Here is a 115,343-nt window from a genome sequence, read left to right as displayed (position 1 = left end):
GGCCATGGCGCCAAGGCTCGCCGACCAGGCGAGAGTGCGCGGCGACAGGCTCGCAAAGAAGGTGGCGATGCGCGCCGACAGCGGCAGCGAACCGGCCGCCCGCGCGGGCTCGGCGTCGATCGCCGCGAACAGCTTCTGCATCGCGCGCGCCGACGGAGCACCCAGGCTCTCGTTCAGATGAATGGTCTCTTCATACTCGCCGCGGATCGCGGCATATTGCTTCGCGAGCTCGGGATCGCGCGCTAGCGCCTCGTCGACGCGGCGCGCATCGCGCGGGTTCAGCGTGCCGGCGGCGTGCCACGGCAGCAGCAGTTCAATTTCACCGGGCTCTTGCTCCAGCATCTTCTTGCTCAAAGCCATCATGGCCAGCCTCGCTCAATGCCGGCTGCCTTCAGCAGTTCGGCCAATTTCTTGCGCGCATAGAACAAGCGCGTCTTCACAGTGTTCTCCGGGATGCCAACGATTTCGGCCACCTCTTCCACGGATTTCTCGTGGTAGTAGACGAGATCGACGATTTCCCGATGATCCGGCGAGAGGCCCGTCAGACACTCCCGCAACGCTTCACTGGTATCCTTCTTCTGCACCGCCGTTTCCGGATTGTCGGACGTGTCCTCGATCGCGTTCGCGGCGTCGTCGTCCAACTCAAAATCCTTCCTGCGCCGAAGCGCAGACAGGGCCTTGAATCGGGTAATGGCCAGCAGCCAGGTGGAAACGGCGGATCGGCCCTCGAACTTGCCGGCTTGACGCCAGACGTCGAGAAATACCTCACTGATGAGGTCTTCCGCCGCCTGCTCGTCCCGCACGAGCCGAAGGCCGAACCGATACACCCTTACATGGTGCCGCCCGTACAGCACCTGCATGGCGAGCCGGTCGCCTTGAGCGATCCTGGCGATCAGGATCTCGTCCGAAGCCGCTTGTGTCACGCTCAAAGGCCGTCTCGCAAGATTGGTCGGGTCGATGCGGCAGACGGTTCGACGGGAGGGGTAAAATTGTTCAGCCTACCGCAGTCATACGGGAGGCTGTGTGATCTACCCCACATACGCGAAATTTCCTTTTGCCACCCGCGGCTGGGCGCCGCGCTCAAGAACGGTAACATAGTAATGAAGCACTTTCCTGAGCAATGCCGTCCAGCATAGAGAAGCCGACGTGCATGGAACCTTAGCAGCCTAGCACGACATATGTCTTCCGAAGCCCTGCTTTGGCTCGACCGCGTCGCACACGATGCCTCACGGCCGGCAAATTCCTCGGCCGCTCGACGTCCCCGCTCCTGCGCTGCACAGCGTGGATTCGGTTTCGAAGGATACCAAACCTAAAGGCTTGCCACGTAGATTTTTGGGCTGACATCCACCATTGGGCGGGACCATGAGCACGGCTGCGACGTCCTTTCCCGAGAGGAATGCCGCTGAGGCCGCGGATCTCGCCCTGACGACCGCGGCTGCGGCACCCGAGGTCCTGGCGCGCCGGATCCGGCAGCGGCGCCAGATGTATGTCGGCCAGGTGGCGAGCTACTCGCTCGGCGCCTCCGTCCTGCTGCTCTACGCCTATGACGGCGTCATCTCCATGGGCGTTCCGTCACTGTTCTGGCTCGGCGGCCTTCTGACCATCGGAACCTTCACCGTGCTGTCGGAAGCGGGCTTCGGCGACCGGTTCGAGGATCATTACCTCACCGTCTTCCAGATCTCGGCGCATATGTCGCTGCAGCTGCTGTTCCTGCTCGCGGTGCCGACAGTCGGAGTTGCGTTCCTTGCCGTGCTGTTTCTGATCTTCGCCTTCGGCACGCTTCGTATGACATCGAGCCAGGCGATGCTCACCTGGGGCCTCGCCACTTGCGGGCTCGCCTTGGTCTTCCTCGCCTCGGACTTGCCAATCGGACTGCCGGTTACGACCCAGCTGCAACGGGCCGCCTCGATGCTGTGCTTCGTGCTGGTGATTGGCCAGTGCGCCTTCCTCGGCCTGTTCGGCGCCACGCTGCGCAAGATCCTGTACCGGCGCAGCATCGAGCTGAAGGCCGCCTATCAGCGCATCGAGGAGCTGGCGGAGCTCGACGAACTCACCGGCTCCTACAACCGCCGCTGCATCATGCGGCTTCTCGACGCCGAGATCGAAAAATCGCGGCAGACATCGACCCCTTGCGCGATCGCACTCATCGATCTCGACTGGTTCAAGCGCATCAACGACGCCCATGGCCATCCCGTCGGCGACGAGGTGCTGCGCACCTTCGCAATCACCATTTTCGCCAACATCCGCCCGGCCGACTGCTTCGGCCGCTACGGCGGCGAGGAATTCTTGCTGCTGCTGCCGGGGACGGACGGCGATGCGGCATCGCGCACGCTCGATCGGCTGCGCGGCATCGTCGCCGATCTGGACTGGAGCGCATTCTCCCCGGGCATGCGCGTGACCATTTCCGCGGGCGTCGTGACGCTGCGCGACAACGATACCGCCGACACGTTTCTCGTGCGCGCCGATAGCGCGCTCTATTCCGCCAAGGCACAGGGGCGCAACCGCATTGCAACCAGCTGATCAATCCATTTTCTCCCGGCGCGACCGAAGCCGCTGCCGGGCCGAACGCGCCAGGACAGGGCAATGAGATCTAAATCCGCCAAATCATCCGAGAATCTGCTCGAGGAATTGCAAACCGCGCTCTCGCACGGCACCGTCGCGCACCGGGTCGAGACGCTGCGCCGCGTCACAGATCTCTTCGTGGGCAACGCCTCGCACTATTCCGACGACCACGTTCGTGTGTTCGATGACGTGTTCCAATGCCTGATCGAGCAGATCGAGACGTCCGCCAAGGCGCTGCTCGCCGACCGCCTCGCACCGATCGCGGCTGCGCCGCCGAAGATCATCCGCACGCTCGCGCTCGACGAGGTGATTGAGGTTTCCGGCCCGGTGCTGTCGAAATCCGAACGGCTGGACGAGGAGATCCTGATCGAGATCGCGCGCACCAGGGGTCAAGCCCATCTCAAGGCGATCTCGCTACGGCGGGTGCTGTCGGAAGCGCTGACCGACGTGCTGGTGACCCGCGGCGACGAGGACGTGGTGCAATCGACCGTCAGCAATCCGGGTGCGCAACTGTCGGAGGGAAGTCTCGCCGACCTCGTGACCCGCGCCGAGCGTGACGACGACCTCGCCAGTTGCATCGGCCTGCGGCCCGACTTGCCCCGCCATCATTATTTGAAGCTGGTCGCAAAGGCCTCCTTGGCCGTGCGCAGGAAGCTGGAGGCCGCGCACCCCGAGTTCGCGGACGACGTGTCCAGCGTGGTCCAGGAAGCGGCCCAGCGAATCCGCGCCGCCAGCATGACCAGGCAGACCGAGAGGGCGCGCGCGCTGGTGAAGTCGCTGCATGAGGACGGCCGCCTCACCGAGCTCCAGGTCGCCACCTTCGCGGAGCAGGGCAAGTTCGACGAGACCAATGCGGGGCTCGCGGCGCTTGCGGGCGTCGCAGTCGAGACCGCCGAGACCATGATGATCGAAAGCCGGATCGAGGGCGTGATGATCCTCGCCAAGGTCGCGGCCATGCAATGGTCGAGCGTCCGCGCCATCATTGCCCTGCGCGAGAAGCTCTCAGGCGGCTCGCAGACCGACATGCTGACGCTACGCGACGCTTACGAGGCGCTGCGCAGCTCGACCGCGCAGCAGGTGCTGCGCTTCCACCGCATGCAGCAGGGCGCGACGCCGGCGGCGTGAAGCCGGCGAGCTAGTAGCGTAGGACCCTCGCCCCCACGAGCGCGCCAATTGCCGCCACCAACGCGGTGGCGAGCGTGTACCAGGTCGCGACGAACAGCGGCGAGTCGTCGGTGCAGTGTGAAGCGTACAGCGTCGCGGCGAGCCCGGCCGACACCAGGCCGGCGAGAGCCCCGGCGAGCGCCGGATGGGACGGCGCGCCGTGACGCAGGCCGAACAGGGCCCCAGCAAGCAGCGGCAGCGACATCGCAGGGATTGCGAACAGGCATACCCTGGAATTCTTGCCCACCAGTCGCATCGTCATCGGCATGGCCGGCGCCATCATCGCCTCGCTGCCGATCGCCACCGCGAGCAGCCCGACCGGCAGCAGCAGTAGCCAGCCCCAGCCACGCAGCAAGGCCTCGGGACGCGACAGATGCAGGCTGACGATGATCGCCGGGATCGCGAGCGACAGCGTGACCGCGAACTTCATGTCGAAGAACGGGTTGTGCATCGCGCTCATCACGTCGTGACGCACACCGAGAAAGGTGGCGAAGATCAGGATCGACAGCGGCGCAGCGACCAGCAGCGCCATGGTCAGCACCGCGCCGACGCGCGGCGGACGATGGGCGTTGTCGGCCGCGAGCGAGCGAATGAGTTGATCGGTGTCCATGACTACTGGTCCCGCAGTTTGGCAGTCAGCGCGGCAAGTCCGCGATGTAGCGCGACCCGCACCGCGCCCTCGCTCATCGAATATTTCACCGCCGTGTCCTTGATCGACGTGCTGTCGACCGCGATCGACTGCAACACGTCGCGCTGGCGCTGCGGCAGCGTATTGAGCTGGCTGGCGACTTCGCCGGCCGAGACCGTCTCCTGCGGCGCCTCGCCCGGCAGGGTCTCGGCGAAATCGTCGATGTTGACGAAGATCCGCCTGCCCCGTCGCCGCAGCATGTCGATCAGCTTGTTGCGGCCGATCGCAAACAGCCACGGGGCGAAGGGGGCTTCGCTGTCCCAAGTGTGCCGCTTCAGATGCACCGCCAACAAAATCTCCTGCACGATATCCTCGGCCTGGTCGGGAGGCTGCCCGGCCCGAGCCAGGCCGCGCCTCGCGGCAGCGCGCAGCACAGGCGTGACCGCCTTCAACAGGCGATGATACGCCGCGTCATCGCCTGCCATGGCCGACCGCATCAGGCCGGTCCACTCGTCCTCACGTCCGCGCACGCGCGCCCCTCACCATGCAATTCGGCCGCTCTTTCAGTTTGTTACGCTGGCATCAGCCAGATCACGAATTCGTGATCTGACTTGGCCACGCGACCGATGCGGCCGTCAGGATCTGCGACGGCTCATAACACCGATCGGTCCAGTCCGCACCCCGCGGCCGGCTGCGAAGGCAGCGGTTTTGCCGCGCTTTTGCCGGGTGTGGCCCGAAGATTCCCATTTTCCGCCCCGCTGTGGTCACGCCCCAGGGTCTCTGTTCAGTCCCGGGACGGGCGGAATTTGGGGAGATCGTCAACATGATGAAAGCCAGCGGGCGCGCGGCCCTGATTGTCCTGGCCGGGCTTTTCTTGCTGTTCGGGGGCGTTGCACAGGCGGCGCCGAATTCAGCCGCAAGCAGCAAGTCGGACAGCGCGGGCAAACAGGCCGACACGGTCAAGCCGACCAAGCAGCGGCATCACACGTCGCGTCACCGCGACAACACCAAGACGGCAGAAAAATCCGACGACAAGGCCGACAAGAAGGACGCCGCGGCAACGGCCGATGAGACGAAGGCCGACAATCGTGACGCGCCGACCTCGAGCCAGATGCCGCCGGAAGTCGCCAACGCCAATGCGCAACTCGCCGCCGCCGATACGCCGACCGCGGCTGCCGCTTCCGCAATGACGGGCCGGGCCAACGACAACGTCCAGGCCGCGGCCGATAATACCGCCGCCCCGAACGCCGAGGGCCAGGTCGTCGCACCCGATCAGCTCAACGACATCGACCGCGCCTTGCAACAGGACAACACGCCGGCGCAGAGGGCGGTGATCGCCGCAACCGACGCGCAGCCGCGTCCGGCGCCGGTGATGGCAAGCAGCCAGCAGAGCTCGGCTTGGGACCAGAGCTCCCTGATCGGAAAAATCTTCATCGGCGTCGGCACGCTGCTGACGCTGGCCTCAGCCGCGCGCATGTTCATGGCGTGACTTTGGCTTGATTTTGGCCTGATCGCCGGCCCGCGGGACCTGGTCCGGAACGCGCATCTGGCCGCGTGTTCCGGCCGTCCTTGCGCCGATGGCTTTGCGGCCTCTTGAAGCCCACCGCGCCAGCGGGCACATTGCCCGGTCAACCAAAAGCGTGGGTGGAGCATGAGCACGTTCGAACACATCATCGTCGAAAGCAAAGGCGCGGTCGGCATCATCAAGCTGAACCGGCCGAAGCTGCTCAACGCACTCTCCTTCGGCGTCTTCCGCGAGATCGCCGCGGCCGTCGACGATCTCGAAGCCGATAACGCCATCGGCTGCATCGTCGTGACCGGCAGCGAGAAGGCGTTTGCTGCCGGCGCCGACATCAAGGAGATGCAGCCGAAAGGCTTCATCGACATGTTCTCGGAGGATTTTGCCGCGATCGGCGGCGATCGGGTCGCGCGCTGCCGCAAGCCGACGATCGCCGCGGTCGCAGGCTATGCGCTCGGCGGCGGCTGCGAGCTCGCGATGATGTGCGACTTCATCATCGCCGCCGACACCGCCAAATTTGGTCAACCCGAAATCACGCTCGGCACCATCCCCGGCATCGGCGGCACCCAGCGCCTGACCCGTGCGATCGGCAAGTCCAAGGCGATGGACCTTTGCCTCACCGGCCGCATGATGGATGCGGCCGAAGCCGAGCGCAGCGGCCTGGTCAGCCGCATCGTTCCCGCCGACAAGCTGATGGACGAGGTGATGGCCGCGGCCGAGAAGATCGCCGCGATGTCGCGGCCCGCGGTCGCGATGGCCAAGGAAGCGGTCAACCGCGCCTTCGAGACCACGCTCGCCGAGGGCATGAGCGTCGAGCGCAACCTGTTCCACTCGACCTTCGCACTGGAGGACCGCTCCGAGGGCATGGCGGCGTTCATCGAGAAGCGGAAGCCGGTGAACAAGAACAGGTAAAGGCAGGCGAGCGGTCAGGCTGGTGTAAGGCTCTGCCGCTTTCCCGCAGAATCCGTGTGACGTGCCTGCAACAAGCACGGAATACATGGGGGTTTCCCCCGCGGCAGTTTGCCTGCGGGACCTCGGCTGGTTAAACAGCTAAGAGAGCCGCCGTCGGCGGGGGCGGACAGCCGGGATTTGCGGGATTACATGATTGGGCGTGCCGCCAGAGCTGGTCGCGTGATGACGCGGCATCGATCGGGCGTGGCTCCTGTGCTCGCGACATGGACCACGCTGGCGCTGTGTTGCGCCCTGCCTTCCGCCGCACGGGCGGAAGCGCTGGCGGAGGCGCTCGCCAAGGCCTACCAGACCAATCCGCAACTCAATGCCGAGCGTGCGCGGCAGCGCGCCACCGACGAGAACGTGCCGCAGGCGCTCGCCGGTTACCGGCCACAGATCGTGGCAAGCCTCAGCGCCGGGTTGCAATCGGTGCGCAACCTGCTGCCCGACAACACCATCCAGACCGCCAATCTGAAGCCATGGATCATCGGTGTCACCGTGTCGCAGACCCTGTTCAACGGTTTCCGCACCGCCAACAACGTGCGCGCCGCCGAACTCCAGGTACAGTCGGGCCGCGAGGCGCTGCGCAACGTCGGCCAGGGCGTGCTGCTCGACGCGGTCACCGCCTACACCAACGTGCTCGCCAACCAGTCGTTGGTCGAGGCGCAGCGCTCCAACGTCGCCTTCCTGCGCGAAACGCTCTCGGTCACCCAGCGGCGCCTCAACGCTGGCGACGTCACGCCGACCGACAGCGCCCAGGCCGAGGCGCGGCTCAACCGCGGGCTTTCCGATCTCAACGCCGCGGAAGTCGCGCTGGCGGTGAGCCAGGCGATCTACGCGCAGGTGATCGGCAATGCGCCGTCGCAGCTTCGGACCGCCGAATTCGTCGACCGCTATCTGCCGAAGAGCCGTGAAGACGCGCTGACGATGGCGATCCGCCAGCACCCAGCGGTGATGGCGGCGGGCTTCGACGTCGATGTCGCCTCCACCAACATCCGCGTCGCCGAAGGCGCGCTGCTGCCGAGCGCCAGCGTCCAGGGCAGCGCCAGCAAGAGCCGCAACAACGACCCGACGCTCGGCACCTTCGCCGAAGATCAGGCCTCGATCGTCGCCAATGTCACCGTGCCGATCTACGACGGCGGCCAGGCCGCCGCACAGACCCGGCAGGCCAAGGAAATCACGGCGCAGAGCCGGCTCGTGCTCGATCAGGTGCGCAACCAGGCGCGCACGGCGGCGGTCAGCGCCTGGGTTGCCAATGAAGGCGCCAAGATCGCGGTCTCGGCCTCGGAGTCCGAAGTGAAGGCGGCGACCGTCGCGCTCCAGGGCGTGCAGCGCGAGGCCGCCGGTGGACAGCGCACGACGGTGGATGTGCTGAACTCGCAGGCCGATTTGATCCAGGCCAAGGCCCGCCTGATCGGCGCCAACCGCGACCGCGTGATCGCTTCCTACACGCTGCTCAGCGCCGTCGGCCATCTCGACGTCAAGACCCTGAGCCTGAACACACCGGACTATCTGCCCGAGGTCCACTACCAGCAGGTCCGCGACGCCTGGCACGGCCTGCGCACGCCGTCGGGGCAGTAATTTCAATCGTCTGGCTTGGTGCCGATGAAAAGCCGCCGCATCCATCTGATGGGAGCCTCCGGCTCCGGCGTGACGACGATCGGCCGCGCGCTCGCGAGCCGGCTTGCGCTGCCGCATCACGACAGCGATGATTATTTCTGGCTGCCGACGGCGCCGCCCTACCAGACCACGCGCCCCGCCGCCGAGCGTCTGCGCCTGATGCGCGAGATGTTTCTGCCGCGGCTCGATTGGGTGCTGAGCGGAACGGTCACCGGCTGGGGCGACGAGTTCATCCCATTCTTCGATTTCGTCGTCTTTGTGACGACGCCGCGCGAGCTTCGCTTGCAGCGCCTGCGTGACCGCGAGGCTACGCATTTCGGAGCGGATGCCGTCGCACAGGGCGGCTGGCGTCATGAGGAGGCGGAGTCGTTCGTCGACTGGGCCTCGCACTACGAAGCCGGCGATCGCGAGGGTCGCAGTCTCGCAAGAGATGAGGCGTGGCTCGCGAAGCTGCCCTGCCCGGTCGTGCGCGTCGACGGCTCACGCCCGCTTGCGGACCTCGTCGAGCAGCTATGCAGCGAAGCGCAGCGGCTGCCGGGCTGATGTGATACTGTCACGATGCCACTGCCAAATAATAATACAGGGAGAGAAACCATGCTCAGCCGACGCAGCGTCCTGCTTGCCTCCCTTGCCGCCGGAGTTGCCATGTCGAACAAAGCCCACGCACGTGCCGCGCAGCCCGCCACTCCGGTCAATTTCGACCTCCCGGCCCATGCCTGCGACTGTCACACCCACATCCATGGCGATGTCGAAAAATTTCCGTTCTTCGCGGGCCGCGTCTACACGCCGGAACCGGCTTCGCCGGAGGAGATGGCCGCGCTGCACAAGGCGCTGCATATCGAGCGCGTGGTGATCGTGACGCCGAGCGTCTACGGCACCGACAACTCGTCGACGCTGTTCGGCATGAAAGCGCGTGGCGCGGCCGCGCGCGGGGTGGCCGTGATCGACGACAAAACGACCGAGGCCCAGCTTGACACGATGCAGGCAGACGGCTTTCGCGGTGTCCGCCTCAATCTCGCGACCGGCGGCGTCAACGACCCCAATGTCGGCCGGCCGCGCTTCACCGCCGCAGTCGAGCGCATGAAGGCGCGCGGTTGGCACGTGCAGCTCTACACGACGCTTCCCATGATCTCGGCGATCAAGGACCTCGTCGAGACGGCGCCAGTACCCGTTGTATTCGACCATTTCGGCGGCCTTGAGGCCTCGCTTGGGCTGGAGCAGCCGGGATTTTCCGACCTGGTCGCGCTGGTGAAATCCGGCAAGGCCTATGTCAAGATTTCCGGCGCCTATCGCTCCTCGAAGCTCGCGCCCGATTATCAGGACATGGTGCCCTATGCCGGCGCACTGATCGCGGCGAATGCGGACCGCATCGTCTGGGGCACGGACTGGCCGCATCCGGATTCGAGCCGTGTCGAGGGACGCAAAGCCACCGACATCGCGCCGCTCTACCAGATCGACGACGGCCGCCTGCTCAACCAGCTTCCGGTGTGGGCGCCGGATGCGGATGTGCGCAAGAAGATCCTGGTCGACAACCCGGCGCAACTCTACGGGTTCTGAGTCGCGCCAAGCGCAATTCGGTTCAACGACCGCGACACGGTTCCACAATGAGGCGTGGAACTGTTGTCGCGAAGGCACAAACTCGTTGGACTCACACGAACGTGTTTGTGCTCTCGTCCGTTTCTCACCCTTCTGGTTGAGGCGGCGCTCAGCGCCATCGCGCTTGGGTTCACCAATCCGCTGACCGTCATCCTGTTTCTGGCTGCGCTGCACGCCTTTTCAATGCAGACCGCGGCAGCCCCGCTGATCGCCGGTGTCTTCGTCGGTTCCGCGATCTGGTGGACCGTGCTCAGCACGATCGTGGCAATGGCGCGGTCACGGCTGACGCCGTGCATGCTGTCGATGAGCAGTCGGTTGGCCAGCTTGATGCTGCTGGGCCTCGGCACCATGATGCTGGTGCGGATCGCGCAGCGGATGCTGTGATTGGCGGCGTCAGCGTGCGCGGCGGGAGAAGAAGGAGATCAACACCGGCAGCGTCACCAGGATCACGATAGGGGCGAGCATCATGCCTGTCACCACGACCACCGCAAGCGGCTTCTGCACCTGCGAGCCGATGCCTTCCGACAGCGCGGCCGGCAACAGGCCGATGCCGGCGACGACGCAGGTCATCAGCACCGGCCGAAGCTGCAATTCGCCGGTGCGTATCACCGCGCTCATGCGGTCCATGCCCTCTTCGATGAGTTGGTTGAACTGCGACAGGATGATGATGCCGTCCATCACGGCGATGCCGAACAGCGCGATGAAGCCGATCGCCGCCGAGACACTGAAGGCGGTACCTGTGATCAAGAGACCGAGCACGCCGCCGAAGATGGCCATCGGGATCACGCTCATGGCAAGCAGCGTGTCGGTCATCGAGCCGAAATTGAACCAGAGCAGGACGCCGATCAGCGCCAGCGAGATCGGCACTACGATCGACAATCGCCGGATCGCGTCCTGGAGATTGCCGAATTCGCCGACCCAGTCCATGTGCGCGCCGGGCGGCAGTTGCACCTGAGCGGCGATCTTCTGCTGCGCCTCGCGGATGGCGCTGCCGAGGTCGCGTTCACGTACCGAGAACTTGATCGGCAGATAGCGCTCCTGCTGCTCGCGATAAATGTAGGCCGCACCCGAGACGAGGCTGATGGTGGCGACCTCGCTCAGGGGGATCTGCGTGACGGTGCCGTTCGGTCCGGGCGCACCGATCCGCAAATTCTGGATCGCCTCGGCGCTCCTGCGGAATTCCGGCGCAAGACGAACGATGATCGGGAAGTGGCGGTCGCTTCCTGCCTCGTAGATGTCACCGGCGGTGTCGCCGCCGATCGCGACCTTGATGGTGGCGTTGATGTCGCCCGGCGCGAGGCCATAGCGCGCGGCCTTGGCACGGTTGATATCGATCTGGATCGTCGGCTGCCCCAGTGAGGTGAACACGGCAAGGTCGGTGACGCCCTGCACGGTTGATAGCACCGACTTGATCTTGTTGGCGGTGTCGGTCAGCGCCTGGAGATCGCTGCCGAACAGCTTGATCGAGTTCTCGCCCTTCACGCCGGAAACGGCTTCGGAGACATTGTCCTGGAGATATTGCGAGAAGTTGAACTCGACGCCGGGGAAGCGATCGTCAAGCTGCTTGAGCAGTTGCGCGGTCAACTCTTCCTTGTCGCGGGTGCCGGGCCATTGGCTGGCGGGCTTGAGCGGCGCGAAGAACTCGGCGTTGAAGAAGCCGGCGGCGTCGGTGCCGTCATCGGGGCGGCCGTGCTGCGACACCACGGATTCCACTTCAGGCCGCGCGCGGATCACCTTGCGCATTTCGTTGACGTAGGAGTTGCCTTCCTGAAGCGAGATGGTCGGCGGCAGCGTGGCGCGGATCCAGAGATTGCCCTCCTCCAGCTTCGGCAGGAATTCGAGGCCAAGCAAGCGGCTGAGCGCAACCGTCATCAGTACGAGGCCGAATGCGCCACCGAGCATGATGCCGCGGTTGGCGACCGCCCAATGCAGCACCGGCATGTAGATCCGATGCAGGATCAGCATCACCCTGGTCTCGGTCTCATGAACATGCGCCGGCAGAATGATCGCCGACAGCGCAGGAGTGACGGTGAACGTCGCAAGCAGACCGCCGGCCAGCGCGTAGGCATAGGTCCGGGCCATCGGTCCGAAGATGTTGCCCTCGACGCCGGAGAGCGTGAACAGCGGCAGGAAGGCCGCGATGATGATGGCCGCGGCGAAGAAGATCGAACGAGAGACATCGGCCGCCGCGCTGAGGATGGCGTGGCTTTTCATGCCGAACAGCGTCTCGGACGACATCTGCTCGGATTCCGACATCGGCGTCGTCTGCGTCAGGCGCCGGAAGATCGCCTCCACCATGATGACGGTGGCATCGACGATCAGGCCGAAATCGATCGCGCCGACCGACAACAGGTTCGCCGATTCCCCCCGTAGCACCAGGATGATCACCGCGAAGAACAGCGCGAACGGAATGGTGGCGCCGACGATCAGCGCACTGCGGAGATCGCCGAGGAATATCCACTGCAGCAACACGATCAGCAGAATGCCGATCACCATGTTGTGGAGCACGGTGTGGGTCGTGAGGTCGATCAGGTCGCCGCGGTCATAGATGCGCTCGATGCGCACGCCGGGCGGCAGGATGCTGGAGTCGTTGATGGTTTGAACGAGTTGGTGGACGCGCTTGATGGTTGGCGAGCTCTGCTCGCCGCGGCGCATCAGGACGATGCCTTGCACGATGTCGTCGGACTCATCGAGGCCGGCGATGCCGAGACGGGGCTTCTGGCCGACGGTGACGGTGGCGACGTCCTTGACCAGCACCGGATTGCCGTTGGTCTGCGAGACCATGGTGTTGGCGAGGTCGTCGATCGAGCGGATCAGGCCGACGCCGCGCACCACGGCCGATTGCTGACCGATATTGACGGTGTTGCCGCCGACATTGACGTTGGAATTGCCGACCGCCTGGAGCAATTGCGGCAGCGTCAGGCCGTTGGCGACCAGCTTGTTGAAGTCGACCTGGAGCTCGTAGGTCTTGCTCTTGCCGCCCCATCCGGTGACGTCGATCACGCCGGGCACGGCACGGAAGCGCCGCTGGAGAATCCAGTCCTGGATGGTCTTGAGGTCGAGCACGCTGTAGTTCGGCGGGCCGACGAGACGGTAGCGGAAGATTTCGCCAATTGGACTGAGCGGCGAGATCTGCGGCTGCACATTGCCGGGCAGCGGCGCGAGCTGCGCCAGGCGGTTCAAGACCTGCTGCAACGCCTCGTCATAGGTGTAGGCGAAAGAGAACTGCAGTTTGACGTCGGAAAGGCCGTAGAGCGAGATGGTGCGAATGGTCGTCACGTTCTTCAGACCCGCGACCTGGGTCTCGATCGGAATGGTGATGTAGCGCTCGATCTCCTCCGCCGACAGGCCCGGGCTCTGCGTCACGATGTCGACCATCGGCGGAGTCGGATCGGGGTAAGCCTCGATGTTGAGCTGGTTGAACGCGATCAGGCCGCCGATGAGGACGGCGACGAACATCCCGACCATCAGGAAGCGCCGGTTGACGGCAAGGGCGACGAGGCGATCCATTCAGGTCTTCAGCTTGTCTTTTCCCGGCCCGTCGATCAGCTGCCGGACGCGGCGCGGTCGATGAACAGGCTGCCTTTGGTGACCACCTGCTCGCCGGGCTTGAGATTGCTGGTGACCTCGACGAGATTGCCATTGATGAGACCGATCTTGATCTCGCGCAGCTCGACCGACTTGTCCTCGCGTGCCACCCAGAGGCGGACCTTGTCGGCTTCGTAGATCAAGGCCTGCTTCGGTACCGCCGGCGCGGCGCGGTCGCCGGACGAATAGATCGTTACGTTGGCGAACATCTCCGGCTTCAGCAGACCGTCCTTGTTGTCGATGGTGGCGCGGACCAGCAGGCGACGGGTGTTCGGATCGATCGCGGCGGCGACGTAGTTGACCTTGGCGGTCAAGGGGCGGCCTGGCAGCGCCATCACGTTGACGCTGATGTCCTGCCCGACGCACACGGCAGCCGCATCGCTCTCGCGCACGAAGGCGGTGAGCCAGACGGTGGAGAGATCGCCGACCACGAAGACCGGATCGCTGGCGCCCGAATTGACGTACTGGCCGGGGCCAATTTTACGCTGCACGACCGTGCCTGCGATTGGCGAATAGATCGTGACTTCCGGATTGATGACGCCTTTGTCCTGGAACGCCTTGATGGTCTCGTCGGTGAAGCCGAGGATCCGCAGCTTGTTGCGCGCGGCTTCCAGCGCTGTCGCCGAGGAGCGCATGTCGTTCTGCGCTTGAACCTGGGTCGCTTCCGCCTGCTGATAGTCCTTCAGTGGGATGGCATGGCCCTCGTAGAGGTCCTTGGCGCGCTTGAACTGGATATCGGCAAGATCGATCGCCGACTTGGCCTTGTTCTGCGAGCTCATCGCTGCAATGAAATCGTTCTGGGCCTGCACGGTGTCGGCGGCCTCGATCGTGAACAGCGGTTGGCCTTGCTTCAGCACCTCGCCTGGCTTGGCGAGCAGCTTGGTCACCCGGCCTGCATAGGGTGAAAACACCGGCGTCGAACGGTCCTCGTCGACTGCGACCTTGCCCTCGGTGACATACTCGGCGCGGAAGGTCTTGGCCTTGACCGGCTCGATCGTCAGCGTCGCCCATTCCGACGGCGTCGGCGTGAAGTTCTGCGCATTTCTGCGCGATTGGCTGGAGATCTCGGAGTGGCTCTTCTCCTTGGCTCCCGCATAGAGGAAGCCGTAGGCCCCGGCACCGGCAAGAGCTAGTAAAACTACGGATGTAATGACCCGTTGTTTTGTAAGCACCTGCAATCGCTTGGTATTTTCAACTACCATGGGGCCCGGTCATGTCTGCGATGATACCGGCGGATGCCTGCGTCATCGGTCGCGCTAATAGTGCCGAATTGTAATTTCAAACAACCTAAAAAACGCCGGGCGCCTTTCGGTTTGCGTTAAAAATTTGCGACACGTCAGCTTCACGTCAGCTTATCGCAGGCCACTCTGCCGGATGACTGCCGAGCGGCATCGCCGGACGGCTCCATTGCGCCGGCGTCTTCGACAGCAGTGCCGAATGGCGCACCGCCTTCAACGTGCCGAAGCCAGATGGCATGCCCCCGATGAATGCAGCATGTACGGCCTCACCCGTAATATCCGGGGTATTCAGGCCCTTTTCGAGCCGTCCGAGATTCCACAGCCAGCGCCCGGTCTGCGCCAGCGATACGCGCACGTGCCAGCTGCCACCTTCGCGAGCCTGGCGCGCCTTGGCCATCATCGCGCCGAACGCCATCAGATAGCCAGTGGCGTGGTCGAGCATCTGCGCCGGCAATTCCTTCGGTCCATCGATGCCGGCAGCCTGTCCTTCGGCATGGTTGAACCCGGTCGTGGTCTGCACCAGCGAATCGAAGCCGCGCCGTTCAGCCCAGGGACCGGCATGGCCATAGGCTGACAGCGTCACGTAGACGATGCCGGGGTTGATTGTCGCTGCGTCCTCCGGCGTGAAGCCGAGAGCGGCAAGCGCGCGCGGGCGATAGCCTTGCGAGAAGATATCGGCGTCTCTCAAGAGCTCGCGCAACTGCGCACGCCCGGCCTCGCTTTTCAGCTCGATGAAGGTGGTGAGCTTGCCGCGCCCGGTGTCGATGGTCAGCCACGGAATGGCCGGCAGTTCGGGGCCTGACACGAGCAGCACATCCGCGCCGTGCGCGGCGAGCGTGCGGCCGGCGACGGGCCCCGCGATGACGCGAGAGAGATCGAGCACGCGCAGGCCTGCGAGCGGGCGATCGCCTTTTGGCAATCGTTGCGGCCATGGCTTCGGCGGGGCCTCGCCGATCTTCTCGATCGAGACCAGCGGCAATTCGGCGAGCGCGCGGGCCTGCGGCAGCGCCGACCATTCGTCGTACGAACGCATCAGGGCAACGACGCCGCCCGCGGCGTAGGTCGCAGTCTCGAAATCCTCGCTCTTCCATTGCATCAATGCGGCCTGCACCTTCTCGCGCTCGGGTTCGCAGCCGAGCACCTTGCAGACGGCGTCGCGATGATGCGGGAAATTGGTGTGGCAGCGGACGAAGCGGTTGTCGCCGGTTCTGTAGACGCCGGCGATGGCGTCCCAAGCGGGCGGCGGCGGCTTGTCGTCGACGCGCAAGTAGCGCTCGGAGCGGCATTCGGCGACGGCATGGCGCAGGTCGACGCTGACGTCCTGCGCTTCGCCGCTGCGCAATCTCCAGATTTCGGCGGCGGCAAGGCCGGCGGCGGCGATCGTTGTCTGGCCGGCAATTGCGACGCGAAACGAGGACGGGATCTGCGGCTCCTCGCCCGTCAGCCGCACGCGCGCGAGCGCGGCGGCGTCACCGCCGGCGGAGGTCCAGATGTTGCTGAGAATCTCGGTGGGGCTTTGCATGACCCTTCTCTCCCTTTAGTTTGCGACCATCGCATTAGCACACAAGGACATGCAATGGCCGCCATCGATCCCCTCACCGCAGGCGCCGTGTTCATCGCAACGGCGGCCACCGACGCGGTCTATGTCATGTTCACCTCGGCCGTGATCGCGCGCAAGCGCGTGCCCGCGGCGAACTGGAGCGCGGTCTGGTACATGCTCTCCTCCTATGCGGTGATCAGCTACACCGAAAACGCTTTCTATGTGGCTTTCGCGGCGATCGGCTCCTGGGCCGGCGCCTACGTCTCACTGACATTCCTGCACCGCCCGCCCGGCGGCCCGCCGGTGGGAGCGGCACCGGAGTGAGGGCCGCTGTTTCCACAACGTCATTGCGAGCGAAGCGAAGCAATCCAGAATCTTTCCGCGGTGGCAGTCTGGATTGCTTCGTCGCAAGAGCTCCTCGCAATGACGATCTGGAGGCTTTTGGGCATCTCTCGAAACAGCTACACTCGCTGCAACCAACAAAAAGGAAAACCAAACAATGGATCTCGGTCTCAAGGGCAAGAACGCCATCGTGCTCGGCGGCACGCGCGGCATCGGGCGAGCGATTGCGGCGACGTTGGCCGGCGAAGGCAGCAATGTCGCGGTGTGCGCGCGCAACGGTGATCAGGTTGCCGCTACCGTTTCGGAGTTGAAGGCAAGCGGGATCCGCGCGACCGGCGGCCCGGTCGACGTCACCGACGGCGCGGCACTGAAATCCTGGATCGAGAATGCTGCAAAGGAGCTTGGCGGCATCGACATGCTGTTCTCCAACGCGGGCGCGATGGCGCAAGGCCATGATGCCGCATCGTGGGAACAGAATTTTCGGCTCGACCTGCTCGGCGCCGTGCATGCGTTCGACGCCGCGCGGCCGTTCCTCGAGGCCAGCGGTGCGAGCAGCGGCGACGCCGCCTTCGTGATCATCTCATCGATCTCCGCGGCGCAAGCGGACACAGCGAGCTCCTACGGTCCGATCAAGGCGGCGTTGATCCACATGGCCAAGGGACTGGCGCGGCAATATGCGAAGAAGAAGATCCGCGTCAACGTGGTCTCGCCCGGCACGGTCTATTTCAAGGGCGGCGTCTGGGAGACGATCGAGCATAACATGCCCGAGCGCTACAATGATGCGATGAAGCGTAACCCCACCGGCCGCATGGCGACGCCGCAGGAAATCGCGAGCGCAGCGGTGTTTCTGGCAAGCCCGGTGTCGGGGTTCACTACGGGCTCAAACCTGGTGGTGGACGGCGCGATCTCGAACCGGGTGAATTTCTAGAACAAACTCGTCATTGCGAGTGTAGCGAAACAATCCAGTATCTCTCCGCGGTGACAGTCTGGATTGCTTCGCTGCGCTCGCAATGACGGTGCGAGAGCGGCGCGTCCCACAACCTCAATGAAAGTCCCGCGACGGCGGCAGGATACGGACATTGCGGGGATGACGGATTTTTTGCGCGGGCGCATCCGTGTGGGCGCGGGGGTCGTCGTTGAGCGGTTCGACCACGGTGGCGCCTGCCGGCACCGGATGCTTGCGGCCGAGGGCGTCGTTGGCAAGGCCGACCAGATCGTGCGAACGGTCGATCATCCGCTGGGCGATTAGATGCGTCACCTTTTCCGGACTGCTCTGGATGTAGCCCTCGACCAGGATGAGGCGCGCGCCCATCACCTCTTTCCGGTACTGCTCCATGATCTTGGGCCACACCACGACATTGGCGATGCCGGTTTCGTCCTCCAGTGTCATGAACACGACGCCGCTGGCGCTGCCCGGCCGCTGCCGTACCAGCACGACGCCGGCACAGCGGACGCGCCGCCGTTCGTTGTCGTGATTGATGTCCTTGCAGGCGACGATGCGCTCGCGCGTAAACATCTCGCGCAAGAATTCCACCGGATGGCCTTTGAGTGAAAGGCGAATGGTCTGATAGTCCGCGACCACCTGTTCGGCCCGCGGCATCACCGGCAACGGCTTGGCGTGCTCGTCCGGCTGCTCGCGTGCGGTGGCCACCTCGAACAGCGGCAGCGGCACATCGTCGGGCAGGCGCCGCACCTGCCACAGCGCCTCGCGGCCATCGAGCCCGAGCGAGCGAAACGCGGCGGCATCGGCAAGCAGGATCAGCGCGCGCTTGGGCAGTCCGGTGTCGCGGGCGAAATCTTCCAGCGAGGTGAAGGGCCGGCGGTTGCGCGCGGAGACGATGCGGTCGGCCCAGTCGGGCGCTCTCTCCACACGGTCATTCCGGGACGCGCCTCTTTTCAGCCTTTCCTCATCCTCATCGAGCCAATGAAAACCGTCGATCTGGCGGAAGCCCAGGCGCACGGCGCAATATTTGCCACTTCCTTCCTCCAGCGTGTTCTGCGCAAAGCTGTAGGACACATCGATCTCGCGCACCTCGACGCCGTTCTTGCGAGCGTCGCTGACGATCTGCGCCGGGGCGTAAAAGCCCATCGGCTGCGAGTTCAGGAGGCCGCAGCAGAATGCATCAGGGTGATAATGCTTCAGCCATGAGGAGATATAGACAAGCTGCGCGAAGCTTGCAGCATGGCTCTCCGGAAAACCGTAGCTGCCAAAACCCTTGATCTGTTCGAAACAGTTTCTGGCAAAATCCGGCGCATAACCGCGTGCGATCATGTTGCCGATCATCTTGTCTTCGAACTTGCCGATGGTGCCGACATTGCGGAACGTTGCCATCGCACGGCGCAGGCCGTTGGCCTCCTCGGCCGTGAACTTCGCGGCTTCGATCGCGATCCGCATCGCCTGCTCCTGGAACAAGGGCACGCCGAGCGTCTTGTGCAGCACCCTGTAAAGCTCGTCCTTGTCGCCATGATCCGGCGACGGAGACGGATAGCTCACCTTTTCCAGGCCGTTCCGCCGCCGCAGATAAGGATGCACCATGTCGCCCTGGATCGGACCAGGCCGCACGATCGCGACCTCGATCACGAGATCGTAGAAGGTCCGCGGCCTCAGCCGCGGCAACATGTTCATCTGCGCGCGGCTCTCGACTTGGAACACGCCGAGCGATTCCCCGTCGCACAGCATGTCGTAAACCCTGGAATCATCCTGCGGGACGCTCGCCAGCATCCAGCGTTCGCCCTTGTGCTGCTCGATCAAATCAAAGCATTTGCGGATGCAGGTCAGCATGCCCAGCGCGAGCACGTCGACCTTCATCATGTTGAGCGCGTCGACGTCGTCCTTGTCCCATTCGATGAAGGTGCGATCGTCCATCGCGGCATTGCCGATCGGCACATAGGTGTCGAGCCGGTCCTGCGTGAGCACATAGCCGCCGACATGCTGGGACAGATGACGGGGGAATTCGATCAGCTCGGTCGCGAGCTCGACTGCGAGGTTGATCATTGAATTCTGCGGATCGAGGCCGGCCTGCCTGACCTGCATGTCGTTGAGGCCCTTGCCCCAGCTTCCCCAGACGGTGTCGGCGAGTGCGGCAGTGACGTCCTCGGTCAGGCCCAGCGCCTTGCCGACGTCGCGGATGGCGCTGCGCGGGCGATAATGAATGACGGTGGCGATGATCGCGGCGCGATGGCGGCCGTAACGCCGATAGACATATTGCATCACCTCCTCGCGCCGCGAATGCTCGAAATCGACGTCGATGTCGGGCGGCTCCAGCCGCTCCTTGGAGATGAAGCGCTCGAACAGCAGATCGACCTTGGTCGGGTCGACCGAGGTGATGCCGAGCACGTAGCAGACCGCCGAATTCGCCGCCGATCCCCGCCCCTGGCACAAAATGTTCTGGCTGCGGGCGTAATGCACGATGTCGTGCACGGTGAGGAAGTAATGCGCGTATTTCAGATCGGCGATCAGTGCGAGTTCTTTCTTCAGGGTGGCGCGCAGCTTGTCGTCGATCTTGCCGCCAAAATATTTGTCGACACCCGCCCAGGTCAGATCCTCCAGATGCCCCTGCGCGGTCTTTCCCGGCGGCACCGGCTCATCCGGATACTGGTATTTGAGCTGACCGAGCGAGAAGGTGATCTTGTCCGCAAAGCGCATGGTCTCCGCGACAGCGTCAGGGAAATCGCGGAACAGCCGCGCCATCTCCCTGGGCGTCTTCAGAAACCGCTCGGCATTGGCTTCCAGCTTCCGGCCGATCGCCTCGATCGTGGTCTTTTCCCGGATGCAGGTCAGCACGTCCTGGAGGGGACGGCGCGCGGGGTGGTGATAGAGCACCTCGTTGGTCGCAAGCAGCGGCACTTTTGCTTTTGCGGCGAGATCATCGAGCTGCGCGAGGCGACGGCGATCGTCGCCGCGATAGACCAGACTCGCCGCCAGCCACACGCCCTCGGCGCGACTTGCCTTCAGCTTGGCGAGGATGTCCTGCGCTTGCGCCGCATCGAAGCGATGCGGCAGCGTCAGGATCAGGAGCTGGCCTTCGGAAAACGCAAGGAGATCGGCGAAGGTGAGATGGCATTCGCCCTTCGCGATCCGCGTGATGTCGTCGCCGCGCTTGCCCCGGGTGAGAAGCTGGCACAGCCGGCCATAGGCGGCGCGGTCACACGGATAAACCAGGATATCCGGCGTGCCGTCGATGAAGACGATGCGGGTGCCGATCAGAAGCTTCGGCTTGTGCAGCACCTTGTCATTGTCGAGCTCCTTGTAGGCACGCACCACACCGGCGAGCGTGTTGTGATCGGCAATGCCGATCGCGGGAATGCCCAGGATGCTGGCCTGGTGTACATAGTCGCGCGGATCCGAGCCGCCGCGCAGGAAGGAGAAATTCGTGGTGATGCCGATCTCGGCATAAGCGGGCGTGTTCATGCGAAGAGACCGTGCACATACCAACCGGGAGGAGCGGGCTTGCCGTCGTCGTCGAAGCACTCCCCCTCGTAAAGACCGTCGCGAAAGATCCAGAAGCGTAGGCCTTCGGCATCCTCGATACGAAAATAATCCCGTGTCAGTTGCTTGCCGTCCTGCCGCCACCATTCCATGGCGATGCGCTCGGGGCCCTCCACCCGCACCACCGCATGCTGCGCGCGGCGCCAGGTGAATTGATGCGGCGGCCCGTCGGGCACGGTCGCGAACGGCACATTGATCGGCTCAGGCTTGTCGAACAACCGCAACGGACGCAGCGGCGGCTCACCCTCGGTGCGCGCGGGCCATTCGGCCTGCATGGCCACGGCGAGATGATGCTGGGCAGGCGCCGCCAGCACCGCACATTCAGGGATATGGGTATCCTCAGGCAGGTGCACGACGACGCGCTTTCCGCCGATGCGCGCGGCGATGCGGTCGATCAGCGCGGCAAGCTCGTCATTGTCGTGGACATGGGCGTCGAGATCGCGCTGCTCCTGCACCACGATCTCGGTGCGGCTTGCCGACAGCCGCACCATGTCGAAGCCGAAGCCGGGATCGAGGGGATCGGCGAGTGCATCGAGACGCTCGCGGAACAGCCGGTCGACGACCGCGCTCCGCGTCACGGGACGTCCGGTTTCGACCATGATGGCGCGCACCGCGCCGTCGGTACGGAAGAAGGCAGCTTCCAGGCGGCGCGCGCCCTTGCCCTGCTTCTCCATCGACGCGATCAACGTATCCGCCAGGCGCGACAGCGTCATCGCGATCATGGTGTCGGTCGCGATCGGCTCGGCAAAGCGTTTCTCCACGATGTAATCAGGCGGCGGCTTTCGTGGATTGATCGGCGCATCGCCCTGCCCCAGCGCATGCGCGAGCAGCGTGGAGAACCGCGCACCGAACCGCGCCGTGATTTCGCTCGGCGTGCGCGAGGCGACATCGCCGATGGTCTTCAGGCCGGCGCGTCGCAGACCGGTGGTAATGGCCTCACCCGCGCCAAGTGCGGACACCGGAAACCGACTGATTGCCGCCGCCTCCTCGCCATCGGCAACGATGGTCCCTGAAGATTGCCGCGTCAGCGTGCGCGCGCAGACCGAGGTGCCGGCGATCGCCGCGCTGACGGCAAAGCCCTGGCGGTCGAGGGCGCGGACAAGGGTTTGCAACAGCGCAGCCTCGCCGCCGAACAGATGCGCGCAGCCGGTGATGTCGAGGAACAGCCCGTGCGGCGGATCGAGTGCCACCAGCGGCGTGAAACGATCGCACCAGTCGGCGATGTCGCCGATCGTCTTGGCATCGGCCACGGCATCGGCGTCGAACACCTTTAAATCAGGACACATCGCCCGGGCATTGGCCAAAGGCTGGCCGATATGCAGACCGAGGCGCTCGGCCGCCTCGTCCAGCGCATGGATCACCAGCGCGTTGCTGTCCTTGGCAACGACGATGCTGGGCGCATTATTTTCATGCAGTCCGACGTTGCCGAAGAACCGCTGGATCCGATCGATGGGCAGGCGCGGCAGCCACAGGCTGAGGATACGCCGACGATTCAGAGAACTGGCACTCATCACATTTCCATTCCATGATCCACCGGCCGCACGGGCCATGACGATTGCGCAGGAGCTCGGCATCGAAGCGCGGCGCCCCCCAGGCACTCCACATCGCGCCCGGCGGCGAATGCGCCGCGCGCAGCATCCATCTGGTCTCGGCGGTTGAGGGTAAAGGTTGCGCGGCCATCCGCAGCAGCAAGCCGGTGACACCAGAAGACTGCGCAGCCAGCGTCAGCTTGCGGCTCGCAACCAGATCGAACTGCCTCGTCTCGCCCCAGAGCTCGAGCACGATCGCACCCAGCGCGTCGCAGGCGAGCGCATCGGCCGCCGTGCGCAACGCACTCTCCACGTCGGCGGCGCGCACCATCACCATGCGGCGCGGATCGAGACCGATCTCGGTGAGCCCGCTCATCGACAGCGCACCGGTTTCAATTTCTGAAAAATCCTGCCGCACCCACAGCAGCGGTTTGCGTGCCGTCACGCGCCCCGCAAGTCCGGTGACAAAGCCCGTCGCGGCCGCGCCCTGACGTCCTTCGCAAAATACCTCGTGGATTGCCGCGCGTGCGAGCCCGCCCTTCAGCGCGCTGTCGGCCTCGCGATGGCCGAGCGCGACACGGTCGCGATGATGCACGACCTCCGCCGTCTCGATGCGCTCGATCTGGCCGCGCAAGGCTGCAAGCGCGCTTGTTCGTGCGCCGCTCATATACGCCGCTCCTCAAGGGTGATTGCCGATGGCTCTCAAAAAGAGAACCAGCGGCTAGCTCATTTGTTCATGATATGTTCTAATATAAAGCTAACGACGCCCCGGGAGTCAATCGAATTGGCGGGCCTTGGGATTCATGAGCTGAATCAAAGGGATTCCAATATGGACGTGCAACGCAAGCTGGAAATCCTGGCGGACGCCGCCAAGTACGACGCGTCCTGCGCCTCCAGCGGCACCGAGAGGCGGGATTCCAGCGACGGCAAGGGCATGGGATCGACCGCGCCCGGCATGGGCATTTGCCATTCCTACGCGCCGGACGGTCGCTGTATCTCGCTGCTCAAGGTGCTGCTGACCAACGCCTGCAATTACGACTGCCTCTATTGCGTCAACCGGGCCTCTTCCAACGTGCCACGCGCCCGCTTCACCATCGACGAAGTCGTCAAGCTGACGCTCGACTTCTACCGGCGCAATTACATCGAAGGACTGTTTCTCTCCTCCGGCATCATCCGCAACCCCGACTACACCATGGAGCAGGTGGTAAGCGTCGCGCGCAAACTGCGCGAGGAGCATCACTTCCGTGGCTACATCCATCTCAAAACAATCCCCGAGGCCGACGATGCATTGATCTCCGAGGCCGGCAAATATGCCGACCGTCTCTCCATCAACATCGAGATGCCGCAGGAGACGAGCCTGCAGCAATTCGCGCCCGAGAAGGACGTGCGCGCGATCCGCCGCACAATGGGCCGACTGCGGCTGAAGCTGGACGAGGCCGAGGAAAGCCGTAGCGCGAAGACGAAAGCCAAGCCGCAGCGCTTCGCACCGGCCGGCCAAAGCACGCAGATGATCGTCGGCGCCGACGCGGCCTCCGACCACACTATCCTCCACACCAGCGCCAATCTCTACAGTTCATACAGGCTGAGGCGCGTCTATTATTCCGCGTTCAGCCCGATCCCCGATGCCAGCCGCGCGCTGCCTCTGCGCGCGCCGCCCTTGCTGCGCGAGCACCGACTCTACCAGGCCGATTGGCTGATGCGGTTCTACGGCTTCGACGTCGGCGAGATCGTCGACGACAGTGCGATGCTGCCGCTCGACATCGATCCAAAACTCGCCTGGGCGCTGCGCCACCGCGACCGCTTCCCGCTCGACGTCAACCGGGCCAGCCGCGAGGAATTGTTGCGCGTGCCGGGCTTCGGCACCAAGGCGGTCGAGCGCATCATCGCGGCGCGCCGCACGACCACCATCCGCGTCGCCGATCTCGCGCGGCTGCATGTGCCCCGGAACAAAGCGCTGCCGTTCATCGTGCTGAGCGATCACCGGCCCGCGCCGCACCGCCTCGACGAGGCACGGCTGATCGAACGGTTCAAGCCGAAGGCCACACAACTGGGATTTGGCTTCTGATGCAGTACATCACCCTCGAGAACGAAACCGATTTCGACGGCTGGCGCAAAGCCGCGCGTAGCCTCGTGCTTCACCAAATGAAACCGGTCGATGTCACCTGGACCGTGCAGGGCGGCGAAGCGGAGCTGTTCGCGCCACCCTCGCCGTCTCCGCTGCCGGCCGGTGGCGATAGCACCTTCAACGTGCCAGCAAAATTCGTCGAGCTCGCCAAGGCCGCGATCCTGCATCGCGATCCCGAGCGTTTCGCGATCCTCTATCGCCTGCTGTTTCGGCTGAAGGACAATCACGACCTCATCGAGGTCGCGACCGATCACGACGTGGCGCAAGTCGCGGCCATGGCAAAGGCGGTCTACCGCGACGAGCACAAGATGCATGCCTTCGTGCGCTTCCGTGAGATCGGCAGGGAACGCGAAGCACACTACGTCGCCTGGTTCGAGCCGGAGCATCACATCGTCGAGCTCGCCGCGCCGTTCTTCGCCAAGCGCTTTGCCGACATGCCCTGGTCGATCCTGACGCCGGATTTGTGCGCGCATTGGGATGGCCACGCGCTCTCGTTCACATCAGGCGTCAGCAAGAGCGAGGCACCGAGCGAAGACCGGCTGGAGGAAACCTGGCGGCGCTACTACGCCAGCATCTTCAATCCGGCCCGCCTGAAGGTGAAGGCAATGCAGACCGAGATGCCGAAGAAATATTGGAGGAACCTGCCCGAGGCTTCGATCATTAAGCCCCTGATTGAGGACGCCGAGCGCATGACCGGCGCCATGATCGTCAATGCCCCAACCGATCCGCACAAGCCTCAAAAGCGGCCGGAGGCTCCGATGAAACGCAAGACCGCTGCCGACGATCTCGAAGCGCTCCGCGAGGAGGCCGCCCACTGCCGCGCCTGCCATCTCTACAAGGACGCCACCCAGACCGTGTTCGGCGAGGGTCCGAAGTCCGCCAATATCATGCTGGTCGGCGAACAACCTGGCGACAAGGAAGACCTCGCCGGCCATCCCTTCGTCGGTCCAGCCGGCCAGATGCTCGACAAGGCGCTGCAGGAGGCCGGCGTCGACCGCAAGAAGGTCTATGTCACCAACGCGGTGAAACACTTCAAATTCGTACCGCGCGGCAAGATTCGCCTGCATCAGAAGCCGAATACACCGGAGATAAAGGCCTGCCGACAGTGGTATGAACGAGAAGTCTCCGTCATCCAGCCCGATCTCATCGTCGCGATGGGCGCGACCGCCGCGCAGAGCGTGTTCGGCAAGATCACCCCGATCGGAAAGAACCGCGGCCGGCTCATAGACCTGCCCGACGGTCACAAGGCGCTGGTGACCGTGCACCCGTCCTATCTGCTGCGGCTGCCCGATCCGGAAGCCAAGGCGCTGGAATATCAGCGCTTTGTTGAAGACCTGAAGATCGTCGCCGGTTTGCAGAAGAAAGCCGCGCGCGCCGCCTGAATACAGGCGGGAAAACCCCTTTCAGGCGCCGTCTGTCATCCAGCCTTCAAATCAATCGCGGACAATAGCCCCTACAGAAAGTTAAGGGGCGTCCAGACATGACCGATGTTGCATTCGACCGCGCGGTAGCAGATCCCCCGCCGATCCAGCCGGCCTCGCGGCCAAATCTCGACAAGGGCTTCAATCCGCTGACGATGATCCTGTTCTTCGGCATCCTCGCCGCGGGTCTGCTCTATGTGGCCTACAGCATCTATTCGGATGTCGATGCGACCGGCACGCGGGTCACGAGCTACCTGCCCTACATCCTCCTTATCGTTGCCCTCCTGATCGCGCTCGGTTTCGAATTCGTCAACGGCTTCCACGACACCGCCAACGCGGTAGCGACCGTGATCTACACCCATTCGCTGCCGGCCGAAATCGCGGTGATGTGGTCGGGCTTCTTCAACTTTCTCGGCGTGCTGCTCTCGTCCGGCGCGGTGGCCTTCGGCATCGTCTCGCTGCTGCCGGTCGAGCTGATCCTGCAGGTCGGCTCGAGCGCCGGTTTCGCGATGGTGTTCGCGCTGCTGATCGCCGCGATCCTTTGGAACCTCGGCACCTGGTATTTCGGCCTGCCGGCCTCTTCCTCGCACACGCTGATCGGCTCGATCATCGGCGTCGGCGTCGCCAACGCGCTGATGCGCGGCCGCGACGGTACCTCGGGCGTGGACTGGGGCAAGGCCACGGAGATCGGCTATGCGCTGTTGTTGTCGCCGCTGGTCGGCTTCGTCTGCGCCGCCGGCCTACTGCTGCTGCTCAAGCTGATCATCAAGAACCCGGCGCTCTATGCCGCCCCTGAGGGTCACAAAGCCCCACCGATGTGGATTCGCGGCCTGCTGATCCTGACCTGCACCGGCGTCAGCTTCGCCCATGGTTCGAACGACGGCCAGAAGGGCATGGGCCTGATCATGTTGATCCTGATCGGCACCGTGCCCACAGCCTATGCGCTCAACCGCGCATTGCCGGAGTCGCAGGTCGCCCAGTTCGCGAAGGTCTCGGATGCCGCCTCCAAGGTGGTTGCGGCCAAGGGCGCCGGCCATGCGATCATCGGCGATCCCCGTCCTGCGGTGACGCAGTACGTCACCTCGCATCACATCAGCGAAGGCACCTACCCTTCGCTGTCAGTGCTGGTGAAGGATGTCGGCGAGCAGGTCGCGAAATACGGTTCGCTGAACAAGGTGCCGGCGGAAGTCGTCGGCAACACCCGCAACGACATGTACCTGACTTCGGAAGCGATCCGATTCCTGATGAAGGACAAGGAAAACGACCTCAGCAAGGAAGAGGTCGCGACCTTGAACGCCTACAAGGGCGGGCTAGACAGCGCGACCAAGTTCATCCCGACCTGGGTGAAGGTCGCGGTCGCGATCGCGCTCGGCCTCGGCACCATGATCGGCTGGAAGCGCATCGTCGTCACCGTCGGCGAGAAGATCGGCAAGACCCATCTCACCTACGCGCAGGGTGCCTCCGCCGAGCTCGTCGCCGCCGCCACGATCGGCGCCGCCGACGTGTTCGGGCTGCCGGTCTCGACCACCCACGTGCTGTCGTCCGGCGTCGCCGGCACCATGGCCGCGAACGGTTCGGGTCTCCAGGTCGCCACCATCAGGAACATGGTGATGGCCTGGGTGCTGACCTTGCCCGTCGCGATCCTGTTGTCGGGCACGCTGTACGTGATCTTCTCGCGGATCTTCTGAAGCCGATCACTTCACTCGAAGACAAAGGGCCCGTGCGATGCGCGGGCCCTTTTCGTTTGTGCTTTCGGCTTGATCTTGCGCTTGGCCTTACGATGCCGCGAGCGATTGCTCGACCAGCTTGACCCAGTACGACGTGCCGTAAACGATGGCCTCGTCGTCGAAATTGTAGGCGGGGTGATGCAGGCCGGCGCTGTCGCCGTTGCCGCAGAAGATGAAGGCGCCGGGGCGCGCCTCCAGCATATAGGCGAAATCCTCGCCACCCATCAGCGGCGACATCTCGAGCACATTGGCCTCGCCCGCAACTTGCCCGGCGATGCGACGCGCGATCTCGGTCTCCGCGGCGTGATTGTTCACCACGGGATAATTCCGCTTGTAGTGCAGATCGATCTTGGCGCCTGTGATCTGCGCCACGCCCGCCACAACCTCGTGGACGCGCTTCTCCACCAGCTTGCGCACCTCCGGCGACAGCGTGCGGATGGTGCCCCTCAGTGTCGCGGTTTGTGGAATCACGTTACGGGCATTGCCTGCGTGGAACTCGCAGATCGAAATCACGGCCGATTCCAGCGGATCGACGCTGCGCGCAACGATCGACTGCAGCGCCGTGATCACCTGTGCACCGACCAGAACGGAATCCACACATTTGTGCGGCCGCGCGGCATGGCCGCCGAGGCCCTCGATCATGATATCGACCTCATCGGTCGCCGCCATGATCGGACCCGGCCGGATCGCGAACGAGCCCACCGGAATGCCCGGACCGTTGTGCATGCCGTAGACCTGCTCGATGCCGAAGCGCTCCATCATGCCGTCCTTGACCATGGCCAAGCCACCCGCGCCGCCCTCCTCGGCCGGCTGGAAGATCACCACCGCATCGCCGGCGAAGTTGCGGGTCTCGGCGAGATAACGCGCAGCACCGAGCAGCATCGCGGTGTGGCCGTCATGGCCGCAGGCGTGCATCTTGCCGGGAGTCTTCGAAGCGTAAGGCAGGTTGGTCTGTTCCTCGACCGGCAGGGCATCCATGTCGGCACGCAGGCCGATGGCCTTGAGGCCCTCGCCGGCCGGCTTGCTGCCCTTGATCACGCCGACCACGCCGGTCTGGCCGATGCCCGTCACGACCTCATCGCAGCCGAATTCGCGCAGGCGGTCCGCGACGAATGCTGCGGTGCGGTGGACGTCGTAGAGCAGCTCCGGATGCTGGTGGATGTCCCGGCGCCAGGCCTGAATATCGGGTTGAAGGTCGGCGACGCGGTTCACGATGGGCATGGAGGGTCTCAAGCTTTGTTGAAAATGCAGGCCTGTCTACCATGCAAGCACCAGTCCACCCAACTGGCGGGGATCTGGGGTAGCTCTGTCCTCCCGTCATGGCCGGACTTGTCCCGGCCATCCACGTCTGACTATTAGAACGGAAAGTGCGTGGATGCCTGGGACAAGCCTGGGCATAATGCCTATTGGGTGGAAGCAGAATGCCAAGGCGGCTCGAAGGTGAGTTTGACTATATTGTCGTTGGGGCCGGCACGGCGGGCTGCATCGTCGCCAACCGGCTGTCGGCCAATTGCAGCAATCGCGTCCTCCTCCTCGAAGCCGGCGGCGACGACAACTGGATCTGGTTCCACATTCCCGTCGGCTATCTCTTCGCCATCGGCAATCCGCGCTCGGACTGGATGTTCAGGACCGAGGCCGAGCCCGGCCTGAACGGCCGCTCGCTCGCCTATCCCCGTGGCAAGGTGATCGGCGGCTCCTCGGCGATCAACGCCATGATCTCGATGCGTGGACAGGCCGCCGATTACGATCACTGGCGCCAGCTCGGCATGACCGGCTGGGGTTATGACGACGTGCTGCCGCTGTTCAAACGGCTCGAGGATCACTTCCTCGGCGCAAGCGAGCATCACGGCGCCGGCGGCGGCTGGCGCATCGAGGCGCCGCGGCTGTCCTGGGACATACTCGATGCCGTGGGCGATGCGGCCGAGGAGATGGGCATCAAGCGCATCCCGGATTTCAATACCGGCGACAACGAAGGCACCAGCTATTTCCACGTCAATCAGAAGCGCGGCCGGCGCTGGTCGTCGGCGCGCGGCTTTCTCAAGCCGGTATTGAACCGCCCGAACCTGCGGCTCGAAAAGCATGTGCTGGTCGATCGTCTGATCATCGAACAGGGCCGCGCCGTCGGGGTGCGCTTCATCCAGAACGGCGAGATCATCGAGGCGCGTGCGAAACGCGAGGTGGTCCTCTCGGCAGGCGCGATTGGCTCGGTACAGGTGCTGCATCGCTCCGGCATCGGACCTGCCGACTGGCTGTCGCCGCTCGGCATCGACATCGTGATGGACAAGCCCGGCGTCGGCCGCAATCTGCAGGATCATCTGCAGCAGCGCGCGATCTACAAGGTCGAAGGCGTGCGCACACTGAACGAGACCTATTACAACCTGGTTCGACGCGGCCTGATGGGCCTCGACTACGCCTTCCGCCGCCGCGGGCCGTTGACCATGGCGCCGTCGCAGCTCGGCATCTTCACCCGCTCCGATGCGACGCGCGCACGCGCCAACATCCAGTTCCACGTGCAACCGCTGTCGCTCGACAAGTTCGGCGATCCCCTGCACCGCTTTCCCGCGATCACGGTGAGCGCCTGCAATCTCCAGCCGACATCGCGTGGCACCGTACGTCTGCGTTCGGCGGCGCCGGACGAGAAGCCCATCATCGCGCCGAATTATCTTTCAACGGACGACGACCGTCAGGTCGGCGCCGATGCCATCCGCACCACCCGCCGCCTGATGCAGCAGAAGGCCTTGGCAAAATACCGCCCAAGCGAATATCTGCCCGGCCCCGCCGTCGGCGACGACGATGCCTCTCTTGCCAAGGCCGCCGGCGACATCGGCACCACCATCTTCCATCCCGTCGGTACCGCGAAGATGGGCGCAGCAAATGATCCGATGGCGGTGGTCGACGAACGCCTGCGCTTCTACGGTCTCGGCAGCCTTCGCATTGTCGATGCCTCGATCATGCCGACCATCACGTCTGGCAACACCAACACGCCGACCGCGATGATCGCCGAGAAAGGCGCGACGATGATTTTGGAGGATGCAAAGTGAATGCGTAGCTTTGATCGGGCGTAGCGAAATCCAGGGAGTATCGTAAGTCTGGTCCCGTGTTCCGCTACGCTCCATACGGGCTACGCGTCCAACCACCTCACGAAAACGTCATCGCGTCCGGGAATAAGTCCCCTCCTCTCCCAATCACATCTCCGAAGCCCAATTCCGGGCGGAGTGGAGCTGCGCGATGAGCGGACACGATCACGGTGAGGACGGCTTAAGCCGCCGCAAGGTGTTGGAATGTATGACCTGGGCGGGCACCGGGGTGCTCTGGACCGTCACCGGTGGCGTCCCGCGCTCGCTCGGCATCATCGATTCCGCGCAGGCTGCGACCGCGGCGGCGCCCGGAATGACCTTCCTCCAGATCAGCGACAGCCATGTCGGCTTCGACAAGCCGGCCAATCCCAACGCGCTCGGCACGCTGGAGGAAGCCGTCAACAAGATCAACGCGATGCCGGTCAAGCCGTCGTTCATGATCCACACTGGCGACATCACGCATCTCTCCAAGGCCGCCGAGTTCGACAATGCCGATCGCATCATCTCGCAGAGCAAGCTCGACGTGCACTACGTGCCCGGCGAGCATGATTTCCTCGACGAGGAGGTGAAGTTTTATCGCGAGCGCTACGGCCGCGGTACCAAGGGCGCAGGCTGGTATTCGTTCGACGCCGGCGGCGTGCACTTCATCGGCCTCGTCAATGTCGTCGACCTCAAGGCCGGCGGCCTCGGCAATCTCGGTGCCGAGCAGCTCGCCTGGCTCGAGGACGATCTGCGCGGCAAGTCGAAATCGACGCCGATCGTGCTGTTCGCCCACATTCCGCTCTGGACCGTCTACCCCGAATGGGGCTGGGGCACCGAGGACGGTGCTCGCGCGCTGGACCAGGTAAAAGGCTTTGGTTCGGTCACCGTGCTGAACGGCCATATTCACCAGGTGATGCAGAAGGTCGAGGGCAACGTCACCTTCCACACCGCACGCTCGACCGCCTTCCCGCAGCCGACGCCGGGAGCTGCCCCCTCGCCTGGACCGATGAAGGTCGAGGACGCAAAGCTCCGCGCGATGCTTGGCGTTGCCAGCATCAACTTCAAGCAGAACGAGCAGCGGCTCGCGATCATCGACACGCCGCTCCAGGGTTGATGCAAGGCTAACGGAAGCTGACAATGAAGATTCTCAATCGCCGCGACCTCGGTGTCGCCTTCGGTCTCGCTCTGGCCGCGGCCATGCTATTACCCGTCACAACCGCCCGTGCCGAGGACATGGAGGTGCATATCGACAACTTCGTCTTCCAGCCGGCCGAGCTCAGGATCAAGGTCGGCACCACCGTGACCTGGACCAACCGGGACGACATCCCCCACACCGTGGTGTCGGCCGGCAAATTCAGGTCCAAGACCCTGGACACTGACGACAAGTTCTCGTTCACCTTCACCAATGCGGGCGACTACAAATATTTTTGTTCTCTGCACCCGCACATGACGGGGATGATCAAGGTTGAGTAACACCTCGAACCAAGGCATCAACGTCTTGCCCGGCCGGTGGTCCCACACCGGCCGGGCCCGTGTGCCTTCGGTCACACTCAGGGACGAAACGAATAGGGACGAGACGATCAGCGACGAAACCAAGCAACGAGCAGAACAAGAGGCAAAGCGAGGAGCGATGCCCGCCAACGACGATTTGCAGAAGGCGCAACGCTTCCGCGAGGCGGCGCTGCCCCATCTCGACGACGTCTACACGCTCGCGCGCTATCTCTTGCGTGACCCCTCCGATGCCGAGGACGCGGTGCAGGAGTGCTATCTGCGCGCGCTGAAGCATTTCGACAGCTATCGTGGGCCGGCGATAAAGCCTTGGCTATTCGCGATCCTGCGTAACGTCTGCAATGCCGAATATGCACGGCGCGCACACAGGCACACCGCGATCGAGGATACGCCCGGCGCTGCCGAGCAGACGCCGATCTGGCAGGAGACCGAGGCCAGCCCCGAAACCGAAGTGCTGCGCAGCCGCGATGCGAGCGCGATCCGCAAGCTGATCGACGCGCTCGCCGAGCCGTTCAAGGAAACGTTCGTGCTGCGGGAGATCAACAACCTGTCCTATCGTGAAATCGCCGAGGCCGCTGGCGTGCCCGTCGGCACTGTGATGTCCCGCCTCGCCCGCGCCCGCGCCATGCTGCGCGCGGGCTGGACGGCGGATGAGGAGCAAGCAAGATGACCTGCGACGAAGCAAGAATCCTGCTTCACGCGCTGCTCGACAACGAGCTCGATGCCGGCCACGCGCGCGAGGTCGAAGCCCATATCGCCGGCTGCCCGGCCTGCGCTGCGGAGTTCGCCGCGCAGCGCGAGATGCAGCGTGTGCTCGCAGACGCCGATTTGCGCTACACCGCACCGGCGAGCCTGCGTGCGCGTATCGAGGCCTCGCTGCCGCAGCCGCAGCATCAACAGCCGAGCCGCCGCTCCGTGCTGCGCGGCTTTGCGATGGGCTCGGCAGTCTCCGCGCTCGCCGCCTCCGGCGTCGCCGCATTGGTGCTGCGCCAGGACGACCAGCAGCGCATCCTGTCGGAGGTCGTCTCCGCGCATCTTCGCTCGCTCCAGGCCGGCCACCTCATCGACGTGGTCTCGACCGACCAGCACACGGTGAAGCCGTGGTTCAACGGCAAGCTCGACGTCGCTCCGCCCGTCGTCGACCTCACCGCGCAAGGGTTTACGCTGGTCGGCGGCAGGCTCGACTATATCGACGCACGTGCGATCGGTGCGGTCGTCTACAAGCGCCGGCAGCACGTGGTCAATTTGTTCGTGTCGCAGACATCGAACGCGGAATACCGCGCACCCAAGACCGAAGCCATGCAGGGCTTCAACTGCCGGCGCTGGGGCAATCGCGGCCTGAACTTCTGGGCCGTCAGCGATCTCGGCGCAGACGAGCTTGCCGAATTCGTCGACAAGTTCGAGGCGGCGATGAACGGTTAGCCTCTGCGCATGCCGTCATTCGAGCGGAGGAAATCGTTCGAAGACGGGCAGTTCGTGAGCCCGCTCCATCCAGCCAATCCGCTCGGCGACCTGAATGTGCATCGTCGCCGGCATGGCATCGGGGTCATCATAGGTGCCGCTCTGGATATCGATGATATCGGGCATCAGGTTTTCATTGATGTAGAACAGCCCCGTGCCGCAATCGGCACAGAAGTGACGTCGTCCATGTTCGGATGATTGATAGATCTTCGGCTGACCGCGCACGACTTTGACCGCCTTGAGCGAATACATCGCCCAGCCAACCATCGGTGCCCCGGAGTGACGGCGGCAATCCGCGCAATGGCAGAGCGCATGCACCATCATGTCGCCGTTCACTTCATAACGGATCGCGCCGCAATGACAGCCGCCAGTCAAAGGCATCGCCGACTCCTCTCCCGGTCAGGTCAATGCCGGAAAATAAGCGTCGATTTGGAATTTCGGGAGACGGACTGCTTCAGCAGGTCGCACGTCGCGACATCAGGCCGCAGCAGAGGCCTTACGCAGACCTTCGCACCGCATTGTCCACCAGCGTCTTGCCGAGCGACCAGATCGCGCCGGGAACCTTGTGGCTGCCGGCGATGACGTCGTCGAACGCACGCTCGATCCAGCCGCAATCTTCCTCGGTGATGGTGAGCGGCGGCAACAGCTTGATGGTGTGGCTGCCATGGCCGGCGACTTGCGTGAGGATCTTGTGGTCCTTGAACAGCGGCACGGTGATGAGCTGGCAGAACAGGCCCTTATTGGCCGCCTCCAGCACGTTCCAGGACGCCCGCAGCCGCAGCGATTTCGGCGGGCCGAACTCGACGCCGATCATCAGGCCCTTGCCGCGGACTTCCTTCAACAGCTCGTAGCCGGGCACCATACGCGTGAGCGCGAGGCGCAGCTCGGCACCGCGCTTGGCGGCGGACTCGATCAGTTTCTCGGACTCCATGATGTCAAGCGTGGCAATGCCGGCGGCCATCGCCAGGTCGTTCTTGGAGAAAGTTGAGCCGTGCACGACGGCGCGGTCCATCTGGTTGAAGATCTTGTCGAAGATGCTCTTGCGCGTCAGCACCGCGCCGACCGGCACGTGGCCGCCGGACAGCGACTTGGACAGCAGCACCATGTCGGGCTCGACGTTCCAGTGCTCGACCGCAAGGAAGCGGCCGGTGCGGCCCATGCCGGTCTGGATCTCGTCGGCGACGAACAGCGTGCCGTATTTCTTGCAGAGCGCAGCTGCACCCGGCAGGAACTCGTCGGTGGGCATGTTGACGCCCTTGCCCTGGATTGGCTCGACGACGAAGGCCGCCACCTCGCGCGAGGCCAGCGCTTTTTCGAGCGCGGCGAGATCGTTGAACGGGATCGAAGTGCATCCCGGCAGCAGCGGCTCGAAGCCGGTGCGGAAGTTCGAATCACCGGTCAGCGACAGCGCGCCATAGGTCAGGCCGTGATAGCCGTGGGCACAATAGACGATCCCCGGACGACCGGTGGCGCCGCGGGCGAACTTGATCGCCGCTTCGACGCATTCGGCGCCGGAATTGGCGAAGAACGCCTTATCAAGATAGGGGACGTATTTCAGGAGCCGCTCGGCGAGCACGCCGGCGAGCACCGAGACGTCGAACTGGACGAGGTTGGGCAGGTCGGCATCGAGCACGCTCTTGAGCGCCTCACGCATGACAGGATGATTGCGCCCGATCGCAAACACGCCAAAACCGGACAAGAGGTCGAGATAGCGGGCCCCGTCGCGGTCGTAGAGATACTGTCCCTGCCCCTTCTGGAAGCCGACATCGTAGCCGATGGTCTTCAGAACCCGAACGAACTGCTCGTTCAGATGCCGATTATGCAGGGCGCTGCGCTGGGCCTGGCGGTCCGCGAACAGCTGAGACATGTCTGGATTTGGGCTGTGCATCCGCTACATACTTCGGTTGAGGGCCGTCTCGTCAACTGAAAACGGAACGTCGCTGAAACGGTCTGTGCGGCCTTTTGCCCTTTTTCGGACCATCTTCGCAAGCAGAGCTTTAGACCATGTTGCACTGCCAAGGAACTATCATGCGTTTAGCCCTTTACACCGGACTAATACCGGCTGGCGGTTACACCTGCCTGAACCCGGCGCTCGCGGCCGATCCGACCGGCGACTGGCGGGTTGCCGACGGCGTCGCCAACATTCGTGTCGCCCAATGCAATGGCAGCATGTGGGGCGCGGTTTCCTGGGAAAAACAGCCCGGGGGCCGCGACGAGAACAATCCGGACGCGTCGAAAAAGACCCGGCTCACGCTGGGCATGGCGACCCTGATCGACATGAAGAAAAAGCCCGGCGCCGATCAATGGGAAGGTCAGGTCTACAATGCCAAGGACGGCCAGCTCTACAGCGCAACCATCACGCCGGTTGGCACCGACCAGCTCGAGATCAAGGGCTGCGTGATGGGGTTCCTGTGCGGTGGCGAGACCTGGACCCGGGTCAGCCCCCCGATTCCCTTGAGCTCCGCCAACGCCATGGCCAAGGGCGCGCCGAAGCCCACCGGCGCGGCGCCGAAAGCCCCGGGAACGACCGGCGCTACGGTGGCGCAGCCTGCGCCCGCAGCCCCGAAGGCCGCCGGCACCGCCAAACCCGGTCAGAAGGGCGCCGCCGACCAGGTCGGCGACATCTGCCTACTCCCTGAGATTGCGGGGTTTGCCCATTAGGGCAGGCTGAAACAGCAGCACGGCGGCGAGCGTCGTCACCAGCGACAACGCCAGCAGCTTGCCCATGCTGGACGTGCCGGGATGGCTCGACAGCCAAAGGCTGCCGAACGCGGTGGCCGTTGTCAGCGCGCTGAAAAAGATCGCGCGCGTCAGGCTGGTCTGGAGCAGGTTTGTCCTGCCCGAGCGCCAGGCCACGACATAGTAGATCTTGAAGGCCACGCCGACGCCGAGCAGCAGCGGGAACGCGACGATATTGGCGAAGTTGAGCGGCAAGCCGATCAGCACGCAGATCTCGAGCGTGACCGCGCCTGCCACCAACAGCGGCACCAGCGTCATCAACACGTCGACGAACCGGCGCAGCGTGATCCACAGCAACAGGCCGATCACCAGCAGCGCATAGATTCCGGCATGGATGAACGCCTTCACCACGGTGTCGCCGGATTTCAGGATCGAGACCGGACCGCCGATCGCGGTCGGCTCGGCAACGAGCACCGCCGCCGCAAATTTGCGTAGCGTGTCGTTGTCGTTGGGATCACCCTTCGGCAGCGCCTCGACGCGGATGATACCGTCCTTGCTCTTCCAGGCGCTGACGAGATCTGCCGGCAATGACTTCAGGGTGACCGGCTCGGCCTGCAACGCGTTCCGGAGCTGGTCGAACACGATCTTCATCGGCGCGACGAACACGTCCTGCGCCTTGTTCCGTGTGGCTTCATCGGCATTGGCGAGCTTTTCCAGCGCATCCGCGAGCCGACGCGAGGCAACCGCACCCGGGCCCTTCGCATCGCCTGCGGTCCGGCGCAGATTGTCGACCGACGATTTCAGCGCATCGACGTTTTCCTTGTCCGACGGCGCGGCGTCGATCTGGTCGGGATTGAGCGCGGGGTTCAGCACCTTGGCGCCCTGCGCGAGCAGCTTCAGCTTCGGCGGCTGGTCTTCAGGAACGAAGCTGTTGAGCGACATCACCCGCAACACCTCCGGCACCTTCTCCAGCTTCGCCTCCACCTGCCTTGCCTGCTCTTCCGACGTGGTCATCACGTTGATGGCATTGGCGCCCGTGTTGGGATCCTTGCGCAAGTCGAGGAAGGTCGCGATCGACTCTGCCTTCGGGTTGCGCAGATTCATCGGGTTGAAGTCGAACTTCATGAAATAGAGCAGCGGCAGGCCGGCGACCGCCAGAAACATGGTGCCACCGACGACCAGCACGCGGTGCTTCTCCAGGAAGTGATCGAGCGGCGCCAGGAAGGCATAGCCGACCGGCTCTTTCTCACCGGGCGGGTTCAACAGCTTCAGCATCGCCGGGAGCACGGTGATGCTAGTGAGGAACGCGACCAGCATGCCGACGCCGGCGATCTGGCCGAGTTCGGCGATACCCTTGTAGTCCGTGGGGATGAAGCAGAGGAAGCCAGCCGCGGTCGCCATTGCCGCCAGCGACAACGGAATTGCCGAGCGCTTGGCGGCCAGGATCAGCGCACCCGAGAGATCGTTGTGCTTGTAGCGCTCGGAGCGATAGCGGACGCTGTACTGGATGCCGAAATCGACGCCGAGGCCGACGAACAGCACGGCGAATGCGATCGACAGCAAATTGAGCGAGCCCACCATCATCAGGCCGGCGGCGGTGGTCAGCGCAAGACCGACGAAGAGATTGACGAACACCGCGAAGATGATCTTCGCCGAATGCAGCGCCAGCCACAGGATGAGCAGCACGACGAGGACCGTGCCGATGCCATTGACGACGGCGCCTTCCTGGACGGTTGCATATTCCTCGTTGGCGATCGGGACCGGCCCGGTCAGCCGGACTCGCGCCTGATATTTGGTGGCAAAATCCAGATCGGCTGCGGCCTTGCGGATCGCGTCGGTTGCGCCCTTGCCGGGCTCAAGCGCGTTGTAGTCGAGGATCGGCTTGAACTCGATGAAGGCGCGCTTGTCCGAATCCGTCAGCGGCTCGTCACTGACGAGCTGGCGCCAGGAGAACGTCGCATTGCCCTTGTTGAGCACGGTCTCGACCGTTTGCGCGATCTGGTTGAAGGGCCGTTCGGTGTTGTCGAGCTTGACCTGCCCGCGCTTGACGCCGGCAAGTCCCGTCTCGAGCGCGCCGGTCAGGCCGCGGATCGAGGGATCGCCCGCCATGATCTCGATCAGGGGTGCTGCGGATTCGAACTGGCCGGTGACCTTGGCAACTTCCTCTGTCGGCAGGAACAACAGACCATTCTTCTCGAAGAACTCGCCGGTGCCGAGCTGCTGCATCGACTGGAATTCGGTCTTGTTGTCCTTCAGCTTGGCATAGAGCGCGTCCGACGCCGCGGTCGCCATCTCCGGCGTCTTGGCTTCGACCACCGCCGTAATCGTCGCATCGCGGTCGAAGGCGCGATCGAACTGCTGGTCGCGTTGGCGCCAGTCCAGATTTTGGGCAATCAGCGAGTTGATGTCGGTGTTGATGGCGAAATGCTGGGACGTGTAATAGCCCGCCCCCACCGCCAGCAGGAGCCCGAGAACGACGACGAGGGAGGCAAACCGGGTGCAGGCCCTGACGATGGCAACGACGACGCTTTGCAGCACTACTTTTCTTTCTGCGGTTAACAGCTTGCCGGAAACGCCCGCTGTTTAACGGAGTTCCCGGCCGAAACCTATTGCTGTTTTGAGTGGTTATCGCCGTCAGAAGCTTCGAGGTAAACGGCGGAAGACCATGGCATAATCATGCGGGCCATCGGTATAGCCGAGGAGTTGAGGCGGGAAAGTGACGAAGTGTGCGCACAAATGTCGCCACGTTGCTGCCACGGGCACCCTCTACTATAATACCGCGAAACTGATCCGGCAGGGAACCAAAGTTCATTCCACCTTTCCTTACTGCCGATTTTTTGACACAAAGTACTGCACCTCCATGCACCGGGGCCCCGGCAGGGGTGGGCGGCTACCGCGTGCGCCGAACCGATGGTGCGGATATTGCAACTCATTGGTTCGTATCGGGGTGTCCCCTGAACTTGAGAGCGGATTGGTGCAACTTGCGTGATGGCCGTCCAATGGAAGTTTATCTGGCGCAACCGCGCGGCTTTTGCGCGGGGGTAGTGCGTGCGATCGAGATCGTGGAACGGGCGCTGGAGAAGTACGGCCCGCCTGTCTACGTGCGCCATGAGATCGTGCACAACAAGTACGTCGTCGAGAGCCTGAAGAACAAGGGCGCGATCTTCGTCGAGGAACTGTCGGAGGTGCCGCCGAAGGCGGTGACGGTCTTCAGCGCTCATGGCGTCGCCCGCAGCGTCGAGGAAGAAGCGGCCGCGCGCGACCTTCCGGTGCTCAATGCCACCTGCCCCTTGGTCACGAAAGTTCACAATCAGGGGAAGCGCTACATCGCCAGGGGCCGCACCCTGATCCTGATCGGCCATGCCGGCCACCCCGAGGTCGAGGGTACGATGGGCCAGGTTCGCGCCCCCGTACTGCTGGTCCAAAGCGTTGAAGAGGTTAAGGCCCTTGAGCTGCCGGCGGATACGCCAGTGGCCTATATCACCCAGACCACCCTGTCGGTGGATGACACAAAGGACATCATTTCGGCCCTGCAGGCCCGCTTTACAGATATTCAAGGCCCGGATATCCGGGATATCTGCTATGCGACACAGAACCGCCAATCTGCGGTAAGGGACTTGAGCAAGCTGGTCGACGTGATCTTGGTGGTGGGCGCTGCCAATAGCTCGAATTCGAACCGGCTCCGCGAAATCGGCACTGAGGCCGGTGTCGCGAGTTATCTGATTGCCGACGGCAGCGCGCTCAATCCGGAGTGGTTGAAAGATGCCAGAACCGTCGGTGTCACGGCTGGCGCTTCGGCGCCCGAGGTACTCGTGGATGACGTGATCGAAGCAATGCGGCGGATCGGACCGGTCAAGGTCTCGGTGCTCCCGGGCCGCGAGGAAAACATCGAATTCCGGCTTCCGGCCGAACTGGCTGCGAGCTGACCCACCCGAATTTCAAGCCCAGAAAGAAACTTGTAATGGCTATCCCCTTCTTCAAGGAAATGCGTATCGGCGGCTATTTGATCAAGCAGAAGCTGCTTGGCCGCAAGCGCTATCCGCTCGTGCTGATGCTGGAACCGCTGTTTCGCTGCAACCTCGCCTGCGTCGGCTGCGGCAAGATCGATTATCCGGATGCGATCCTCAACCGCCGCATGACGGCGCAGGAGTGCTGGGACGCGGCCGACGAGTGCGGTGCGCCTATGGTCGCCATTCCCGGCGGCGAGCCGCTGATCCACAAGGAGATCGGCGAGATCGTGCGCGGCCTCGTCGCGCGCAAGAAGTTCGTCTCGCTCTGCACCAACGCGCTGTTGCTCGAGAAGAAGCTCGATCTGTTCGAGCCCTCGCCCTACCTGTTCTTCTCCGTGCATCTCGACGGCCTGAAGGAGCACCACGACAAGGCCGTGTCGCAGAAGGGCGTGTTCGACCGCGCCGTCTCCGCGATCAAGGCGGCCAAGGCCCGCGGCTTCACCGTCAACGTCAACGCCACCATCTTCGACGGCCACCCGGCCGAAGAGATCGCCAAATTCCTCGACCTGACCGTCGAGCTCGGCGTCGGCGTCTCGATGTCGCCGGGCTACGCCTATGAGCGCGCGCCGGACCAGGAGCACTTCCTCAACCGCACCAAGACCAAGAAGCTGTTCCGCGACGTCTTTGCGATGGGCAAGGGCAAGAAGTGGAATTTCATGCATTCCGGCCTGTTCCTGGACTTCCTCGCCGGCAACCAGGAATACGAGTGCACGCCCTGGGGCATGCCCGCGCGCAACATCTTCGGCTGGCAGAAGCCCTGCTATTTGCTCGGTGAAGGCTATGCAAAAACCTTCAAGGAGCTGATGGACACCACCGACTGGGAGACCTACGGCACCGGCAAGTACGAGAAGTGCGCCGACTGTATGGCCCATTGCGGCTACGAGCCGACGGCGGCGACCGCCGCCATCAACAACCCGCTGAAGGCGATGTGGGTGTCGCTGCGCGGCATCAGGACCACGGGTCCGATGGCGCCGGAGATCGACATGTCCAAGCAGCGTCCTGCGCAGTACATCTTCTCCGCGGAAGTGCAGAAGCGCCTGTCGGAGATCCGCAAGGACGAGGCCGCCGCCGCACAGGAGAAGGCCGCACGGAAGGCGTCGACCGCCGCGTAAGCGCGCTAGTCCCACCAACAAGAAAAGGCCCGATCGCCAATGGCGACCGGGCCTTTTGTTTTTAGTGATCGCAGAACCCGCTCAGGCCGCCTCGGAGACCAGCGCCTCGCTGTCGACCAGTTCGGTGCCGATCAGGAAGTCGCGGCAGCCGCGCAGGCTGCGTAGCGCGCGGTTGAAGTCGAGGCCGGTCGAGACCAGTCCGTGCAGCGCAGTCGGGTTGCGCGCGATGCCGCGCAGCACGGCCAGCACGTCGATCTGGCCATTCGGCTTGATGGCGGCGCGGGCGAGCGCCGGCAGCGCGCGATGGGCGGGATCGCTGATGACGCGGACCGCGGCGAACGGCAAGCCGGCCTCGGCGGCGTAGGCCGCCGCGATGTGGCTTTCCATGTCGACGGCGGCCGCTCCCGTCTCCGAATGCAGCGCCGCCTTGCAGGAGCGCCCCGTGACCACTTCCTCGGCACCCGCGAGGCTGCCGCGCACAACGCGGCGGCGCCCCGACGTCAGGCGGTCGATGAGGTCGTCGCCGAGCGAGAGGCCAGCGGCCCAGCGGGTATCGCCCGCGAGCACCTCGGTCGCCAGCACGACGTCGCCGGAGCGCAGCGTCGGGTCGAGCCCGCCGGCCACGCCGAAGGAGATCACACCGCGAATCGTCTCGGGATCCAGCACCGTCAACAGCGCCCGCAACTGGGTGGGGCTGCTCGACGAACAGATGACCGCCATGCCAGGCCCGGCCGCGATGCGGGCCTCCTGAACCAGTCCAGTCACGATCAATATCGGCCGCGGATCAACGGTTTGACCCGCGGTAAGATAGTCCCCCGTCCCCAAAGTCACATTCCGACCCCTACCACCCTGCTGTTGGTGTTCCGCAAGTTCCGATACCGCGCCAACGCCCACAGCGGGAAGAACTTCGGATAACCATGGTACCGTAGATAGAATACACGGGGAAAGCCCGTGGCGGTGTACCGCTGTTCGTCCCACAGTCCTTTTTCGTTCTGTGTTGCAATCAGGTACTCCACCCCGCGGGCGACGGCCGGGTGATCAACCTCGCCAGCAGCCATCAAAGCAAGCAAGGCCCATGCCGTTTGCGAGGCGGTCGAGGGGGCGGCCTCCCAGCCCCGGTAGTCCAACCGGTAGCTGACGGCATCCTCGCCCCAGCCGCCGTCCTGGTTCTGGATCGAGGCCAGCCAGCCGGCGGCTTTCCGGATCATGGGATCGTCATGGCGGACGCCGGCCATGTTGAGGGCGCACAGCACCGACCAGGTTCCGTAGATGAAGTTCATGCCCCAGCGGCCGTACCAGGACCCTTCGGAGTGCTGGGTCTTGCGCAGGTAGGCGATCCCGTCCGCGACATGCTTGCTGGTCTCCGCGGTCTCGCCGAGCTGGGCCAGCATCGAGACGCAGCGGGCGGTGACGTCCTCGGTCGGTGGATCGAGCAGTGCGCCATGGTCCGAGAACGGGATGTTGTTCAGGTAATATTCGAGATTGTTGACGTCGAAGGCGGCCCAGCCGCCGTCGTTGCTCTGCATGCCCTCGATCCACTCCCGGGCACGGTCGATCGCGGCGTCATAGCCGGCCGCACCGTGCTCCCGGCGCATCCGGTCCATCGACATCACGACCACCGCGGTGTCGTCGAGATCGGGATAATGGGCATTGTTGTACTGGAAGGCCCAGCCGCCCGGGCGTACGTCGGGCCGCTTCACCGCCCAGTCGCCCTTCACCTCGAGCTCCTGCTTCGGGATCAGCCAGTCGAGACCCTGCTTGGCGGCCGGCACCGCCTTGTCGCCGCCGGCTTCGAGCAGCGCGTGGGCGGTCAGCGTCGTGTCCCACACCGGCGAGACGCAGGGCTGGCAATAGGCTTCGTCGTCCTTGATCACGAGCAGCTTGTCGATGCCCCGGCGCGTGATCGCGCGCGGCGGGAAGTTCTCGTCCTTGCCGAGCGCGTCGTACATCATGACGATGTTGGCCATCGGCGGATAGATCGCGCCCATGCCGTCCTCGCCGTTCAGCCGCTCCTCGGTGAAGGCGAGCGCCGCGTCGATGGCGCGTTTGCGCAGGCTCTTGGGAAACATCGGCTCGACCACGCGCAAAATGCCGTCGAGCGCGCGGAACAGCACGAACCAGGCCATGCTCTGGTGCGGCGCCTTGGCGGTCATGCCGATCGAGCGCGGATCCTGCAGGAACAGCTCGTCGATGCCGACGCCCTTGGGATTCTTCGCCCGTGGCTTCAGCGCGGCGATGACCATCAGCGGCACCATGGTGGTGCGCGCCCAGTAGGAGATCTTGTTGATGTGGAACGGCGACCAGAACGGCAGCAGCACGATCTCGATCGGCAGCACCGGTACCGCGCGCCAGGTCACGACGCCAAACATCGCAAGCATGAAGCGCGTGAAGACATTGCTGTGAATGGCGCCGCCGCGGGAATGGATCGCCTCGCGCGCACGCACCATGTGCGGCGCGTCGATGGAATCCCCGATCATCTTCAGCGCGAAATACGCCTTGACGCTGGCGCTCATGTCGAACTCGCCGTCATGCACCAGCGGCCAGCCGCCATGGGCGCCCTGCACGCGGCGAAGATAATTGGCGATCTTGGCTTCGAGCACGGCATCGACCGGCTCGGCGAGATAATGGCGCAGCAGGACGTATTCGGCCGGAATCGTGCAATCTGCCTCGAGCTCGAACACCCAATGGCCGTCGGGTTGCTGGAAGCCGAGGACGCCTTCGGTGGCCGACGCAATGCTCGATTCCAAGTTCCTGAATTCTTGGGCTTCGCGGCTGGTCGCGTTCACGGAATCCATCTCGCTCGATTGCTCCGATAGTCGATTGAATGGGCCGAAATTGACCGGGACAAATGCCCGTCAGGGCCGCCTGTCACTATCCCTTGGCGGCCAGAACCAGATCGGCGGCGCGATCACCGGATCGGACCGATCCCTCGATGGTTGCAGGCAATCCCGTAGCAGTCCAATCGCCTGCAAGAAACAGGTTTTTCAGCGCAGTGACCGGCCCTGGACGCAGGGCATTCTGCGCCGGCGTCGCCGCAAATGTGGCACGGCGCTCGCGCACGATCTGCCAGGGGGGCAGCTCGCCGGAAACACCGCCCGCCTTGCAGACGTCGTTCCAGATCGCCTGCGCGAGTTCCTCGCGCGGCATGTCGACCAGACGGTCGCCGTTGCTGATGGTGACGGACAGCCGGTTCGGGAACGAAAACAGCCATTCCACGACGCCGCCGATCACGCCGAGGATCGGTGCCGATCCCGCCGGCGGCTCGACGCGGAAATGCGCATTCACGATGGCGCGGAATTCGGTCGGCGTCTTCAGGCCCGGCAGCAGGTTGGAGGCAGCGCGCGGCGGCACCGCCATCACGACGACGTCGCCTTCGCTGATCTGGATCACATCCTCGCCGCCGAAATTCAGCGCGCCGACCTTGCCGTCATGGGTCGCAAACGAGCGCAGCTCATGGCCGAGCTGAACGCTGTGCCCGCGCCCCTGCAGGAACGTCACGGCGGGCTCGATCAGTACCGCGCTGAGCCCGTCGCGCGCGATCAGGGGACGGCAGGCCTGCCCGCCGGCGAGCAGCGTCTCGCGCACGATCGCGCCGGCAAGCCCCGCCGAGCCTTCGGGTGGATCGACGTTGAGGGCCGCGAGCAGCAGAGGCTGCACCAGGCGCTGATAGAGAACGCCTTCGCACGGAATTGACTTGCCGACCAGCGTCTCTTCCGATGCCCAGATCAGCGGCGCCAGCTTCAGATAATCGGTCAGCCCAGTGTCGGGGACGCGGCGGCTCTCGTCGAGCACCCAGGTCGGGAGCCGGCCGTCGCCGAGGTCGATCTGCCAGCGCTGCCCGGTCTTGAGATCGACGAAGGGAAACTGCGCGCGCTCCGGACCGACGAGGCCCGCCTCGGTCCCGATCGAACGCGCATAGGCGCGCGCATGGCTATTGCCGGACAGCAGCAGATGGTTGCCGTTGTCGATGGTGAGATTGGTGGCGCCGTCGAAATAGGAACGGCAACGGCCGCCGGCCTGCTGCGTCGCTTCGTGCACGGCGACCTTGAAGCCGGCATTGGCAAGTCGCACGGCGACGGAGAGGCCGGAGATTCCAGCGCCAATGATGTGAGCTGTTTTTTGCATCAGATGAGAGCGTATCGGAGCAGGATGGCGATACGTGTGATCTTCGACACACGCACCGGCTCGCGCGGCGCGTTGAACCCGCGCGCGATCAGGAGATCCAGAATGGCATGATAGTATTTCGACATCATCCGCGGCGCGCGCACCGCGCGGCGCCGGTTGCGGTTCATGATCTCGTCCGACTTCTCGAAATACACCTTTGCGCGCTGCGCCAGTGGCAGGCAGACCTTCGGCAGCGCGCGCTCGACGATCACGCGGTCCGGATCGTTGGAGGTGATGCCGGCATGCAGCAGCGCTTCGCGCGGCAGATAGAGCCGGCCGAGGCCCGCGTCCTCGTCGATGTCGCGCAGGATGTTGGTGAGCTGGAGCGCGCGGCCGAGATGATGGGCGAGCTCGATGCCGTCTTCTTCTGGCAAGCCGAAGACCCGGACCGACAGCCGCCCTACGGCGCTCGCGACGCGATCGCAGTAGAGATCCAGCGTCGCCATGTCGGGCGCGCGGATGTCCTGCGGCACGTCCATCTCCATGCCGTCGACGATGGCGAGGAAATCCTCGCGCTTGAGGCCGAAGGTCTTCACCGAGGTGACGTAGTCCTTCAGCCGCGGCGGCGGATTGCCCTGGTAGAGCGCATCGATGTCGTTGCGCCACGCCTGAAGGGCGGCGAGCCGTTCGTCGCGCGGGCCATCGGAATCGGCGATGTCGTCGACCTGGCGGCAGAAGCTGTAGATCTGGAACATCGCTTCACGCTGGTCGTGCGGCAGGATGCGCATCGCGACGTAGAACGAACTGCCGGATGCGGTCGAGCCATAATTTGCGCCGGGCGAGGTCGCCTCAAGCGTCATGTGCAGTCCCCGGTCTGGAAATGGCCTTGCGTCCGACCGTGCGGCGGCCGACTTCGCCGATCATGCCGGCGAGGCTGAAGGTGAGGAGCTCGAGCTTGTTCAGGTGCACGCGCTCGCGCAGGGGATCGCGCACCTTCAACAGGCGCACGATGCGGTCGGCATAGGCCTGGATCACCGAGACCTCGACGCCGAGGCGGAAATCCCGGATCTCCGCAGCTAGCGACCTGCCCTCGGCGAGCAGCGCTTCGTTGCGGACGGCGAGAGCCTGAAGGCAGGCCAGCATCGCCGGTGGCGACTGCGCCAGTCCGAGCTGCTCGACCGAGGCGCCACTCGCGGCCAGCGCATCGCGCGGCAGATAGACGCGGTTGAGCTCGCGGAAATCCTTGCCGCAATCCTGGAGGTGGTTGTTGATCTGCAGCGCTGCGCAGAGCGCATCTGACGCGGCCCAGGTCGAGGTGCTCTCACCATGGACGTCGAGCATGAAGCGGCCGACCGGCATCGCCGAGTAGCGGCAATAATGGATGACCTCGTCCCAATTCTCGTAGCGCAACTTGGTCACGTCCATACGGAACGCGATGAGCACGTCGAGCGCGTGGCGCGACGCCATGCCGCGTTCGGCCAGTGCGTGCCGCAGGCTGACGGCCTCGGCCTGGGTGTCGCCTTTGCCGAGCAATTCCGCCTCGAGCAGGTCGAGATAAGCGAGCTTCTCGTCCGGCGGCAGCGTGGCGTGGTCGGCGATGTCGTCGGCGGTGCGGACGAAATTGTAATACGCCAGGATCAGCGCGCGATGACGCGGATGAATGATCCAGGACGCGACGGGAAAATTCTCGTCGCGCTCACCCTTGCCGGATCGCAATTCGCTCGCAGAGGTCATCGAGGGCTGGTCTACAATCGTTTGGACAGGAAGGGCTTTTTCGCTCGCGCGAGCCCGTGCGGGCGATGCCGCCGCGGCCCCCATATAGGGGAATACGGCCGCAAAACCAATCCTGTCTCTCGATGGCTGCCCTTTGCGGATCAGGTCCGAAAAGGCGGCCCCGGGGCCGCCTTTTGTGGGCCAGTGGCCGAGCTTACTGGTTGTGGTTCTTCAGGACCTGGTCGCAGGCCTGAGAGATCTTGGCCCGGTTCTCCTTGAGGCAGGCCAGGATGGTGAAATCACCCTGGTCGATGACCGGACGGCAGAGCTTCTGCACATCGCGCGAGCAGGCCTTCTGCTCGGCGTCCGTGCCGCGCCCTTGCTGGGCGAACGCTGCGGTCGAGAGGGAGGCCGACAGCAAGGTGAGAGCGACGAGAAGCTTACGCATTGTATTCCTTCATTCTGACGGCAGAATCGCACCAATCCCGGACAGCACAGGGCGACGACCGGAGCGGATTGTTCTGATGGCAAGTCGCCGCGGGAGGAGCGGCCTCGGAGAAGGCACAAGCACTGGCAAATGCGGCCAAATTGGCGCCACGTCCACCAAATCAGGGCTTCCCTGCGTCTTCTCTGGCAAATGTAAGAGACTGATAGTACGTCATAATTCAGGTGCGCCGCGTTTTGCTGCGCACCTGTTGCAGAGCTGCATCTCTCGATACCGCCTCGGGACCAAGAAACATGCCGAAATACGACAAATCGAGAGGTGGAAGCATGGCGCAAGGCGTCGTGAACTGCCATCTCTGGCAGTCGGGCATTGAACCTGTCACTGGCTCGGAACACTAAACTTTCGATGTAGCGAGACGTTCTTCGTGAGAAGCGGACGTCGTTCTAAACGGGATATTTTGAGATGAAATTCTTTGGACGGACTGAACTGGCAATCAAGGCGGCCGGCATCGGCGCTGCGCTGCTCTTCTCGGTTTCGACAAGTCAGGCTCAGTCGTCCGGACCGTTTGCAGGTTTCGAGGGCGCATGGACCGGGACGGGTACGGTGTCGCTGTCCGACGGCTCGACCGAGCGCATCCGCTGCAAGGCGGACTACAAGGTTGCCGGCACCGGTCTCAGTCTCAAGCAGGCGTTGCACTGCGCCTCCGACAGCTACAAGTTCGACCTCACCAGCGATGTGACCAGCCAAGGCGAGCGCATCTCCGGCAATTGGAGCGAGACCAACCGCAACATCTTCGGCAATCTCCAAGGCACTGCCGGTGGCGGCCAGATCGAGGTGTTCGTCGAGGCCAACGGCTTTGCCGCCAATTTGTCGCTGCGCACCAACGGCACCAAGCAGACGGTGCAGATCTCATCCAAGGGCGAGATTCGCGGCGTCAACATCACGATGACGAAGGGCTGACAGCTCTTTCCGCTTCGAAAGCGACAAGCCCCGGTTCTCGCGAACCGGGGCTTGTTGTTTTTCGGAGGCGCGGCGCAATCGTCCGGACCGCGCCGATTCCGTGTCCGATGGATGCAGCCGCTCAGATCGCCGGCTTGTCGGTGCCCTGAAGCTTGGCGTGCAGATTGATCAACCACATCGCCGTCGGCCGCAGGATGAAGAGGTCGGCGACGAGCGCCATCACCATCGAGAAGGCGCTGAGCCAGCCGAACAGCCGTAGCGACGGCAGATCGGAGAACACCGTGACGACGAGACCGCAGGCCAGCACCAACGTGGTCAGGATCAAGGCCGGGCCGACCAGCACGGTCGCGCGCTCCACTGCGAGCGCCGAGCCGACGCCCGGCTTGCTCTCGAGCCTGAGGCGGTTGAGGAAGTGGATGGTGGCGCTTAAGCCCAGGCCGAACGAAACGGTCAGAGCTACGACACTGGCAAATTGCAGTCCCTCGTCCATCGCCCACAGCACTGTTCCCGACATCACGACGGGGAAGATGCCCGGCAGGATGCAGGCGAACATCACGACCCAGGAACGGAAGGCAAGGCCGATGAAAATCGCGACCAGCGCGAATTCGACGGTGAGCCCGCGGTTGAGCTTCTCGATCATGCCGGCCGAATTGCGCGCGGCAATCGCGGCAAGACCCGTGACCGCCACTTCATAGCCGGGATGCTTCTTGCGGACGGCGTCGAGCTCGGTATCGAGCTTGTCGACGATCGGCAGGAGCTGGCTGGAATCCTTGTCCGGCACGCGACCTGCGACCACGACCGCGTCCTGCTCGGCATCGATGAACCGGCGCACCAGATGCTCCGGAATGACGCTGACATATTCCTTCAGGGTCGCGACGTCGGCGCTGCCGGCCTTGTCCGCGAGCCAGCGGCGCAGGGTCTCGACCGACCAGACATTGCCGACACCGGCGGCCTTCTCCACCGTCGCGTGCACGTCCGCGATGGTCTGCAGCGTCTCCGGCGAATAGAGCGATTCACCCTTGGGGAACTGGATCAGAACGTTGACCGGGTTGGCGCCGGTGAGCTTGGCGTCGAGCCGGTCGCTGGCCGCGACCGCTTGGCGCTTGTCCGGCACCTGGTCGGCGAGCCGGTAGCGCGGCTCCAGATTTGCGTAGATGACGCCGAGGCCCGCCACGAACACCACCGCGATCAGGCTGAACAGGCCGGGACGGCCCACCATGCGCACCGCGATCCAGTAGCAGAAATTACGCAGCGCTTGTACGCCGGCATCCGCGCTCTGGAACTTGGTCGCAAAGACCTTCTCGTTGCGCACGAGCAGCACGCCGAACACCGGCACGAGCGACAACACCGCAACCAGCGCGATGATGGTGGCGGCGAGACCCGCCTCGCCGAACTTGCGGATCAGATCGGAGTCGGAGAACTGGAGCGCGATGAAGGAAATGCCTGCGGTGCCGTGCGTCAGCACGCAGGCCGGTCCCACCACCAGCACCGCGTTCTTGAATGCGGTGAACTTGTCCTGGCCCGCGATCAGCCGGTCGCGCGCGGCGAAGGTGAGCTGCATCGAGTCCGAGAAGCTGATGACCATGATGAGCGGCGTCATCACGTTCAGGAACATGTTGAGATTGAAATTGGCCCAGCCGAGCGCGCCGAGCGCCAGCAGGATCGCGATCATCGGCGGGAACGCCGCCGCCACCATGAACGAGATTTTGCGGAAGAAGATGATGGCGATGACACAGCCGGCGAGAATGCCGAGGATGTTGTAGGTGAGCCCGTCGCGCTCGACCGCGTTGCGGATCTCGAGCTGCATCACCGGCACGCCGGAAAGCTGCACGTTGAGCCCGGTGTCACTGAGGTCTTCCTTTATCAGCGCGCGGATGTCGGCGACGGTCTTGGTCAGCTTGTTGGAGGCGACCACCTCCGGATCGAGCGACAGCACGATCAGCGCCAGCGTGCCGTCCTCGGACAACAGCTTGCCGCGGATGATCTCGTTGGCTTTGACGCCCTCGATGAACTTGTCATAGGCCTCGCCCTCGGGCAGCTCGGGCGGGAACAGTGCGGCGGGAAGCTTGCCCGGAGCGGGCGCCTGACGCGCGGAGAACAGCGAGACCAGTCCGCGCGTACCCTCGACCAGCTGCATGTCGGTGACGAAGTCGCGCAGCTTCTCGAGGTTGTTCCGGGCCAGCAGGGTCTTGCCCTCGACTACGACGAGGACATCGAATTCCTCGGCCGGGAACTTCTTGGTCACCGCTTCGTACTGGCGGAATTCCGGCGTGTTGGACCGGAACAGCTGCGACAGCGAATCGTCGATCTTGATCCGGTGGATGCCAAACACGGCGCCGACGATCAGCACGAGCAGGACGACGCAGGAGACGATGGGCGCCCGGACTGCGATCAGCCCGATGCGCTCCAGCCCGAAGGCGATCGAGGACGCAGGTCCCTGCTCGACCTTGTCGACATGAACCTCACTCTCGCTGTGCTTTTCGAGCATGCCTTGTCCAGTTCCTAAATCGGCTCGGGTCTGTGAGCTTGTCGCGCCCCGCGAACGGCTTGAAAATGCCATACCAATGGGAGGCTTGCCCTTTGAAAATGCGCAGAAAATCGCTGCGAGGGGTTTAGCAGGTCAATCGCCCTTCTCGCAAGCAGGCGGAGTGTGGCCGAATCGATCAAGATGTGGCGATTTTGCCTTAATGCCCTTCATCCGGGCAAAGCCGTGCCAATTCGACGCGGCGCCCGGTCTGCGCTCTCGTCCTTCAGCGCCACACCGCTCACTTCCCGCGCGAGCCCCTCGCGGACCAGCCAGGCGATCTTGAAGGCAGCCTCGTCATAGCTCAACCCGGCCTTGTGGATGTTCGACACGCAATTGCGCTCGGCATCGGTACGGCCCGGCTTCGGGGCGAACGTCAGATAGGCGCCGAGACTGTCGGGCGCCGACAGGCCCGGCCGCTCGCCGATCAGCATCACGACCATGCGCGCGCCGAGAATGGCGCCGATCTCGTCGCCGAGCGCGACGCGCGCGCCTGAGGCGACGACGACATGGCCGATCGCGACACCATCGTCGGCCGCGAGCAACGGCAGCAGGCGCATCACCAGCGCGGCCGCATGGGCGTGGACCGCCGCCGCCGACAGGCCGTCGCCAATCACGAGTGCGAGTTGGCACGGCTCCGAGGCGCTCCGCGCCAAGGACTCGGCTGATCCGGCATCGAGCCGTCTGCCCAGATCGGGCCGCCGCAGATAGTCCCCGCGGTCGACCGCCCGGCTGTTCGCCTCGGTGACGACGAGGCCAAGCGCGCAGAGATCCGCGACCAGCCGCGGCGCATCGAACACGGCGTGTACGGCATCGCGGGCGCGGGCGTGGTCCAGTGTGAAATCGAGCAGTGCCCGCGTCGGCAGGCTCGCGCCGCTGCGCCCCAGCGCCACGCGCGCGGGCGTGAGCGAACGCAGATCGAGGGTCGGACGACGCGGGATGGCCGGATCAGACATGTCGCATCATTCGGCGGGGACGGAGGCCTCGCGTAGCCGGATCGAATAGTTCGAGGCGTTTTGCTGGCCGGTCGAGGCCGCCCGCGCAAAAGTGATGAGATGGTGCGCGATCAGGGTGCAGCCGATCAGCCCTTCGAGATCACCGCGCTTGATGCGGCCCAGCGCGAACTTCCAGAACACGCGCTTGTAGTCGCCGAGCACGCCGACCTTCCAGAAGATGTTTCGCAGCATGACGAGGCCGCGCCTGATGTTGGTCCAGGTCTTCATCTCGTCCGGCGTTGGCATCTTGAGGCGGTGCACGTAAACGTGGTCGCATTGATACTGGAAGCGCCCGTAGACCTTCTCGGGCTCGTAGGCGACGGCCATGGCGTGCTTCCAGGACGCAACGACGTCGTCGTAGGGCAACAGGAAGTCAACATTGGAATCGCGCCCGTCGTCCTCGACCAGGCGCCCCTCGCGCTCCAGACGGTCCCACAGCGGCGTCTTCGGCAGCGCCTGAAGCAGGTTGATCGTGAGCAGCGGAATTCGGGACTCCTCGACAAAGGCGAGCAGCGCCTCCGAAGTGTTCGGCTTGTCGGTGTCGAGCCCCATGATGATGCCGGACACGACCTCCATGCCGTAGGAGTTGATGGTTTGCACGCCCTCGAGGATCGGGACCATCATGTTGTGGTCCTTGTGCATCGCCTTCAGCGCATCGGGGTCGGGCGTCTCGATGCCGCAGAAGATGGTGACGAAATAGGCCTCGCGCATCTTCTCGAGGATTTCCGGCCGCTTGGCGATGTTGAGCGTCGCCTCGCAGGCGAGCCGCACCATGTAGCCGGTCCTCTTCTGCCATTCGATCAGATGCGGCAGGAGGTCGAGCGCCGCCTTGCGGTTGCCGATGAAATTGTCGTCGACGAAATAGACCGTGTCGGTCATGCCGCATTCCCGCAGGCGGTCGAGTTCGGCGATGATCTGCTCCGGCGACTTGAGGCGCGGGTTGCGGCCATAGAGGCCGGGGATGTCGCAGAACTCGCACTGATACGGACAGCCGCTGGAATACTGGATGCTGCCGAGGAAGTATTTCTTCACGTCGGCGAGCTCGTAGGCCGGGATCGGAAACTCCGTCATCGGCACGCGGTCCTTGGTGGTCAGAACCACCTGGGTCTCGGGACGCGAGATGTCGCGCGACAGTATCTCGAGCAGCTGATTGGTGGCGTCGCCGAGCTCGCCGACATGGAGATAGTCGAAGGATGGATAGTAGTTCGGGCAGGCGCTGACGGAGGGGCCGCCGAGCGCGACCGGCAGATCGAACTCGTGGGCGCGGCGGCAGATATCGTTCATCTGCTGGCGCTGGATGTGCATGCCGCTGACGAAGACCGCCTCGGCCCATTCGAACTCGTCTCTGGTCGTACGGCGAAGGTTCTCGTCGACGAATTTGACCTGCCATTCCTCGGGCAGATAGGCCGCGAGCAGCAAAAGTCCCTGCGGCGGCATGAAGGCGCGGACGCCATCGGTTAGTGGGTAGGAATGCTCGAACGTCCCGAACGACGATGTGTATCGCGGAAACACGCAGAGAATCCGCCGGGACGTCCCGTTACTTTCAGCTCGCATCAAAGCTCCCCCGCCACGCTCGACTTAGCTGCGGAAATTGCCAGACAGCTACATAGCGTAATGCTGCCGCCGGAATTTCTCAATATTGTGGCAGAGCTTAATTCCCTTGGGCACCAATGGTTTCCTCGGGCCACCGGGTGCTTCCGCCACGTCACGCGATCAACCGTGAGGCAAAATCGGGCAGCAGGCCTGCATCGCCGGCAAGACGGAAATCGGGGCCCGCAATGCCCGACCGCACCAGCCAGTCGTCGAATTCCGGCGCACGACGCAATCCGAAGACGTCGCGGACATAGAGCGCGTCGTGAAAAGACGTGGACTGATAGTTCAGCATGACGTCATCGGCGCCGGGGACACCCATGATGAAGGTGACGCCGGCGGCCGCAAGCAGCGTCAGCAGATTGTCCATGTCGTCCTGGTCCGCCTCGGCGTGGTTGGTGTAGCAGACGTCGATCCCAAGCGGCAGGCCGAGCAGCTTGCCGCAAAAGTGATCCTCCAGCCCGGCCCGGATGATTTCCTTGCCGTCGTAGAGATATTCCGGGCCGATGAAGCCAACCACGCTGTTGACCAGGAGGGGCGCAAAGGCGCGGGCCACCGCATAGGCGCGGGCCTCGCAGGTCTGCTGGTCGACGCCGTGATGGGCATTGGCCGATAGCGCCGAGCCCTGCCCGGTCTCGAAATACATCACGTTCTGCCCGACCGTGCCGCGCTTCTGCGACAGCCCGGCCTCTTGGGCCTCCTTGAGGAGCGCGAGGTCGACGCCGAAACTGCGGTTGGCGGCCTCGGTGCCGGCGACCGACTGGAACACGAGGTCGACCGGCGCCCCCTGCCCGATCAGCGACAGCGTCGTGGTGACATGGGTCAGCACGCAGGCCTGGGTCGGGATCTTCAGCCGCGCGATGACCTCGTCGAGCAGCCGCAGCAATTGGCCGATCACGGCCGGGTCGTTGCTCGCCGGGTTGATGCCGATGCAGGCATCGCCGGCGCCGAGCAGGATGCCGTCGAGGATGGAGGCGGTGATCCCTCTGGCGTCGTCGAAGGGATGGTTGGGCTGGAGCCGGGTGCTCATCCGGCCCTTCAGACCGATGGTGTTGCGGAAAGCGGTGGTGACCTCGCATTTCCGCGCCGCCAGGATCAAATCCTGGTTGCGCATCAGCTTCGACACCGCCGCCGCCATCTCCGGGGTGATGCCGCCGGCCAGCTTGCGTAGGATTTCGGGCGTCGCGGCGTCCGATAGCAGCCAGTCGCGAAAGGCGCCGACCGTCAGCGAAGCCACCGGCGCGAACGCCTTGGCGTCGTGGCTGTCGATAACGAGGCGGGTGACCTCGTCGGTCTCATAGGGGATGACGGCTTCCTGTAAGAACTGCCCGAGAGGGACGTCGGCCAGCACCATCCGCGCCGCGATCATCTGTTCGGCACTGGCGGCGGCGATCCCGGCCAGCCGGTCACCGGAGCGCGGCGGCGTCGCCTTGGCGAGCAGGTCGCGCAAATCCGGGAACGTGTACGTCGTGGCGTCGATGGTGTGGCGGTAGACCAAGGGTCTCTCCGGGGTTCGTCGGCCAAAGGCCGACTCCAGGGCAATCCCAAGACTATACCTTCAGATCAAGACGCTGAAATATCGACCTTTCTTTCGACCGAGGGCGAAGGAGGCCAAACCCGGCGTTAACGCCGCGTCCATCTTCATTCTGCATAGTTTTGCATTGATTTGTACGACTGCGCTCTCCGGCCGCTCCCGGCCATTCGGGCCCCTGAAACCATGAAAACCGACCAATCTGGGAATGCCGCCGGCCTCGCCGGCCGCTTCACGCTTGCCAACAAGCTCTACGCGATCTTCGCGCTGTTCGCGCTGCTCACGGCCGCGATCGCGATGCTGTCCGACTACAACAGCCGCCGCGGTGCCGAGCTGACCACCGCGATCGAGACCGCGAACGCCGCCGCGCTGAACGTTGAGCGGGTCAACTCGCTGGTCTATGCGGTCGTGATGGAATCACGCGGCGTCTACATGTCGACCGAACCGGCCGTGGTGAAGAAATACGGCGAGGGCCTGCTCAAGTTCAACGCCCAGATCCTCGACGTCGTGAAGCGCTGGGAGACCATCGTCAAGGCTGACGATGCCGAACAGTTCGCCACCTTCAAGAAGCGCATCGAGCAGTTCGTCGAGTTTCGCAAGGAGCTGGTGCGCCGCGGCGTCGAGATCAATGCGGCCGCGGGCCGCGAATGGGGCGACAACGACGCCAACCGCGCCGTGCGCTCGGCGCTGAACAAGGATCTCGAGGCGCTGTCCAAAGTCTATTCCGAGCGCGCGAGGCAAATCGCGCACGAGACCGAGACCAATCGCATCCTGTCCTTCGTCCTGACCTGCCTCGCCGGCGTGGCGCTCGCCCTCGTCGTGATCGGCATCGTCATCATCGCCCGCTCGATCGCACGCCCGCTCTCCGCCATCACCGCGACCATCAAGCAGGTCGCTGACGGCGCCGAGAACGTCGTGGTGCCCCACTCTGACCGCGCCGACGAGATCGGCGCACTGGCGCGCGCGATCCAGATCTTCCAGGACGCGATGGGGCGCAACCGCAACCTCGCCTCGCAGGTCTCGCAGGACTCCGCCGCGCGCGAGGAGCGCGCCCGCCACATCGAGCAATCCGTCGACGCGTTTCGCGAGGCGATCGGCGCGATCATGCGCGGCCTCAGCGACAACGCCTCCGTCATGCGCGAGACGGCGCAGACCATCACCCGCGTCACCGCGGACGCGAGCAGTCGCGCCGGCATGGCGGCGAACGCCACCGAACAGGCCTCGCACAACGTCACGGCGGTGGCAGGCGCGGCCGAGGAGCTGTCTGCGTCTGTTGTGGAGATCGGCCGGCAGGTGCGGCAATCCGCCAGTGCGGTCGAGCAGACCGGGCAGCGCACCGAGAAATCGATTGCCGAGATCGAGAGCCTGGCGGCCGCCACGCAACGCATCGACGGCGTGCTCAGCCTGATCCAGGCGATCGCCGAGCAGACCAATCTGCTCGCGCTCAATGCCACCATCGAAGCGGCGCGCGCGGGCGATGCTGGCCGCGGCTTTGCCGTCGTCGCACACGAAGTGAAGGCGCTCGCGGGGCAGACCGCGAAAGCGACCGCCGACATCAGCGAAAACGTCTCGATGATCCAGTCCTCCACCCGCAACGCGGTCGACGCCGTCCGCGAGATCGGCGGCGCGGTGCGCGAGATCAACGACGTCACCTCGGCGATCGCCGGCGCCATCAGCCAGCAGGACGCCGCCACGCGCGAGATCTCGTCCAACGCGCAATCGGCTGCCCAAGGCAACGAGACCCTCGTCGCCAACATCAGCTCGCTCCGCGACGCCATCGGCGAGACCGATACTGCGGCCTCCTCGGTGCTGAGGGCTGCGAGCAGCGTGACCGAGACGGCGGAGACGCTGTCGTGCGAGGTGGAGAAGTTCTTCCAGAACCTGCGCTCGGGCGCGGCGGACGGCCGCATCGCCAAGGCCGGGTAGCCGCACGTCCATCGCCAACAGAGCCGGCGGTGGGGTCGCTCCATCAAAAACGCGAAAACAACCCCATGCACAGTAGCCGGGGACAGCGATTTCAATGGCTTGGCTACCGCCCCGTCTTCTGCGGATTTGACGAATCTACTTGCTCCGTCGGGCAAAACAGGAGCATGATGTCAATGTTGGAGCTTTCCGCGCTGGGCCGGCAGGATCTCGAAGCCGATCTTCACAGAGACCGCGCGATGCCTCTCTCCGCAATCCCATCTTCCTCGCCAATCATGGCGAGTTCACCTGTCTTTCGGGCAGGGAATGCCTGCGAACAGAATGGCGGCAGCTGACGATATCTGTTCAGCCATGGAACCATTGGGTTCCCAGTCTATTGCCTCACTGACACATCACATTTGGGAGAAACACGATGAAATTTTTCACAGCCGCCCTGGCGGCCGCAGCAAGTACCCTTCTCGTGACCGCCGCTGCTGCAGCCCCGCTGTCTCCCACCCTGTCTGTCGCTCCGGACAGCAACATTCAGAACGTGCGCATGGTCTGCAACGAAGACGGTCGTTGCTGGCGCGAGCGCGGCGAACGCCGTGTCATCATCCGCGAAGGGCGCGATTCCTACGGATATGCGCCTCGCGAGCGCTACATCGAGCGGCGCGGCTATGAAGAGCGCAGCGGCATCGGCTTCCGCGCTCCCGGCGTGAGCGTCGGGATCGGCACCGACCGCTACTGAGATACGAATCCTGTGAATGCAAAAGCCGCGGAGCAATCCGCGGCTTTTTTGAACTCACTGGACGTCAACAAACTCGCCGCTTTTCCCGGCCTAGCGAGGAGCTGTGATCAGGCAGCCATTCAAAGCACGAACACCGGAAGAATTGATTTCGCTATTGAGCGCCGTGGCGATGGCCATTCTCGCCGCGATCATTGTCATGGTGCTGTATTATGGTCGCGAGATCATCATCCCCATAGCGCTGGCCGTCTTGCTCAGCTTCGTGCTGGCGCCCCTGGTTCGACTGGTTCAGCGTCTGCGCATTCCACGCAGTTTGGCTGTGGTGAGCGTGGTCGTGATCGCCTTCGCATTCATATTTGCGATGGGCAGTCTCCTTGCTACCCAACTCACGCAGCTGGCTGGCGATTTGCCGCGATATCAGTCCACAATAAGCGAGAAGATCCAATCCTTCCGTGAGACCACCGCTGGTCGAGGCACGCTCGAGCGGGCTTCGAGCATGTTGAAGGACCTCAGCAAAGAACTCGACAAGCCCAAGGAGGCCGCGAATTCGTTGGGCACCATAGCAGCTCCGAAAGCGGCCGCGCCGAGGCCCGTTCCTGTGGAAGTGCTTCAGCCCGATCCCGGCGCGCTGGAGAGCTTGCAAACGCTGATTTCACCCTTGCTTCATCCGCTCGCAACGACCGGGATCATCGTCATATTCGTGATCTTCATTTTGCTTCAACGCGAGGATCTTCGTAATCGTCTGATCAGGCTGGCCGGTTCGGATGACCTGCAGCGCACCACGGCTGCCCTTGATGACGCGGCGAGCCGCCTCAGCCGGCTTTTCCTTATCCAGCTTCTCGTGAACGGCAGCTTCGGCATCATCATCGGAACGGGTCTCTGGCTGATCGGCGTTCCAAGCGCGATCCTGTGGGGTATTCTGGCAGCAGTGCTGCGCTTCGTGCCTTACATCGGGGCGGTCATCGCCGCCGCCTTTCCTCTCGCTCTCGCGGTCGCGGTCGATCCAACCTGGACGATGCTGCTTTGGACGATCGCGCTGTTCGTGGTGGTGGAGCCCGTCGTCGGCCATGTGCTGGAGCCGATGGTCTATGGACACAGCACGGGACTGTCGCCGGTGGCCGTTGTGGCTTCTGCGACGTTCTGGACGGCGCTCTGGGGTCCGATCGGCCTCGTTCTGGCGACACCACTCACGGTGTGTCTCGTCGTACTGGGCCGCCATGTCGAGCGGCTGGAGTTCCTGGACGTCATGTTTGGAGACCGACCAGCACTCTCTCCGCCCGAGATATTCTATCAGCGGATGCTCGCCGGCGATCCGACAGAAGCATCGGCAAAAGCCGAGGAGTTCTTGAAGGAGCGATCTCTTAGCTCCTATTACGACGAAGTCGCCCTGCGAGGACTGCAACTGGCTCAAGTGGATGCCGAGCGCGGCGCTCTGGCTCCCGACCGGCTGACCAAAATCAGGGATGCGGTCCAGGAATTTGCCAATAACATTTCGGAGCAGGATGAGCGTCTGCCGCCGAAGGTCGGCCCGACAACAGATGTCGAAGCTACATCTGCCATAGAAGGCGTGGCTGAAGACGCGCCTTATGAGAGTCTGCGGGTTCTGCGCAAGGAGGACTTGCCCGCTGGATGGCAAGGCGAACATCCCGTCCTCTGTGTGGCCGGGCGAAATCCGATCGACGAAGCCGCTGCGATCATGCTGGCTCAACTGACCGGCGCGCATGGCTTGTCGGCCAGAGTCGAGGCAGCGGAAGCGTTGTCGACGGCGAATATCTTCCGGCTGGAGACCGACGGGGTCGCCATTGTCTGCCTCGTCTATATGGATGCAAGCAGCCCTGCCCATATGCGTTACTCGGTGCGACGGCTTCGCCGTAAATTGCCGAAGGCCACAATCATTCTGGGTTGCTGGATGAAGGACATCGAGCCAGCGGCGCTGGAAAGCCTGCGGGAAGGTGCCAAGGCGGATCTGGCTGCTGCAACTCTGGGCGGAGCGCTTAAACTCTGCATAGAGGCGACAGGTGTGGATGGCCTTGGCACAGGAGCCGAAGGCCAGATTTCGAAGATCACGGCCGCTTAGTAGTTTAGACGCGTAGACATGGCTGCTGCGGGCGCGCAGCAAACCGTGATGTCATCATGGCGATGGCGTCGGGACCTTCGGTCGTACTGCGCGACCTTCTGGTGCGACGTTCAGCCAACCGGTCCGGGGGTCCAATCGCCGCCGGCAAGCGGTCGGACTTTTACGTCAGGAATGACCCCGCGCTCCAGGCTCGGATCGAAATGGCGCATCGTCCGCTCATTGAAGTCGATGATGCGGCCAGGCCTTAGCGGTCCCACGTCATTTATCCTGACGATGACCTTCTTGCCGACGGCCTCGACGAGGGCGTATTTCGGCTTCGCGCCAAATTGGACCCCACCGAATTTCTTACGCAAGCTCGTCTTGATGGCAGCCGACCACACCGAGGGATCATAGCGCTCGCCGGAAGCCGTCTTCGGGCCGCCCTCCTCTTTGCCCGGCTTGAACGGATTGTACATGGATGCCGCGCCAACGATCGCTTCCCCGGAAGCGGCATCGTCGACAGCGTTTGAGTGAACCCCACCAGCTTCACATCGCGCTACAGAAACGGAAACGGCAAGCGCAATCATGGCGCCGCAAATTGCGGCGCTCGATCGGAACCCCATTATATCTCCTGTGATTTTCGATTGTTCAGTTCCGATGCCGCAAATCGTTTTGCGGGTCGAGCCAACCCCTGGCTCCGGAACCGTTGGAGGAACCGCAATAGTTCCAGCACCGTGTTTTAGTTGTCGCCGTCTAAGACAGACATTGCGTCAACAGCATGACGACGAGAGCCGCGGCGAAATAGCGCGACATGACTCTCATAGCGCGACCAATCAGGATAATCGGTGCGCTCGCCCGCCTGACCGTGTTTTCATTCTCATCGGCGGGTTTTCGCAGAAGCGATCATCGCAGCGACGGAGGCTGCCACCTGGCGTGAGAAGGCTTGCTTGCGCGATGTCACAGAGGGAGTTTGCAATGTCCTCGCGCAGCAAGGCCCGCTGCTGAATGCGTTCATGGACAAGGAGCCGACGCACAGATCCGATCAGCTTGTCTACTCCGTCCTTGTCGGGGGACAAGGGACAGAACTGCTGAACTTGTCTTTCTTCACCTTGCCCCTGCATCAGTCGCAACTGCTCACAGCATCTAACAAGCCTTAACGAGCTATTGACCGGCTTCCGAGCCATGTTGCAGAGCCAGACGAAGGACTGCCCTGCTCCGCAGGCTCCGATCGCCTGAAGCCAGGAGGGTGTCCCATGCCGATGCCATACAATTCCGAGAACACCATCGACAGAAGCCGGCGCGCGCTTTTGAGCACCGTAGCGATTGGAGTTTCAGCGGCGATTTCCGCGAGCGTGTTTCCGCTGCGTGCAGCGGCGGCCGCGGGCGAAAGCACAATTCACCCCTTCCACATTGCCGTGCCGGAGGAGGACCTTGTCGAGCTTCGGCGGCGCGTTTTGGCGACGCGATGGCCTGATCGCGAGACTGTTTCCGATCAGTCCCAAGGTATCCCGCTGGCGAAGCTCCAGCCCCTCGTCAACTATTGGGGGACGGCCTACGACTGGCGCAAGATCGAAGCGAGGATGAATCGACTTCCGCAGTTCGTCACCAACATCGACGGCATCGACATCCACTTCATTCATGTCCGCTCCAAACATCCCAATGCCCTCCCTGTCCTCATAACCCATGGCTGGCCGGGATCGGTTTTCGAGCAGCTCAAGCTGATCGATCCACTCACCGATCCGACGGCCCATGCGGGCCGGGCCGAAGACGCGTTCGACGTCGTGATCCCCTCGATGCCCGGCTATGGCTTCTCCGGCAAGCCGGTCGATACCGGTTGGGGTCCCGACCACACAGCGCGCATCTGGGCGGAACTGATGAAGCGCCTGGGCTACACCCACTATGTCGCGCAGGGCGGCGACTGGGGCTCGCCGGTCTCGAGTGCGATGGCACGGCTGGCGCCGGCAGGCTTGCTCGGCATCCATATCAACTTGCCGGCGATCGTCCCGCCCGATATCGCCGCGATCCTCGCGGCCGGCGGGCCTGCTCCGGCAGACCTCTCCGCCAAGGAACGCGCGGCGTTCGATGCATTCAGTGCGGCCGGCAAGATGGGCAACCGGTCCTACGCGCTGATGATGGGAACGAGGCCGCAAACGATCGGCTACGGCTTGACGGATTCTCCCGCGGGCCTGGCAGCCTGGATGCTCGGACATCCCGGCTTCTCGCATTGGAAGTTCGACGACACCGACTCCGAAAAATCCCGCGACGAGGTGCTGGACGACATCACGCTGTACTGGTTGACGAACAGCGCCACCTCCTCGGCGCGACTTTACTGGGAATATAGCGGGCGCAGTCCCGCCCTTGCAGGTCCGGAGAAGACTGCGGAGATCTCACTGCCGGTGGCCATCACGGTCTTCCCGGGCGAGAGCTATCAAGCCCCGGAGACGTGGGCCCGGCGCGCCTATCGCAACCTGACCTACTTCCACGAGGTCGACAAAGGCGGTCATTTTGCTGCCTGGGAGCAGCCGGCGCTTTTCTCCGCCGAGCTGCGCGCCGCATTCAGGCCCCTTCGGCCCGCACATCTGGTCCAGTGACGGTGGTCAAGGCGCCGCCGGCAAGGTGTTCATGCCGCCTTGCTTTGCGCGGGAAAGAAGAAATGGGGCCGTCAGTGATGGCGTTTGCTAGCCCATCACCCCGCCACGCTTGATCAGCTCCTTCCCCACCGCGGCCAGATGCACCTGATCCGGTCCGTCGCCGATGCGGATGAAGCGGGCGTAGACGTAAGCACGCGCCAGGAACGTGTCCTGCGAGACGCCGGCAGCGCCGTGGATCTGGATGGCGCGGTCGATAACGCGGGCGGCCATGCTGGGCACCACGATCTTGGCGGCCGCAATCAGGTCGCGCGCGATCTTGTTGCCCTCGCGGTCCATCCTGTCGGCGGCTTGCAGCGTCAAGAGCCGCGCCTGCGCGATCTCGCAGAATGAGTGCGCGATGTCCTCACGCACCGAGCCCTGTTCTGCGAGCGGCTTGCCGAAGGCCGTGCGGGAGACCGCGCGCTGACACATCAATTCGAGCGCGCGCTGGGCGCAGCCGATCAGCCGCATACAATGGTGGATACGGCCGGGGCCGAGCCTGCCTTGCGCGATCTCGAAGCCGCGGCCCTCGCCGAGCAGGATGTTCTCCGCGGGCACGCGAACGTTCTCGTAGACGATCTCGGGATGGCCGACCGGCGCGTCGTCATAGCCGTAGGTCAGCATGTCGCGGACGATGCGCACGCCAGGCGTCGCTCTCGGCACCAGGATCATGGATTGCTGGCGGTGGCGATCGGGATCGTCGGGCGCGGTCTTGCCCATCACGATCAGGATCTCGCAATCCTCGTTCATCGCGCCCGAGGTGAACCATTTGCGGCCGTTGATGACGTAGTCGCCGCCGTCGCGCCTGATCTCGCACTGGATGTTGGTGGCATCGCTGGAGGCAACCTGCGGCTCCGTCATCGAGAAGCCGGAGCGGATGCGCCCTTCCAGCAGTGGCTTCAGCCAGCGCTCCTGCTGCGCCGGCGTACCGTAATTGGCCAGCACCTCCATGTTGCCGACGTCGGGCGCCGAGCAATTGAACACCTCCGGCGCCCAGAGGATGCGGCCCATGATCTCCTTCACCGGCGCGTATTCGAGATTGGTCAAGCCAGTGTTGTTGGGATCCTGGCCGTGCTCGCCGGAGAGGAACAGGTTCCAAAGCCCCTGCTCGCGCGCCAGCCGCTTCAGGTCCTGAAGGATCTGCGGCGTCCTGTAGCGTGTCGCTTCCGGCTTCACCTGCTCGTAGTAGAGCTCCTCGACCGGCTCGACATGCGTCCGCATGAACCGGCGGACCCGCTCCTGCAGCTCCAGCGAACGTTCGGAGTGTTGAAAATCCATGGGGTCCTCCTGTTCCCTTCTCCCCTTGTGGCAGAAGGTGGCGCGAAGCGCCGGATGAGGGGTTGTATCCGCGAGTTCAAATGTAGAGACGACTCGCGGAGAGATACCCCTCACCCGGCTCGCCGCTTCGCGGCGATCCACCCTCTCCCGCAAGGGGAGAGGGTGCACTGTCTATGCTGCCGCTCGCGTGCCCCTCACGTGCCGCGCAGCAGCTCGCTGGCGACGATCCAGTCGTTGCCGTTGAACTGGAGCATATAGCCGTCCTTGATCGGGCGGAAATCCTGCGGCGTGGTGTTGAGGGTGATGCCGGGCATCAGTAGCGATAGCGGCACGTTCTTCAAATTGGCCGCCTGCGCCATGATGTTCTCGCGCGTCAGATTGTCCTTGCACTGCTTCAGCAAGACCACCAATGCCTCGGCGACGGTGTAGCCGTAGAGACCCGCGACGTTGTTGACGTCGGCATTGGGCAGGCGCTTCTTCATGAAATCGATATAGGCCGTCATCGCCGGATCGTCCTTCGGCGCCTCGACGAACGGCTTGAGCGAGCCGAGCGAGAGCACGCCCTTGCCGGCATCGAGGCCGGCCGGGACCATCACAGTCGCCTTGTTGGCACAGCCCGAGGCGAGGAAGCGCGTCGCCTGCCAGCCGACCTCATGCGCTTTCCGAATCGCCTGGGCGCAGGCGCGCGGCGTCACCGAATAGATCATGAACACGTCGGCCTTGGTGTTGGCGAGCGTCAGCACCTGGGAATCGACGGTGGGGTCGGCGACCTCGAAGCTCGACGCCATCGCGATCGCCTTGTCGGCGTCGGCACCAAGCGCTTCCTTGACGCCGCGCAGATATTCCTTGCCGGCGTCGTCGTTCTGATAGAGCACCGCGAAGCGCGCGTTCGGGTTCTTGGCGCGGGCATAGGCGACGTCGATCGCGGCCTCGCTGGTGTAGTTCGGCGCCCATGGCAGTGCCATCGACCAGGGCATGTTGGCGGGATCGTTCCACTTCGAGGCCGAGCTGATCAGAAACAGCTGCGGCACCTTGTTGCTGTTGAGATATTTCGCGATCGCCGAGCTCGGCGCCGTGCCCATGGTCGCGAAGATGAAGGCGACGCCGTCACCCTCGACCAGCCGCCGCGCCGCTTCCATGGTCTTCGGCGGCGAGAAGGCGTCGTCGAGCGACAGGAGATTGAGCTTGCGGCCGTTGATGCCGCCCTTCTCATTGACCTCGTCGAAATACGCCGAGATCACCCTGCCGGTGATACCGAGGGGCGAAGCGGGGCCGCTATAGGGCATCGTGTTGCCGATCTTGATCTCGGTGTCGCTGATGCCGGGACCGTAGGATTTCTGCGCGGAGACAGGCGTGGACAGGCAGGCAGCCAAGGCTGCAGCCAGGACCAAAGCGGCTTTCATGGTTTCTCCCCGGTGATGATCGCCGCGCGACTTGGAGGCGCGACGTGCTGCTTTTGCCAGCACGTCAGATCAGCGGAGTTCCACAAGACGGTCTTGCGTCGAGTTGCTGATCAGCCGGTGCACAGCCGCCCTCGCGGGCAGCGCCATTGACGCAAATCGAGACCGGATGCGCGCCTCAGCCGCGCGTCCGCTCCATCTCCAGCTCGGCCTTGAGATTGTCGAGATCCCGATAAATTGAAGCAATCGCAAGAACGCGGCCGCCCTTGCGATACTTCAGCAGGCAGTCCTTGCCGGAAATGCTGCCGTCGATCGCGATATCGTCGAAGCTCTCGGCGTGGCCGACATAGTTGATCGGCACGTCATAGTGCTGCGACCAGAAGAACGGCACGGCCTCGAAGCGCTCCCGCTTGCCGAGCATGTTGCGCGCCGCGGTCTGGCCCTGCCGCTCCGCCACCACCCAGTGCTCGACGCGGATGGTTTGCCGCGAATGCGGATCGGGCCAGCGCGCGATGTCGCCGGCGGCGAAGATGCCGGATATGCTGGTCTCCAGATATTCGCTCACACTGACGCCCCGATCGGCCGCAAGCCCCGCCTGCTCGGCAAGCGCAAGGCGCGGCTTGGCGCCGATCCCGATCACGACCAGGTCGGCCTCGATCACGCCGCCGCTCTTCAACGTGGCGCGCGTGCCGTCCAGCTTTTCCACCGTGTCCTCGAGATGGAAGTTGACACCGTTCTCCTCATGCAGGGCGCGCACGAAGTCGCCCATCTCGGGACCGAGCACCTTCTGCATCGGCCGTTCGTCCGGCGCGACCACGTGCACCTCGATCTTGCGTGCCCGCAAGGAGGCCGCGACTTCGAGGCCGATGAAGCTGGCACCCATCACCAGCGCACGCTTGGCGCTGCCGGCCGCCTTGATGATGGCGCGGCTGTCGGCGACGGAGCGCAGGGTGTAGACATGAGGCTGGTCGGCACCCGGAATCTGCAATCGGACCGGCTCGGCGCCTGTCGCGAGTAGCAGCCGGTCGAACGGCAGCCTGTCGCCGTTGCCCAGCGTCACGCTGCGCGTCTTCGCCTCGATCGCGGCAACATTCGTGTTGAGCCTGAGATCGATGCCGGCGTCCCGATAATAGTCCTCGCCCCGCAGCGGCAGCCAATCCTCCGGCGCGTTGCCCGCGAGGTAATCCTTGGAAAGATTGGGCCGGTCGACCGGCATCGCGCTGTCATTGCTGAGCATGGTGATGGCGCCGGCAAAGCCCTCGCGACGGAGCGTCTCCGCCGCCGCGAAACCCGCCGCGCCGCCACCGATGATGACGAATTTTTCCGACGCTGGCGCTGTCCGGTGAGGTGCCGGAGGCTTCGGCATCTCGCGCTTGCGCTGGACGACGATCTTGTCCTGATCGCGCGAGACCTCCCACACCGCCAGCGCATTCAGCGCCGGCGGACGGGTCGCCTCGCCTGACCGCAAGGAGAAGCAGGCGTGATGCCAGGGACAGCGGATGGTGTCGCCAACCACCAGTCCTTCTGCGAGCGGACCGTGATAGTGGCTGCAGGCCGGCTCGATCGCAAAGATCTCGCTGCCGGCCTGCACCAGCAGGACGTCTTCCTCGCCGACATGGCCGAGCAATTTGCCGTCCTTGAATTCGCCGAGGGTCACGCCTCGGCTCAGGTCGGGCCCGCTTGGCTTCTTGTCTTCGGTCGTGGCGTTGCCTCCTTGAGCCGTCCGCGGATCAATCGTCCGAATTGGCCAGCCCCAGCAGCTCCTGGCGTGTCAACGCATTGTCGCGGAACACGCCGAGCATGCGGCTGGTGACGAGATCTGTCCCGGGCTTGTGCGCGCCGCGCGTGGTCATGCAGTGATGCGTCGCCTTGATGATGACCCCGACGCCTTCGGGCCTCAGCACATCGTTGATCGTGTTGGCGATCTGCGCGGTCATCTTCTCCTGGATCTGAAGCCGCTTGGCGTAGATGTCGACGAGACGCGCGAGCTTGGAGATGCCGACGACGCGCCCTTGCGGGATATAAGCGACCCAGGCGCGGCCGACGATCGGTGCCATGTGGTGCTCGCAATGGCTTTCGAAGCGAACGCCGCGCAGGACGATCATCTCGTCATAGCCTTCGATCTCCTCAAAGGTCTTTTGCAGGATTTCGGTCGGATCCTGCGCATAGCCGGAGAAATACTCCTCGAAGGCGCGCGCGACCCGGTCCGGCGTGTCGCGCAGACCGTCGCGCGCGGGATCGTCGCCTGCCCAGCGGATCATGGTCCGGATCGCCTGCTCGACCTCCGCCCTCTCAGGCCGCTCGCTCGGCGCCTGCGCGACCGCGACACGTTCCAGCCTGCGCGTTTGCGTCTTCATCGAAAACTCCCCTGCAACGAACCGCATACAGAAGGCGGCCCACAGCTTTGGACGGCTGCGATCGGAAAAGGTTCCCGGAATCAGGAAAAATCGGAAGCTGTGAGAGCGGCAAGACAGCGGGACGAGAAATCCGGCGCTATGAGGCCGCTTTCCGTACATAGAGCACGGCCTGGGCCCATTCGGCCGGCCGCTCCTGCGGTAAATTGTGGCCGGCCCCTGTAAAGACGCGCCGCTCGAAAAAGCCCACGAATTTGCCTGCGTGGTGAGCGGTGCCGGAATTGACGCCGTCGCTGTCACCGTCGATCGCGATGGTCGGTACCCGAACCAGGGGCTGGGCGGCGAGCTTCGCCTCGATCGCGGCATAGGCGGGATCGCCCGCGACCAGCGCGTAACGATGTCGATAGGAGTGGATCACGACATCGACGAAATCGGGATTGTCGAACGAGATGGCGCTGGTCTCGAACGTCGCGTCGTCGAAGGCCCATCTCGGCGACCACATCAACCAGAGCTGGCGCGCAAAACCGCGCCGGTTGCGCTCCAGCGCACGGCGGCCGCGTTCGTTGTGGAAGAGATATTGATACCAGAGCGCCGCCTCCTCCGGTGGCGAAGCCGGCTCCATCGAGCGCGCGATGTTCTGGATGTTGTAGGAATTGCCCGAGACGAGCGCGATCACGCGCTCCGGACGCAGCACCGAGACCACGCAGGCTGCGCGCCCGCCCCAGTCGTAACCGCCGACGACCGCGCGCGCAATTCCAAGCGCATCCATGAAGGCCAGCAGATCGGCGCCCAGCGCCGCCTGCTCGCCGGAGCGCAACGTCGCAGCGGAGCGGAATCGCGTCGGCCCGTAGCCGCGCAGCCAGGGCACCAGGACCCGGGCGCCCGCTTGCGCCATGATCGGCGCGGTCTCGGCATAGGCGTTCACGTCGTAGGGAAAGCCGTGACCCATGATGCAGGGCCAGCCGTCCGGCGCGCCGTATTCGCGATAGGCGATGTCGAGGATATCGGTGGTGACCGTTTTTTGTTGCATTAGAAAGCGGAGCTATTTTTGCGGCCCGGATAACGTGATGTCACGCTCGGCGCGGAACACGTTGCTGTAGAGGTTGGCGATCCACTGCCGACCGATCTCGGTCTTGTTGAGGTAACCGATCTCGGTCTGGATGTGCGGCGCGACGCTATTCCAATAGAACTGCGGATAGCGGTTCACGATGTCGGCCGGCGAATCGTAGCCGAGCTGGCGGTTGATGCCGACTTCCTCGAACTCGTAGTAGAGCGCATTGGCCTTGCGCAGATAATTGGGGTCGCCGAGCTGGCCGATGAAGTCGGCGGCGCGCAGGATCGAGGCCTCGTCGTCATAGTCCTGGCCTTCCCGGGCCGGAAACCGGGTGCCCTCGATGGCGCGGGCGATGCGCTCCGGATCGAGCCCCGGAATGTGTCGCAGCCGCCGCGAAACATAAAGCTTGGAACGGTCGACATGATACATCATCAGGCTTGCATCCGAGGCGCCGCGCGGCAGTGACACCTTGGTGCCGGCTGCATCGATGACGAAGCCATCGGTGTCATCCTCCTCGAACAGGCCGCGCACATAGCCGATGTCATGGGCCAGGCAGGCGATCAGGACATGGACATAGTCTTCCGCCGACAGATGGGCGTGAAGATATCGGCCGCTGAGGATGGAGTGACCCGCCAGCGTCACCAGCATCGTATGCTCGATATTGTGATAAAGCGCGTCGCTATTGCCGATGCATTCCATCGCCGTGCGGGTTGCGCTCTCGACGATGCGCGCAGAGGGCTCGTCGAACCGGCGACGCATGAACGAGCCCAGCAATTTTTCAAGGGAGTCCGCCGCCAGTTTCGGTAACGTCATCATGGATGCAGCCCCGTCTGTCGGTGGTTTTCCACGCCAATTCCCGACGTCTCATTCTCGTCCTCGAGCAGGCGCCAGCATAGCCCATCTTGGCCGACTGGCCAAACCCGGGGGCGCAAACTCGGAAATATGTTGCGGTTTGTGCCCCGCGATATCGCGGTTGCGGTGCAGACCCGCCACACCCGGGATGGGTGTCGCGGGCAGGACCCGCAATCATTCCACCAACAGCACGTCGACGGCGACGTCGAGCTTCTGCTTCGGCGAGCCGACGATGATGCCGTCGACCGGCGAAACGTCGGAGAAGTCGCGGCCGACTGCGAGCACGATATGGTCGCCAGCAACCATAAGATCGTTGGTCGGGTCGAAATCGACCCAGCCAAGCTCGTCCCCGCACCACAGCGACACCCAGGCATGGGTGGCGTCGGCGCCCTGCAGGGGCGGCTGGCCCGCCGGCGGAATGGTGCGCAAATATCCGCTGACATAGGCCGCGGGCAGGCCCAGCCCGCGCAAGCCCGCAATCATGACATGGGCAAAATCCTGACAGACGCCATGGCGCTTGACGAAGACCTCGTTGAGCGGCGTCGAGATCACCGTCGCCTTGGGGTCGTAGCGAAATTCGGTGCGGATGCGATGCATCAGATCGACCGCCCCGGCAAGGATGCCCGCGCCGGGCGCAAAGCTTTCCGCCGCATAGGCGCTGACCGGTCCCAGCACCGGCACTAGCGGGCTCGCAAAGACATAGCCGACCGGCGAGGACGGCCCGAGGCTCGTCGCCTCGAAGGCGATGTCGCGAATGTTCTCCCAAGCCGGGCTGACAGCGGCGCGCGCCGGCGGCTGGCGCGACACCTTCACGCGAGAGCGGGAATCGATGCGCAGGGTGCGATGCGCGGCCTCGATCACGACACTCTCGGTCAACGTGCCGAAGAAATCGCGCCGGACGCTACGCTCCGCAGGGCGCGGACGGATCTCGACCTTATGCGAAATCAGCTCCTGGCCATTGCCGCTCCTCGGCTCCAGCCGCAGCGTGCAGCGCGCGAAGCTAACCGGGCTCTCGTATTCGTAGGTGGTGACGTGACGGATATCGTAGATCACGCCAGCCCCGTCAGCTTTTCCGGCCGGCTCGCATTGGGACCGTGCGGGAAGTAGTGCTGCCCGACCGCCTCGGCGAGGCTGAGCAGATCCTGCTCCAGGGCGAACAGCGTCTTGACCTCGAGCTTTTCGGCCTGCGCGGTCGCGAGCATCGCCTGCAGCGCGACCGCAAGCCGCTGCGGCTTCTCGATCAGGCCGTGCTCCTTCAGGCTCGGCAGTGCGGCGATGTGTTCGTTCAGCGTCGTCACCTGGAACGCCACGGAACGCGGATTGTAATTGTCGAGCACGGCGAGGTCTCGCACCGGCGCCAGGATCGGCGCCAGCAGATAGCGCGAGCGGTAGGTGATTTGGCAATCCACCAGCGTCAGCAGGATATCGAGATCCTCGTCGCCGGCCTCGTCATAGGCAAACTGCCGGGCAAAGCGCGTGGTGTTGATGGCGCGCTCGGTGCGCCGACCGATATCGAGGAAGCGCCAGCCGGCGGCGCGGTTCATGTTCTCATGCGCAAGGCCGGCAAAGCTCGCGAGCTCCTGCAAGGTCAACTCGGCCGCGCTCAGCACGCTGTCGTCGTCCTCGACCTCGACGGCCAGCCGCTCGACCATCTCCGTGATGACTTGCCAGGCATCGGGCGACAGCCGCTCGCGCAAGGAGGTCGCCGTGCGCTGGGCCGCGCGGACCAGCGACAGTGCCGAGCCGAAACGCTCCGGGCTCTGCAGCGCTTCGGCAACGATGCGGCCGGGCGCCGCGCGCGAGGTCTGCGAGATCGCGCCCCAAGTCACCAGCAGGCGCTGGATACGTTCCGCCGATTGCAGTGAGGCCGCGGTGCCCTTGTTGGGCCCGCTCGGCGAGCCCAGCGCCCGCACCAGCCGCAGCGTCGCCTCGGCGCGTTCGAGATAGCGGCCGAGCCAGAACAGATTGTCGGCGGCGCGGCTCGGCAGCACGCCGGCGATACGGCGGATGCGCACCTTGTCGATCGCAGGCAGCAGCGTCGCGGTCGAGACCTGCTTGTCCGAGACCACCCAGACGTCGGCGGAGCGCGCGCCGTCGCCCATCGACACCGCGCGCGCATCCGGCTGCTCGGCGATCCGGCAGAAGCCGCCGGGCATGATGGCCCACCCGTCCGGCGTCGCGGCTGCGAACACGCGCAGCACGAAGGGACGCGGCGTGATTTGCCCCTGTTCCCACACCGGCATGGTCGAGAGCCGCACCACCTCCTGGCCGACATAGTCCATGCCGCGCGCAGCGATGGCGTCGCTCAGGCGCCGGCGCCCGGCGGCGTCGAGTTCGCTCGCAAGCACCGGACCGTTGCTGTCGAAACCGGGAACGCCGCGCCGATACGCGCCTTCGATCGCGACCTCGTCGAGCCGCGACAACACTTCGTCGCGCGCCGAGCGCTGGCCGCACCACCAGGTCGCGATGTGCGGCATCTTCAGCTCTTCGCCGAGCAGCCGGCGGCTGAGCGCCGGCAGGAAGCCGAGCATCGCGCGCGCCTCGAGGACACCCGAGCCCGGCATGTTGGCGACGACGACGCCGTCCTTGCGCAGCACGTCGATCAGGCCGGGGACCCCGAGCCGTGACGAGGCATCGAGCTCGAGCGGATCGAGCGAATTGGAATCGACACGGCGCAGCAGCACGTCGAGGCGCTTGAGGCCTGCAACCGTGCGGATGTGGATATGATTGTCGCTGACGGCGAGATCGTCGCCCTCGACCAGCAGGAAGCCGAGATAGCGCGCCAGCGTCGCGTGCTCGAAATAGGTCTCGCTGAAGCTGCCCGGCGTGAGCACGCCAATCCGCGGTTCGTCGCGGTCGGCGCGCGCCCGAAGACTGTCGCGAAACGCCTCGAAGAATGGTGCGACGCGCGGGACGTTCATCGACTTGTAGAGATCCGAGAAGGCGCGCGAAAGCACCAGGCGGTTCTCCAGCGCATAGCCCGCACCCGACGGCGCCTGCGTGCGATCGCCGAGCACCCACCAGCGTCCGTCGGGCCCGCGGCCGACATCGGCGGCATAGAGCGAGAGATAGCGCCCGCCCGGCGGCGGCACGCCGCAGGCGGGACGGAGATATTCGGGGCTCCCCGCGATCGCGGCCGCCGGCAGCGCGCCTTCGGCGACGAGGCGGCCCTCGCCATAGATGTCACGCAGCACGAGCTCGAGCAACTCGGCGCGCTGGGTGATGCCGTCGGACAGCTGCTTCCAGTCGGCCTCGTCAATCAGCAGCGGCAGATGGCTGATCGACCAGGGCCGGTCGGCGCTCTCGCCGGGCGCGCGATAGGTGACGCCGGCCTCGCGGAGATGACGGTCGGCCATGCCAAACCGCCGCTCAACCTCATCGGGCGCGAGCGCACCGAAGGCATCGAAGAAGCGGCTCCAGACCGCGCGGGGCTTGCCGTCCGGGCCGAGAAACTCGTCGGGGATGTCGGGCAGGCGCCTGTAGTCGCGGACCCATTGCGCGAAGCGGCGCTGGCCTTCGCGCTGGCCATCACGTTGACCTTGCGCCTGACCCGCCTTGTCGTCCTCTTCGGCTGCGCCCTCGGCCATGCGCCACTCCCTGCCCCGGCATCATACTCATTGCAGGAGCGGGGTCCGCAAGTCGAGGGTCAGCGGAAACTCATTTGTGCGTTCCTCGGGCGGCGGCTGCATCGGACCCGGCGTATGGCCATGGTCCTGGAAGCGCGCCAGCCGCCGCGCCTCGGCCTCGTAGGTGTTGACGGGCTTGGTGTCGTAGCTGCGGCCGCCGGGATGGGCGACGTGATAGACGCAGCCGCCGAGCGAGCGGCCGTTCCAGGTGTCGATGAGGTCGAAAGTCAGGGGCGCGTGAACGGGAATGGTCGGATGCAGGCCGGAGGCCGGCTGCCAGGCCTTGAAGCGGACGCCGGCCACGGCTTCACCAGAGCGGCCGGTGGCGGTCATCGGCAGGCGGCGGCCGTTGCAGGCGACGATATGGCGGCCCGCGACGAAGCCTTCCGCCTTGACCTGAAGCCGCTCGACCGACGAGTCGACATAGCGCACGGTGCCGCCGGCCGAGCCCTCCTCGCCGAGGACGTGCCAAGGCTCCAGCGCCTGCCGCAGCTCCAGCGTCACGCCGCCATGATGGATGCGGCCGAACGCGGGGAAGCGGAATTCGAGCTGGGCCAGATACCATTCAGGCTCGAACGGATACCCGGACTGCTTCAACTCGGTGAGCACTTCGAGGAAATCCTCCCAGATGAAGTGCGGCAGCATGAAGCGGTCGTGCAGCGCGGTGCCCCATCGCACGAACTTGCCTTGTTGCGGCTCGCGCCAGAATTTTGCGATCAGCGCGCGGATCAGCAGCTGCTGCGCCAGCGACATGCGTGGATCCGGCGGCATTTCGAGCGCGCGGAATTCGACCAGGCCGAGGCGTCCGGTCGTGCCATCAGGTGAATAGAGCTTGTCGATGCAGATCTCGGCGCGATGGGTGTTGCCGGTGATGTCGACGAGGAGATGCCGGAACAAGCGATCCACCAGCCACAGCGGCGCCTGAGTGCCCGGCGGCGGCACGTGCGTGAGTGCGACCTCGAGCTCGTAAATGCTGTCGTGGCGGGCTTCGTCGATGCGTGGTGCCTGGCTGGTCGGGCCGATGAACAGGCCGGAGAAGAAATAGGACAGCGCCGGATGCCGCTGCCAGTGCAACACCAGGCTCTTCAACAGATCAGGCCGGCGCAGGAACGGCGAGTCCTGCGGGCTCGAGCCGCCGACCACGACGTGATTGCCGCCGCCGGTGCCGGTGTGGCGGCCATCGACCAGGAAGCGGTTGGCGCCGAGGCGCGTCTTGCCCGCATCCTCATAGAGCCCGACGGTAATGTCGACCGCCTCGCGCCAGTTCTTTGCCGGCTGGACGTTGACCTCGATCACGCCGGGATCGGGCGTCACCTTGATGACGTCGACGCGCGGATCGAACGGCGGCGGATAACCCTCGACATGGACCTGGAGCTGCATCTCCTCGGCCGTGGCTTCGAGCGCCGCGATCATCTCGAGATAATCCTCGATCTGCTCGACCGGCGGCATGAAGGCACAGAGCACGCCGTCGCGGACCTCAACCGACATCGCGGTGCGAACCGGCACGGAGGTATTGAGCTCTTCGGGCTCGAGCCGCTCCGGCGAGTCCGGACGCGCCGGAAGGCTGAACACGGGCAGCTTGCCGCGGGCCTCCATCGGATCCCGCTCGACGATGTAGGGATATTGATCGGGCGGGACATAGCCGAGCGAGTCCAGCGGCAGGCGCAAGCCGAGCGGGGAATCCCCCGGCATCAGGAAAAGATGACTGCGCCGGAGCTGCCAGCGCTCACTGCGCCAGCGTGGTGCCGCATTCCAGCGCTGCACCGGCAGCACGAAGCCGCGAGGATTGTTGAGCCCCTGCTCGAATACACGCGCCATCCGCGCGCGGGCCTCCGGATCGGATAATTTGGAATCGGAGGGATCGACGTTGACGGGAAGCTCGGATTCCTTCTGCAGCCAGTACGCGGTGTCCTCATAGGCCGGCATGATGTAGCCGGGATCGAGCCCAAGCCGCAGCGCCGCGCCCTCCACGAACGCCTGGACGTCCTTGGCCTGCGCCGGCCGCGGATTTTCGATGCTGGCGATGAGGTCGGCATTCTTCCAGATCGGCACGCCGTCCTTGCGCCAGTACAGGCCAAATGCCCACCGCGGCAGGCTTTCGCCGGGATACCATTTGCCCTGACCGAAGTGCAGCAGGCCCCCGGGTCCGAAACGCGCGCGCAGGCGGCGGATCAGATCGTCGGCGAGCCCGCGCTTGGTCGGACCGACAGCGTCCGTGTTCCACTCGGCGCCTTCGAGATCATCGACGGAGACGAAGGTCGGCTCGCCGCCCATGGTCAGACGCACGTCCTGCGCCGCAAGATCGCCGTCGACCTGCTCGCCGAGATCGTTGAGCCGTATCCAGGATTCGTCCGAGAACGGTTTTGTGATGCGCGGCGCCTCGCGAATGCGCTTGACGCTCATGTCGAAGGCGAATTCGACCTCGGCAAAGCCCGCGCCGCCGGAGATCGGCGCGGCCGAGCGGTAGTGCGGTGTCGCGGCGACCGGGATGTGGCCCTCGCCCGCGAGCATGCCCGAGGTCGCGTCGAAGCCGATCCAGCCTGCACCCGGCAGGTAGACCTCGGCCCAGGCGTGCAAATCGGTGAAATCGTTCTCGACCTCCGGCGGCCCCTCGATCGGATCGATGTCGGGACGGACCTGGATCAGATAGCCGGAGACGAAACGGGCGGCGAGACCGAGGTGCCGGAAGGTCTGGATCAGGAGCCAGGCGGAGTCGCGGCACGAGCCGGCCGCGGAGGAGAGCGTCTCCTCCGGCGTCTGCACGCCCGCTTCCATGCGGATGACGTAGCCGATCTTTTTCTGCAGCTCCCTGTTGAGATCGACCAGGAAGTTGACGGTGTTCGGGGCTTCGTGCGGGATCGTGTCGAGATATTTCGCGAACAGCCGATCGGGCTTGACGGTCTCGAGATAAGGCGCGAGTTCGGTCTTGAGATCTTGCGTATATTCGAACGGAAAGCTGTCGGCATAGGGCTCGACGAAGAAGTCGAACGGATTGACCGTGGTCATCTGCGCCGTGAAATCGACCTCGATCTTGAGCTCGGTCGTCTTCTCCGGGAAGACGTAGCGCGCGATCCAATTGCCTAGCGGATCCTGCTGCCAGTTCACGAAATGATTGGCCGGCGTGACCTTGAGCGAATAGCTCAGGATCGGCGTGCGGGTATGCGGCGCCGGCCGCAGACGGATGGTCTGCGGGCCGAGATCGATCGGGCGGTCGTATTTGTAATGCGTGACGTGGTGTAATGCGACGTAGATCGACACGGGGTGCGGTACTCCAGCAGCTTTTTTGAGCAGAACACCGCTGGTGACCTCGATCAAGCACTAACAACGGGCAGACCGTGCCTACGGCACGGGCTACGCCTTTGCTACATCGTCGCGCCCAGCACCCAGGGCGCGAACTCGGCGCCGCCGAAATCAAAACTCTCGCTCTTGGTCGGCTGTCCGGACGCGGTCTTGAGGATGAGATCGAAAATGCGCTGGCCGCACTGCTGGACGCTCTCCTCGCCTTCGAGGATGGTGCCGCAATTGACGTCCATGTCCTCTTCCATGCGCTTGTACATGGGCGTGTTGGTCGCGAGCTTGATCGAAGGCGCCGGCTTGCACCCGAACACGCTGCCGCGACCCGTGGTGAAGCAGACCAGATTGGCGCCGCCGGCGACCTGCCCGGTCGCGGCAACGGGATCGTAGCCAGGCGTGTCCATGAACACGAAACCCTTCTTGGTGATGGGTTCGGCGTAGCGCAGCACCTCGACGAGATTGGTGGTGCCGGCCTTCGCCATCGCGCCGAGCGACTTCTCCAAAATGGTGGTGAGACCGCCGGCCTTGTTGCCCGGGCTGGGATTGGCGTTCATCTCGGCGCCTTCGCGCGTCGTGTATTCGTCCCACCAGCGCATGAGATCGACCAGCTTCTCGCCGACTTCGCGGCTGACGGCGCGGCGCGTGAGCAAATGTTCGGCGCCATAGGTCTCCGGCGTCTCCGACAGGATCACGGTGCCGCCGTGACGTACGATGAGATCGCTGGCCGCACCCAGCGCCGGATTGGCGGAAACACCGGAATAGCCGTCCGAACCGCCGCATTGCAGCGCCACGGTCAATTCGCTCACCGGAACGGACTCGCGCTTGACCTTGTTGGACTCCGCGAGTGCCTCGCGCACGAAGGCAATTCCGGCTTCCACCGTCTTGCGGGTGCCGCCGACTTCCTGGATGTCCATCGCACGCAGACGTCCCGCGAGCTTCTGCTCCTCCATCAGGCCGCCGATCTGGTTCACCTCGCAGCCGAGGCCGAGCACGATCACATGAGAGAAGTTCACGTGCCGTGCATAACCACCGAGCGTGCGGCGGAGCAGCGCTAAGGGCTCGTTCTGCGTCATGCCGCAGCCGGTCTTGTGGGTCAGCGCGACCACGCCGTCGACATTGGGGAAGTCGGCCAGCGGATTGTCGCCGGTGAACGGATTCTTCTTGAAGACGTCGGCGACGAGGCTTGCGACATGCGCGCTGCAATTCACCGAGGTGAGGATGCCGATGTAGTTGCGCGTGGCGACGCGGCCGTCCGGACGGCGGATGCCTTCGAAACTCGCCGGCAGATCGAAATTCGGCGTCGGCTTGACGTCGACGCAATAGGCATAGTCCTTGGCGAAATCGCCCATGCCGCAGTTCTGCACGTGCACGTGCTGGCCCGGCGCGATCGGCACCGTCGCAAAGCCGATGATCTGGCCGTAGCGTATCACCGGCTCGCCCAATGCGATCGGCTTGATCGCGACCTTGTGGCCGGAAGGAATGCGCTCGACCGTCGTCACGCCGTCGGCCACCAATGTTCCCGGCGGCAAGCTCGCGCGCGCGATCAGCACGCCATCATCGGGATGCAGGCGAATGACGGGGCTGATGGTCATGGGAGGTCTCCTTCAGACGAATAGTGAGTAGCGAGTGGCGAATGGAAAAGGGGAGCAGCTCATTCGCTACTCCCCATCGCCATTCGCGAGTTCTCAGGCCTTGCCGCCGGAATCCTTCCGGGTGGCGTTGACCTGCATCTTGGCGTAGGTCGTCATCAGGCCGACCTCGTTCGAGAGCGTCACCAGCTTGAAGCCCATGTTGATGGCGCGCGCGGCACCTTCGGCGCCGCTGCAATGGATGCCCGGATTGAGGCCGCGCTTGCCGCACTCCTTGATGATCTTCTCGTAGATCGCAAGGATCTCGGGCTCGGTGCGATCGAGCTTCGGTTCGAGGCCGTAGGAGAAGCCGAGGTCGGACGGGCCGATATAGACGCCGTCGATGCCTTCGACGTCGAAGATCGCTTCCATGTTCTCGACCGCGGTTTTGGTCTCCATCATCGGCAGCAGCACGATGTCGTCGTTGGCCGTCTTCTGGTAGGAGCCCGCGGTGCCGTACATGCCGGCGCGGATCGGGCCGTTGGAGCGGACGCCCTTCGGCGGGTACTTGGCATAGGAGACGAGGTTCCTGGCTTCCTGCGGCGTGTTGACCATCGGGCAGATCACGCCATAGGCGCCGCCATCGAGCACCTTGCCGATGATGCCGGGCTCGTTCCAGGGCACGCGGACCATCGGCGTGATCGGATGCTTGTCCATCGCCTGGAAGCACTGCACCATCGACAGATAATCCTGCACGCCGTGCTGCATGTCGACGGTGACGCTGTCGAAGCCGCATTGCGCGATCATCTCGGCCGAGAAGCCGGAGGGAATCGCGAGCCACGCGTTGACCACGGCCTTGCCCGACTTCCAGATTTCCTTGACCTTGTTCGCCACGTTGCCTTCCTTCTTTGTTTTGGACCTTCGTCACCATGACGAGCGCCGCGACAGCACGATGCCGTTATTAGCGCGAACCCGACCGCCGCGCTACGCTCGCGATGACGCAAGGTTTCACTTGGCAAAGGCGGCGCAATCCGTCCCGGCGCGCCGATTTTTGCGCATCGGCTGCGGGGCACTTTGAGCGAAAAAATGCGGCGATGTCCATGATTGTTGCCGCGCGCTCGCGCATATCTGCTTTCACTCCTCGGCACTTGCCTCCTCGCCCGCGCCGAGCCCTGCGAGACTTTGTTCGAGCTCGCTGAGCATCTCCTGCAATTCGACGAGCTTGCGCGCGCCAAAGCGTCGCGTGATCTCGGCATAAATCGCTTCGGAGGACGGCGCGACGGAAGCCATCAGCTTCACGCCCTTTTCCGAGATCGAGACCATGCTGCGGCGCTGGTCCGCCTTGGCGGTCTTGCGCTCGATCAGATTGCGCGCCTCGAGATCACGCAGGATGCGCGACAGGCTCGGGCCGAGCAGGAACGCGGTGCGCGCGAGTTCCGTGACCTCGACCGTGTCGATCGCCGCGAGCGCGCGCAGGATGCGCCATTGCTGCTCGGTCAGGCCATGCGTGCGCAGCGAGGGACGGAATTGCCGCATCACCGCTTCGCGTGCCCGCAGCAACGACATCGGCAGCGAACGCGAGAAGTCACGCATCGGCACCTGCCGCACGGCGGGCTCGCTTCCATTCGCAGGATCAGCCGGTCTCTTCGTCATGACGCCCTTTCAAGCCGCGAAACGTTTGCAGTGCAGCAAGCCAATTTGCGATTGACGCATTAACTTAACATGTTAAGTATTTTCCGGCACCACGATTTGTAAGATTACACATGGCGCTTTCGAACGACGATATCCGAGCTTGCGCGAACCGTCTGCACCAGGCGGAGAAGACCCGCACGCAGATCCGGCAGCTCTCGCAGGACTTTCCCGACATCAGCATCGCTGACGCCTACGCGATTCAGAAGGCCTGGGTCGACGTCAAGGTCGCCGAGGGGCGCATCGTCCGGGGACACAAGATCGGCCTGACCTCGAAGGCGATGCAGAGCGCGCTTGGCATCAACGAGCCGGATTCCGGCGTATTGCTCGACGACATGTTCTTCGCCGATGGTGGCCTCGTCCCGACGGAGCGCTTCATCGCGACGCGCGTGGAAGCCGAGCTCGCCTTCGTCATGAGCAAACGCCTCGCGGGCCCCGACTGCACACTGTTCGACGTGCTCAACGCCACCGACTTCGTGGTGCCGGCGCTGGAGATTCTGGACACGCGGATCGAGCGCGTCGATCCCCAGACCAAGGCGACCCGAAAGATCTTCGACACCATTGCCGACAACGCGGCCAATGCCGGCATCGTGCTCGGCGGACGGCCGATCCGCCCGCCGGACGCGGACCTGCGCTGGATCGGCGCGCTCTGTTTCAAGAACGGCCAGCTGGAAGAGACCGGCCTTGCCGCCGGCGTGCTCAATCATCCCGCGACTGCAGTCGCCTGGCTCGCCAACAAGATCGCACCGCTCGGCCTTGCGCTTGAGCCCGGGCAAATCGTGCTCGCCGGCTCTTTCATCCGTCCGATCGAGACCCGCAAGGGCGACACAATTCAAGCCGATTATGGCGCCTACGGCTCGGTGAGCTGCTACTTCGCTTAGACGACCAAAAAGACAGGGAGTGAAACCGCGATGCCGCATTTCACGATCGAATATTCGGCGAATCTCGACGACCGCCTCGACATCGGCGCGGCGTGTGAGGTGGTGCGCAAGGCTGCGGTCGAGACCGGCATCTTCCCGCTCGGCGGCATCCGCGTCCGCGCTGTCAAATGCGAGCATTATGCGATTGCGGACGCGCGGCAGGATTACGGCTTTCTCGACATGGTGCTGCGCATCGGCGAAGGCCGCGATCTGCCAACCCGCAAGAAAGCCGGCGAACAAATCTTCCAGGCGCTCTCCCGCCATCTTGATCCCGTCTTCGCAAGCTCGAAATTCGCGCTCTCGTTCGACATGCAGATCAACGACAAGGATACGAGCTGGAAGCGCAACAACATCCACGACGCCCTGAAAGCGGAGGCCGCCTATGGATAAGCCCACGCCGAAAACCGACGTATTCCAGGCCAATCGCGACCGCATCGCACCGCTGCTGAAGACGCTGCGTGCCGACGGTATCGGCCACATGATCGACGGCAAGATCGTGCCGTCGATCTCCGGCGAGACGTTCGAGACGAAATCGCCGGTCGACGGCGCGACGCTGGCGAGCGTCGCCCGCGGCAATGCCGAGGATGTCGATCGCGCCGCCACCGCTGCCGCACTCGCCTTCAAATCCTGGCGCGACATGGGGCCGGCGATGCGGAAGAAGCTGCTGCATCGCGTGGCCGACGCCATCGAGGACAATGCCGAGGACATCGCGGTGCTCGAATGCATCGACACCGGCCAGGCCTATCGCTTCATGGCCAAGGCCGCGATCCGCGCCGCCGAGAATTTCCGCTTCTTCGCCGACAGATGCGGCGAGGCGCGCGACGGCCAGAACACACCGAGCGACGAGCATTGGAACGTCTCGACGCGCGTGCCGATCGGCCCGGTCGGCGTGATCACGCCGTGGAATACGCCGTTCATGCTTTCGACCTGGAAGATCGCCCCTGCCCTCGCGGCCGGGTGCACCGTCGTGCACAAGCCGGCGGAATGGTCGCCGATCACGGCGGCCATTCTTGCGAAGCTCGTCAAGGAAGCCGGCGTGCCCGACGGCGTGCTCAATACCGTACATGGCTTTGGCGAAGAGGCCGGCAAGGCATTGACCGAGCATCCCGCCATCAAGGCGATCGGCTTCGTCGGCGAAAGTTCGACGGGCTCGGCGATCATGGTTCAGGGCGCGCCGACCTTGAAGCGCGTGCATTTCGAACTCGGCGGCAAGAACCCGGTGATCGTGTTCGACGACGCCGATCTCGACCGCGCGCTCGATGCGGTCGTGTTCATGATCTACTCGCTCAACGGCGAGCGCTGCACGTCGTCGAGCCGCTTGCTGATCCAGGCCGGCATCGCCGAAAAATTCGTCGAAAAGCTGACCGCACGGGTGAAAGCGCTGAAGGTCGGCCATCCCCTCGATCCCGCCACCGAGATCGGGCCGCTGATCCACGAACGTCATCTCGCGAAGGTCTGCTCCTATTTCGACGTCGCACGCCAGGACGGCGCGACGATTGCCGTCGGCGGCAAGGCCTATGATGGCCCGGGCGGCGGATATTATGTCGAGCCGACCCTGGTGACCGGCGCACACGGCAAGATGCGCGTGGCGCAGGAAGAGGTGTTCGGCCCCTTCCTCACCGTGCTGCCCTTCAAGGACGAAGCAGACGCGATCGAGATCGCCAACGACATCCGCTACGGCCTGACCGGCTATGTCTGGACCAACGATGTCGGCCGCGCGTTGCGTGTCGCGGATGCGCTGGAAGCCGGCATGATCTGGCTGAACTCGGAAAACGTCCGCCATCTGCCGACGCCGTTCGGCGGCATGAAGGCCTCCGGCATCGGCCGCGACGGCGGCGATTACTCGTTCGATTTCTACATGGAAACCAAGCACGTCTCGCTGGCGCGGGGCACGCATAAGATTCAGAAGCTGGGAATCTAACGCCCGCGGTTCCTCGGCGCGCGGAGCGCCAACGAGGAATGGCTGGGTCTAGAGAGGGGAAACGCAATGCCCGTACCGCAACATATCTTCGAGCCGCCGTTCAACATCATCCGCTCCAGCCACGCCGTGCTGGACGTCACCGACGTGAAGCTCAGCCGCGAGTTCTATGAAAGCGTTGTCGGCCTGCATGTCGAGGACGCCGACGACAAGGTCGTCTACTTGCGCGCCGCCGAGGAGCATCAGCATCACTCGCTGGTGTTGCGCAAGGCGGCCGCGCCTGCCTGCAACCGCCTCGGCTTCAAGGTCGGCAACGACGGGGATCTGGACAAGGCTGCGAAGTTCCTGTCCGAGAACGGCCTTGGCTACGCCTTCGTCGATCAGCCGTTCCAGGGCCGCACGCTGCAGTTCACCGACCCCTTCGGCTTCCAGATCGAGCTATATGCGTCGATGGACCGGCGGCCGCATCTGCTGCGCCGCTACGATCTCTACAGGGGCTGCCATCCGCAGCGGCTCGACCATTTCAACGTGTTCGCCGCCGAGGTGCAGGACACCGTCGAATTCTACGCCCGGCTCGGCTTTCGCCTCACCGAATACGCGGAGGAGGACGGACCGAACGGGCGCATCGCCGCCGCCTGGATGCATCGCAAGGGCAATGTCCACGACTTTGCCATCACCAACGGCAAGGGCCCGCGGCTGCACCACTTCGCGTACTGGACGCCGACGGCGATGAACATCATCCATCTCTGCGATGTCATGGCCTCGCAGGGCTTCGTGAAGAACATCGAGCGGGGCCCCGGCCGCCACGGCATCTCGAATGCGTTCTTCCTTTATGTTCGCGACCCCGATGGCCACCGGCTGGAGCTCTACACCAGCGACTATTTCACCGGCGATCACGACCACGAGCCGCTGCGCTGGTCGCTGCGCGATCCGCGCCGCCAGACATTGTGGGGCGCGCCGGCCCCGCGCTCCTGGTTCGAGCAGGGTTCGCCGTTCGCCGGGCAAGCCGTGCGCGAGCCGAAGTTCGTGGCCGACGTGCTGGTGGCGGATTAAGCAATGACACTCCCTCGCCTCGCCACCTATTCCGTCAAGGGTGCCGTCAGCTACGGCGCCGTCGTTGACGGCGGCATTGTCGATCTCTCCGCGCGCCACGCCAAGGACTATCCGACGCTGCGCGAGGTGATCGCGGCGGGAAAGCTCGCGAGCCTCGCCGAAGAGGCTGCCGGCCGCACGCCCGATCACACACTCGGCGACATCATCTGGCTGCCGCCGGTGCCCGCGCCGGAAAAGATCATCTGCATCGGCGTCAACTATCCCGACCGCAATGCCGAGTACAAGGACGGCCAGGACGCGCCGAAATATCCGAGCATGTTCATGCGCTCGCCGCGCTCCTTCGTCGGCCACGACACGCCGCTGGTGCGCCCGCGCGCCTCCGCGCAGCTCGACTATGAAGGCGAGATCGTGCTGGTGATCGGCAAGCAAGGCCGACACATTCCGGAAAGTTCTGCGCTCGATCACATCGCCGCGCTGACGCTCTGCAACGAAGGCTCGGTGCGCGACTGGCTGCGCCATGCCAAGTTCAACGTCACGCAGGGCAAGAACTTCGATTCCAGCGGCAGCCTTGGCCCGTGGCTGGTGCCCTACACGCAGGAATCGCAGATTGCCGACATCCGCCTCACCACGCATGTCAATGGCGAGCTGCGCCAGGACGACCGCACCAGCCGATTGATGTTCCCGTTCCGCTATCTCATCAGCTATATCTCGACCTTCGCAACGCTTGTCCCCGGCGACGTCATCGTCACGGGCACGCCGACCGGCGCCGGCGCGCGGTTCGATCCGCCGCGCTATCTGAAGCCGGGCGATGTTATCGAAGTCGCGTCCGATGGCATCGGGACCTTGCGAAACGGCGTCGTCAACGAAGCCTGAACACCGATTGAAATGGAATAATGCCATGACCACCCTCACCGGCGGCGAAGCGATCGTAAGCGGCCTTGTCGCTCATGGCGTTGACACCGTGTTCGGCCTGCCCGGCGCGCAGGTCTACGGCCTGTTCGACGCCTTCCACCAGGCCCAGCTCAAGGTGATCGGCGCGCGGCACGAGCAGGCCTGCGGCTACATGGCGTTCGGCTATGCCCGTTCCAGCGGCAGGCCCGGCGTGTTCAGCGTGGTGCCCGGCCCCGGCGTGCTCAACGCCAGCGCCGCGCTGCTCACCGCCTTCGGCTGCAACGAGCCGGTGCTGTGCGTCACCGGCCAGGTGCCGACGCAATTTCTCGGCAAGGGCCGCGGCCATCTGCATGAGATGCCGGACCAGCTCGCGACCTTACGCACCTATGTGAAATGGGCGGACCGGATCGAATATCCCGGCAACGCGCCGACCACCGTCGCGCGCGCCTTCCAGGAGATGACATCCGGACGGCGTGGCCCCGCCTCGGTCGAAATGCCCTGGGACGTCTTCACCCAACGCGCGGACACGGCTGCAGCACAGGTGCTGGAACCTTTGCCGGCGCCGCAGCCCGACCCTGATATGATCAAGCAGTCGGCCGCGCTGATCAAGAACAGCAAGGCGCCGATGATCTTCGTCGGTAGCGGCGCAATCGAAGCGCGCGAGGAGATTCTCGAACTCGCCGAGATGATCGACGCGCCCGTCGTCGCCTTCCGCAGCGGCCGCGGCATCGTCTCCAATGCGCATGAGCTCGGCCTGACCATGGCGGCGGCCTACAAGGTGTGGCCGACGACCGATTTGATGATCGCGATCGGCACGCGCGCCGAACTGCCGGCATCGGGCTTCCGCTGGCCGTATCAGCCGAAGGGACTGAAATCCATTCGTGTCGATATCGATCCGGCCGAGATGCGCCGGCTCGCCTCCGATGTCGCTATCGTCGCCGATGCCAAAGCCGGCACCGCCGATCTGGTCGCAGCCGTGAAGAAGGCCGGCTATGCCAGGACCAGCGGCCGGCGGGGAGCGATCCGCGAGGCCACTGCGACAGCGCACGCCGAGATCCAACGCATCCAGCCGCAAATGGCGTATCTCAACATCCTGCGCGAGGTGCTGCCGGCGAACGCGATCGTGACCGATGAATTGTCCCAGTTCGGTTTCGCCTCCTGGTACGGCTTTCCGATCTACGAGCCGCGCACCTTCATCACATCAGGCTATCAGGGCACGCTCGGCTCGGGCTTCCCGACCGCCCTCGGCGCCAAGGTCGCAAATCCCGACAAGCCGGTGGTGGCGATCACCGGCGACGGCGGCTTCATGTTCGGCGTGCAGGAGCTGGCCACCGCCGTCCAGTTCAACATCGGCGTGGTGACGCTGGTGTTCAACAACAACGCCTACGGCAATGTCCGCCGCGACCAGCGCGAGCGCTTCGACGGCCGCGTGGTGGCCTCGGATCTGGTCAATCCGGATTTCGTCAAACTCGCGGAGTCCTTTGGCGTCGCCGCTGCGCGCGTCACCGCGCCGGATCAGTTCAAGGCGGCGATGGAGAAGGCGCTCGCCCATGGCGGGCCGTATCTGATCTCGGTGGAAGTGACGCGGGATTCGGAAGTGAGCCCGTGGGCATTCATCCACCCGCCGAAGCCGTAAACGAAGCATCGTCGTTCCGGAACTCTTTCCTTCTCCCCTTGCGGGAGAAGGTGGATCGCTGACGCGCAGCGGCGGCGAGACGGATGAGGGGCTGTCTCCGCGGATGGAGACCCCTCATCCGCCTTCCCTTTCGGGAAGGCACCTTCTCCCAAAAGGGGAGAAGGAAGATCAGCGCGTCCTGCGAAACGTCAGATTGATCCGCTTAGGCCCGAGCAACGCATGTTCACCATCGGCGAGCGGCGCGACGCCATGATAGGCGAGCCTGCTAGCCCCGCCCCAGACCACGACATCGCCATGGACGAGCCGGAACCGGCGCGGCTTGTCGTTGCGTGCCAGGCCGCCGAACAGGAAGGTCGCAGGTAGCCCAAGCGAGACCGAGACGATCGGCGCCGAATAATCCAGCTCGTCCTTGTCCTGATGCAGCGACAGCCGCGTGCCAGGCTCATAGCGGTTGACGAGGCAGGCATCGGGCGCAAAGCCAGTAAAGCCGCCCTGCTCCGCCGCGCGGCGGGCGAGATCGCGGAGCACGGGTGGCATCGCCGGCCACGGCGCCCCGGTCCGCGGGTCGATGGGATCATAGCGATAGCCGGTATGATCGGTGATCCAGCCGCGCTCGCCGCAATTGGTCATGGCGACCGACATCAGATGCCCGCCGGGCGTGGTCATGCGCCGGAACGGCGACTGCGCCACGATGGCGCGCACCGCATCGATCAACTCGCTTTCGATCGGCTTGACGAAGCCGCGCAGCAGCACGGCGCCGTCGGCGATCTTCTCGCGCGACGGCTGAGCTTCGGCGACATTATCGAACAAATCCCCCATCAGCGGCAGCGTTTATTTCGCATCGTGAAAGATCACACCCAGCGTGTAGCGCTGGCCAGAGCGAATCCGGCTGACGCCATGGCGGAGATTAACGCGGTAGGTGCCGCGTGTCCCCTGCACTGGACGATGATGCACAGCGAAGGCAACGGCGTCGCCCTGCGCGAGCGGAACCACTTCGGCGCGGGACTGCATGCGCGGGCGTTGCTCGGTCAGCACGAACTCGCCGCCGGTGAAATCGCGTCCCGGCTCGGACAAGAGGATCGCGACCTGGAGCGGGAACACGTGCTCGCCATAGAGATCCTGATGCAGGCAGTTGAAATCGCCGGCCTCATATTGCAACAGCAGCGGCGTCGGCCGCGTTTGGCCTGCCTCGTGGCATCGTTTCAGGAACGCGGCGTGAGTGGCGGGATAGCGAATGTCGATCCCCATCGCCTCGTTCCAGCGATTGGCGACGCCCTGGAGATGCGCGTAGAGCGCCGGGCGCAACTGCGCGATCAGATCGGGCAGCGGATAGGAGAAATATTTGTATTCGCCGCGGCCAAAGCCGTGGCGGCCCATGACGATACGGCTGCGGAAGTTGGTGTCGTCGGGATAGAGCGCGGCGACGGCGCGGCACTGCTCCGGCGTGAGCAGGCCCTTCAGGACGGCGGAGCCGTGGGTGTCGAGCTCGCCGGTGATTTGCGGCCAGTCGAGGGCATCGACATGGGCGGCAGTATCCGCTGACGGGGATTGAGGCGATTTGCGTGCTGTTGCTGTCATGGCTCTCTGACCTTCGCAGGACCGCCCCGTCCTCTACCACCCGATTTCCGTCTCTCTCCCCGTCATTGCGAGCGGAGCGAAGCAATCCAGAATTCCTCCGCGGAACCAGTCTGGATTGCTTTGTCGCAAGAGCTCCTCGCAATGACGAAGGAGAGACTTTAGCCCCGCACCGGCAGCGTCACCACGTCATAGCCGTGCTTGATCGTGCGCTTCAGCACGGGGTCCTCCAGCTCGAAATCGAAGCGATCGGCGGGACGGATGCCGCCCTTCGCCGCAAACGTACCGCCGAACATGGCGCAGCCGTCGGGGAATTTCCCACCGTCGAAGCCACGCGCGATGAGGTCGACGACCGGCAGCATCGCGTCGAGCGTGCCCTCCTGGTAGAGCACGCGCTCGCCCTTGATCGTGGCCCAGGAGCGCAGGATCATCCTGTCCCAATGGCCGATGACGTCCTCGAGCTCCCACACGGTGGATGCGATCGGCTTGTCGCACATCTGCTTGGACACCGTGACGTTGTAGGCTTCGACCTTGCGGTCGGTGTGGTCGGAACCGCAGCCGACGAAAATGCGACCCTGCCAGCCGATCAGCACGAACTCGACCTCGCCGGAGGAATCGCCGCCGGTGCATTCGATGCTGTCCTCCTGCGTCAGCCGCCGCGCCGAGGCACGGTAGTAGATCGGCGTCGAGGCCGGCGGCGCGATACCCATCTCCTGCAGCTCGGCAATGTGCTTGTCGCGCGCGACCGGATCGCGGCCGGTCCAGCCGGCGATGACCATCTGGTCGATCGCCAGCGTCAGCGGCGTGGTGGTGTCCTGGGCGTCAACGGTGAAGGTCAGGTCAAACACGAATTACGGCCTCCATGCCGGCAGCAAGCTCGAAGATACGGCGGTCCGATCCGCCCGCGCCCGCCAGCATCAGGCCGACGGGAATTTCGCCCTCGCGATGCGCCGGCAGCGAGATGGCGCAACCGTCGATCATGTTGATCAGGGTGCAATTGCGGAGCGCCCGCAGGTTTTCCCTGGTGAACTCCTTGTCGTCGGCGAGATCGGCGATTTTCGGCGGCGTGTTGGCGGTGGTCGGCAGCACCAGCGCGTCATAGGGCGCGATCCGCGCATTGACGCGGGCGATCAGCGAGCGGCGCTCGTGGAGAAGATCGATGTAGTCCGCCGCGCTCTGCGCCTCGCCGCGCATGATGCGCACGGAGACTCGGGGATCGTAGACGTCACCCTTGGATGTGAGGAGGTAGCGGTGCCAGGCGTAGCTTTCGGAAGCCGCAAAGCCGCCCTTGGCGTTCATCGGTCCGATGTCGTGGAATTCGGCCATCTCCATGCGCTCGATGATCGCGCCGTGATCGGCAAGGCTCTTGAGCGCACGCTCGAATGTCCCGGCCACAGCCGCGTCGAGGTCATCGAGCGCGATCGTGGTCGGCACCGCCAGCCGCATGCCCTTGACAGGTCGCGGCTTCAGCGGGCCGATCAGCTCGTTGGCGAGCACGGCATCGAGAATGGCACAGCAACTGACCGATCGTGCCAGCGGCCCGATGCTGTCGAGCGAGAACGACAGCGGCACAGCCCCGTCGAGCGGCACGCGCCGCTGCGTCGGCTTGTAGCCGACGATGCCGTTATAGGCCGCCGGAATCCGGCAGGAGCCGCCGGTGTCGGTGCCGAGCGCGCCATGCGCCATGCCGTCGAGCACGGACACCGCGGCACCCGAGGACGAACCGCCGGGCACGTGGCCCTCGGCCCGGTTCCAGGCGCCCTTTGGCGTGCCGTAATGCGGATTGATGCCGATGCCGGAATAGGCGAACTCGGTCATGTTGGTGCGCCCGATCACGACGAAGCCGGCCTTGCGCAGCCGCGCTACCGTGGGGGCATCCTGCTCGGCCGGCGAGGAATCATCGAGCGCGCGGGAGCCGGCGCGCGTCACCTGGCCCTTGATGTCGAAGAGATCCTTGATCGAGACCGGGATACCGGCGTAGCGCGACGGCGCCGCCTTCACCTTGCGCAAACCGTCCATCGCATCCGCCGCCACAAGCGCGGCGTCCCTGTCCACATGGATGAAGGTACGCTGCCCCTCGCCGGCCGGATCGGCGATTTTGGCGATGCAAGCCTCGACCAGCTTGCGGGAGCTGGTGCGGCCGCTTTCGAGGTCTTCGGCGAGCTTCTTCAGTGTCGAAAAATCGGGCATGTCTGTCTCACGGAATATTTGCGCGCAATGTATAGCGCTGCCTCACTTCGACACAAGCATTGTGCGCATGATGGCATGCATGCGCATTGCTGGACCGTTGACGCGCCATGGTCGATTGTCGGATCAAGATCGCAACAGCCGGGCTTCGCTTGGCCTTGGGAGGACCTGCCGAGATGGCCGAACCGCATCGCGCGCGACCGAAACCGACGCCGGAGACCCAGCATTTCTGGGACGGCACCAAGGCGGGCGAGTTGCGCCTGCAGCGCTGCGACGCCTGTGCGCATGTCTATTTCCCGCCGCGCCCGTTCTGCCCGTCCTGCGCCTCGCGCAAGGTCAGCATCTTCAAGGCGAGCGGCAACGGCTTTCTCTACAGCTACGTGATCAACCACCGTCCCGCCGCGCCCGGCTTCACGCCGCCTTACGCGATTGCGGTAGTCGAGCTCGAAGAGGGACCGCGGATGATGAGCAACATCATCGACTGCCCGCAGACGCCGGAGGCGCTCAAACTCGACATGAAGCTCGAGGTCGCCTTCGAGGCGCTCGACGACAAGATCACCCTCCCCGTATTCCGTCCGGCGAAGGGATAGAGCATGCGCAGCAATCAGGTTGCCGTCGTCGGCGCGGCCGAGACCACCGAACTCGGTGTCATCCCCAACGTCTCGCAGCTCCAGCTTCACGCGGATGCGGCGCTCAATGCCATTGCCGATGCCGGGCTGAAGCTGTCCGACATCGATGGTTTCGCCACCGCCGTCGAAACGCCGCAGCAGGTCTGCCACTATCTCGGCATCAAGCCGACCTGGGTGGACGGCACCTCGGTCGGCGGCTGCTCCTTCATGCTGCACGTCCGCCATGCCGCCGCAGCGATCGAGGCCGGCCTATGCAAGACGGTGCTGATCACCCATGCCGAGAGCGGCAAGTCGATGATCGGCAAGGCGCCGCGCTCGATTCCTGCCGACAGCCTGCAAGGCCAGTTCGAGGCGCCGTTCGGTGTCTACGGCCCGCCCAGCATGTTCCCGATCCCCGTGCTTCGCTTCATGAAGACCTATGGCATCACGCACGAGCAGCTCGCCTCGGTCGCAGTGGTGCAGCGGGAGTGGGCGGCGAAGAATCCGCGCGCGATGATGAAGGATCCCATCACGGTCGCGGACGTCCTCAACTCGCGCATGATCGCCTATCCGTTCCGCCTGCTGCAATGCTGCCTCGTCACCGACGGCGGCGGCGCGCTGATCCTGACCTCGGCGGACCGTGCCAGGGATTTTCCGCGCAAGCCCGTCTACATCATGGGCACCGGCGAGAGCGTGGAGACGCCGATGGTCAGCCAGATGGAGACGTTCAACTCCTCGCGCGCGTTCAAGACCGCGGGGCCCCTCGCCTTCAAGGAGGCCGGCATCGCGCATAAGGATGTCGACCATCTCATGATCTACGACGCCTTTGCGCATCTGCCGCTGTTCGGCCTCGGCGACCTCGGCTTCATGCCGCACGAGGAGACCGGAAAGTTCATCGCCGACGGCAACACGCGGCCCGGCGGCAAGCTGCCGCTCAACACCAATGGCGGCGGCCTGAGCTACATGCATTCGGGCATGTACGGCATGTACGCGCTCCAGGAGAGCGTGCGGCAGATGCGCGGTATCGCGCCGGCGCAGGTCGCCAACGCGAAGATTTCGGTGTGTCACGGCGTCGGCGGCATGTTCGCCGCGTCGGGCACGATCGTGTTTACGAACGAGAGGTAATCCACATGACGAAATCACTGCAAGACAAGGTCATCATCGTCACCGGCGCAGGCCGCGGCATCGGGCGCGAAATCGCGCTGCTCTGCGCCGGCGAGGGCGCCAAGGTCGTCGTCAACGATCCCGGCGTCGCCGCGGACGGCGCTGGCACCAGCGCCGCGCCCGCCGAGGAAGTGGTCGAGGAGATCAAGAAGCGCGGCGGCACCGCCGTCGCCAATTTCGAGTCGGTGGCCGAAGCCATCCCCGCCAGCAAGATCGTGAAGACCGCGACCGATCATTTCGGCCGGCTCGACGGCGTGGTCAACAATGCCGGCATCCTGCGCGACATGATCTTCCACAAGATGAGCGTGGAAGCCTTCGAGGCCGTCATCAAGGTGCATTTGATGGGCTCGTTCTACGTCAGCCACGCCGCGGCGCGGATCTTCCGCGAGCAGGAGTCCGGCTCGTTCGTGCACTTCACCTCGACCTCCGGCCTGATCGGCAACTTTGGACAAGCCAATTACGCCGCCGCCAAGCTCGGCATCGTCGGCCTGTCGAAGTCTATTGCGCTCGACATGGGCCGCTTCAACGTTCGCTCCAACTGCGTCTCGCCGTTCGCCTGGACCCGCATGATCGGGACCATCCCGACCGAGACCGAAGCCGAGAAGGCGCGCGTCGAGAAGATCAAGCAGATGGGCCCGGAGAAGATCGCGCCGGTCTGCGCCTATCTGCTCTCCGATGCCGCCAAGGACGTGTCCGGGCAGATCTTCGGCGCGCGCATGAACGAGCTGTTCCTGTTCAGCCAGAACCGTCCGCTGCGCTCGGTGCACCGGAGCGAGGGCTGGACGCCGCAATCGATCGCGGAACACGGCATGCCGGCGCTGAAGGGATCATTCTACAAGCTCGACCGCTCCGCCGACATCTTCCCGTGGGATCCCGTGTAAGGATCCCGTCGAGCCGCACTTCCGGCATTCCTGCTCTGCGATCTCCGGCTGCCTAGTCCGGAGATCGCTCCGCTTTACGCCCGATTGCTGGCGGATCATTTCCTCCCAACACAACTTTGGGAGGAAACCATGACAAGAATGCTGACCGACTCCGACGACACGACTGCAGGCAGCGGCCTCGCCCGCCGCACGCTCCTCAAGGGCGCCGCGACCGTTGCCGCATCCGCCCTGCTCGCCTCACGCGCGGACGCCCGCGACTTCGGCGCCAATGCCGAGCCGCAGCGCTATCCCGATCCTGACATCATTGCCATCGATCCCAAGCGCTTCAAAGCGAAGGTCGGCAACACCGCAATCAAGCGGCTCTATACCGGCTGCCTGTGGGCGGAAGGGCCAGCGTGGAATGCGCAAGGGCAATATCTGGTCTGGAGTGACATCCCCGCCAACCGGCAGCTGCGCTACCTCGATGACGACGGCCACATCTCCGAGCAGTTCCACAAGCCGTCGAACGAGGCCAACGGCAACTCGTTCGACACCGAGGGGCGCCAGCTCAGTGCCGAGCGCACCCGGCTCGTCCGCTACGAGCACGACGGTTCGGTGACGACCCTGGCCGAGCAGGCCGGCGGCAAGCCGCTCAACGGCCCCAACGACATGGTGGTGCATCCCAACGACAAGGCGATCTGGTTCACCGATCCCGGCTACGGCGCGATCAGTATCTACGAGGGCAAGCTTGCCAATACCGGCTCGCTGCAGCCCCATCAGAAGGAAGCGGTTTATCGCATTGATCCGCAGAGCGGCCAGGTCGCGAAGGTGGCCGACGAGCCGTTCAAGCCGAACGGCATCGCTTTTAGTCAGGACTACAAGAAGCTCTATGTCTGCGACACCGGCATCACGCATTATCCTGAAGCCAAGAACGTGGTGTGGTCGTACGACATCGATGGGGCGAAGCTTTCGAACCCGAAGAAGCTGATCGACATGACGCTCGACGGCAAATCAGGCTTCCCCGACGGCCTGCGCGTCGACACCGAAGGCAACATCTGGGTCGGCGCCGGCTGGGTCGGCCCCGGCTATGACGGCGTGCAGGTGTTCGCGCCAAACGACGGCGCGCGCATCGGGCAGATCCTGTTGCCCGAGACCTGCGCCAACGTCTGCTTCGGCGGCAAGAAGCGCAACCGCCTGTTCATGACCGCGAGCCAGTCGCTCTATGCGGTGTATGTGGAGACGCAGGGCGCGCATTTCTGTTGAGTGCAGCGAATGGTGAGTGGCGAATGGATTCCACTCGCCACTCACCATGTCTCTACCCCGTATTCCTCAATCCCGCCGAGATCCCGTTGATCGTCAGCTGAATCCCGCGCAGCACCTGCTCATCCGGGTTCTGCGCGCGATGCTCTTTCAGCAGCTCGACCTGCACATGGTTGAGCGGGTCGAGATAAGGGAAGCGGTGGCGCACCGAGCGCTCCAGCAGCGGGTTGCCTTGCAGCAGCCGGTCCTGGCCCATGATGTCCAGCAGCGTCTCGATGCAGGAATGCCATTCGCGGCGGATGCGGCTGAAGATTTTTTCGCGGAGCGCCTCGTCGGGCACGAGTTCGGCATAGCGCGAGGCGATCGCGATCGAGCTCTTGGCCAGCACCATGTCCATGTTCGACAACAGCATGCGGAAGAACGGCCATTCCTTGTAGAGCTCTTTGAGGAACGGCATGCCCTTGTCGGGATGCTCCGCGATCCATTGCTCGACCGCGCTGCCAAAGCCGTACCAGCCGGGCAGCATCAGGCGGCATTGCGCCCAGGAGAACACCCAGGGAATGGCGCGAAGGTCCTCGATCGCGCGGGTCTTCTTGCGCGAGGCCGGGCGGCTGCCGATGTTGAGCGTCGCGATCTCGTTGATGACCGTCGAGGCCCAGAAATAATCGACGAAGCCGTCGGTCTCGTAGACGAGGCCCCGATAGGCCTTGAAGGCGAGGCTTGAAAGCTCGTCCATCGCGGTCAGATATTCGCGGCGCGGCGCGCTCTGGCGCGGATGCAACAGGCTCGCCTCCAGCGTTGCGGCTGCCAGGATCTCCAGATTGTTGCGGCCGACTTCGGCGTTGGAGTATTTCGACGAGATGATCTCGCCCTGCTCGGTGATGCGGATCTGGCCGTTCACCGCGCCGCCGGGCTGGGCGATGATGGCATCATAGCTCGGTCCGCCGCCGCGGCCGACCGAACCGCCGCGGCCATGGAACAGGCGTAGGCGCACGCCGTGGCGCTCGAACACGTCGACGAGGCCGATCTCGGCCTTGTAGAGCTCCCAGCCCGAGGTGACGAAGCCGCCATCCTTGTTCGAGTCGGAATAGCCCAGCATGACCTCCTGCACGCTGCCGCGGCTGTCGACCAGGCGGCGATAATCATGCAGCGAGAGCATGCGGTCCATGATGGTGCTGGAAGTCTGCAAATCCTCGATGGTCTCGAACAGCGGCACGATGTTGATGGCGCTGCGCCCGGAGGGATGGACGAGACCGACCTCCTTCAGGAGCACCGCGACCTCGAGCATATCCGACATGCCCTTGCACATCGAGATGATGCATTGGGGGATGGCGTCCGAGCCGAACTTCGCGTGCGCCTCGGCGGCGGCATGGAACACGTTGAGCTCGCCCATCGTCTCGTCGCTGTACTTGACGAACGGCGACACCAGCGAGCGCGTTGAGCGCAACTCGTTGGTGAGCAGCGAGATGCGGGCGTCCTCGCCGAGCGCGAGATAGGACATGCCGGGATTGGCGGCATCCATCAGCTCGGCAATGGTCCGCTCGTGCACCGCCGAGTTCTGCCGGATATCGAGCCGGGCCAGATGGAATCCAAAGCAGTCCACCGCACGCCGCAGCAGCCGCAGCCGGCCGCGGGCGATGACGCCGGCGTTGTTGGAGATCAGCGAGCGGTGCAGCACGTCGAGATCGGCCTTGAGCTCCCCGACGCTGTCATAGGGCGCGCCCTTGCCGACCGGCCGGCGCGTAATCTCGACCTGAAGCATTTCGGCCGTGGCAGTGAGGCGCGCATAGATGCCGGAGACCGCGAGGCGATAGGGCTCGCCGCTCCGGTGCGGCGAGGTATCGGGCGAGCGCTCAGCGAGCGTGCGCAGCTCCTCGGAGACGTCGGCGAGGTGGGCCGCGATCGACAATTCCGAGCCGAGCACGTGCAGCTCGTTCAGATAGAACTGCATCACCCGGCTCGACTGCAGTCGCAGCGTGCCGCGCATCACGTCGGCGGTGACGAAGGGATTGCCGTCGCGGTCGCCGCCGATCCAGCTGCCCATGCGCAGGAACGAGGCGAGCTCGCCGGCCGCCTGCTCGCCGCCCTCCTCCAGCCGGTCCTCCAGCGCGTTGACCAGCCGCGGCACCTCGCGGAGAAACGTGTAATCGTAGAACGACAGGCCGTTGGCGACCTCGTCGAGCACGGTGAGCTTGGTCCGGCGCAGCAGGTTGGTCTGCCACAGCGTCAGCACCTCGCGGCGGAGCTGCTCGTCGCTGGCGGCAGCCTCTTCCGCCGTCAGCGCGACGCGCTCCCGACGATCGAGCAGGCTAGCTACCTCCATCTCGCGGTCCATCGTGCTCTTGCGGCGGACCTCGGTCGGATGCGCCGTCAAAACCGGGCTGACCAGCGCGCTCTTGAAGAAGTTGCGCAGGGCATCGGCACCGATGCCCGCAGCCCTCGCATGGGCGAGCGTCTCGGCCAGCACGCCGGAGCCGCCGCCCTTGTTGGCGCGCATCTGGCGGATGTTGTTCTGGTCCTCGGCGATGTTGGCGAGGTGGGAGAAATAGCTGAAGGCGCGGACGATCCGCACCGTCTCGGAGGTCGACATGCTGTCGAGGATCTGCTCGAGCTCGCGGCGGGCGAGCCGGTCCTCGTCGCGGTGGAATCGGATCGAGGTCTGCCGGATGCGCTCGACCAGATCGAACAATTCAGGCCCCTCCTGGTCGCGCACCGTGTCGCCGAGAATGCGCCCGAGCAGGCGGATGTCGTCCCGCAGCCGCACGTCCGCTTCCAGCGCCTGGACGTCCTCGGGGCGGTTGGGGCGCTGATCGGCGGTGTCGGATGATATGGTCTGGAGGGACATTGGCTCGCTCCGCTGTTCGAGCTCGCTTGGCTGCCCGGCTCAGCCGAGTGTGCAAGTTTTTTGCCGCAGCGCAAGATGAAGTTGGGGGCGGCGCGGCAACATCACCGATCATGGGAGAAATGCGCCTTGCTGAACGGCGCGCGCACACGTCCGCGGTCTCGCGGCGCAGGGGCCCGAGTTTTGCTGTCCGTTTCGCCCTCATCGATAAGAAAGGGCGCAGGGAAGGCCGGGCGCCGGCTGGCACCCAAGGTCCGCACGCGAAAGACGCACGCGGGGGTGACCACAGGTGATGCCGGAACATCCCGGCCTTCCCTGCGCAATGGTTTACGGCTTATGGCGCGCTCTCCCCGGGGAGCGATGCACTATTGCCCCCGTCGCCTTGCAGATGATCGATGCGCGCACCCGGTCGGGCCGCACATCACCGCAAGCCTTGACGCACAGACCCCGGGCGTCAGGACCACACGCTTTTGCCGTCCGCGGACGTCCCTCCCCGGACATCCGGAAGCTCGCGCGTGCTCGCCCCCGAAGTCGAATAGAAACGCTGTGACCGCGCCGGGTCGTTCGCGCGGATCGCGATGGCTCACAGGCGTAGCCCGCCCTGCCACCTCGTCACGCGCCGGCGCTGCCGCGTCCATCGCATCTCGGCTCACGTATCGTGACGATCGCGAAACGCCCTTTTTAGCGGGCCGGAATAGTTTGCGGTTTACCCGAAGAAGCGAATTCGGTCAATCAGAATATTGGAGAACCGATCGATTGACCTGCATGTGGCGGGTTTTGCCCGTCGGGCAACGCGAGGGATTGTGGGTCGGAAGCATTGAGCGGCCACCCGACTTCAATCTCGGGACAATAGTGACGCTTACCAGTGGTGATGGTGCCGCCAACCATAGTGATGGCCTCGGCCTCTGCCCCAGCCGTAATGATGACCACGGCCGCCGCGATGACCCCACCCGTGGCCACCGCCATGTCCGTGGCCGCCCTTGACCTCGATCGTGTCAGTCTGAGACGCGCCCAGTGTGTCCGGCTTGGCAACGGGCATCGCCGAAGCAGAAGGTGTGGGTGTCAAAGCAACGGCCCCCGCCACAAAGCCCACCAAGCAAAGCCACTTCATGCAATCGCCTCCCGATAAGAATGAACCAAGGGCCAGCCGCGGCACATTGCGGCCGCGTTCACTCCCGCTCGTCAACAATGAAGTCGGGAAAAAGTTGCAAGGAAATGTGACGCCTTGCGGAGGCGTAGGATATCCTACGAGTTTGCCTTAAGCCGGCGCGATCACCTTGCCGATCGGCCAGAGCGCGATGCCGGCGAGCTTGAGGTGGGCCCAGGCGAAGGGAATGCCGATGATGGTGATCGCGAGGGCCACGGCGGTGAAGAGGTGGCCGAGCGCCAACCACCAGCCGGCGAGCACGAACCAGATGATGTTGCCGATCACCCCGAGCGGGCCGGTGCCGACATCCTCGACACCGGTGACCTCATAGCGGCTGACCGCCCGCGAGCCGAACGGCATCAGCGTGTAGACGGCGATATTGAACGCCGCCCGCGCCCAGGGCAGGCCGATGATGGTGACCGCCATGATGACCGCGGCGACCAGCCAGCCGAGCGCCATCCAGGCGCCGCCAATGAGAATCCAGAGCAGGTTGAGCAGGATGGAAACGGGAGCCATGGGATGATCCGAAGGTCGATGATCCCGTGAGTATAGCACGATGCGCGAGGTTGCGATCGATAAAGCCGCTCACGTATTCGCGTGCTCGTGTAGCCCCGATGAGCGAAGCGACATCCGGGTCTTACTGGTTGTTATCCCGGGTATCGCTTCGCTCACCCGGGCTACGCACCGCTAGATCTTCCGCCCCGCCTGCTCCCAATAGGGATCGCGCAGGCGCCGCTTGAAGATCTTGCCGGAGTCTTCGCGCGGCAGCCCGGTGCGGATCTCGATGTGCTTTGGGACCTTGTAGTCGGCAAGCGAGGCCTTCAGGCGGGTGCGGATTTCGGCGGCATCCAGCGTAACGCCGGCTTGCGGCTCGACCACCGCCATCAGCGCTTCGCCGAACTCGGCATCGGGGATGCCGAACACCGCGCAATCATGCACGCCGGGCACCGCGTGCAGCACGGACTCGATCTCGGCCGGATAGATGTTGACGCCGCCCGAGATCACCATGTCGCGCTTGCGGTCGCAGATGAAGACGTAGCCCTCTTCGTCGATATAGCCGACGTCGCCGGAGGTGATGAAGCCGTCGCGATCGATTTCGGCGCGCTTCTCCGGCTTGTTGTGGTAGGTGAAATCGGCCATCCCGGCCATGCGCGAGTAGATCTCGCCGATCTCGCCTACACCCAGCACGCGTCCGTCCTCACCGATGAAGCGCAGCTCGGCGCCGGGCGAAATCCTGCCGACGGTGCCGGGCTTCCTCAGCGCGTCCTCGGAGGTCGCGAAGGTGACGGCGCTGGATTCGGTCGAGCCGTAGAATTCATAGATCACCGGCCCCCACCATTCGATCATGGCGCGCTTGACGTCCGCCGGACAGGGTGCTGCGGCGTGAATGATGTGGCGGAGCGAGGAGACGTCGTATTGCTTGCGCACCTCCTCCGGCAGCTTCATCAGGCGGATGAACATGGTCGGCACCATGAAGATGGTGTCGATCTTGTAGCGCTCGATCAGCTCGAGAAATTCCTCGGGCTCGAAGCGGGGAATCAGCACCAGTGCGCCGCCGAGTTTTCCCGCGCGAATGCCGAACGAGTTCGGCGCGGAGTGATAGAGCGGGCCCGGCAGGATCGTGCGGGCGCCGGGCTTGAGCCCGTAGATCATCGCGCGCATGCGCTCGCCGGCAGCCGCCTGCTCCGGCGTCGGCGCGTTGCGCCGTACGCCCTTGGGGTGGCCTGTCGTGCCCGAGGTGTAGATCATGTTCATGGGCTGCGGCCCGACCGGGCCGTCATAGGGCTGGTGCTCTGCGAGCCAGGATTCGAAATCGATCGCGAAGTCCGGCGTCTTCAGATGATCGGGATCGATCTTGTAGCTGGACAGGATCTCCGGGGGCGTCGGCACGCTGAGCACGGTGACGCCTTGGGGAATCGCATCGCGCAAGGCATGCAGCATGTCGGCATGGCCGATCAGCACGGAGGTGCCGGTGTCGTTCAGGATGTAGTTGATCTCCTCCGGCTTGAAGTGCCAGTTGATCGGCACGCCGTAGGCGCCCAGCCGCATGGCGGCATAGGCGGCTTCGATGAAGGCGATGTCGTTGCGCATCAGCATGCAGACGCAATCGCCCTGCCTGACGCCGATCTGGCTGAGACCGCTCGCGATGCGGTCGGCACGATCAGCGACCTCGGCATGGGAGCGGCTGCGCCCGCCGGAGACGATGCCGAGGAAATTTGAGGTTTCGCTCATTGTTGTTTTTCTTTGTTGTTGAAGTTGCCCCTCATGGTGAGGAGGCGCAAGGCGCCGTCTCGAACCATGAGAGCCCGTGGCCCATCCCTCGAGACGCCGCTTCGCGGCTCCTCGGGATGAGGTCTGCGCTAATCCGCAAACTTCGGCGCGCGCTTCTCGAGATTGGCACGCACCGCCTCGGTCTGGTTCGCGCTGCCGATCAACTTCTGCTGCTCGACGGACTCGGCGAGTAGCGCGGGGCCCGGATCGACCGAGAGATTGTTGAGCATGCGTTTCGCGGCGCGGATCGCATCGGGGCTTTTTCCCGCGATCTCGCGCGCGACGTCGAGCGCGGCAGCGCGCGGGTCGTCGCAGATGCGCGTGGCGAGACCGTAAGCCATCGCCTCCTGCGCGGAGAAGATGCGGCCGGTGTAGGTGAGATCGCGCAAGATGTCGTCGCGCACGAGCGAAGCCAGGATCGGCGTGCCCGCCATGTCGGGTACCAGACCCCATTTGATTTCCATCACCGACATTCGCGCATCGGGCGTGAGGAAGCGCATGTCGGCGCCGAGTGCGAGCTGGAAGCCGCCGCCGAAGGCGACGCCCTGGATCGCCGCGATCACGGGGACCGGAAGCTGGCGCCAGCCCCACACGGCCTGTTGCGCAAAATTCGCCTGGCCGTGCGTGCGTTTGGTGAGGTCGCGATTTTCGCCACCCGGAATTCCATTGCCCCCCTTTTCCTTCATGGCGGCAAAACGCCCCATGTCGAGACCGGCACAGAAGGCGCGGCCCTCGCCGGACAGCACCACGACGCGCACGCCTTTTTCCTTCGAAAGCCGATCCGTTGCGGCCACAAGGGCCTCGAACATGGCCTGATCCAGCGCATTCATCTTGTCCGCGCGCACCAGCCGCACGTCGGCGACGCCTTCCGAGATCGAGATCGAGACGCGCTCTTCCATGGATGAATTCTCCCCTGGTTCCCGGCTGTTCTTGTTCGGTGCCGCTTTACAGGAAGCCGGCGGCCGGATTTAGTCAATCGATCAATTAACCGACAATCGCGACGGGGGAAACAGCCATGTTTAAGGAAAATCTTCTGGCGGGGCGGCGCATCCTCGTGACCGGCGGCGGCACCGGGCTCGGCAAGTCGATGGCGGCGCGCTTTCTCCAGCTCGGCGCGGAAGTGCACATCTGCGGCCGGCGCAAGATCGTCTGCGACGAGACCGCGACCGAGCTGATGGCTGAGCATGGCGGCCGCGTCACCAGCCACGGCGTCGACATCCGCAACGCGCTCGCGGTCGAGGAGATGATCGAGACCATCTTTCGCGACGGCCCCCTCACCGACCTCATCAACAACGCCGCCGGCAATTTCATCTCGCGCAGCGAGGAGCTGTCGCCGCGCGGCTTTGACGCCGTCGCCAACATCGTCATGCACGGCACGTTTTACGTGACGCAGGCGGTCGGCAAGCGCTGGATCGCGTTGAAGCAGCCCGGCAACGTCGTCTCGATCACCACGACCTGGGTGCGCAACGGATCGCCTTACGTGGTGCCGTCGGCGATGAGCAAGTCGGCGATCCATGCCATGACGATGTCGCTCGCGACCGAATGGGGCCGCTATGGCATCCGGCTGAACACGATCGCGCCGGGTGAGATCCCGACCGAGGGCATGAGCAAGCGCATCAAGCCCGGCGACGAAGCGGGCGCGCGCACCAAGGCGATGAACCCGATGGGCCGCGTCGGTACCATGGAGGAATTGCAGAACGTCGCCGTGTTCCTGATCTCCGGCGGTTGCGACTGGATCAGCGGCGAGACCATCGCCATGGACGGCGCGCAGGCGCTCGCGATGGGCGGCAATTTCTACCAGCTCCGCGACTGGAGCGACGACGACTGGAAAACCGCACGCGAGAGCATCATGGCGCAGAATGAAAAGGACCGTGCGAAGCGGGGCTGAGGCTCTCTCCGTAGTCGTCCTGGCGAAAGCCAGGACCCATTATCACCGAATGTTCTTTGGCGAAGATTGGCCATGGCCAGTCTTCGCCGAATTGCGTTTTGTGGCTATGGGTCCTGGCTTTCGCCAAGACGACGACGCTGAAGCCATGGCGTACCCTCTCCCATCTTGTCTTCGCCCGCGGATGACGCCACACTCCGCGGCATAAGAACAAGACGTCACGGGAGAGACATGTCCACCACACAGCCATTGGCTGACCTCGCCGACATGGTGCGCGAGCGCGCCAAGAGCCGCGGCAATGCCATCGCCTTCGAGTTCGAAGGTCGTGTCACCAGCTTCGCCGAGTTCGACATCAAGACGAATCGCGTCGCCAATGCGCTGATCGCGATGGGTGTGAACAAGGGCGAGCGCATCGCCTATCTCGGCAAGAACAGCGACAACTATTTCGAGCTGCTGATGGGTGCCATGAAGGCCGGCGTGGTGATGGCGCCGGTGAACTGGCGGCTCGCGGGCCCCGAGGTCGCCTTCATCGTGAGCGACTGCAAAGCGCCGGTGCTGTTCGTGGGACCTGAGTTCATCACCCAGGTCCGCCAGATCAAGGACCAGTTGCCGGGCGTGCGCAGCGTCATCACCACCGAAGGCGGCGCGCCGGAATGGCAGGATTTTACAGCTTGGCGCGATGCACAGAGTGGCGACGATCCCAAGGTGCCGATCGACACTAAGGACATCGCGATCCAGCTCTATACCTCGGGTACGACAGGCAAGCCGAAGGGCGCGATGCTGTCGCATGCGAACTTCCTCAACCTGGTGCAAACAGGCAATGCCGAGGACAAGCCGGAGTGGAACCGATGGTCGACCGACGACGTGTCGCTGGTCGCGATGCCGATCTTCCATATCGGCGGCTCCGGCTGGGGCGTGATGGGGCTCTACCACGGCGCCCGCGGCGTGATCGCGCGCGAGTTCGATCCGACCAAGGTGCTGGATTTCTTCGAGCAGTCCGGCATCACAAAGCTGTTCATGGTGCCGGCGGCGATGCAGTTCGTGGTGCGGCAGCCGCGCGCGAAGACAATCGATTTCTCCCGGTTGAAATACATGCTGTACGGCGCCTCGCCGATACCGGCGGCGCTGCTGAAAGAATGCATCGAGATCTTCAAATGCGGGTTCGTGCAAATGTACGGCATGACCGAGACCACCGGCACCATCGTCGCGCTGCCGCCGGAGGATCATATCGAGGGCTTGGAGCGGATGCGCTCGGCCGGCAAGGCGCTGCCGGGCGTCGAGATCGCGATCCTAGACGTTGACGGCAAGCCGCTGCCGCCGCGCGAGGTCGGCGAGATCGCGACGCGCTCGGGCTCCAACATGGCCGGCTACTGGAACCTGCCGGAAGCGACCGCCGCGACGCTGCGCGGCGACGGCTGGCTGCGCACGGGTGATGCCGGCTACATGGACGAAGACGGTTATCTCTACATCCACGACCGCATCAAGGACATGATCATCTCCGGGGGCGAAAACATCTACCCGGCCGAGGTCGAGAGCGCGCTGTGCGATCATCCCGACGTCGCGGAAGCTGCCGTGATCGGCATACCCGACGACAAATGGGGCGAGGCGGTGAAGGCCGTTGTGGTGATGAAGCCCGGCAAGCAGGCGACCGCCACCGACATCATCAACTTCACGCGCGAGCGCATCGCCGGCTTCAAGACGCCGAAGAGCGTGGAGTTTTTGCCGGCGCTGCCGCGCAATCCCTCAGGCAAGATTTTGCGACGGCAGTTGCGGGAGCCGTATTGGGCGGGGAAGGATAGAAGGGTGAATTAGCACCACTCCAGCCACATCGTCGTCCCGGCGAAGGCCGGGACCCATAGCCACAGGATTGGGTTTTGCGAAAACTCGGAGTTGCCGTCTCGCGCAACGACTTCTCCGTGGGGTAATGGGTCCCGGCCTTCGCCGGGACGACTCCGGGGAGAGACTGCGCGCAACAATCCCTCAATGCTTCCCCGGCCCCATATAGCCGAACAAAAATCCCGCTACCTTGCGGATCTGGATCTCCTCGCTGCCCTCGGTGATGCGATAGCGGCGGTGATGGCGGTAAATGTGCTCGAACGGCTTGTGGCGTGAATAGCCCATGCCGCCGTGAACCTGCATGGCGCGGTCGGCAGACTCGCAACACAGGCGGTTTGCCCAGTAGTTGCACATCGAGACGCGGTCGGAGAGCGTGCGCTCGATCTGCTCCTCGGTGAGCTTGTCCATTTCCCAGGCGGTCTTGCGGATCAACAGGCGCAGCATCTCGGCCTGCGTCGCAAGCTCGACCAGCGGGAATTGGATCGCCTGGTTCTCGGCCAGCGCCTTGCCGAACGGTTTTCGCTCGCGCGCATACTTCACGCTCTCGTTGATGCAGTAGACCGCTGCCCCCAACGAACTCGCTGCCTGCCGGATGCGGTTTTGATGGACAAAACATTGCGCCAGCGACAGGCCGCGACCGTCCTCGCCGAACAGCGCATCCTCCGGCACGAACACGTCCGTAAAGCTGACGCGGGGATGATCGGTCGGCATGTTGAAGGTCCACATATACTCTTCGATCTTCACGCCATGGCTCGTGGCCGGCACCAGGAAGCAGGTGATGCCGCGGGCATCGCCGTCATTGCCTGACGTGCGCGCGAACAGCGCGCAATGCGTGGCGACGTGCATGCCGGTCGTCCACATCTTCTCGCCGTTGATGATCCAGCCCTTGACGTTGTCACGGGTCGCGGGCACCGCGCGCGCTTCCATATGGGTGGCGTCGGAGCCGTGATTTGGCTCGGTCAGGCCGAAGGTGATGCGGTACTTGCCCTTGATCGAGCCGTCGATCATCGCCTTCTGGTCGTCGCGTCCGTAGCGATCGAGCATGGTGGCGACGGGGAAGTTGCCGACGATGGAATGCTCGTTCTGGAGGTCGTTGTGCAGGCCGAGCCCCTTGGCGGCAAAGTGCTCGCGGATGACCGCCATCCAGAGGTTGGAGCCATTCTTGCCGCCATATTGCTTCGGCACCGCAAAACGCAAATGACCGGCGGCGTCTGCGAGATCCTTGGCCTTGCGCAGCAGCGCCTCCCATTCGTGGCGCGGCAGGCCGCCATTCTCGAAATCGGTGCGCGCCCATTCGCGGCGGTGATCGAAGAAGCGGATGTTATCGTCGACCGCCTCCAGCGGCTTGATCTCGCGTTCGATGAAAAGGTCGAGCTCTGCGAGATAGGCGACGAGATCGGCAGGCAGCGAGAAATCCACGGCTCTCTCCCGGATGATTTTTTCGTTTTGCGTTAAGGCGCTGGGCGCAGCTTTGCTTCGCACGATTAAGGTGAGAAGAGCGCCGCCAAGTCAAGCAATGGGAGACGTGTGAGATGCGCAAGGCGCATTGCGCAATTCGATGGTGCTCCAGCGCGGAGGCGCGGTAGTATTCCGGCAATATTCCTTCACGAGAAACTGCGGGAGCGCACGATGGAGCTGAAATTTTCCAAGGTGGAACGCAAGGGGCCGATCACGATCGTCACGCTGTCGCGGCCCGAGGTCTACAACGCGCTGCACACCGACGCGCATTTCGAGCTCAACAAGGTGTTTGACGATTTCTCCGCCGATCCCGAGCAGTGGATCGCGATCGTCACCGGTAGCGGCGACAAGGCGTTCTGCGCCGGCAACGATCTGAAATGGCAGGCCGCCGGCGGCAAGCGGGGCTGGGACAAGGGCGGCTTCGCCGGCCTCACCGCGCGCTTCGACTGCGACAAGCCGATCATCGCCGCGGTCAATGGCGTGGCGATGGGCGGCGGTTTCGAGATTGCGCTGGCCTGCGACCTGATCATCGCCTCGGAGAACGCGACCTTCGCCTTGCCCGAGCCGCGCGTCGGGCTGGCCGCACTCGCCGGAGGCCTGCACCGGCTGCCGCGCCAGATCGGGCTGAAGCGCGCCATGGGCATGATCCTCACCGCGCGTCATGTCAGCGCCAAGGAGGGTCTCGAACTCGGATTCGTCAACGAGGTGGTGCCGCAGGGCGAAGCGCTCACGGCCGCGCTGCGCTGGGCCGAGATGATCACCAAGAATTCGCCGATGTCGATCCGCGCGTCAAAGCAGGCGATCCAGAAGGGCCTCGGCGTGTCGCTGGAGCAGGCGATCGAGGAGCAGCGGGAATATCCGGCCGTGAAGGCGATGGTTGCGTCCCAGGACTACATCGAGGGTCCGAAGGCGTTTGCGGAGAAGCGGCCGCCGAAATGGGTGGGGAAGTGAAGGGTCGCTCGGCTCATCACCGCCGTCATGCCCCGGCTGGACCGGGGCATCCAGTACGCCGCGGCTTCTCGGCTCAATCAATGCCGCCTCTGGAATACTGGATCGCCCGCCTTCGCGGGCGATGACAGCAGAGAGTGTAGTACCGCCTACCCGCTTCGCGAGAGTTCGCGTTTGTACGACGCGTAATTCGGCTGGTCCACCGCAAGCTTGTCCATGGTCGTTTGCCACAGATGCTCGGCAAGGCCGGGCCTCGCTAGATCGACCTCGCCCTTGGCGATGCGCTCGGCCAGCGTGCGGTTGAGATCGGTCACCGAGCCGTCCATGCCGAGCAGAGCACGCAGCCGCTCCACCTCCGCGGCGTCGCTCCCCTCCTCCCGCGTCAACTGCCTTGTCACGAGATCGAGGATGTTGATGGCCACGCGCAGCTTGAAGGCCTGGTGGCCGGAGATCAGCGGCGCGATGTCGTTGCGGAGGAAATCGGCGACCGACTTCGTCAGCTCGATCGGGGTCGGCTCGTCCTGCATGGTCAACTCCCCCGCGGCGCCAGCAGCCGCAACAGATCGATCTCGGTCTCGGAAGCGCGACGGCCGATCATGGCGCGTTCCATCGAATGGTCCGGACTTTCGCGAAAGCGCTGCATCATGCCGCCGCACATGATGCCCCAGCGCAGCGTGCCCATCACTTCCCAGAATTTGACACGCGATGGATCGACCTTCCGCCCAGCCGCCTCATAGCCGGCGAACAGCTCCTCACGCGAGCCAAAGCCGCCGACCGGCTTGTCGATCTCGCCAAAGCGCCAGGAGTTGACGCAAACCCAGCCGAGATCCTCCATGGGATCGCCGAGATGGGCGAGCTCCCAGTCCAGCACCGCGCGCACGCCGTCGGCGCCAATGATGAGATTGCCGTTGCGGAAATCGCCATGCACCAGCGTCGTCTCGGCCGAAGGGCCCGGATCGTGGTCGCGGAGCCAGCGCAGCGCCAGCTCGAAGACGGGTTTGGGCCAGTCCAGGCTGCGATAATCGCGTCCGAACTCAGAGATCTCCTCCGTCGCGGACCGGCTGCGCAGCTCGGGCAATTTGTCCCGCGGTAGCCCGTGCAGCTTCGCGAGCACGCCGCCGATCTGCCGTGCGAGACGCGGCCGCGCCGCCGCAAACTCGTCGTCGCGCAGAATCTTGCGCGCGATGGTTTCGCCCTCGACCCGCTGCATGATGAAGCCGGTGCCGAGATCGTCGTCCGGCGGGAGCACATGCATCACGCGCGGCGACGGCACGCCGGCCTCATAGGCAAGCTGCATCAGCTGCGCTTCCGCGCCGAGACCTGCCGCGCGCGTCGGCGCCGCGCCATACCCCTTCGGCGAGCGGCGCAGGATCGCACCGATCGGCCCGTCGGGATGCACGATGTCGAAGCGCCAGGTCTCCTGGCTGGCGCCGCCGGACAGCTTGGCCGCGCCGGTCACGCCGGCGGCCCCCTCGCACCAGCGCGCAACGCTGCGGGAAAGCTCAGCCTCGATCATTTGCCCTTGAACTGCGCCGGACGCTTCTCCAGGAAGGCGCCAACACCTTCGCGGAAATCATCCGTGTCGCCGGCACGGAGCTGGCACTGAAATTCGAGATTGAGCTGATCCTCGAAGGAATTCTCGGGGCTGTCCCAGTACAGCTTGCGGATCAGCGACAGCGCGACCGTCGGGCCGCTGGCGAGGTCGCGCGCAAGCTTCATCGCCTCCTCCATCAGCACGCCGTCATCATAGACGCGGTTGACGAGGCCCCATTCCAGCGCCTTCTCGGCCGGGAGCCGCTCGCCCATCAACGACAATTCGATCGAGCGTGCCTTGCCGATCAGCCGCGGCAAGAGCCAGGTCGAGCCGCAATCCGGCACCAGACCGATGCGGCGGAACGCTTGCAGGAAATAGGACGAGCGCGCGCACAGGATCATGTCGCCGAGCAGCGCGAAGCTCATGCCGGCGCCGGCCGCCGGGCCGTTGACCGCGGTCACGATCGGGCAATGCAGATTGCGAATGCGGCGCAGGAAGGGATGGAAGCCGGTCTCGAGCGTCAGGCCGGCCTTGGTCTTCTTCGACTGGTTGTTGCGGCCCTGGAGATTCGCCCCGGTGCAGAACGCCCGCCCTGCGCCCGTCAGCACCACGCAGCGCACCTCGTCCTTCTTCTCCTCGATCGTGTCGAGCGCTTCTGAGAGACCGCCCAGCATGTCCACGGAGACCGCGTTCATCACCTCCTGATGGTCGAGCTTGAGGATCGCGACCGAACCATCGAGATCGAGCGTGACGTGTTTGAACTGCATGGTTTCCTCGTGAGTTGCGGCCTGTGCCAGTTTCGCAGACCGGAATTGATTTGCCGGGGCGCATATTTGATTTTTGGCGCGGTCTTGTCCATGGTGATCGGAGCCTAGCAAGCAATCTTGCGCGCAGCGGCTGATGCGCACGAAGCAAAAACAGGAAACGCGCCATGAACCTTTTCGACCTTTCGGGACGCGTCGCCGTGATCACCGGCGGCAATGGCGGCATCGGGCTCGGCATCGCGCAGGCGCTCGCCGGCCAGGGCTGCAACGTCTCGATCTGGGGCCGCAATGCTGACAAGAACAAGGCTGCTGCCGCGAGCCTGGCGGGTCTATCAGGCAAGGTCGACGCGCGGGTCTGCGACGTCACCGACGCGGCCTCGGTCGATGCCGCGATGAAGGCCACGCTCGACCTGTTCGGCAGGGTCGACGGCTGCTTCGCCAATGCCGGCATCGGCGGCGGCGGCCGGCGCTCCTTCATCGAACGCACCGAAGAGGAATGGCGCAGGATGTTTGCGACCAATCTCGACGGCGTGTTCCACGCCTTCCAGGCCGCCGCAAAGCACATGACCCAGCGCGCCGAGGCCGGCGATCCCTTCGGCCGGCTGGTGGCGACTTCGAGCCTCGCCTCGATCTTCGGCACCGCGCGCAACGAGCACTATGCCGCGACCAAGGCCGCGATCAACGCGCTGGTGCGTGCGCTCGGCGTCGAGCTGGCGCGTCACGGCGTCACCGCGAACGCGATCCTGCCGGGCTGGATCAAGAGCGACATGACCTCGGGCCTGATGGCCAACGAGAAAATCGTCGCCAACGTGATGCCGCGAATTCCGGTGCGGCGCTTCGGCGAGGCCAGCGACTTCGGCGGCATCGCGGTGTATCTGATGAGCAAGGCCTCGTCGTACCACACGGCGGATACGTTCGTGATCGACGGCGGTTATACGGCGTTTTGATTTTCATAATGAGGGGAACGGGCACATGTTTTCACACGTCATGATCGGCACCAACGACCTCGACAAGGCCAAGGCCTTCTACGACAATTTGCTGTCCACGCTCGAGGTGCGGCCGGCGCGGGTCGACGGCCATCGCATCTTCTACATTACCAAGACCGGCGTGTTCTCGGTCACAAAGCCGATCAACGGCGAAGCGGCGACGCCTGCGAATGGCGGCACCATCGGCTTTGCCGCCAACTCGCCGGAACAGGTCAATGCATGGCATACGGCCGGCATCGCCGCCGGCGGCGTTCCTTGCGAAGATCCTCCTGGTATCCGTCAAGGCCCGGGCGTCAACCTCTATATTGCCTATTTGCGTGACCTCGACGGCAACAAGATCTGCGCGATGCACCGGATGGCAAGCTAGGCCGGCCGCAACCACCGCTGTCATGCCCCGGCTTGGCCGGGGCATCCAGTACGCCGCAGCTTCTCGATAGATCACATACGCCTCGGAGTACTGGATCGCCCGATCAAGTCGGGCGATGACAGCGAGAATGCCGCCCATTCAAACAACATTTCAAACGTCCGCGATATTCCATCGCATGGCATGGCTCGCGTTGAAAAAAATGCGCGCTCGCACTTTGGCGACGCTGCGACTATTCTCCGGCGCAACGCGATCTCAGCGACCCCGGGAGGAACAATGACAAAACACACCTATATTCCCCGCACCACCAACTACGCCCTCAATCCCGGCGACGAGCTCAACGACCTCAGGATGTCGGACCAGGTCCGGCCGCTCTACGATCACGTCAGGAAGTTCATCCGCGACACCGTCGAGCCGATGTCGACCGAATTCGCCAAGGCCGGCGAAGGCAAAGAGGATCGCTGGAGCTTCACGCCGAAGCAGCTCGAGGTGCTGGAGAAGGCCAAAAACAAGGCCAAGCAGGAAGGCCTCTGGAACTTCTTCCTGCCCGACGACGAGACCGGCCAGGGCCTGAAGAATCTCGACTACGCCTATATCGCATCCGAGCTCGGCAAGAGCCCACTGGCATCGGAGAGCATGAACTGCTCGGCGCCTGATACCGGCAACATGGAGGTGCTGGAGCGCGTCGGCACCAAGGAGCAGAAGGAGAAGTGGCTGAAGCCGCTGATGAACGGCGAGATCCGCTCCGCCTATGTCATGACCGAGCCGAACGTCGCCTCCTCCGATGCCAAGAACATCTCGACGAGCGCAAAGCTCGTTGGCGACGAATGGGTCATCAACGGCGAGAAGTATTACATCTCCGGTGTAGGCGATCCCCGCTGCAAGATCCTCATCGTAATGGTGAAGACCAATCCGGACGCGGCGCCGAGCAAGCAGCAGTCGCAGATTCTGGTGCCGCGCGACACGCCCGGCGTCGAGGTGCTCGGTCCCATGTACGTGTTCGGCCAGGACCACGCGCCGCGCGGCCACATGCACATGCGCTTCAACAACGTGCGCGTGCCCAAGGAGAACATTCTGCTCGGCGAAGGCCGCGGCTTCGAGATCTCGCAGCTTCGGCTAGGCCCGGGCCGCATCCATCACTGCATGCGCACTATCGGCAAGGCCGAGAAGGCGCTCGATTTGATGGTGCAGCGTGGCCTCACCCGCGAAGCCTTCGGCAAGAAGATCGCCCATCTCGGCGGCAATATGCAGATCATCGCGCAGGCGCGCTGCGAGATCGAGGCGATGCGGCTGATGGTGCTGAAGGCCGCCAAGGCCATGGACGTGCTCGGCAACAAGGAGGCCCGCGTCTGGGTCTCCATGGTTAAGGCCATGGTGCCAGAGCGCGCCTGCAAGATCATCGACCAGTCGATCCAGATGCACGGCGCCACCGGTATCTCGCACTGGACCCCGCTCGCCGAAATGTACCAGGACGTCCGCCATCTCCGTTTCGCGGACGGCCCGGACGAGGTGCATTGGATGGTGGTGGGACGCCACGAGCTGAGCATGGCGTGAGGTCCTTCTTCCCCCTCTCCCCACTTGCGGGGAGAAGGTTGGGATGAAGGACTACGACGCGGCCACCTCGCCGATCTTGTCCTGCGTCTTGGTCTCGAAATCGCTGGCGTCATGCCGCTCGTGAAGCTGGCTGGCGGGATCTCCGGAGACACGGTTGACCATGCGGCCGCGCTTGACGGCCGGGCGCTTGGCGATCTGGTCGGTCCAGCGCTGCACGTGCTTGTAGTCCTGCACGGACAGGAATTCGCCGGCGCCGTAGACCAGCCCCTTGGCGAGCGCGCCGTACCAGGGCCACACCGCCATGTCGGCGATGGTGTATTCGCTGCCGGCGAGATATTCGTTGTCGGCGAGCCGGCGGTCGAGCACGTCGAGCTGGCGCTTGGTTTCCATCGCGAAACGGTCGATGGCATATTCGATCTTGGTCGGCGCGTAAGCGTAGAAATGGCCGAAGCCGCCGCCGAGATAGGGCGCGCTGCCCATCTGCCAGAACAGCCACGACATCGCTTCAGTGCGGCTCTTGATGTCCTTCGGCAGGAAGGCGCCGAACTTTTCGGCGAGGTAGAACAGGATAGAGCCGGACTCGAACACCCGGATCGGCTCCGGGCCGGAGCGGTCCATCAGCGCCGGGATCTTGGAATTCGGATTGATGTCGACAAAGCCGCTGCCGAACTGGTCGCCGTTACCGATTCTGATCAGCCAAGCGTCGTATTCCGCGCCCTTGTGGCCGAGCGCCAGAAGCTCCTCCAGCATCACGGTGACCTTGACGCCGTTCGGCGTCGCCAGCGAATAGAGCTGGAAGGGATGCTTGCCGACCGGCAGCTCCTTGTCATGGGTGGGACCGGCGACCGGGCGGTTGATGCTGGCGAACTGTCCGCCGTTCTCCTTGTTCCAGGTCCAGACCTTGGGCGGCACGTAGGCGGGGGTGTCGGTCATGCGAGGGCTCCGGCAAAAAGATGCGTCTGCATTAATTAGCCCGCGGACGGCGGATGGCAAGCCCTGCCGGCCCTGCGTCCGGCGCGGGCCTCGCGACCGCGTCATGCGTCCGACGTTGCCGAGGACGGCCATCACGAGAAGCCGCATCTGTCGAGCCGGGCGTACGGCTTCGCGCAACACGGCGTGTGCACGCAAGATGCGCCGCCAAATCCGGATTGGCATAGCGCAAGACGATGGTCTAGCGTCGATGAGCCTTCGCTCAAGATTGCGACAACAGCAACGCGAGGCCGCCGGGAGAGAACGATGAAATCGCCGATCTGCGACATGCTGGGCATCGATTTCCCGCTGCTCGCCTTCAGCCATTGCCGCGATGTCGTCGCGGCTGTCAGCCGCGCCGGTGGGTTTGGCGTGTTAGGTGCGACCGTGCACACGCCGGATACGCTCGAACGCGAGCTGAGATGGATCGACAAGCACGTTGACGGCAAGCCTTACGGCGTCGACGTGCTGATCCCCGAAAACATCTCGACTGCGGGCGAGAAGGACGTCACCTGGAAGAGCCTTGAGGCGCGCGTGCCACAGGAGCACCGCAACTACACGCGCAATCTCCTGAAGAAATACGACATCGAACTCACGACCACCGAGGTCGCCGACAACCAGCCGCAGCCGTTCGATGGCAGGACCGCGCTGGAGCTGCTGGAGGTCTCGTTCAACCACCCGATCCGCCTGATCGCCAATGCGCTCGGCGTGCCGCCGAAGGCCATGATCGAGATGGGCAGGAAGCACGGCGTGCCGGTCGCGGCCCTGGTCGGCGCCAAGGAGCACGCGCTGCGCCAGGTCGCGGCCGGCGTCGATATCCTCGTGGTCCAGGGCACCGAAGCTGGCGGCCATTGCGGCGAGGTCTCGACCATGGTGCTGGTGCCCGAGGTGATCAAGGCGATCAAGAATATCCGCGACGTGCCGGTGCTGGCGGCCGGCGGCATCATGACGGGACGACAGATGGCGGCCTGCATGGCGATGGGTGCCGCGGGCGCCTGGACCGGCTCGGTGTGGCTTGCGACCGTCGAGTCCGAGACCACGGAGATCTTTCGCGAGAAGATGATCGCGGCATCGTCGCGCGATGCGGTGCGCTCTAAGGGCCGCACTGGAAAGCCGGCACGGCAACTTCGTTCGGTCTGGACCGACGCCTGGGACCGCGCAGCCGAGAGCCCCGGCGCATTGCCGATGCCGCTGCAAAGTATCGTCAGCCGCGACGCCTTCAACTCGATCGACCGCGCCGCGGCGGGCGGCAACGCCAAGGCGCGCGATCTCGTGAGTTACTTCGTCGGCCAGGGCGTCGGGCTGATCGACAGCGTGAAGTCGGCCGGTGCGGTGGTGCAGGAGTTCAAGGAAGAGTTTGCCGAAGCCGTCGAGCACATGAATGCGCTGGTGGCGTAGTGATTGCCACACACCGTCATTGCGAGCGCAGCGAAGCAATCCAGACTACCATCGCGGAAAGACCCTGATTGCTTCGCTACGCGCGCAATGACAAAAAACTGACATCGTGAATTGAAGCATGACAGATAAGAAGCATATCCCCGAAGACCGCATCCCCGTCATCGTCGGCGTCGGCGAGATCGTCGACCGTCCCAAGGAGGTCACCGATGGCCTCGAGCCGCTCGACCTGCTCGAACAGGCGCTGCGGCGCGCGGAAGCAGATGCCGGCGCAAAGCTGCTCGACGAGGTGCAATCGCTCGATATCGTCAACTTCCTGAGCTGGCGCTATCGCGATCCGGAGCAGCTGCTGGCGCAACGGCTCGGCATCACGCCTTCGCATTGCTATTACGGCCCGGTCGGCGGCGAGAGCCCGATCCGCTACATCCACGAGGCAGCAAAGCGCATTGCGCGCGGCGAATGCAGCGTCGCCGCGGTTTGCGGCGCGGAGGCACAGTCGACGGCGACCAAGGCGGAGCGCGCCGGGGCAAAGCTGCCATGGACCCCGTTCGCCCATGACGTCGAGGAGCCGAAGCGCGGCGCGGCGTTCCAGAAGCCGCTGGCCGTGAAGCTCGGCGTGTTCCGCCCCGTCACCGTCTATCCGTTCTACGAAGCGGCATCGTCCGCCCATTGGGGACAGACGCCGCGCGAGGCGATGGCAGAGTCGGGTACACTATGGTCACGCTATTCCGAGGCCGCCGCGCAGAATCCCAACGCCTGGCTGAAGCGGCGCTATACGCCTGACGAAATCACGACGCCCACCGCGGACAACCGTCTCATCGCGTGGCCTTACAACAAGCTCATGGTTGCCAACCCGAGCGTCAACATGGGCGGCGCGCTGCTGCTGACCAGCCTCGCCAAAGCGCGTGCGGCCGGCATCGCCGATGACAGACTGGTCTATCCGCTTGGCGGCGCCTCGGCCGAGGAACCGCGCGACTATCTCTTGCGCGACCAGTTTTACGAGAGCCATCCGCAGAACGCCGTTTTGAAGGCCGTGATGGATCTCGCCGGCGGCGACGGCAGGAAGTTCGACGCGATCGAGCTCTATAGCTGTTTCCCGTGCGTGCCCAAGATGGCGCGGCGGACGCTGGGCCTAGGCG

Annotated in this window: 95 protein-coding genes (2 of these 95 running past the window's edge); 44 read left to right on the top strand and 51 right to left on the bottom strand. The window is 64.3% G+C overall.

Annotated features, from left to right (window positions below; genetic code table 11):
- Both IVB42_RS33815 and IVB42_RS33810 read right to left on the bottom strand, forming a co-directional pair.
- Nucleotides 1-363: the 5' portion of a hypothetical protein gene (locus tag IVB42_RS33815; RefSeq protein WP_026233260.1), read on the bottom strand. Its footprint begins 333 nt before the window's first position; the window shows 363 of its 696 coding nt (coding positions 1-363); its start codon is at nucleotides 361-363; its stop codon lies beyond the left edge, outside the window.
- Nucleotides 360-929, bottom strand: a complete 570-nt coding sequence (locus IVB42_RS33810; RefSeq protein ID WP_007593582.1) for a sigma-70 family RNA polymerase sigma factor — start codon at nucleotides 927-929, stop codon at nucleotides 360-362. The genes IVB42_RS33815 and IVB42_RS33810 overlap by 4 nt, the downstream gene beginning before the upstream one ends.
- Before the next feature lie 433 nt (nucleotides 930-1,362).
- On the opposite strand from IVB42_RS33810, the gene IVB42_RS33805 reads away from it, so the two are divergent.
- Nucleotides 1,363-2,520, top strand: coding sequence for a GGDEF domain-containing protein (locus IVB42_RS33805; protein ID WP_018456889.1), 1,158 nt, complete (start codon nucleotides 1,363-1,365; stop codon nucleotides 2,518-2,520).
- A gap of 63 nt (nucleotides 2,521-2,583) precedes the next feature.
- Nucleotides 2,584-3,687: a DUF2336 domain-containing protein gene (locus IVB42_RS33800; protein ID WP_247393957.1), complete on the top strand. Its 1,104-nt coding sequence runs from the start codon at nucleotides 2,584-2,586 to the stop codon at nucleotides 3,685-3,687.
- 10 nt (nucleotides 3,688-3,697) lie between these two features.
- Here IVB42_RS33800 and IVB42_RS33795 read toward each other — a convergent pair whose 3' ends face one another.
- Both IVB42_RS33795 and IVB42_RS33790 read right to left on the bottom strand, forming a co-directional pair.
- Nucleotides 3,698-4,336: a DUF1109 domain-containing protein gene (locus IVB42_RS33795; RefSeq protein ID WP_018456891.1), complete on the bottom strand. Its 639-nt coding sequence runs from the start codon at nucleotides 4,334-4,336 to the stop codon at nucleotides 3,698-3,700.
- 2 nt (nucleotides 4,337-4,338) lie between these two features.
- Nucleotides 4,339-4,884: a sigma-70 family RNA polymerase sigma factor gene (locus IVB42_RS33790; protein WP_085352255.1), complete on the bottom strand. Its 546-nt coding sequence runs from the start codon at nucleotides 4,882-4,884 to the stop codon at nucleotides 4,339-4,341.
- Nucleotides 4,885-5,177: 293 nt separating this feature from the next.
- Between IVB42_RS33790 and IVB42_RS33785 the strand changes: the two genes are divergently transcribed.
- The 6 genes from IVB42_RS33785 to IVB42_RS33760 all read left to right on the top strand — a co-directional run bounded on the left by IVB42_RS33785 (nucleotide 5,178) and on the right by IVB42_RS33760 (nucleotide 10,424).
- The gene (locus tag IVB42_RS33785) at nucleotides 5,178-5,843 is read left to right on the top strand and encodes a hypothetical protein (protein WP_085362360.1); all 666 of its coding nucleotides are present in this window, start codon (nucleotides 5,178-5,180) and stop codon (nucleotides 5,841-5,843) included.
- Between the two features lie 162 nt (nucleotides 5,844-6,005).
- A complete protein-coding gene (locus IVB42_RS33780; RefSeq protein ID WP_018456894.1) occupies nucleotides 6,006-6,785 on the top strand; it encodes an enoyl-CoA hydratase in 780 nt (259 codons plus the stop codon).
- Between the two features lie 222 nt (nucleotides 6,786-7,007).
- Nucleotides 7,008-8,405: a TolC family outer membrane protein gene (locus IVB42_RS33775; protein ID WP_247393960.1), complete on the top strand. Its 1,398-nt coding sequence runs from the start codon at nucleotides 7,008-7,010 to the stop codon at nucleotides 8,403-8,405.
- A gap of 24 nt (nucleotides 8,406-8,429) precedes the next feature.
- Nucleotides 8,430-8,987: a hypothetical protein gene (locus IVB42_RS33770; RefSeq protein WP_085362357.1), complete on the top strand. Its 558-nt coding sequence runs from the start codon at nucleotides 8,430-8,432 to the stop codon at nucleotides 8,985-8,987.
- 51 nt (nucleotides 8,988-9,038) lie between these two features.
- Entirely contained in the window at nucleotides 9,039-10,001 is a 963-nt protein-coding gene (locus tag IVB42_RS33765; protein WP_247393962.1) for an amidohydrolase family protein, read from the top strand.
- Nucleotides 10,002-10,055: 54 nt separating this feature from the next.
- Nucleotides 10,056-10,424: a hypothetical protein gene (locus IVB42_RS33760; protein WP_247454627.1), complete on the top strand. Its 369-nt coding sequence runs from the start codon at nucleotides 10,056-10,058 to the stop codon at nucleotides 10,422-10,424.
- A gap of 9 nt (nucleotides 10,425-10,433) precedes the next feature.
- Here IVB42_RS33760 and IVB42_RS33755 read toward each other — a convergent pair whose 3' ends face one another.
- The 3 genes from IVB42_RS33755 to IVB42_RS33745 form a co-directional block, all read right to left on the bottom strand.
- Nucleotides 10,434-13,550 (bottom strand): CusA/CzcA family heavy metal efflux RND transporter, encoded by a 3,117-nt coding sequence (locus tag IVB42_RS33755; protein ID WP_085352250.1) that lies wholly within the window; start codon nucleotides 13,548-13,550, stop codon nucleotides 10,434-10,436.
- Nucleotides 13,551-13,585: 35 nt separating this feature from the next.
- A complete protein-coding gene (locus IVB42_RS33750) occupies nucleotides 13,586-14,830 on the bottom strand; it encodes an efflux RND transporter periplasmic adaptor subunit (RefSeq protein WP_085352249.1) in 1,245 nt (414 codons plus the stop codon).
- Nucleotides 14,831-14,975: 145 nt separating this feature from the next.
- On the bottom strand, nucleotides 14,976-16,388 hold the full coding sequence (locus IVB42_RS33745) for a CoA transferase (RefSeq protein WP_247393966.1): 1,413 nt from the start codon (nucleotides 16,386-16,388) through the stop codon (nucleotides 14,976-14,978).
- 54 nt (nucleotides 16,389-16,442) lie between these two features.
- Here IVB42_RS33745 and IVB42_RS33740 point away from each other — a divergent pair, with 54 nt between their 5' ends.
- Complete coding sequence (locus IVB42_RS33740; RefSeq protein WP_007593600.1) at nucleotides 16,443-16,730, top strand: hypothetical protein; 288 nt, start codon at nucleotides 16,443-16,445, stop codon at nucleotides 16,728-16,730.
- Between the two features lie 175 nt (nucleotides 16,731-16,905).
- Nucleotides 16,906-17,676 (top strand): SDR family oxidoreductase, encoded by a 771-nt coding sequence (locus IVB42_RS33735; RefSeq protein ID WP_247393969.1) that lies wholly within the window; start codon nucleotides 16,906-16,908, stop codon nucleotides 17,674-17,676.
- Between the two features lie 114 nt (nucleotides 17,677-17,790).
- Here the strand turns inward: IVB42_RS33735 and IVB42_RS33730 are convergent, their stop codons facing one another.
- The 3 genes from IVB42_RS33730 to IVB42_RS33720 are packed head-to-tail and all read right to left on the bottom strand — an operon-like array spanning nucleotide 17,791 to nucleotide 23,433.
- Entirely contained in the window at nucleotides 17,791-21,159 is a 3,369-nt protein-coding gene (locus IVB42_RS33730) for an error-prone DNA polymerase (RefSeq protein ID WP_247471882.1), read from the bottom strand.
- The gene (locus IVB42_RS33725) at nucleotides 21,156-22,748 is read right to left on the bottom strand and encodes a DNA polymerase Y family protein (RefSeq protein WP_166520834.1); all 1,593 of its coding nucleotides are present in this window, start codon (nucleotides 22,746-22,748) and stop codon (nucleotides 21,156-21,158) included. Before IVB42_RS33725 ends, IVB42_RS33730 begins: the two co-directional genes overlap by 4 nt.
- A complete protein-coding gene (locus IVB42_RS33720) occupies nucleotides 22,645-23,433 on the bottom strand; it encodes a DNA repair protein (protein ID WP_204510671.1) in 789 nt (262 codons plus the stop codon). Before IVB42_RS33720 ends, IVB42_RS33725 begins: the two co-directional genes overlap by 104 nt.
- A gap of 162 nt (nucleotides 23,434-23,595) precedes the next feature.
- On the opposite strand from IVB42_RS33720, the gene IVB42_RS33715 reads away from it, so the two are divergent.
- The 3 genes from IVB42_RS33715 to IVB42_RS33705 all read left to right on the top strand — a co-directional run bounded on the left by IVB42_RS33715 (nucleotide 23,596) and on the right by IVB42_RS33705 (nucleotide 28,000).
- Nucleotides 23,596-24,831 carry a putative DNA modification/repair radical SAM protein gene (locus IVB42_RS33715; protein ID WP_085352244.1) on the top strand — a complete coding sequence of 412 codons (1,236 nt, stop codon included), beginning with the start codon at nucleotides 23,596-23,598 and terminating at the stop codon, nucleotides 24,829-24,831.
- On the top strand, nucleotides 24,831-26,273 hold the full coding sequence (locus IVB42_RS33710; RefSeq protein ID WP_247393988.1) for a UdgX family uracil-DNA binding protein: 1,443 nt from the start codon (nucleotides 24,831-24,833) through the stop codon (nucleotides 26,271-26,273). Before IVB42_RS33715 ends, IVB42_RS33710 begins: the two co-directional genes overlap by 1 nt.
- Before the next feature lie 98 nt (nucleotides 26,274-26,371).
- Nucleotides 26,372-28,000, top strand: a complete 1,629-nt coding sequence (locus IVB42_RS33705) for an inorganic phosphate transporter (RefSeq protein ID WP_247394000.1) — start codon at nucleotides 26,372-26,374, stop codon at nucleotides 27,998-28,000.
- Nucleotides 28,001-28,087: 87 nt separating this feature from the next.
- Here the strand turns inward: IVB42_RS33705 and IVB42_RS33700 are convergent, their stop codons facing one another.
- Nucleotides 28,088-29,260: a M20 aminoacylase family protein gene (locus IVB42_RS33700; protein ID WP_085352241.1), complete on the bottom strand. Its 1,173-nt coding sequence runs from the start codon at nucleotides 29,258-29,260 to the stop codon at nucleotides 28,088-28,090.
- Nucleotides 29,261-29,460: 200 nt separating this feature from the next.
- On the opposite strand from IVB42_RS33700, the gene IVB42_RS33695 reads away from it, so the two are divergent.
- The 5 genes from IVB42_RS33695 to IVB42_RS33675 all read left to right on the top strand — a co-directional run bounded on the left by IVB42_RS33695 (nucleotide 29,461) and on the right by IVB42_RS33675 (nucleotide 34,029).
- The gene (locus IVB42_RS33695; protein WP_247394003.1) at nucleotides 29,461-31,080 is read left to right on the top strand and encodes a GMC family oxidoreductase N-terminal domain-containing protein; all 1,620 of its coding nucleotides are present in this window, start codon (nucleotides 29,461-29,463) and stop codon (nucleotides 31,078-31,080) included.
- Between the two features lie 187 nt (nucleotides 31,081-31,267).
- Nucleotides 31,268-32,212, top strand: a complete 945-nt coding sequence (locus tag IVB42_RS33690; protein WP_247394004.1) for a metallophosphoesterase — start codon at nucleotides 31,268-31,270, stop codon at nucleotides 32,210-32,212.
- A 23-nt stretch (nucleotides 32,213-32,235) separates the two neighbouring features.
- Nucleotides 32,236-32,571, top strand: a complete 336-nt coding sequence (locus IVB42_RS33685; RefSeq protein ID WP_247394006.1) for a cupredoxin family copper-binding protein — start codon at nucleotides 32,236-32,238, stop codon at nucleotides 32,569-32,571.
- A gap of 157 nt (nucleotides 32,572-32,728) precedes the next feature.
- A complete protein-coding gene (locus IVB42_RS33680) occupies nucleotides 32,729-33,277 on the top strand; it encodes a sigma-70 family RNA polymerase sigma factor (protein WP_247394035.1) in 549 nt (182 codons plus the stop codon).
- On the top strand, nucleotides 33,274-34,029 hold the full coding sequence (locus IVB42_RS33675; RefSeq protein ID WP_247394054.1) for an anti-sigma factor: 756 nt from the start codon (nucleotides 33,274-33,276) through the stop codon (nucleotides 34,027-34,029). The genes IVB42_RS33680 and IVB42_RS33675 overlap by 4 nt, the downstream gene beginning before the upstream one ends.
- Before the next feature lie 15 nt (nucleotides 34,030-34,044).
- On the opposite strand, the gene IVB42_RS33670 is transcribed toward IVB42_RS33675, so the two are convergent.
- The gene (locus IVB42_RS33670; RefSeq protein WP_247394057.1) at nucleotides 34,045-34,449 is read right to left on the bottom strand and encodes a GFA family protein; all 405 of its coding nucleotides are present in this window, start codon (nucleotides 34,447-34,449) and stop codon (nucleotides 34,045-34,047) included.
- A gap of 115 nt (nucleotides 34,450-34,564) precedes the next feature.
- A complete protein-coding gene (hpnO, locus tag IVB42_RS33665) occupies nucleotides 34,565-35,956 on the bottom strand; it encodes an aminobacteriohopanetriol synthase HpnO (RefSeq protein ID WP_026233264.1) in 1,392 nt (463 codons plus the stop codon).
- A gap of 140 nt (nucleotides 35,957-36,096) precedes the next feature.
- On the opposite strand from hpnO, the gene IVB42_RS33660 reads away from it, so the two are divergent.
- Nucleotides 36,097-36,729, top strand: a complete 633-nt coding sequence (locus IVB42_RS33660; RefSeq protein WP_247471879.1) for a DUF2147 domain-containing protein — start codon at nucleotides 36,097-36,099, stop codon at nucleotides 36,727-36,729.
- Here IVB42_RS33660 and IVB42_RS33655 read toward each other — a convergent pair.
- Nucleotides 36,697-39,285, bottom strand: a complete 2,589-nt coding sequence (locus tag IVB42_RS33655) for an MMPL family transporter (protein ID WP_018456918.1) — start codon at nucleotides 39,283-39,285, stop codon at nucleotides 36,697-36,699. The genes IVB42_RS33660 and IVB42_RS33655 overlap by 33 nt on opposite strands.
- A gap of 461 nt (nucleotides 39,286-39,746) precedes the next feature.
- Between IVB42_RS33655 and ispH the strand changes: the two genes are divergently transcribed.
- Entirely contained in the window at nucleotides 39,747-40,673 is a 927-nt protein-coding gene (gene ispH / locus IVB42_RS33650) for a 4-hydroxy-3-methylbut-2-enyl diphosphate reductase (RefSeq protein ID WP_247471875.1), read from the top strand.
- A 35-nt stretch (nucleotides 40,674-40,708) separates the two neighbouring features.
- A complete protein-coding gene (hpnH, locus tag IVB42_RS33645; protein WP_007593619.1) occupies nucleotides 40,709-41,869 on the top strand; it encodes an adenosyl-hopene transferase HpnH in 1,161 nt (386 codons plus the stop codon).
- Between the two features lie 81 nt (nucleotides 41,870-41,950).
- On the opposite strand, the gene IVB42_RS33640 is transcribed toward hpnH, so the two are convergent.
- The 6 genes from IVB42_RS33640 to IVB42_RS33615 all read right to left on the bottom strand — a co-directional run bounded on the left by IVB42_RS33640 (nucleotide 41,951) and on the right by IVB42_RS33615 (nucleotide 48,134).
- Nucleotides 41,951-42,700: a phosphorylase gene (locus IVB42_RS33640; protein WP_026233265.1), complete on the bottom strand. Its 750-nt coding sequence runs from the start codon at nucleotides 42,698-42,700 to the stop codon at nucleotides 41,951-41,953.
- Complete coding sequence (shc, locus tag IVB42_RS33635) at nucleotides 42,697-44,664, bottom strand: squalene--hopene cyclase (RefSeq protein ID WP_085352236.1); 1,968 nt, start codon at nucleotides 44,662-44,664, stop codon at nucleotides 42,697-42,699. The genes IVB42_RS33640 and shc overlap by 4 nt, the downstream gene beginning before the upstream one ends.
- A 76-nt stretch (nucleotides 44,665-44,740) precedes the next feature.
- Entirely contained in the window at nucleotides 44,741-45,994 is a 1,254-nt protein-coding gene (gene hpnE, locus IVB42_RS33630; RefSeq protein ID WP_085352235.1) for a hydroxysqualene dehydroxylase HpnE, read from the bottom strand.
- Entirely contained in the window at nucleotides 45,994-46,833 is an 840-nt protein-coding gene (gene hpnD / locus IVB42_RS33625; protein ID WP_247394062.1) for a presqualene diphosphate synthase HpnD, read from the bottom strand. The genes hpnE and hpnD overlap by 1 nt, the downstream gene beginning before the upstream one ends.
- Entirely contained in the window at nucleotides 46,823-47,707 is an 885-nt protein-coding gene (gene hpnC, locus IVB42_RS33620) for a squalene synthase HpnC (protein WP_018456924.1), read from the bottom strand. The genes hpnD and hpnC overlap by 11 nt, the downstream gene beginning before the upstream one ends.
- Nucleotides 47,708-47,900: 193 nt before the next feature.
- Nucleotides 47,901-48,134, bottom strand: a complete 234-nt coding sequence (locus IVB42_RS33615; RefSeq protein WP_007593627.1) for a hypothetical protein — start codon at nucleotides 48,132-48,134, stop codon at nucleotides 47,901-47,903.
- A 459-nt stretch (nucleotides 48,135-48,593) separates the two neighbouring features.
- On the opposite strand from IVB42_RS33615, the gene IVB42_RS33610 reads away from it, so the two are divergent.
- A complete protein-coding gene (locus IVB42_RS33610; protein ID WP_018456925.1) occupies nucleotides 48,594-49,091 on the top strand; it encodes a hypothetical protein in 498 nt (165 codons plus the stop codon).
- Between the two features lie 121 nt (nucleotides 49,092-49,212).
- On the opposite strand, the gene IVB42_RS33605 is transcribed toward IVB42_RS33610, so the two are convergent.
- From IVB42_RS33605 to IVB42_RS33590, 4 genes are all read right to left on the bottom strand, one after another.
- Complete coding sequence (locus IVB42_RS33605; RefSeq protein ID WP_018456926.1) at nucleotides 49,213-51,579, bottom strand: MMPL family transporter; 2,367 nt, start codon at nucleotides 51,577-51,579, stop codon at nucleotides 49,213-49,215.
- Between the two features lie 206 nt (nucleotides 51,580-51,785).
- Nucleotides 51,786-52,571: an ethanolamine ammonia-lyase subunit EutC gene (gene eutC, locus IVB42_RS33600; protein ID WP_085362342.1), complete on the bottom strand. Its 786-nt coding sequence runs from the start codon at nucleotides 52,569-52,571 to the stop codon at nucleotides 51,786-51,788.
- A gap of 6 nt (nucleotides 52,572-52,577) precedes the next feature.
- Nucleotides 52,578-54,164 carry a B12-binding domain-containing radical SAM protein gene (locus IVB42_RS33595; protein WP_247471872.1) on the bottom strand — a complete coding sequence of 529 codons (1,587 nt, stop codon included), beginning with the start codon at nucleotides 54,162-54,164 and terminating at the stop codon, nucleotides 52,578-52,580.
- A gap of 151 nt (nucleotides 54,165-54,315) precedes the next feature.
- Nucleotides 54,316-55,698: an ethanolamine ammonia-lyase subunit EutB gene (locus IVB42_RS33590; RefSeq protein ID WP_247394067.1), complete on the bottom strand. Its 1,383-nt coding sequence runs from the start codon at nucleotides 55,696-55,698 to the stop codon at nucleotides 54,316-54,318.
- A gap of 219 nt (nucleotides 55,699-55,917) precedes the next feature.
- On the opposite strand from IVB42_RS33590, the gene IVB42_RS33585 reads away from it, so the two are divergent.
- The 3 genes from IVB42_RS33585 to IVB42_RS33575 all read left to right on the top strand — a co-directional run bounded on the left by IVB42_RS33585 (nucleotide 55,918) and on the right by IVB42_RS33575 (nucleotide 60,455).
- Nucleotides 55,918-57,657 (top strand): HAMP domain-containing methyl-accepting chemotaxis protein, encoded by a 1,740-nt coding sequence (locus tag IVB42_RS33585; protein WP_247394584.1) that lies wholly within the window; start codon nucleotides 55,918-55,920, stop codon nucleotides 57,655-57,657.
- 409 nt (nucleotides 57,658-58,066) lie between these two features.
- A complete protein-coding gene (locus IVB42_RS33580) occupies nucleotides 58,067-58,381 on the top strand; it encodes a hypothetical protein (protein ID WP_018456931.1) in 315 nt (104 codons plus the stop codon).
- 169 nt (nucleotides 58,382-58,550) lie between these two features.
- The gene (locus IVB42_RS33575) at nucleotides 58,551-60,455 is read left to right on the top strand and encodes an AI-2E family transporter (RefSeq protein ID WP_247300316.1); all 1,905 of its coding nucleotides are present in this window, start codon (nucleotides 58,551-58,553) and stop codon (nucleotides 60,453-60,455) included.
- Nucleotides 60,456-60,565: 110 nt separating this feature from the next.
- On the opposite strand, the gene IVB42_RS33570 is transcribed toward IVB42_RS33575, so the two are convergent.
- Entirely contained in the window at nucleotides 60,566-61,057 is a 492-nt protein-coding gene (locus tag IVB42_RS33570; protein ID WP_026233268.1) for a septal ring lytic transglycosylase RlpA family protein, read from the bottom strand.
- Nucleotides 61,058-61,687: 630 nt separating this feature from the next.
- Between IVB42_RS33570 and IVB42_RS33565 the strand changes: the two genes are divergently transcribed.
- A complete protein-coding gene (locus tag IVB42_RS33565) occupies nucleotides 61,688-63,025 on the top strand; it encodes an epoxide hydrolase (protein ID WP_247394070.1) in 1,338 nt (445 codons plus the stop codon).
- Between the two features lie 87 nt (nucleotides 63,026-63,112).
- Here the strand turns inward: IVB42_RS33565 and IVB42_RS33560 are convergent, their stop codons facing one another.
- From IVB42_RS33560 to hpaR, 12 genes are all read right to left on the bottom strand, one after another.
- Nucleotides 63,113-64,342 (bottom strand): acyl-CoA dehydrogenase family protein, encoded by a 1,230-nt coding sequence (locus IVB42_RS33560; RefSeq protein ID WP_018456937.1) that lies wholly within the window; start codon nucleotides 64,340-64,342, stop codon nucleotides 63,113-63,115.
- 194 nt (nucleotides 64,343-64,536) lie between these two features.
- Nucleotides 64,537-65,745, bottom strand: a complete 1,209-nt coding sequence (locus IVB42_RS33555) for an ABC transporter substrate-binding protein (RefSeq protein WP_018456938.1) — start codon at nucleotides 65,743-65,745, stop codon at nucleotides 64,537-64,539.
- Between the two features lie 175 nt (nucleotides 65,746-65,920).
- A complete protein-coding gene (locus IVB42_RS33550; protein ID WP_247471868.1) occupies nucleotides 65,921-67,399 on the bottom strand; it encodes an FAD-dependent oxidoreductase in 1,479 nt (492 codons plus the stop codon).
- Between the two features lie 73 nt (nucleotides 67,400-67,472).
- On the bottom strand, nucleotides 67,473-68,099 hold the full coding sequence (folE, locus tag IVB42_RS33545; RefSeq protein WP_018456940.1) for a GTP cyclohydrolase I FolE: 627 nt from the start codon (nucleotides 68,097-68,099) through the stop codon (nucleotides 67,473-67,475).
- 136 nt (nucleotides 68,100-68,235) lie between these two features.
- The gene (locus IVB42_RS33540) at nucleotides 68,236-69,126 is read right to left on the bottom strand and encodes an alpha/beta hydrolase (protein WP_247394073.1); all 891 of its coding nucleotides are present in this window, start codon (nucleotides 69,124-69,126) and stop codon (nucleotides 68,236-68,238) included.
- Between the two features lie 12 nt (nucleotides 69,127-69,138).
- Nucleotides 69,139-69,966 (bottom strand): metal-dependent phosphohydrolase, encoded by an 828-nt coding sequence (locus IVB42_RS33535; protein ID WP_026233269.1) that lies wholly within the window; start codon nucleotides 69,964-69,966, stop codon nucleotides 69,139-69,141.
- A 210-nt stretch (nucleotides 69,967-70,176) separates the two neighbouring features.
- Nucleotides 70,177-71,055 (bottom strand): transglutaminase family protein, encoded by an 879-nt coding sequence (locus IVB42_RS33530; RefSeq protein WP_085362335.1) that lies wholly within the window; start codon nucleotides 71,053-71,055, stop codon nucleotides 70,177-70,179.
- Nucleotides 71,052-73,589 (bottom strand): circularly permuted type 2 ATP-grasp protein, encoded by a 2,538-nt coding sequence (locus IVB42_RS33525; protein WP_085352205.1) that lies wholly within the window; start codon nucleotides 73,587-73,589, stop codon nucleotides 71,052-71,054. Before IVB42_RS33525 ends, IVB42_RS33530 begins: the two co-directional genes overlap by 4 nt.
- A gap of 27 nt (nucleotides 73,590-73,616) precedes the next feature.
- Nucleotides 73,617-76,886 (bottom strand): transglutaminase family protein, encoded by a 3,270-nt coding sequence (locus IVB42_RS33520; protein WP_247394093.1) that lies wholly within the window; start codon nucleotides 76,884-76,886, stop codon nucleotides 73,617-73,619.
- Between the two features lie 104 nt (nucleotides 76,887-76,990).
- Complete coding sequence (locus IVB42_RS33515) at nucleotides 76,991-78,514, bottom strand: altronate dehydratase family protein (protein ID WP_018456946.1); 1,524 nt, start codon at nucleotides 78,512-78,514, stop codon at nucleotides 76,991-76,993.
- 93 nt (nucleotides 78,515-78,607) lie between these two features.
- Nucleotides 78,608-79,384, bottom strand: coding sequence for an aldolase/citrate lyase family protein (locus IVB42_RS33510; RefSeq protein ID WP_018456947.1), 777 nt, complete (start codon nucleotides 79,382-79,384; stop codon nucleotides 78,608-78,610).
- A 240-nt stretch (nucleotides 79,385-79,624) separates the two neighbouring features.
- The gene (hpaR, locus tag IVB42_RS33505; RefSeq protein ID WP_018456948.1) at nucleotides 79,625-80,143 is read right to left on the bottom strand and encodes a homoprotocatechuate degradation operon regulator HpaR; all 519 of its coding nucleotides are present in this window, start codon (nucleotides 80,141-80,143) and stop codon (nucleotides 79,625-79,627) included.
- A gap of 110 nt (nucleotides 80,144-80,253) precedes the next feature.
- Here hpaR and hpaH point away from each other — a divergent pair, with 110 nt between their 5' ends.
- From hpaH to IVB42_RS33475, 6 genes are all read left to right on the top strand, one after another.
- Nucleotides 80,254-81,060 carry a 2-oxo-hept-4-ene-1,7-dioate hydratase gene (gene hpaH, locus IVB42_RS33500; protein ID WP_247394096.1) on the top strand — a complete coding sequence of 269 codons (807 nt, stop codon included), beginning with the start codon at nucleotides 80,254-80,256 and terminating at the stop codon, nucleotides 81,058-81,060.
- Between the two features lie 30 nt (nucleotides 81,061-81,090).
- Nucleotides 81,091-81,489, top strand: a complete 399-nt coding sequence (locus IVB42_RS33495) for a 5-carboxymethyl-2-hydroxymuconate Delta-isomerase (RefSeq protein ID WP_085362331.1) — start codon at nucleotides 81,091-81,093, stop codon at nucleotides 81,487-81,489.
- Nucleotides 81,482-83,020, top strand: coding sequence for a 5-carboxymethyl-2-hydroxymuconate semialdehyde dehydrogenase (gene hpaE, locus IVB42_RS33490; RefSeq protein WP_247394099.1), 1,539 nt, complete (start codon nucleotides 81,482-81,484; stop codon nucleotides 83,018-83,020). Before IVB42_RS33495 ends, hpaE begins: the two co-directional genes overlap by 8 nt.
- 66 nt (nucleotides 83,021-83,086) lie before the next feature.
- The gene (gene hpaD / locus IVB42_RS33485; RefSeq protein ID WP_247394102.1) at nucleotides 83,087-84,070 is read left to right on the top strand and encodes a 3,4-dihydroxyphenylacetate 2,3-dioxygenase; all 984 of its coding nucleotides are present in this window, start codon (nucleotides 83,087-83,089) and stop codon (nucleotides 84,068-84,070) included.
- 3 nt (nucleotides 84,071-84,073) lie between these two features.
- The gene (locus IVB42_RS33480) at nucleotides 84,074-84,943 is read left to right on the top strand and encodes a fumarylacetoacetate hydrolase family protein (protein WP_247394105.1); all 870 of its coding nucleotides are present in this window, start codon (nucleotides 84,074-84,076) and stop codon (nucleotides 84,941-84,943) included.
- A gap of 25 nt (nucleotides 84,944-84,968) precedes the next feature.
- Complete coding sequence (locus IVB42_RS33475; RefSeq protein WP_247394121.1) at nucleotides 84,969-86,597, top strand: thiamine pyrophosphate-dependent enzyme; 1,629 nt, start codon at nucleotides 84,969-84,971, stop codon at nucleotides 86,595-86,597.
- A 168-nt stretch (nucleotides 86,598-86,765) separates the two neighbouring features.
- Here the strand turns inward: IVB42_RS33475 and alkB are convergent, their stop codons facing one another.
- The 4 genes from alkB to IVB42_RS33455 all read right to left on the bottom strand — a co-directional run bounded on the left by alkB (nucleotide 86,766) and on the right by IVB42_RS33455 (nucleotide 90,362).
- Nucleotides 86,766-87,419 carry a DNA oxidative demethylase AlkB gene (alkB, locus tag IVB42_RS33470; protein WP_204513909.1) on the bottom strand — a complete coding sequence of 218 codons (654 nt, stop codon included), beginning with the start codon at nucleotides 87,417-87,419 and terminating at the stop codon, nucleotides 86,766-86,768.
- Between the two features lie 9 nt (nucleotides 87,420-87,428).
- A complete protein-coding gene (locus IVB42_RS33465; RefSeq protein ID WP_085352195.1) occupies nucleotides 87,429-88,175 on the bottom strand; it encodes a 2OG-Fe(II) oxygenase in 747 nt (248 codons plus the stop codon).
- Between the two features lie 158 nt (nucleotides 88,176-88,333).
- Entirely contained in the window at nucleotides 88,334-89,020 is a 687-nt protein-coding gene (locus IVB42_RS33460) for a DUF2848 domain-containing protein (RefSeq protein WP_085352194.1), read from the bottom strand.
- Nucleotides 89,013-90,362: an amidase gene (locus tag IVB42_RS33455; RefSeq protein WP_085352193.1), complete on the bottom strand. Its 1,350-nt coding sequence runs from the start codon at nucleotides 90,360-90,362 to the stop codon at nucleotides 89,013-89,015. The genes IVB42_RS33460 and IVB42_RS33455 overlap by 8 nt, the downstream gene beginning before the upstream one ends.
- A gap of 173 nt (nucleotides 90,363-90,535) precedes the next feature.
- Between IVB42_RS33455 and IVB42_RS33450 the strand changes: the two genes are divergently transcribed.
- The 4 genes from IVB42_RS33450 to IVB42_RS33435 all read left to right on the top strand — a co-directional run bounded on the left by IVB42_RS33450 (nucleotide 90,536) and on the right by IVB42_RS33435 (nucleotide 94,254).
- Nucleotides 90,536-90,949, top strand: coding sequence for an OB-fold domain-containing protein (locus IVB42_RS33450; protein WP_247394124.1), 414 nt, complete (start codon nucleotides 90,536-90,538; stop codon nucleotides 90,947-90,949).
- A gap of 3 nt (nucleotides 90,950-90,952) precedes the next feature.
- Complete coding sequence (locus IVB42_RS33445) at nucleotides 90,953-92,092, top strand: thiolase (RefSeq protein ID WP_247394128.1); 1,140 nt, start codon at nucleotides 90,953-90,955, stop codon at nucleotides 92,090-92,092.
- Between the two features lie 5 nt (nucleotides 92,093-92,097).
- Nucleotides 92,098-93,012 carry an SDR family oxidoreductase gene (locus IVB42_RS33440; RefSeq protein ID WP_007593675.1) on the top strand — a complete coding sequence of 305 codons (915 nt, stop codon included), beginning with the start codon at nucleotides 92,098-92,100 and terminating at the stop codon, nucleotides 93,010-93,012.
- Nucleotides 93,013-93,141: 129 nt separating this feature from the next.
- On the top strand, nucleotides 93,142-94,254 hold the full coding sequence (locus tag IVB42_RS33435) for an SMP-30/gluconolactonase/LRE family protein (RefSeq protein WP_026233273.1): 1,113 nt from the start codon (nucleotides 93,142-93,144) through the stop codon (nucleotides 94,252-94,254).
- Nucleotides 94,255-94,306: 52 nt separating this feature from the next.
- Here the strand turns inward: IVB42_RS33435 and ppc are convergent, their stop codons facing one another.
- The 5 genes from ppc to IVB42_RS33410 form a co-directional block, all read right to left on the bottom strand.
- Complete coding sequence (gene ppc, locus IVB42_RS33430; protein ID WP_247394593.1) at nucleotides 94,307-97,096, bottom strand: phosphoenolpyruvate carboxylase; 2,790 nt, start codon at nucleotides 97,094-97,096, stop codon at nucleotides 94,307-94,309.
- 729 nt (nucleotides 97,097-97,825) lie between these two features.
- Nucleotides 97,826-98,059, bottom strand: a complete 234-nt coding sequence (locus IVB42_RS33425) for a hypothetical protein (protein ID WP_247394135.1) — start codon at nucleotides 98,057-98,059, stop codon at nucleotides 97,826-97,828.
- Nucleotides 98,060-98,351: 292 nt separating this feature from the next.
- Nucleotides 98,352-98,756: a YccF domain-containing protein gene (locus tag IVB42_RS33420; protein ID WP_247394138.1), complete on the bottom strand. Its 405-nt coding sequence runs from the start codon at nucleotides 98,754-98,756 to the stop codon at nucleotides 98,352-98,354.
- 171 nt (nucleotides 98,757-98,927) lie between these two features.
- Nucleotides 98,928-100,472, bottom strand: a complete 1,545-nt coding sequence (locus tag IVB42_RS33415) for an acyl-CoA synthetase (RefSeq protein WP_018456966.1) — start codon at nucleotides 100,470-100,472, stop codon at nucleotides 98,928-98,930.
- Between the two features lie 128 nt (nucleotides 100,473-100,600).
- On the bottom strand, nucleotides 100,601-101,410 hold the full coding sequence (locus IVB42_RS33410; protein WP_018456967.1) for a crotonase/enoyl-CoA hydratase family protein: 810 nt from the start codon (nucleotides 101,408-101,410) through the stop codon (nucleotides 100,601-100,603).
- Nucleotides 101,411-101,526: 116 nt separating this feature from the next.
- Between IVB42_RS33410 and IVB42_RS33405 the strand changes: the two genes are divergently transcribed.
- Nucleotides 101,527-102,399: an SDR family oxidoreductase gene (locus tag IVB42_RS33405; protein WP_018456968.1), complete on the top strand. Its 873-nt coding sequence runs from the start codon at nucleotides 101,527-101,529 to the stop codon at nucleotides 102,397-102,399.
- 228 nt (nucleotides 102,400-102,627) lie between these two features.
- Nucleotides 102,628-104,208, top strand: a complete 1,581-nt coding sequence (locus IVB42_RS33400; protein WP_026233274.1) for a fatty acid--CoA ligase — start codon at nucleotides 102,628-102,630, stop codon at nucleotides 104,206-104,208.
- Nucleotides 104,209-104,376: 168 nt separating this feature from the next.
- Here the strand turns inward: IVB42_RS33400 and IVB42_RS33395 are convergent, their stop codons facing one another.
- Complete coding sequence (locus tag IVB42_RS33395) at nucleotides 104,377-105,651, bottom strand: acyl-CoA dehydrogenase family protein (RefSeq protein ID WP_247368180.1); 1,275 nt, start codon at nucleotides 105,649-105,651, stop codon at nucleotides 104,377-104,379.
- 210 nt (nucleotides 105,652-105,861) lie between these two features.
- Between IVB42_RS33395 and IVB42_RS33390 the strand changes: the two genes are divergently transcribed.
- A complete protein-coding gene (locus tag IVB42_RS33390) occupies nucleotides 105,862-106,641 on the top strand; it encodes an enoyl-CoA hydratase-related protein (protein WP_085352188.1) in 780 nt (259 codons plus the stop codon).
- A gap of 146 nt (nucleotides 106,642-106,787) precedes the next feature.
- Here the strand turns inward: IVB42_RS33390 and IVB42_RS33385 are convergent, their stop codons facing one another.
- The 3 genes from IVB42_RS33385 to IVB42_RS33375 are packed head-to-tail and all read right to left on the bottom strand — an operon-like array spanning nucleotide 106,788 to nucleotide 108,939.
- Nucleotides 106,788-107,165 (bottom strand): DUF6285 domain-containing protein, encoded by a 378-nt coding sequence (locus IVB42_RS33385; RefSeq protein WP_247394141.1) that lies wholly within the window; start codon nucleotides 107,163-107,165, stop codon nucleotides 106,788-106,790.
- Between the two features lie 2 nt (nucleotides 107,166-107,167).
- Nucleotides 107,168-108,154 (bottom strand): phosphotransferase family protein, encoded by a 987-nt coding sequence (locus IVB42_RS33380; protein WP_247394144.1) that lies wholly within the window; start codon nucleotides 108,152-108,154, stop codon nucleotides 107,168-107,170.
- On the bottom strand, nucleotides 108,151-108,939 hold the full coding sequence (locus tag IVB42_RS33375; protein ID WP_085352185.1) for an enoyl-CoA hydratase/isomerase: 789 nt from the start codon (nucleotides 108,937-108,939) through the stop codon (nucleotides 108,151-108,153). The genes IVB42_RS33380 and IVB42_RS33375 overlap by 4 nt, the downstream gene beginning before the upstream one ends.
- 164 nt (nucleotides 108,940-109,103) lie before the next feature.
- Between IVB42_RS33375 and IVB42_RS33370 the strand changes: the two genes are divergently transcribed.
- The 3 genes from IVB42_RS33370 (at nucleotide 109,104) to IVB42_RS33360 (ending at nucleotide 111,840) form a co-directional block, all read left to right on the top strand.
- Nucleotides 109,104-109,883, top strand: a complete 780-nt coding sequence (locus IVB42_RS33370) for an SDR family oxidoreductase (protein WP_247471863.1) — start codon at nucleotides 109,104-109,106, stop codon at nucleotides 109,881-109,883.
- 25 nt (nucleotides 109,884-109,908) lie between these two features.
- Complete coding sequence (locus tag IVB42_RS33365) at nucleotides 109,909-110,289, top strand: VOC family protein (protein WP_007593712.1); 381 nt, start codon at nucleotides 109,909-109,911, stop codon at nucleotides 110,287-110,289.
- Nucleotides 110,290-110,562: 273 nt separating this feature from the next.
- A complete protein-coding gene (locus IVB42_RS33360) occupies nucleotides 110,563-111,840 on the top strand; it encodes an acyl-CoA dehydrogenase family protein (protein ID WP_247394212.1) in 1,278 nt (425 codons plus the stop codon).
- A gap of 51 nt (nucleotides 111,841-111,891) precedes the next feature.
- Here the strand turns inward: IVB42_RS33360 and yghU are convergent, their stop codons facing one another.
- The gene (yghU, locus tag IVB42_RS33355) at nucleotides 111,892-112,773 is read right to left on the bottom strand and encodes a glutathione-dependent disulfide-bond oxidoreductase (RefSeq protein ID WP_247394215.1); all 882 of its coding nucleotides are present in this window, start codon (nucleotides 112,771-112,773) and stop codon (nucleotides 111,892-111,894) included.
- A 303-nt stretch (nucleotides 112,774-113,076) separates the two neighbouring features.
- Here yghU and IVB42_RS33350 point away from each other — a divergent pair, with 303 nt between their 5' ends.
- Nucleotides 113,077-114,207 (top strand): nitronate monooxygenase, encoded by a 1,131-nt coding sequence (locus IVB42_RS33350; RefSeq protein ID WP_247394217.1) that lies wholly within the window; start codon nucleotides 113,077-113,079, stop codon nucleotides 114,205-114,207.
- Between the two features lie 118 nt (nucleotides 114,208-114,325).
- A protein-coding gene (locus IVB42_RS33345) for an acetyl-CoA acetyltransferase (protein WP_247394219.1) crosses the window boundary here: on the top strand, nucleotides 114,326-115,343 show its 5' portion. The gene runs 500 nt beyond the window's last position; the window shows 1,018 of its 1,518 coding nt (coding positions 1-1,018); its start codon is at nucleotides 114,326-114,328; its stop codon lies off the right edge, out of view.

This window comes from Bradyrhizobium sp. 45, from assembly GCF_023073155.1.
Taxonomy (GTDB): domain Bacteria; phylum Pseudomonadota; class Alphaproteobacteria; order Rhizobiales; family Xanthobacteraceae; genus Bradyrhizobium; species Bradyrhizobium canariense_D.
The sequence above is the reverse complement of the archived record's forward strand: the minus strand, read 5'-3'. Positions and strand labels throughout refer to the sequence as shown.

Coding starts and splice junctions, on each gene's coding strand:
- IVB42_RS33805 (WP_018456889.1), top strand. CDS start 1,363: ATGAGCACGGCTGCGACGTCCTTTCCCGAGAGGAATGCCGCTGAGGCC.
- IVB42_RS33800 (WP_247393957.1), top strand. CDS start 2,584: ATGAGATCTAAATCCGCCAAATCATCCGAGAATCTGCTCGAGGAATTG.
- IVB42_RS33795 (WP_018456891.1), bottom strand. CDS start 4,336: ATGGACACCGATCAACTCATTCGCTCGCTCGCGGCCGACAACGCCCAT.
- IVB42_RS33785 (WP_085362360.1), top strand. CDS start 5,178: ATGATGAAAGCCAGCGGGCGCGCGGCCCTGATTGTCCTGGCCGGGCTT.
- IVB42_RS33780 (WP_018456894.1), top strand. CDS start 6,006: ATGAGCACGTTCGAACACATCATCGTCGAAAGCAAAGGCGCGGTCGGC.
- IVB42_RS33775 (WP_247393960.1), top strand. CDS start 7,008: ATGACGCGGCATCGATCGGGCGTGGCTCCTGTGCTCGCGACATGGACC.
- IVB42_RS33770 (WP_085362357.1), top strand. CDS start 8,430: ATGAAAAGCCGCCGCATCCATCTGATGGGAGCCTCCGGCTCCGGCGTG.
- IVB42_RS33765 (WP_247393962.1), top strand. CDS start 9,039: ATGCTCAGCCGACGCAGCGTCCTGCTTGCCTCCCTTGCCGCCGGAGTT.
- IVB42_RS33755 (WP_085352250.1), bottom strand. CDS start 13,550: ATGGATCGCCTCGTCGCCCTTGCCGTCAACCGGCGCTTCCTGATGGTC.
- IVB42_RS33750 (WP_085352249.1), bottom strand. CDS start 14,830: ATGGTAGTTGAAAATACCAAGCGATTGCAGGTGCTTACAAAACAACGG.
- IVB42_RS33745 (WP_247393966.1), bottom strand. CDS start 16,388: ATGCAAAGCCCCACCGAGATTCTCAGCAACATCTGGACCTCCGCCGGC.
- IVB42_RS33740 (WP_007593600.1), top strand. CDS start 16,443: ATGGCCGCCATCGATCCCCTCACCGCAGGCGCCGTGTTCATCGCAACG.
- IVB42_RS33735 (WP_247393969.1), top strand. CDS start 16,906: ATGGATCTCGGTCTCAAGGGCAAGAACGCCATCGTGCTCGGCGGCACG.
- IVB42_RS33730 (WP_247471882.1), bottom strand. CDS start 21,159: ATGAACACGCCCGCTTATGCCGAGATCGGCATCACCACGAATTTCTCC.
- IVB42_RS33725 (WP_166520834.1), bottom strand. CDS start 22,748: ATGAGTGCCAGTTCTCTGAATCGTCGGCGTATCCTCAGCCTGTGGCTG.
- IVB42_RS33720 (WP_204510671.1), bottom strand. CDS start 23,433: ATGAGCGGCGCACGAACAAGCGCGCTTGCAGCCTTGCGCGGCCAGATC.
- IVB42_RS33715 (WP_085352244.1), top strand. CDS start 23,596: ATGGACGTGCAACGCAAGCTGGAAATCCTGGCGGACGCCGCCAAGTAC.
- IVB42_RS33710 (WP_247393988.1), top strand. CDS start 24,831: ATGCAGTACATCACCCTCGAGAACGAAACCGATTTCGACGGCTGGCGC.
- IVB42_RS33705 (WP_247394000.1), top strand. CDS start 26,372: ATGACCGATGTTGCATTCGACCGCGCGGTAGCAGATCCCCCGCCGATC.
- IVB42_RS33700 (WP_085352241.1), bottom strand. CDS start 29,260: ATGCCCATCGTGAACCGCGTCGCCGACCTTCAACCCGATATTCAGGCC.
- IVB42_RS33695 (WP_247394003.1), top strand. CDS start 29,461: ATGCCAAGGCGGCTCGAAGGTGAGTTTGACTATATTGTCGTTGGGGCC.
- IVB42_RS33690 (WP_247394004.1), top strand. CDS start 31,268: ATGAGCGGACACGATCACGGTGAGGACGGCTTAAGCCGCCGCAAGGTG.
- IVB42_RS33685 (WP_247394006.1), top strand. CDS start 32,236: ATGAAGATTCTCAATCGCCGCGACCTCGGTGTCGCCTTCGGTCTCGCT.
- IVB42_RS33680 (WP_247394035.1), top strand. CDS start 32,729: ATGCCCGCCAACGACGATTTGCAGAAGGCGCAACGCTTCCGCGAGGCG.
- IVB42_RS33675 (WP_247394054.1), top strand. CDS start 33,274: ATGACCTGCGACGAAGCAAGAATCCTGCTTCACGCGCTGCTCGACAAC.
- IVB42_RS33670 (WP_247394057.1), bottom strand. CDS start 34,449: ATGCCTTTGACTGGCGGCTGTCATTGCGGCGCGATCCGTTATGAAGTG.
- hpnO (WP_026233264.1), bottom strand. CDS start 35,956: ATGCACAGCCCAAATCCAGACATGTCTCAGCTGTTCGCGGACCGCCAG.
- IVB42_RS33660 (WP_247471879.1), top strand. CDS start 36,097: ATGCGTTTAGCCCTTTACACCGGACTAATACCGGCTGGCGGTTACACC.
- ispH (WP_247471875.1), top strand. CDS start 39,747: ATGGAAGTTTATCTGGCGCAACCGCGCGGCTTTTGCGCGGGGGTAGTG.
- hpnH (WP_007593619.1), top strand. CDS start 40,709: ATGGCTATCCCCTTCTTCAAGGAAATGCGTATCGGCGGCTATTTGATC.
- shc (WP_085352236.1), bottom strand. CDS start 44,664: ATGGATTCCGTGAACGCGACCAGCCGCGAAGCCCAAGAATTCAGGAAC.
- hpnE (WP_085352235.1), bottom strand. CDS start 45,994: ATGCAAAAAACAGCTCACATCATTGGCGCTGGAATCTCCGGCCTCTCC.
- hpnD (WP_247394062.1), bottom strand. CDS start 46,833: ATGACGCTTGAGGCGACCTCGCCCGGCGCAAATTATGGCTCGACCGCA.
- hpnC (WP_018456924.1), bottom strand. CDS start 47,707: ATGACCTCTGCGAGCGAATTGCGATCCGGCAAGGGTGAGCGCGACGAG.
- IVB42_RS33615 (WP_007593627.1), bottom strand. CDS start 48,134: ATGCGTAAGCTTCTCGTCGCTCTCACCTTGCTGTCGGCCTCCCTCTCG.
- IVB42_RS33610 (WP_018456925.1), top strand. CDS start 48,594: ATGAAATTCTTTGGACGGACTGAACTGGCAATCAAGGCGGCCGGCATC.
- IVB42_RS33605 (WP_018456926.1), bottom strand. CDS start 51,579: ATGCTCGAAAAGCACAGCGAGAGTGAGGTTCATGTCGACAAGGTCGAG.
- eutC (WP_085362342.1), bottom strand. CDS start 52,571: ATGTCTGATCCGGCCATCCCGCGTCGTCCGACCCTCGATCTGCGTTCG.
- IVB42_RS33595 (WP_247471872.1), bottom strand. CDS start 54,164: ATGCGAGCTGAAAGTAACGGGACGTCCCGGCGGATTCTCTGCGTGTTT.
- IVB42_RS33585 (WP_247394584.1), top strand. CDS start 55,918: ATGAAAACCGACCAATCTGGGAATGCCGCCGGCCTCGCCGGCCGCTTC.
- IVB42_RS33580 (WP_018456931.1), top strand. CDS start 58,067: ATGAAATTTTTCACAGCCGCCCTGGCGGCCGCAGCAAGTACCCTTCTC.
- IVB42_RS33575 (WP_247300316.1), top strand. CDS start 58,551: ATGGCCATTCTCGCCGCGATCATTGTCATGGTGCTGTATTATGGTCGC.
- IVB42_RS33570 (WP_026233268.1), bottom strand. CDS start 61,057: ATGGGGTTCCGATCGAGCGCCGCAATTTGCGGCGCCATGATTGCGCTT.
- IVB42_RS33565 (WP_247394070.1), top strand. CDS start 61,688: ATGCCGATGCCATACAATTCCGAGAACACCATCGACAGAAGCCGGCGC.
- IVB42_RS33560 (WP_018456937.1), bottom strand. CDS start 64,342: ATGGATTTTCAACACTCCGAACGTTCGCTGGAGCTGCAGGAGCGGGTC.
- IVB42_RS33555 (WP_018456938.1), bottom strand. CDS start 65,745: ATGAAAGCCGCTTTGGTCCTGGCTGCAGCCTTGGCTGCCTGCCTGTCC.
- folE (WP_018456940.1), bottom strand. CDS start 68,099: ATGAAGACGCAAACGCGCAGGCTGGAACGTGTCGCGGTCGCGCAGGCG.
- IVB42_RS33540 (WP_247394073.1), bottom strand. CDS start 69,126: ATGCAACAAAAAACGGTCACCACCGATATCCTCGACATCGCCTATCGC.
- IVB42_RS33535 (WP_026233269.1), bottom strand. CDS start 69,966: ATGATGACGTTACCGAAACTGGCGGCGGACTCCCTTGAAAAATTGCTG.
- IVB42_RS33525 (WP_085352205.1), bottom strand. CDS start 73,589: ATGGCCGAGGGCGCAGCCGAAGAGGACGACAAGGCGGGTCAGGCGCAA.
- IVB42_RS33515 (WP_018456946.1), bottom strand. CDS start 78,514: ATGACCATCAGCCCCGTCATTCGCCTGCATCCCGATGATGGCGTGCTG.
- hpaR (WP_018456948.1), bottom strand. CDS start 80,143: ATGACGAAGAGACCGGCTGATCCTGCGAATGGAAGCGAGCCCGCCGTG.
- hpaH (WP_247394096.1), top strand. CDS start 80,254: ATGGCGCTTTCGAACGACGATATCCGAGCTTGCGCGAACCGTCTGCAC.
- IVB42_RS33495 (WP_085362331.1), top strand. CDS start 81,091: ATGCCGCATTTCACGATCGAATATTCGGCGAATCTCGACGACCGCCTC.
- hpaE (WP_247394099.1), top strand. CDS start 81,482: ATGGATAAGCCCACGCCGAAAACCGACGTATTCCAGGCCAATCGCGAC.
- hpaD (WP_247394102.1), top strand. CDS start 83,087: ATGCCCGTACCGCAACATATCTTCGAGCCGCCGTTCAACATCATCCGC.
- IVB42_RS33480 (WP_247394105.1), top strand. CDS start 84,074: ATGACACTCCCTCGCCTCGCCACCTATTCCGTCAAGGGTGCCGTCAGC.
- IVB42_RS33475 (WP_247394121.1), top strand. CDS start 84,969: ATGACCACCCTCACCGGCGGCGAAGCGATCGTAAGCGGCCTTGTCGCT.
- IVB42_RS33465 (WP_085352195.1), bottom strand. CDS start 88,175: ATGACAGCAACAGCACGCAAATCGCCTCAATCCCCGTCAGCGGATACT.
- IVB42_RS33455 (WP_085352193.1), bottom strand. CDS start 90,362: ATGCCCGATTTTTCGACACTGAAGAAGCTCGCCGAAGACCTCGAAAGC.
- IVB42_RS33450 (WP_247394124.1), top strand. CDS start 90,536: ATGGCCGAACCGCATCGCGCGCGACCGAAACCGACGCCGGAGACCCAG.
- IVB42_RS33445 (WP_247394128.1), top strand. CDS start 90,953: ATGCGCAGCAATCAGGTTGCCGTCGTCGGCGCGGCCGAGACCACCGAA.
- IVB42_RS33440 (WP_007593675.1), top strand. CDS start 92,098: ATGACGAAATCACTGCAAGACAAGGTCATCATCGTCACCGGCGCAGGC.
- IVB42_RS33435 (WP_026233273.1), top strand. CDS start 93,142: ATGACAAGAATGCTGACCGACTCCGACGACACGACTGCAGGCAGCGGC.
- ppc (WP_247394593.1), bottom strand. CDS start 97,096: ATGTCCCTCCAGACCATATCATCCGACACCGCCGATCAGCGCCCCAAC.
- IVB42_RS33425 (WP_247394135.1), bottom strand. CDS start 98,059: ATGGCGGTGGCCACGGGTGGGGTCATCGCGGCGGCCGTGGTCATCATT.
- IVB42_RS33420 (WP_247394138.1), bottom strand. CDS start 98,756: ATGGCTCCCGTTTCCATCCTGCTCAACCTGCTCTGGATTCTCATTGGC.
- IVB42_RS33415 (WP_018456966.1), bottom strand. CDS start 100,472: ATGAGCGAAACCTCAAATTTCCTCGGCATCGTCTCCGGCGGGCGCAGC.
- IVB42_RS33410 (WP_018456967.1), bottom strand. CDS start 101,410: ATGGAAGAGCGCGTCTCGATCTCGATCTCGGAAGGCGTCGCCGACGTG.
- IVB42_RS33405 (WP_018456968.1), top strand. CDS start 101,527: ATGTTTAAGGAAAATCTTCTGGCGGGGCGGCGCATCCTCGTGACCGGC.
- IVB42_RS33400 (WP_026233274.1), top strand. CDS start 102,628: ATGTCCACCACACAGCCATTGGCTGACCTCGCCGACATGGTGCGCGAG.
- IVB42_RS33390 (WP_085352188.1), top strand. CDS start 105,862: ATGGAGCTGAAATTTTCCAAGGTGGAACGCAAGGGGCCGATCACGATC.
- IVB42_RS33385 (WP_247394141.1), bottom strand. CDS start 107,165: ATGCAGGACGAGCCGACCCCGATCGAGCTGACGAAGTCGGTCGCCGAT.
- IVB42_RS33380 (WP_247394144.1), bottom strand. CDS start 108,154: ATGATCGAGGCTGAGCTTTCCCGCAGCGTTGCGCGCTGGTGCGAGGGG.
- IVB42_RS33375 (WP_085352185.1), bottom strand. CDS start 108,939: ATGCAGTTCAAACACGTCACGCTCGATCTCGATGGTTCGGTCGCGATC.
- IVB42_RS33370 (WP_247471863.1), top strand. CDS start 109,104: ATGAACCTTTTCGACCTTTCGGGACGCGTCGCCGTGATCACCGGCGGC.
- IVB42_RS33365 (WP_007593712.1), top strand. CDS start 109,909: ATGTTTTCACACGTCATGATCGGCACCAACGACCTCGACAAGGCCAAG.
- IVB42_RS33360 (WP_247394212.1), top strand. CDS start 110,563: ATGACAAAACACACCTATATTCCCCGCACCACCAACTACGCCCTCAAT.
- yghU (WP_247394215.1), bottom strand. CDS start 112,773: ATGACCGACACCCCCGCCTACGTGCCGCCCAAGGTCTGGACCTGGAAC.
- IVB42_RS33350 (WP_247394217.1), top strand. CDS start 113,077: ATGAAATCGCCGATCTGCGACATGCTGGGCATCGATTTCCCGCTGCTC.